The sequence below is a fragment of the Salmonella sp. NW177 genome (genome assembly GCF_051811585.1).
In the GTDB taxonomy this organism is placed as follows: domain Bacteria; phylum Pseudomonadota; class Gammaproteobacteria; order Enterobacterales; family Enterobacteriaceae; genus Salmonella; species Salmonella enterica.
Window position 1 is genome coordinate 115,343 of the sequence record NZ_JAMMZV010000008.1, and the last position, 115,343, is coordinate 230,685.

At 53.9% G+C, this 115,343-nt stretch carries 96 protein-coding genes, 1 pseudogene and 1 riboswitch (2 of these 98 running past the window's edge); of the genes and pseudogenes, 44 read left to right on the forward strand and 53 right to left on the reverse strand.

Annotated elements, in window-relative coordinates:
• Positions 1-92, reverse strand: partial view of a DUF4431 domain-containing protein gene (locus NA986_RS20360; protein WP_240890606.1) — the beginning only. Its footprint begins 931 nt before the window's first position; only the first 92 of its 1,023 coding nucleotides appear in the window; it begins with the start codon at positions 90-92; its stop codon lies beyond the left edge, outside the window.
• Between the two features lie 138 nt (positions 93-230).
• Between NA986_RS20360 and NA986_RS20365 the strand changes: the two genes are divergently transcribed.
• Positions 231-1,202, forward strand: coding sequence for a DUF4424 family protein (locus NA986_RS20365; RefSeq protein ID WP_023216317.1), 972 nt, complete (start codon positions 231-233; stop codon positions 1,200-1,202).
• A gap of 31 nt (positions 1,203-1,233) precedes the next feature.
• Here NA986_RS20365 and acnB read toward each other — a convergent pair whose 3' ends face one another.
• The gene (gene acnB / locus NA986_RS20370; protein WP_000888959.1) at positions 1,234-3,831 is read right to left on the reverse strand and encodes a bifunctional aconitate hydratase 2/2-methylisocitrate dehydratase; all 2,598 of its coding nucleotides are present in this window, start codon (positions 3,829-3,831) and stop codon (positions 1,234-1,236) included.
• Between the two features lie 388 nt (positions 3,832-4,219).
• Here acnB and NA986_RS20375 point away from each other — a divergent pair, with 388 nt between their 5' ends.
• Positions 4,220-5,848: a DUF3300 domain-containing protein gene (locus tag NA986_RS20375; protein ID WP_023216318.1), complete on the forward strand. Its 1,629-nt coding sequence runs from the start codon at positions 4,220-4,222 to the stop codon at positions 5,846-5,848.
• A 12-nt stretch (positions 5,849-5,860) separates the two neighbouring features.
• Positions 5,861-6,652, forward strand: coding sequence for a DUF2950 family protein (locus tag NA986_RS20380; protein ID WP_023216319.1), 792 nt, complete (start codon positions 5,861-5,863; stop codon positions 6,650-6,652).
• A gap of 37 nt (positions 6,653-6,689) precedes the next feature.
• Here NA986_RS20380 and NA986_RS20385 read toward each other — a convergent pair whose 3' ends face one another.
• The 5 genes from NA986_RS20385 to pdhR all read right to left on the reverse strand — a co-directional run bounded on the left by NA986_RS20385 (position 6,690) and on the right by pdhR (position 14,379).
• Positions 6,690-6,974 (reverse strand): hypothetical protein, encoded by a 285-nt coding sequence (locus NA986_RS20385; RefSeq protein ID WP_017465627.1) that lies wholly within the window; start codon positions 6,972-6,974, stop codon positions 6,690-6,692.
• A 288-nt stretch (positions 6,975-7,262) separates the two neighbouring features.
• A complete protein-coding gene (lpdA, locus tag NA986_RS20390) occupies positions 7,263-8,687 on the reverse strand; it encodes a dihydrolipoyl dehydrogenase (RefSeq protein ID WP_001537804.1) in 1,425 nt (474 codons plus the stop codon).
• Positions 8,688-8,887: 200 nt separating this feature from the next.
• The gene (gene aceF / locus NA986_RS20395; RefSeq protein ID WP_023216320.1) at positions 8,888-10,777 is read right to left on the reverse strand and encodes a pyruvate dehydrogenase complex dihydrolipoyllysine-residue acetyltransferase; all 1,890 of its coding nucleotides are present in this window, start codon (positions 10,775-10,777) and stop codon (positions 8,888-8,890) included.
• A gap of 14 nt (positions 10,778-10,791) precedes the next feature.
• A complete protein-coding gene (aceE, locus tag NA986_RS20400; RefSeq protein ID WP_000003852.1) occupies positions 10,792-13,455 on the reverse strand; it encodes a pyruvate dehydrogenase (acetyl-transferring), homodimeric type in 2,664 nt (887 codons plus the stop codon).
• Between the two features lie 159 nt (positions 13,456-13,614).
• Positions 13,615-14,379 carry a pyruvate dehydrogenase complex transcriptional repressor PdhR gene (pdhR, locus tag NA986_RS20405; protein ID WP_000331771.1) on the reverse strand — a complete coding sequence of 255 codons (765 nt, stop codon included), beginning with the start codon at positions 14,377-14,379 and terminating at the stop codon, positions 13,615-13,617.
• A 562-nt stretch (positions 14,380-14,941) separates the two neighbouring features.
• Between pdhR and aroP the strand changes: the two genes are divergently transcribed.
• From aroP to NA986_RS20420, 3 genes are all read left to right on the forward strand, one after another.
• Entirely contained in the window at positions 14,942-16,315 is a 1,374-nt protein-coding gene (gene aroP, locus NA986_RS20410) for an aromatic amino acid transporter AroP (RefSeq protein ID WP_094445120.1), read from the forward strand.
• A 163-nt stretch (positions 16,316-16,478) separates the two neighbouring features.
• Positions 16,479-17,885 carry a glycoside-pentoside-hexuronide (GPH):cation symporter gene (locus NA986_RS20415; protein ID WP_000357540.1) on the forward strand — a complete coding sequence of 469 codons (1,407 nt, stop codon included), beginning with the start codon at positions 16,479-16,481 and terminating at the stop codon, positions 17,883-17,885.
• Complete coding sequence (locus NA986_RS20420; protein WP_000024778.1) at positions 17,885-18,835, forward strand: glycoside hydrolase family 43 protein; 951 nt, start codon at positions 17,885-17,887, stop codon at positions 18,833-18,835. Before NA986_RS20415 ends, NA986_RS20420 begins: the two co-directional genes overlap by 1 nt.
• A 91-nt stretch (positions 18,836-18,926) precedes the next feature.
• Here the strand turns inward: NA986_RS20420 and ampE are convergent, their stop codons facing one another.
• Together ampE and ampD are read right to left on the reverse strand one after the other, a co-directional pair.
• Entirely contained in the window at positions 18,927-19,781 is an 855-nt protein-coding gene (gene ampE / locus NA986_RS20425) for a beta-lactamase regulator AmpE (protein WP_000172039.1), read from the reverse strand.
• Complete coding sequence (gene ampD / locus NA986_RS20430) at positions 19,778-20,341, reverse strand: 1,6-anhydro-N-acetylmuramyl-L-alanine amidase AmpD (protein WP_000936326.1); 564 nt, start codon at positions 20,339-20,341, stop codon at positions 19,778-19,780. Before ampD ends, ampE begins: the two co-directional genes overlap by 4 nt.
• Before the next feature lie 87 nt (positions 20,342-20,428).
• Between ampD and nadC the strand changes: the two genes are divergently transcribed.
• The 4 genes from nadC (at position 20,429) to hofC (ending at position 24,568) form a co-directional block, all read left to right on the forward strand.
• Positions 20,429-21,322: a carboxylating nicotinate-nucleotide diphosphorylase gene (gene nadC / locus NA986_RS20435; RefSeq protein ID WP_023216321.1), complete on the forward strand. Its 894-nt coding sequence runs from the start codon at positions 20,429-20,431 to the stop codon at positions 21,320-21,322.
• A 221-nt stretch (positions 21,323-21,543) separates the two neighbouring features.
• Positions 21,544-21,981 carry a prepilin peptidase-dependent pilin gene (ppdD, locus tag NA986_RS20440; RefSeq protein ID WP_000414982.1) on the forward strand — a complete coding sequence of 146 codons (438 nt, stop codon included), beginning with the start codon at positions 21,544-21,546 and terminating at the stop codon, positions 21,979-21,981.
• A gap of 9 nt (positions 21,982-21,990) precedes the next feature.
• Positions 21,991-23,376: a type II secretion system protein GspE gene (gene gspE, locus NA986_RS20445; protein WP_023216322.1), complete on the forward strand. Its 1,386-nt coding sequence runs from the start codon at positions 21,991-21,993 to the stop codon at positions 23,374-23,376.
• A complete protein-coding gene (gene hofC / locus NA986_RS20450) occupies positions 23,366-24,568 on the forward strand; it encodes a protein transport protein HofC (protein WP_023216323.1) in 1,203 nt (400 codons plus the stop codon). Before gspE ends, hofC begins: the two co-directional genes overlap by 11 nt.
• Before the next feature lie 30 nt (positions 24,569-24,598).
• Here hofC and NA986_RS20455 read toward each other — a convergent pair whose 3' ends face one another.
• On the reverse strand, positions 24,599-25,642 hold the full coding sequence (locus tag NA986_RS20455; RefSeq protein ID WP_001217365.1) for a GMP reductase: 1,044 nt from the start codon (positions 25,640-25,642) through the stop codon (positions 24,599-24,601).
• A gap of 225 nt (positions 25,643-25,867) precedes the next feature.
• On the opposite strand from NA986_RS20455, the gene coaE reads away from it, so the two are divergent.
• Genes coaE through yacG form a run of 3 tightly spaced genes read left to right on the forward strand, consistent with a single transcriptional unit; the run spans position 25,868 to position 27,432 of the window.
• Positions 25,868-26,488, forward strand: coding sequence for a dephospho-CoA kinase (gene coaE / locus NA986_RS20460; protein ID WP_023216324.1), 621 nt, complete (start codon positions 25,868-25,870; stop codon positions 26,486-26,488).
• The gene (gene zapD, locus NA986_RS20465) at positions 26,488-27,231 is read left to right on the forward strand and encodes a cell division protein ZapD (RefSeq protein ID WP_000557441.1); all 744 of its coding nucleotides are present in this window, start codon (positions 26,488-26,490) and stop codon (positions 27,229-27,231) included. Before coaE ends, zapD begins: the two co-directional genes overlap by 1 nt.
• 9 nt (positions 27,232-27,240) lie before the next feature.
• On the forward strand, positions 27,241-27,432 hold the full coding sequence (gene yacG, locus NA986_RS20470; RefSeq protein WP_001286419.1) for a DNA gyrase inhibitor YacG: 192 nt from the start codon (positions 27,241-27,243) through the stop codon (positions 27,430-27,432).
• 14 nt (positions 27,433-27,446) lie between these two features.
• Here yacG and NA986_RS20475 read toward each other — a convergent pair whose 3' ends face one another.
• On the reverse strand, positions 27,447-28,370 hold the full coding sequence (locus NA986_RS20475) for a LysR family transcriptional regulator (RefSeq protein WP_031618939.1): 924 nt from the start codon (positions 28,368-28,370) through the stop codon (positions 27,447-27,449).
• An 85-nt stretch (positions 28,371-28,455) separates the two neighbouring features.
• Here NA986_RS20475 and NA986_RS20480 point away from each other — a divergent pair, with 85 nt between their 5' ends.
• Complete coding sequence (locus NA986_RS20480; RefSeq protein ID WP_001534422.1) at positions 28,456-29,445, forward strand: aldo/keto reductase; 990 nt, start codon at positions 28,456-28,458, stop codon at positions 29,443-29,445.
• Between the two features lie 33 nt (positions 29,446-29,478).
• On the opposite strand, the gene mutT is transcribed toward NA986_RS20480, so the two are convergent.
• The 23 genes from mutT to leuO form a co-directional block, all read right to left on the reverse strand.
• Positions 29,479-29,874: an 8-oxo-dGTP diphosphatase MutT gene (gene mutT / locus NA986_RS20485; protein WP_000736058.1), complete on the reverse strand. Its 396-nt coding sequence runs from the start codon at positions 29,872-29,874 to the stop codon at positions 29,479-29,481.
• Positions 29,875-30,025: 151 nt separating this feature from the next.
• A complete protein-coding gene (gene secA / locus NA986_RS20490; RefSeq protein WP_000905756.1) occupies positions 30,026-32,731 on the reverse strand; it encodes a preprotein translocase subunit SecA in 2,706 nt (901 codons plus the stop codon).
• A 61-nt stretch (positions 32,732-32,792) separates the two neighbouring features.
• Positions 32,793-33,290, reverse strand: a complete 498-nt coding sequence (gene secM, locus NA986_RS20495; protein WP_000014336.1) for a secA translation cis-regulator SecM — start codon at positions 33,288-33,290, stop codon at positions 32,793-32,795.
• A 278-nt stretch (positions 33,291-33,568) separates the two neighbouring features.
• Positions 33,569-34,486: a UDP-3-O-acyl-N-acetylglucosamine deacetylase gene (gene lpxC / locus NA986_RS20500; protein ID WP_000595487.1), complete on the reverse strand. Its 918-nt coding sequence runs from the start codon at positions 34,484-34,486 to the stop codon at positions 33,569-33,571.
• Positions 34,487-34,586: 100 nt separating this feature from the next.
• Entirely contained in the window at positions 34,587-35,738 is a 1,152-nt protein-coding gene (gene ftsZ, locus NA986_RS20505; RefSeq protein ID WP_000462785.1) for a cell division protein FtsZ, read from the reverse strand.
• A 60-nt stretch (positions 35,739-35,798) separates the two neighbouring features.
• On the reverse strand, positions 35,799-37,061 hold the full coding sequence (gene ftsA / locus NA986_RS20510; RefSeq protein WP_000588463.1) for a cell division protein FtsA: 1,263 nt from the start codon (positions 37,059-37,061) through the stop codon (positions 35,799-35,801).
• Complete coding sequence (gene ftsQ, locus NA986_RS20515) at positions 37,058-37,888, reverse strand: cell division protein FtsQ (RefSeq protein WP_000075728.1); 831 nt, start codon at positions 37,886-37,888, stop codon at positions 37,058-37,060. Before ftsQ ends, ftsA begins: the two co-directional genes overlap by 4 nt.
• 1 nt (position 37,889) lies before the next feature.
• A complete protein-coding gene (locus tag NA986_RS20520) occupies positions 37,890-38,810 on the reverse strand; it encodes a D-alanine--D-alanine ligase (RefSeq protein WP_000763906.1) in 921 nt (306 codons plus the stop codon).
• Positions 38,803-40,278: a UDP-N-acetylmuramate--L-alanine ligase gene (murC, locus tag NA986_RS20525; protein WP_439039729.1), complete on the reverse strand. Its 1,476-nt coding sequence runs from the start codon at positions 40,276-40,278 to the stop codon at positions 38,803-38,805. The genes NA986_RS20520 and murC overlap by 8 nt, the downstream gene beginning before the upstream one ends.
• A gap of 118 nt (positions 40,279-40,396) precedes the next feature.
• Positions 40,397-41,464, reverse strand: coding sequence for an undecaprenyldiphospho-muramoylpentapeptide beta-N-acetylglucosaminyltransferase (gene murG, locus NA986_RS20530; protein WP_023216327.1), 1,068 nt, complete (start codon positions 41,462-41,464; stop codon positions 40,397-40,399).
• On the reverse strand, positions 41,461-42,705 hold the full coding sequence (ftsW, locus tag NA986_RS20535) for a cell division protein FtsW (protein ID WP_001239803.1): 1,245 nt from the start codon (positions 42,703-42,705) through the stop codon (positions 41,461-41,463). The genes murG and ftsW overlap by 4 nt, the downstream gene beginning before the upstream one ends.
• Entirely contained in the window at positions 42,705-44,021 is a 1,317-nt protein-coding gene (gene murD, locus NA986_RS20540; protein ID WP_000796443.1) for a UDP-N-acetylmuramoyl-L-alanine--D-glutamate ligase, read from the reverse strand. Before murD ends, ftsW begins: the two co-directional genes overlap by 1 nt.
• Positions 44,022-44,023: 2 nt before the next feature.
• The gene (gene mraY / locus NA986_RS20545; RefSeq protein WP_000964138.1) at positions 44,024-45,106 is read right to left on the reverse strand and encodes a phospho-N-acetylmuramoyl-pentapeptide-transferase; all 1,083 of its coding nucleotides are present in this window, start codon (positions 45,104-45,106) and stop codon (positions 44,024-44,026) included.
• Positions 45,100-46,458: a UDP-N-acetylmuramoyl-tripeptide--D-alanyl-D-alanine ligase gene (murF, locus tag NA986_RS20550; protein ID WP_023216328.1), complete on the reverse strand. Its 1,359-nt coding sequence runs from the start codon at positions 46,456-46,458 to the stop codon at positions 45,100-45,102. Before murF ends, mraY begins: the two co-directional genes overlap by 7 nt.
• A complete protein-coding gene (gene murE / locus NA986_RS20555) occupies positions 46,455-47,942 on the reverse strand; it encodes a UDP-N-acetylmuramoyl-L-alanyl-D-glutamate--2,6-diaminopimelate ligase (RefSeq protein ID WP_000775084.1) in 1,488 nt (495 codons plus the stop codon). The genes murF and murE overlap by 4 nt, the downstream gene beginning before the upstream one ends.
• Positions 47,929-49,695 carry a peptidoglycan glycosyltransferase FtsI gene (gene ftsI / locus NA986_RS20560; protein ID WP_000642235.1) on the reverse strand — a complete coding sequence of 589 codons (1,767 nt, stop codon included), beginning with the start codon at positions 49,693-49,695 and terminating at the stop codon, positions 47,929-47,931. Before ftsI ends, murE begins: the two co-directional genes overlap by 14 nt.
• Positions 49,696-49,710: 15 nt before the next feature.
• Positions 49,711-50,076, reverse strand: coding sequence for a cell division protein FtsL (gene ftsL / locus NA986_RS20565; protein ID WP_000625651.1), 366 nt, complete (start codon positions 50,074-50,076; stop codon positions 49,711-49,713).
• Positions 50,073-51,014: a 16S rRNA (cytosine(1402)-N(4))-methyltransferase RsmH gene (gene rsmH / locus NA986_RS20570; RefSeq protein WP_000970444.1), complete on the reverse strand. Its 942-nt coding sequence runs from the start codon at positions 51,012-51,014 to the stop codon at positions 50,073-50,075. Before rsmH ends, ftsL begins: the two co-directional genes overlap by 4 nt.
• Before the next feature lies 1 nt (position 51,015).
• On the reverse strand, positions 51,016-51,474 hold the full coding sequence (gene mraZ, locus NA986_RS20575; RefSeq protein ID WP_000488294.1) for a division/cell wall cluster transcriptional repressor MraZ: 459 nt from the start codon (positions 51,472-51,474) through the stop codon (positions 51,016-51,018).
• A gap of 605 nt (positions 51,475-52,079) precedes the next feature.
• Positions 52,080-53,084 carry a catabolite repressor/activator gene (gene cra / locus NA986_RS20580; RefSeq protein WP_000762406.1) on the reverse strand — a complete coding sequence of 335 codons (1,005 nt, stop codon included), beginning with the start codon at positions 53,082-53,084 and terminating at the stop codon, positions 52,080-52,082.
• Between the two features lie 283 nt (positions 53,085-53,367).
• On the reverse strand, positions 53,368-53,859 hold the full coding sequence (ilvN, locus tag NA986_RS20585) for an acetolactate synthase small subunit (protein ID WP_001563086.1): 492 nt from the start codon (positions 53,857-53,859) through the stop codon (positions 53,368-53,370).
• A gap of 2 nt (positions 53,860-53,861) precedes the next feature.
• Positions 53,862-55,586 (reverse strand): acetolactate synthase 3 large subunit, encoded by a 1,725-nt coding sequence (gene ilvI, locus NA986_RS20590; RefSeq protein WP_000425612.1) that lies wholly within the window; start codon positions 55,584-55,586, stop codon positions 53,862-53,864.
• A 321-nt stretch (positions 55,587-55,907) separates the two neighbouring features.
• Positions 55,908-56,852, reverse strand: coding sequence for a transcriptional regulator LeuO (gene leuO / locus NA986_RS20595; protein ID WP_001115420.1), 945 nt, complete (start codon positions 56,850-56,852; stop codon positions 55,908-55,910).
• A gap of 657 nt (positions 56,853-57,509) precedes the next feature.
• Between leuO and leuL the strand changes: the two genes are divergently transcribed.
• The 5 genes from leuL (at position 57,510) to leuD (ending at position 62,365) form a co-directional block, all read left to right on the forward strand.
• Positions 57,510-57,596: a leu operon leader peptide gene (gene leuL / locus NA986_RS20600; protein WP_001575587.1), complete on the forward strand. Its 87-nt coding sequence runs from the start codon at positions 57,510-57,512 to the stop codon at positions 57,594-57,596.
• 87 nt (positions 57,597-57,683) lie between these two features.
• Entirely contained in the window at positions 57,684-59,255 is a 1,572-nt protein-coding gene (leuA, locus tag NA986_RS20605) for a 2-isopropylmalate synthase (RefSeq protein WP_000082819.1), read from the forward strand.
• Positions 59,255-60,346, forward strand: coding sequence for a 3-isopropylmalate dehydrogenase (gene leuB, locus NA986_RS20610; RefSeq protein ID WP_000042336.1), 1,092 nt, complete (start codon positions 59,255-59,257; stop codon positions 60,344-60,346). Before leuA ends, leuB begins: the two co-directional genes overlap by 1 nt.
• Positions 60,347-60,348: 2 nt before the next feature.
• Positions 60,349-61,749 (forward strand): 3-isopropylmalate dehydratase large subunit, encoded by a 1,401-nt coding sequence (gene leuC, locus NA986_RS20615; RefSeq protein ID WP_001140632.1) that lies wholly within the window; start codon positions 60,349-60,351, stop codon positions 61,747-61,749.
• A 10-nt stretch (positions 61,750-61,759) separates the two neighbouring features.
• On the forward strand, positions 61,760-62,365 hold the full coding sequence (leuD, locus tag NA986_RS20620; RefSeq protein ID WP_000818267.1) for a 3-isopropylmalate dehydratase small subunit: 606 nt from the start codon (positions 61,760-61,762) through the stop codon (positions 62,363-62,365).
• Positions 62,366-62,699: 334 nt separating this feature from the next.
• Here the strand turns inward: leuD and sgrT are convergent, their stop codons facing one another.
• Positions 62,700-62,822 (reverse strand): glucose uptake inhibitor SgrT, encoded by a 123-nt coding sequence (sgrT, locus tag NA986_RS20625; RefSeq protein WP_001248755.1) that lies wholly within the window; start codon positions 62,820-62,822, stop codon positions 62,700-62,702.
• 92 nt (positions 62,823-62,914) lie between these two features.
• Here sgrT and sgrR point away from each other — a divergent pair, with 92 nt between their 5' ends.
• The 4 genes from sgrR to thiQ all read left to right on the forward strand — a co-directional run bounded on the left by sgrR (position 62,915) and on the right by thiQ (position 68,012).
• Entirely contained in the window at positions 62,915-64,573 is a 1,659-nt protein-coding gene (sgrR, locus tag NA986_RS20630; protein ID WP_001139028.1) for an HTH-type transcriptional regulator SgrR, read from the forward strand.
• 47 nt (positions 64,574-64,620) lie between these two features.
• Positions 64,621-64,720, forward strand: a riboswitch (TPP riboswitch).
• A 31-nt stretch (positions 64,721-64,751) separates the two neighbouring features.
• Positions 64,752-65,735, forward strand: a complete 984-nt coding sequence (thiB, locus tag NA986_RS20635) for a thiamine ABC transporter substrate binding subunit (protein ID WP_023216329.1) — start codon at positions 64,752-64,754, stop codon at positions 65,733-65,735.
• Positions 65,711-67,321 carry a thiamine/thiamine pyrophosphate ABC transporter permease ThiP gene (thiP, locus tag NA986_RS20640; protein WP_000235635.1) on the forward strand — a complete coding sequence of 537 codons (1,611 nt, stop codon included), beginning with the start codon at positions 65,711-65,713 and terminating at the stop codon, positions 67,319-67,321. Before thiB ends, thiP begins: the two co-directional genes overlap by 25 nt.
• On the forward strand, positions 67,305-68,012 hold the full coding sequence (gene thiQ / locus NA986_RS20645) for a thiamine ABC transporter ATP-binding protein ThiQ (RefSeq protein ID WP_000915976.1): 708 nt from the start codon (positions 67,305-67,307) through the stop codon (positions 68,010-68,012). The genes thiP and thiQ overlap by 17 nt, the downstream gene beginning before the upstream one ends.
• Positions 68,013-68,050: 38 nt before the next feature.
• Here thiQ and NA986_RS20650 read toward each other — a convergent pair whose 3' ends face one another.
• Positions 68,051-68,818 (reverse strand): DedA family protein, encoded by a 768-nt coding sequence (locus tag NA986_RS20650; RefSeq protein ID WP_023216330.1) that lies wholly within the window; start codon positions 68,816-68,818, stop codon positions 68,051-68,053.
• A 118-nt stretch (positions 68,819-68,936) separates the two neighbouring features.
• Positions 68,937-69,782, reverse strand: coding sequence for an arabinose operon transcriptional regulator AraC (araC, locus tag NA986_RS20655; protein ID WP_000852387.1), 846 nt, complete (start codon positions 69,780-69,782; stop codon positions 68,937-68,939).
• Between the two features lie 340 nt (positions 69,783-70,122).
• Between araC and araB the strand changes: the two genes are divergently transcribed.
• The 3 genes from araB (at position 70,123) to araD (ending at position 74,181) form a co-directional block, all read left to right on the forward strand.
• Positions 70,123-71,832 (forward strand): ribulokinase, encoded by a 1,710-nt coding sequence (araB, locus tag NA986_RS20660; RefSeq protein ID WP_023216331.1) that lies wholly within the window; start codon positions 70,123-70,125, stop codon positions 71,830-71,832.
• Between the two features lie 10 nt (positions 71,833-71,842).
• Positions 71,843-73,345 carry an L-arabinose isomerase gene (gene araA, locus NA986_RS20665; protein WP_000151693.1) on the forward strand — a complete coding sequence of 501 codons (1,503 nt, stop codon included), beginning with the start codon at positions 71,843-71,845 and terminating at the stop codon, positions 73,343-73,345.
• Positions 73,346-73,485: 140 nt separating this feature from the next.
• Positions 73,486-74,181 carry an L-ribulose-5-phosphate 4-epimerase gene (araD, locus tag NA986_RS20670; protein ID WP_000888682.1) on the forward strand — a complete coding sequence of 232 codons (696 nt, stop codon included), beginning with the start codon at positions 73,486-73,488 and terminating at the stop codon, positions 74,179-74,181.
• 5 nt (positions 74,182-74,186) lie between these two features.
• Here araD and NA986_RS20675 read toward each other — a convergent pair whose 3' ends face one another.
• Complete coding sequence (locus tag NA986_RS20675; RefSeq protein ID WP_001103154.1) at positions 74,187-74,606, reverse strand: DUF4751 family protein; 420 nt, start codon at positions 74,604-74,606, stop codon at positions 74,187-74,189.
• Positions 74,607-75,324: 718 nt separating this feature from the next.
• Between NA986_RS20675 and NA986_RS20680 the strand changes: the two genes are divergently transcribed.
• From NA986_RS20680 to rluA, 4 genes are all read left to right on the forward strand, one after another.
• Positions 75,325-75,945, forward strand: coding sequence for a YdcF family protein (locus NA986_RS20680; protein WP_000877511.1), 621 nt, complete (start codon positions 75,325-75,327; stop codon positions 75,943-75,945).
• A 43-nt stretch (positions 75,946-75,988) separates the two neighbouring features.
• Entirely contained in the window at positions 75,989-78,340 is a 2,352-nt protein-coding gene (gene polB / locus NA986_RS20685) for a DNA polymerase II (RefSeq protein WP_023216332.1), read from the forward strand.
• Between the two features lie 173 nt (positions 78,341-78,513).
• Entirely contained in the window at positions 78,514-81,420 is a 2,907-nt protein-coding gene (gene rapA, locus NA986_RS20690; protein WP_001116966.1) for an RNA polymerase-associated protein RapA, read from the forward strand.
• Between the two features lie 11 nt (positions 81,421-81,431).
• A complete protein-coding gene (gene rluA / locus NA986_RS20695) occupies positions 81,432-82,091 on the forward strand; it encodes a bifunctional tRNA pseudouridine(32) synthase/23S rRNA pseudouridine(746) synthase RluA (RefSeq protein ID WP_000525198.1) in 660 nt (219 codons plus the stop codon).
• Between the two features lie 94 nt (positions 82,092-82,185).
• Here the strand turns inward: rluA and djlA are convergent, their stop codons facing one another.
• Complete coding sequence (gene djlA / locus NA986_RS20700) at positions 82,186-82,998, reverse strand: co-chaperone DjlA (RefSeq protein ID WP_001200591.1); 813 nt, start codon at positions 82,996-82,998, stop codon at positions 82,186-82,188.
• 253 nt (positions 82,999-83,251) lie between these two features.
• Here djlA and lptD point away from each other — a divergent pair, with 253 nt between their 5' ends.
• The 6 genes from lptD to apaH are packed head-to-tail and all read left to right on the forward strand — an operon-like array spanning position 83,252 to position 89,998.
• The gene (gene lptD / locus NA986_RS20705; protein ID WP_000746116.1) at positions 83,252-85,612 is read left to right on the forward strand and encodes an LPS assembly protein LptD; all 2,361 of its coding nucleotides are present in this window, start codon (positions 83,252-83,254) and stop codon (positions 85,610-85,612) included.
• Between the two features lie 53 nt (positions 85,613-85,665).
• Complete coding sequence (surA, locus tag NA986_RS20710; RefSeq protein WP_000800482.1) at positions 85,666-86,952, forward strand: peptidylprolyl isomerase SurA; 1,287 nt, start codon at positions 85,666-85,668, stop codon at positions 86,950-86,952.
• Positions 86,952-87,941 (forward strand): 4-hydroxythreonine-4-phosphate dehydrogenase PdxA, encoded by a 990-nt coding sequence (pdxA, locus tag NA986_RS20715; RefSeq protein ID WP_000093001.1) that lies wholly within the window; start codon positions 86,952-86,954, stop codon positions 87,939-87,941. Before surA ends, pdxA begins: the two co-directional genes overlap by 1 nt.
• The gene (gene rsmA, locus NA986_RS20720; RefSeq protein WP_001065397.1) at positions 87,938-88,759 is read left to right on the forward strand and encodes a 16S rRNA (adenine(1518)-N(6)/adenine(1519)-N(6))-dimethyltransferase RsmA; all 822 of its coding nucleotides are present in this window, start codon (positions 87,938-87,940) and stop codon (positions 88,757-88,759) included. Before pdxA ends, rsmA begins: the two co-directional genes overlap by 4 nt.
• Before the next feature lie 2 nt (positions 88,760-88,761).
• Positions 88,762-89,139, forward strand: coding sequence for a Co2+/Mg2+ efflux protein ApaG (apaG, locus tag NA986_RS20725; protein ID WP_000610894.1), 378 nt, complete (start codon positions 88,762-88,764; stop codon positions 89,137-89,139).
• A 10-nt stretch (positions 89,140-89,149) separates the two neighbouring features.
• On the forward strand, positions 89,150-89,998 hold the full coding sequence (gene apaH / locus NA986_RS20730) for a bis(5'-nucleosyl)-tetraphosphatase (symmetrical) ApaH (RefSeq protein ID WP_000257211.1): 849 nt from the start codon (positions 89,150-89,152) through the stop codon (positions 89,996-89,998).
• 105 nt (positions 89,999-90,103) lie between these two features.
• Here the strand turns inward: apaH and folA are convergent, their stop codons facing one another.
• From folA to kefF, 3 genes are all read right to left on the reverse strand, one after another.
• A complete protein-coding gene (folA, locus tag NA986_RS20735) occupies positions 90,104-90,583 on the reverse strand; it encodes a type 3 dihydrofolate reductase (protein WP_000624379.1) in 480 nt (159 codons plus the stop codon).
• Between the two features lie 198 nt (positions 90,584-90,781).
• A complete protein-coding gene (gene kefC / locus NA986_RS20740) occupies positions 90,782-92,644 on the reverse strand; it encodes a glutathione-regulated potassium-efflux system protein KefC (RefSeq protein WP_000377163.1) in 1,863 nt (620 codons plus the stop codon).
• Complete coding sequence (gene kefF, locus NA986_RS20745) at positions 92,637-93,167, reverse strand: glutathione-regulated potassium-efflux system oxidoreductase KefF (RefSeq protein WP_000600706.1); 531 nt, start codon at positions 93,165-93,167, stop codon at positions 92,637-92,639. The genes kefC and kefF overlap by 8 nt, the downstream gene beginning before the upstream one ends.
• Before the next feature lie 121 nt (positions 93,168-93,288).
• Here kefF and NA986_RS20750 point away from each other — a divergent pair.
• Positions 93,289-93,369, forward strand: a pseudogene (locus tag NA986_RS20750) (hypothetical protein); the annotation flags it as partial.
• 351 nt (positions 93,370-93,720) lie between these two features.
• Here the strand turns inward: NA986_RS20750 and NA986_RS20755 are convergent.
• A complete protein-coding gene (locus NA986_RS20755; protein ID WP_000066316.1) occupies positions 93,721-95,610 on the reverse strand; it encodes a sulfatase-like hydrolase/transferase in 1,890 nt (629 codons plus the stop codon).
• Between the two features lie 897 nt (positions 95,611-96,507).
• On the opposite strand from NA986_RS20755, the gene srfN reads away from it, so the two are divergent.
• Complete coding sequence (gene srfN, locus NA986_RS20760; protein ID WP_000710533.1) at positions 96,508-96,798, forward strand: DUF1471 family virulence protein SrfN; 291 nt, start codon at positions 96,508-96,510, stop codon at positions 96,796-96,798.
• 223 nt (positions 96,799-97,021) lie between these two features.
• Here the strand turns inward: srfN and NA986_RS20765 are convergent, their stop codons facing one another.
• From NA986_RS20765 to NA986_RS20795, 7 genes are all read right to left on the reverse strand, one after another.
• On the reverse strand, positions 97,022-97,438 hold the full coding sequence (locus tag NA986_RS20765) for a hypothetical protein (RefSeq protein ID WP_052932291.1): 417 nt from the start codon (positions 97,436-97,438) through the stop codon (positions 97,022-97,024).
• Positions 97,439-97,737: 299 nt separating this feature from the next.
• Entirely contained in the window at positions 97,738-97,968 is a 231-nt protein-coding gene (locus NA986_RS20770; protein WP_001172089.1) for a YgdI/YgdR family lipoprotein, read from the reverse strand.
• 88 nt (positions 97,969-98,056) lie between these two features.
• Positions 98,057-99,397 (reverse strand): MFS transporter, encoded by a 1,341-nt coding sequence (locus NA986_RS20775; RefSeq protein ID WP_001187057.1) that lies wholly within the window; start codon positions 99,395-99,397, stop codon positions 98,057-98,059.
• Positions 99,398-99,543: 146 nt separating this feature from the next.
• Positions 99,544-99,831 (reverse strand): ferredoxin-like protein FixX, encoded by a 288-nt coding sequence (gene fixX, locus NA986_RS20780; protein WP_023216334.1) that lies wholly within the window; start codon positions 99,829-99,831, stop codon positions 99,544-99,546.
• A complete protein-coding gene (locus tag NA986_RS20785) occupies positions 99,828-101,114 on the reverse strand; it encodes an FAD-dependent oxidoreductase (protein ID WP_001287774.1) in 1,287 nt (428 codons plus the stop codon). The genes fixX and NA986_RS20785 overlap by 4 nt, the downstream gene beginning before the upstream one ends.
• Before the next feature lie 49 nt (positions 101,115-101,163).
• The gene (locus NA986_RS20790) at positions 101,164-102,105 is read right to left on the reverse strand and encodes an electron transfer flavoprotein subunit alpha/FixB family protein (protein WP_001032187.1); all 942 of its coding nucleotides are present in this window, start codon (positions 102,103-102,105) and stop codon (positions 101,164-101,166) included.
• A 15-nt stretch (positions 102,106-102,120) separates the two neighbouring features.
• On the reverse strand, positions 102,121-102,891 hold the full coding sequence (locus NA986_RS20795; RefSeq protein ID WP_000692185.1) for an electron transfer flavoprotein FixA: 771 nt from the start codon (positions 102,889-102,891) through the stop codon (positions 102,121-102,123).
• 480 nt (positions 102,892-103,371) lie between these two features.
• On the opposite strand from NA986_RS20795, the gene caiT reads away from it, so the two are divergent.
• The 6 genes from caiT to caiE all read left to right on the forward strand — a co-directional run bounded on the left by caiT (position 103,372) and on the right by caiE (position 110,556).
• Complete coding sequence (caiT, locus tag NA986_RS20800; RefSeq protein WP_000787073.1) at positions 103,372-104,889, forward strand: L-carnitine/gamma-butyrobetaine antiporter; 1,518 nt, start codon at positions 103,372-103,374, stop codon at positions 104,887-104,889.
• Positions 104,890-104,923: 34 nt separating this feature from the next.
• Positions 104,924-106,066, forward strand: coding sequence for a crotonobetainyl-CoA dehydrogenase (caiA, locus tag NA986_RS20805; protein ID WP_000347134.1), 1,143 nt, complete (start codon positions 104,924-104,926; stop codon positions 106,064-106,066).
• Positions 106,067-106,177: 111 nt separating this feature from the next.
• Positions 106,178-107,395, forward strand: a complete 1,218-nt coding sequence (caiB, locus tag NA986_RS20810; RefSeq protein ID WP_001016212.1) for an L-carnitine CoA-transferase — start codon at positions 106,178-106,180, stop codon at positions 107,393-107,395.
• A 62-nt stretch (positions 107,396-107,457) separates the two neighbouring features.
• Entirely contained in the window at positions 107,458-109,011 is a 1,554-nt protein-coding gene (gene caiC / locus NA986_RS20815; RefSeq protein ID WP_000355808.1) for a crotonobetaine/carnitine-CoA ligase, read from the forward strand.
• Positions 109,012-109,064: 53 nt separating this feature from the next.
• Positions 109,065-109,850 carry a crotonobetainyl-CoA hydratase gene (caiD, locus tag NA986_RS20820; protein ID WP_000004376.1) on the forward strand — a complete coding sequence of 262 codons (786 nt, stop codon included), beginning with the start codon at positions 109,065-109,067 and terminating at the stop codon, positions 109,848-109,850.
• Positions 109,851-109,959: 109 nt separating this feature from the next.
• Positions 109,960-110,556 carry a carnitine operon protein CaiE gene (caiE, locus tag NA986_RS20825; protein WP_000122863.1) on the forward strand — a complete coding sequence of 199 codons (597 nt, stop codon included), beginning with the start codon at positions 109,960-109,962 and terminating at the stop codon, positions 110,554-110,556.
• A 77-nt stretch (positions 110,557-110,633) separates the two neighbouring features.
• Here caiE and caiF read toward each other — a convergent pair whose 3' ends face one another.
• The 3 genes from caiF to carA all read right to left on the reverse strand — a co-directional run.
• Complete coding sequence (gene caiF, locus NA986_RS20830; protein ID WP_000333324.1) at positions 110,634-111,029, reverse strand: carnitine metabolism transcriptional regulator CaiF; 396 nt, start codon at positions 111,027-111,029, stop codon at positions 110,634-110,636.
• A 272-nt stretch (positions 111,030-111,301) separates the two neighbouring features.
• Positions 111,302-114,529: a carbamoyl-phosphate synthase large subunit gene (carB, locus tag NA986_RS20835; RefSeq protein ID WP_001126312.1), complete on the reverse strand. Its 3,228-nt coding sequence runs from the start codon at positions 114,527-114,529 to the stop codon at positions 111,302-111,304.
• Between the two features lie 18 nt (positions 114,530-114,547).
• Positions 114,548-115,343, reverse strand: partial view of a glutamine-hydrolyzing carbamoyl-phosphate synthase small subunit gene (carA, locus tag NA986_RS20840; RefSeq protein ID WP_000597284.1) — the 3' portion only. The gene runs 353 nt beyond the window's last position; only the last 796 of its 1,149 coding nucleotides appear in the window; its start codon lies off the right edge, out of view — the gene reads right to left on this strand; it ends in the stop codon at positions 114,548-114,550.

Below are 115,343 nucleotides of genomic sequence, written 5' to 3' on the forward strand. Positions count from 1 at the left end.
ATCCGCCGCAGGTTAAACAGCCCATCCTCAAGCCCTTCTTCATCGCGCAGCGACAGGGCAATATATTTGCGCCAGGTATCACCTTGTGGCAATGGCTTTATTTCTTCGGCAAATGTATTTTGGCAAATTATTAATAATAAAAATAAATAATACCGCATTTTTCTTCCCTCGAAAAACGGCACTCGCCGGATTATGATAATGATTATGTTTCGGACATGGAATGCACCGGTATGACATATTTTAAATGGCTGAGCGTACTCCTGTGTTTTATTACCAGTTACCATGCTTATGCAAACGACTCGGCGGTCGGGGAAACCAATGGTTCCATTGAATTTCTGCAACAAAATGAGATCAGCATGGCGAAAGAGCGATTGTTGATTGCCAGCGATTGTATCAATGTCGATTATGTATTTATTAATCATTCGGCGCAGGATATTACCGTTCCGGTAGCCTTTCCGATGCCGGCTATTTCCCAACGATATATGGGAGATCGCACAGAAGGTATTGCCAACTTTAAGATCAGCGTGGATGGTAAACCGGTTAAAAGCGAGTCCCGCTGGCGAGTCATCCATGACTTAGGCGGTAAAGGTGAAGAAGACATTACGGCGAAACTACTGCAAACCGGCTGGACGATCCCACAGCTACGCCATGTCCTCAATCGCGAGGGCAAAGCCTCTATTGAAGAAGGATATAAAGAGGGAAAACAGCAATTACCGTCAGAGTGGTTTGATGACGGCTATCTGAATATTGCCGTTCAACAATATTTTATCTGGCAACAACGTTTTCCGGCGGGCAAGGAGATCGTTATTCACCACTCATACACGCCCAGTACGTCCACCGGCGTGCCTGACGACCTTGACAGTCTCCTTGGTGATGAGTTCGGCGATCAATGCCTGACCGCCGCCACTCGCAAGGCGTTAAAACAGCTGGATGCAGGAATAAAATATAAAAACGAAGACGGTAGCGCGAATATCGGCTGGGGCTATCTGGGCTATATTCTGAAAACTGGCGCTAACTGGAAAGAGGGTATCATTGGCGACTTTACCTTGCGCATTCATAAGAAGGATGAGACTGAAGTGGTTGTCCCCTGCTTTAATTACCCGCTAAAACAAATTGATCCGTTAACCCTGGAGTTTAAACAAAAAAACTTCAAGCCCGATGAAAACCTGGATATCCATTTTTATTACGATTCTTCGCGGTAAAAACTGGCCCGGAAATCCGGGCCAGTCACTTTTACACCGCAGTCTGGAAAATCACCCCATCTGCTTTCTCAGTGTACTGAGAGAGCTGGTCGAAGTTCAGATAACGGTAGGTATCCACCGCCGTCTTATCCACCTGCGCCACGTAGGTCTGGTACTCTTCCGGCGTCGGCAGTTTGCCGATAAGCGCCGCAACCGCCGCCAGCTCCGCAGAGGCCAGGAAGACGTTCGCACCGGTACCTAAACGGTTCGGGAAGTTACGGGTAGAAGTGGAAACCACCGTCGCACCGTCAGCCACACGCGCCTGGTTACCCATACACAGGGAACAACCTGGGATCTCAATACGCGCACCGCTCTTACCGAACACGCTGTAGTAACCTTCTTCGGTCAGCTGCGCGGCGTCCATACGGGTTGGCGGCGCTACCCACAGGCGAGTCGGCAGTTGGCCTTTGTGGCTATCCAGCAGCTTACCGGCCGCGCGGAAGTGGCCGATGTTGGTCATGCAGGAACCGATGAACACTTCGTCGATCTTCTCGCCCTGCACGTCAGACAGCAGACGCGCGTCGTCCGGATCGTTCGGCGCGCACAGGATTGGCTCTTTGATATCCGCCAGATCGATGTCGATCACCGCCGCGTATTCCGCGTCGGCATCGGCTTCCAGCAGTTGCGGATCCGCCAGCCATTTTTCCATGCCCTGGATACGGCGTTCCAGCGTACGACGGTCGCCGTAGCCTTCCGCAATCATCCACTTCAGCAGGACGATGTTGGAGGTCAGGTATTCAATGATCGGCTCTTTGTTCAACTTGATGGTACAACCCGCAGCGGAACGCTCGGCAGAAGCATCGGTCAGCTCAAACGCCTGCTCCACTTTCAGATCCGGCAGACCTTCGATTTCCAGGATGCGGCCAGAGAAGATGTTTTTCTTGCCTTTCTTCTCAACGGTCAGCAGGCCCTGTTTGATGGCGTACAGCGGGATGGCATGGACCAAATCGCGCAGGGTGATGCCCGGCTGCATTTTGCCTTTGAAGCGCACCAGCACGGATTCCGGCATATCCAGCGGCATCACGCCAGTCGCGGCGGCAAACGCAACCAGACCAGAGCCCGCCGGGAAAGAGATACCAATCGGGAAACGGGTATGGGAGTCGCCGCCGGTACCGACGGTATCCGGCAACAGCATACGGTTCAGCCAGGAGTGGATCACGCCGTCGCCCGGACGCAGGGAGACACCGCCGCGGTTCATAATGAAGTCTGGCAGCGTGTGGTGCGTGGTGACGTCAACCGGCTTCGGATAGGCTGCGGTGTGACAGAACGACTGCATGACCAGATCGGCGGAGAATCCCAGACAGGCCAGGTCTTTCAGCTCATCGCGGGTCATCGGGCCAGTAGTATCCTGAGAACCGACGGAGGTCATTTTCGGTTCGCAGTACGCGCCCGGACGGATACCTTTCACGCCGCAGGCGCGACCGACCATTTTCTGCGCCAGAGAGAAGCCACGGCTGCTTTCCGCCACGTCTTTTGCCTGACGGAAAACGTCTGAGTGCGGCAGTCCCAGCGCTTCACGCGCTTTGGTGGTCAGGCCACGGCCGATAATCAGCGGAATACGACCACCGGCACGCACTTCGTCGATCAGCACGTCGGTTTTCAGTTCGAAGGTTGCCAGTAGCTCGCCGGTTTCGTGGTTACGCACTTCGCCTTTGTACGGGTAGACGTCAATCACATCGCCCATATTCAGGTTAGAAACGTCAACTTCAATCGGCAGCGCGCCCGCATCTTCCATAGTGTTAAAGAAGATAGGCGCAATTTTGCCGCCGAGGCACAGGCCGCCGCCGCGCTTATTCGGCACGTTCGGGATGTCATCGCCCATGAACCACAGCACGGAGTTGGTCGCGGATTTACGGGAAGAACCGGTGCCCACCACGTCACCCACGTAAGCCAGCGGGTAGCCTTTTTTCTGCAATGCTTCGATTTGTTTGATCGGGCCGACAACGCCTGGCTGATCCGGCTCAATGCCTTCACGGGCGTTTTTCAGCATCGCCTGCGCATGTAACGGGATATCCGGTCTCGACCACGCATCCGGCGCCGGAGAGAGATCGTCGGTATTCGTTTCGCCGGTCACTTTGAAAACGGTGACGGTGATTTTTTCCGCCAGCGGCGGACGGCTCAGGAACCATTCGGCGTCGGCCCAGGATTGCATCACCTGTTTGGCATATTCATTGCCCGCTTTGGCTTTCTCTTCGACGTCGTAGAAGTTATCGAACATCAGCAGGGTGTGAGACAGCGCTTTGGCAGCAATCGGCGCCAGTTTCGCATCGTCCAGCGCATCAATCAGCGGATGAATGTTGTAACCACCCTGCATGGTGCCCAGCAGTTCAATGGCTTTTTCTGGGGAGACCAGCGGGGAGGTGGTGTCGCCTTTCGCGACAGCAGCGAGAAAACCTGCTTTAACATAAGCGGCTTCATCTACGCCAGGAGGAACGCGGTTGATCAACAGGTCTAACAGGAATTCTTCTTCGCCCACAGGCGGGGTCTTCAGCAGCTCGACAAGCGCAGCCATTTGGGTTGCGTCTAAAGGTTTTGGCACAATCCCCTGGGCAGCACGCTCAGCTACGTGCTTACGGTATTCTTCTAGCACGACGATATCTCCTCGCTCTCATTGTCATAATGCGGCGCTTTTGTTGATGGGCGATTCTCTTCACGCTCCTGTGAGACAGTAGTTAGTAGGGTAAATGCCCGGTACCGCATAAGGCACAATAACAGGATTTTCTTTAAGTGTTAATCTGTTTACAAAAAAGCAACATAAAAAAGTGGCTGAATCGTTAAGGATGGTCTAATGCTCTACTGAGACGGGAGCTGCAGCCATAAATGCTTACCTCATTTCGTGCTTTGATCGTCACGTAACGTTATCGATCCCAACATTAGCTAAAAATTAAACTATCGTCCCTTTATACTCACGCGAAACTGCACCCCGTCGGCGGCAGGCATAATGACCATAGCGATTCTCTGGAATCGGGAGAGATAAAATGACGTTGCCCTTTAAACCCCATCTCATTGCCCTTGTGTGCAGTGCCGGGTTATTTGCCGCTTCGGGCGTACTGTATGTTAAAAGCCGCGCTCCCGAAGCGCCCGCGCAGGCGGCAGCTCCCGCCCCTGAGCAAACGCAGACCGCTGTGCCCGCGCCTGTCGCGAAAACGACCTTTACCACTGCGCAAATCGATCAATGGGTCGCGCCTGTCGCGCTTTATCCCGATGCCCTGCTGTCGCAGGTGCTCATGGCCTCCACCTACCCGGCGAACGTGGTTCAGGCCGTCCAGTGGTCGCGAGATAACCCCACGCTGCAGGGCGATGCCGCTATTCAGGCGGTGGCCAGCCAACCGTGGGACCCCAGCGTCAAATCGCTGGTCGCCTTTCCCCAGTTGATGGCGCTTATGGGCGAGAATCCGCAATGGGTGCAAAACCTGGGCGATGCGTTCTTAGCCCAGCCACAGGATGTGATGGATGCGGTGCAAAGGTTGCGTCTGCTCGCTCAACAAACCGGTTCGCTAAAATCAACGCCGCAGCAAACCGTCACCAGCGTGCCGAAGTCCAGCGCTTCTACCGCCGTCACGACGACAACAACCACCACCACATCCGCCAGTACGCCAGCGACACCGTCGACCGTCATCAAAATTGAACCCGCGAATCCGCAGGTGGTGTACGTGCCGAACTATAACCCCGCGACGGTGTATGGCGCCTGGCCCAATACCGCTTATCCGCCGGTGTATTTACCGCCCCCTCCGGGGCAGCAGTTTGCCGATAGTTTTGTTAAAGGTTTTGGTTATAGTCTGGGCGTCGCTACCACCTATGCGTTGTTCAGCAGCATAGACTGGGATGACGACGATCATCACCACCATGACGACGACCATCATGATGATGATTACCATCATGGTGGTAACGGTTATCAACATAATGGCGATAATATCAACATCAATGTCAATAATTTCAACCGGATATCTGGGCAAAACCTGCCGGGCCAAACGATGGGCTGGCAGCATAATCCCGCCTGGCGCAATGGCGTCCCCTATCCGAATAATACCGTTGCGCAACGGTTCCATCCCACCAATGTTAGCGGCGGGTTAAGCGCAACGCAGCAAGCGCCAGTGTCTCGCGACAGTCAGCGCCAGGCGGCCATGACGCAATTCCAACAGCGCAGCCATACATCACCCGCTAACCTGTCAGGCGAGACATCCCGCGATAGACAGCGCAAAGCGGCATCGCAGCAGTTAAATCAAATTGCCCAGCGTAATAATTACCGTGGCTATGACGGAACACAAAACAGCAGTCGTCGCGAGGCGGCGCAGCAGACACTGAATAAATCCACCACGCAGCAGCATCGTTCCGAGCTGAAGGCTAAAGCCCAGCAGCACCCTGTTTCACAACAGCAGAGAGACACCGCCCGCCAGCGTATTGAATCCTCTACGCCGCAGCAGCGTCAGGCATTTCGCCAGAATATGCACGCCAATGTGTTTAGCGGGAACGACAGTCGATCGCCGTCATGGCAATCGCAACAGCTACGCGGCCTGGAAAGCCGTCGCGGCAGTCACTTAAACACCGAGCAACGCGCCGCCGCGCGGGAACATTTTTCTGAACATCATGAATTTCATCGCCGTTAACCGGAGCAGATAATGAAAAAGGTTATGTTAAGCGCTCTGTTACTGTCGTTACCCTTGCTGGGCTACGCGCAGGAACGGTTCCCCTCCCCGGAAGCGGCCGCCAGCGCCTTCGCCGCGGCGGTAGCCGGAAAAAACGAAACGCAGCTTACCGCGCTACTGGGCGATGACTGGCGGCAATTTCTGCCGCCGGAAGGTGCCGATCCCGAGGCCGTGGCCCGCTTCAATCGTGACTGGCGCGAAGGCCATGGCATTGTACAAAAAGACAATACGGCGCACCTGAATGTCGGACGAGAAGACTGGCAGCTCCCGGTGCCCATGGTGAAAGAGACTGGCGGCTGGCGCTTTGATATGGCGGCAGCCGGGAATGAGATCCTCACCCGTACTATTGGGCGAAATGAACTTTCTACCTTACAGGCCATGCATGCTTACGTTGATGCGCAGCAGGATTATTACTTACAAAACCATCGCTGGGCGCACAGGATAATCAGTAGCGAAGGCCAAAAAGATGGCCTGTACTGGCCAACCAAAGCAGGCGACGTCCCCAGTCCGTTAGGCCCAAACTTTAGCCCCGCAGCGCCAGACGAGGGCTATCACGGCTACCATTTCCGTATTATCAGCGATAACGACGGTCACGGCGCGGCGCTTCTGGCCTGGCCGATGCATTACGGCGAAACCGGGGTGATGAGTTTTATGGTCAACCAGGACGATCGTATTTATCAGGCGGATTTAGGCAAGGAGACGGAGAGTAAAGTTCAGGCTATCACGCGTTTTGCGCCAGACGCGCAATGGCAGGTCGCCGAATAACCCGTAAGCGCCTGGCGTTATCGCCAGGCCGTGATCATTAGCCCTGATGCGGCATTAATTCCGGGTGGCCTTGTACCGGCGGCTTGTTGCTGGTCAGCGCGGCTTCATCAGCCTGAATGCTGCCGGAATTGGCCGCCCATACGCCTTCATGCGTGTGGGTGATCTGCTGATGCTGCGCATTCAAATCCTCGCCCATTGCCGCAATATGCGTACTTTCCGTACCACCGCTGTTAGTCGCCCAGGGGATGACGGGATCGCTGGCAAATGCCATGCCGGAAACCAACGTCGCGGTTAGCGCTGCTGTTGTCAGAAAAAGTTTCATATATCAAACCTCATAATTAGCTCGCTATTATTTTATAGCGTTACTAATTTCAGGGTGATGACAAAGTAAGGAGAGGTATTTCTTATGAAACAATTAGTTGGTCGAAAATGACAGACAAAGGCACTACCGACGGCATAAGCTTTGAAAAACGTACTGCTGCGGAAAAGATAAATTTTGCGGTTTCGTTATCCTTCGCCATCATTTGACACATCTGATTTGCCATGCATAAAAAAAGCGGCTGTAAAGCCGCTTTTTTGTATCGGGTGGCGCATTGGCACCTACAGAAGATTATTTCTTCTTCGCTTTCGGGTTCGGCAGGTCGGTAATACTACCTTCGAACACTTCAGCAGCCAGACCGACGGACTCGTGCAACGTCGGGTGCGCATGAATGGTCAGCGCGATGTCTTCCGCATCACAGCCCATTTCGATCGCCAGACCGATTTCACCCAGCAGCTCGCCGCCGTTGGTGCCGACAATCGCCCCGCCGATCACGCGGTGAGATTCTTTGTCGAAAATCAGTTTGGTCATACCGTCTGCGCAGTCAGAAGCGATAGCACGGCCAGAAGCTGCCCACGGGAAGGTGGCGGTTTCATAGCTGATGCCTTTTTCTTTCGCTTCTTTCTCGGTCAGGCCAACCCATGCCACTTCTGGCTCGGTGTACGCGATAGACGGGATAACCTTCGGATCGAAGTAGTGTTTCTTCCCGGCGATAACTTCAGCGGCAACGTGGCCTTCGTGAACGCCTTTATGCGCCAGCATCGGCTGACCGACGATATCGCCGATAGCGAAGATGTGCGGCACGTTGGTGCGCAGCTGTTTGTCGACGCGGATAAAGCCACGGTCGTCAACTTCCACGCCTGCTTTGCCCGCGTCGAGGTTTTTACCGTTCGGCACACGACCGATCGCCACCAGAACCGCATCATAGCGCTGCGCTTCAGCCGGGGCTTTTTTGCCTTCCATCGAAACGTAGATACCGTCTTCTTTCGCTTCAACGGCAGTTACTTTGGTTTCCAGCATCAGGTTGAATTTCTTGCTGATGCGCTTGGTGAAGACTTTAACGATGTCTTTATCAGCCGCCGGGATAACCTGGTCGAACATTTCAACCACGTCAATCTCTGAACCCAGCGCGTGGTATACGGTACCCATTTCCAGACCGATGATACCGCCGCCCATGACCAGCATACGCTTCGGCACTTCTTTCAGTTCCAGAGCGTCGGTAGAATCCCATACGCGCGGGTCTTCATGCGGAATAAACGGTAATTGGATCGGACGAGAACCTGCCGCGATAATCGCGTTGTCGAAGTTGATCACGGTTTTGCCGTTTTCGCCTTCAACTTCCAGGGTGTTCGCCCCGGTGAATTTACCCAGACCGTTGACCACTTTCACTTTACGGCCTTTGGCCATACCAGCCAGACCGCCGGTCAGCTGCGTGATCACTTTCTCTTTCCAGGTACGAATCTTGTCGATATCGGTTTTCGGCTCACCGAAGACGATACCGTGTTCAGCCAGCGCTTTGGCTTCTTCGATAACTTTTGCTACGTGCAGCAGCGCTTTAGAAGGGATACAGCCGACGTTCAGACAAACACCGCCAAGGGTGCTGTAACGTTCTACAATTACGGTTTCCAGACCTAAATCAGCGCAACGGAAAGCGGCAGAATAGCCTGCCGGGCCCGCCCCAAGTACCACGACCTGAGTTTTGATTTCAGTACTCATCATGACCTCTTTATTTGTATCCGGCGGTCCGGGGTACTTGATCGCCCATCATCCACCGGGTCGTTCTATCCGCCCGTATCTTACAAAATTGTTAACAATTTTGAAACAACAAACGGATCACGAATTATCGCTTTCGCTAATAACCTCACAAAATACATGAGATTATCAAAAAAAAGCCGGCCGTCGGGCCGGCTTTTTCATTACATCACCAGACGGCGAATGTCAGACAACATATTGTTGATAATGGTAATGAAACGCGCACCATCAGCACCATCGATCACACGGTGGTCGAAGGAAAGAGAGATAGGCATCATCAGACGGGGCACAAACTCTTTCCCATTCCACACCGGTTCCATCGCCGACTTAGAAACGCCGAGGATAGCCACTTCCGGCGCGTTGACAATCGGCGCGAAGTGGGTAGTTCCCAGGCCGCCGATGCTGGAGATAGTGAAGCAACCACCCTGCATTTCGCCAGCGGTCAGCTTACCATCACGCGCTTTTTTGGAGATGGTGGTCAGTTCGCGAGACAGCTCGGTCACGCTCTTCTTATTCACGTCTTTAAAGACCGGAACCACCAGGCCATTCGGGGTATCAACCGCCACGCCGATGTTGATATATTTTTTCAGGGTCAGACGCTGACCGTCTTCGGACAGAGAGCTGTTGAAGCGCGGCATCTGTTCCAGAGCAGCGGCAACCGCTTTCATGATGAAGACCACTGGCGTGTATTTCACATCCAGTTTGCGCTTCTCAGCTTCGGCGTTCTGCTGTTTACGGAACGCTTCCAGATCGGTGATATCGGTTTTGTCGAAGTGCGTAACGTGCGGGATCATCACCCAGTTACGGCTCAGATTCGCGCCAGAGATTTTCTGGATACGGCCCAGTTCCACTTCTTCAACTTCACCAAACTTGCTGAAGTCCACTTTCGGCCACGGCAGCATACCCGGGATACCACCGCCCGCAGCAGCCGGCGCAGCTTCCGCGCGTTTGATTGCGTCTTTCACGTACGCCTGAACGTCTTCGCGCAGAATACGGCCTTTACGACCGGTGCCTTTCACTTTCGCCAGGTTGACGCCAAACTCGCGCGCCAGACGGCGAATCAGCGGGGTAGCGTGAACGTACGCGTCGTTTTCAGCGAACTCAGACTTGCCTTCGGCTTTGGCTGCAGGGGCAGCAGGCTTCTCAGCTTTCGCCGCCGGAGCCGGTGCCGCCGCTTCCTGTTTAGCCGGAGCGGCCGCAGGCGCTGCGCCTTCTACTTCGAAGACCATAATCAGAGAACCGGTTTTCACTTTATCGCCGGTGCTGATTTTGATTTCTTTCACGGTGCCCGCGAACGGCGCAGGCACTTCCATAGAGGCCTTGTCGCCTTCGACGGTGATCAGCGACTGTTCAGCGGCAACTTTATCGCCGACTTTGACCATCACTTCGGTGACTTCAACTTCGTCGCCGCCGATATCCGGTACGTTAACGTCTTTCACGCCCGTCGCTGCTGCTGGAGCAGCCGCAGCCGGAGCGGCTTCCGCTTTCGCTGGTGCTGCTGCGCCTGCTTCACCCGCCACTTCGAAGACCATAATCAGAGAGCCGGTAGATACTTTGTCGCCGGTGTTCACTTTGATCTCTTTCACGGTGCCCGCGAACGGCGCCGGCACTTCCATTGAGGCCTTGTCGCCTTCTACGGTGATCAGCGACTGTTCAGCTTCTACGGTGTCGCCCACTTTCACCATCACTTCAGTCACTTCAACTTCGTCACTGCCGATATCCGGAACGTGAACGTCTTTCGCCGCTGCCGCAGCAGGTGCTGCTACCGGAGCCGCTTCTTTCTTCTCTTCTGCCTTAGCAGGTGCAGCGTCGGCTGCACCGTCGGCGGAATCGAAAATCATAATAAGTGCACCGGTCTCGGTTTTGTCGCCGACAGAGACTTTGATCTCTTTCACGACGCCAGCCTGCGGAGACGGGACTTCCATAGAGGCTTTGTCGCCTTCTACGGTGATCAGCGACTGTTCAGCTTCCACTTTGTCGCCCACTTTGACCAGAATCTCGGTGATTTCAACTTCATCTGTCCCGATGTCCGGTACTTTGATTTCGATAGCCATTATTCTTTTACCTCTTACGCCAGACGCGGGTTAACTTTATCTGCATCGATGTTGAATTTGGTAATCGCATCCGCTACCACTTTCTTGTCGATTTCGCCACGTTTAGCCAGTTCGCCCAGCGCTGCGACAACCACATAAGAAGCATCAACTTCGAAGTGGTGACGCAGGTTCTCACGGCTGTCGGAACGACCGAAGCCATCCGTACCCAGTACGCGATAGTCGTCAGCCGGTACGTAAGTACGAACCTGCTCGGCGAACAGTTTCATATAGTCAGTAGATGCTACAGCCGGAGCGTCGTTCATCACCTGAGCGATGTACGGTACGCGCGGGGTTTCCAGCGGGTGCAGCATGTTCCAGCGTTCACAATCCTGACCATCACGCGCCAGTTCGGTGAAGGAGGTTACGCTGTACACGTCAGAACCTACGCCGTAGTCTTTCGCCAGGATCTGTGCTGCTTCACGCACATGACGCAGGATAGAACCGGAGCCCAGCAGCTGAACTTTACCTTTGCTACCTTCAAGGGTTTCGAGTTTGTAGATACCTTTACGGATACCTTCCTCGGCACCTGCTGGCATGGCCGGCATGTGGTAGTTTTCGTTCAGGGTGGTGATGTAGTAGTAAACGTTCTCTTGTTTCTCACCGTACATACGCTCCAGACCATCATGCATGATGACAGCCACTTCGTAAGCGTAAGCCGGGTCGTAAGAGATACAGTTCGGGATAGTCAGCGACTGAATGTGGCTGTGACCATCTTCGTGCTGCAGACCTTCGCCGTTCAGCGTAGTACGACCGGAAGTCCCGCCGATCAGGAAGCCGCGAGCCTGCTGGTCGCCAGCCTGCCAGCACAGGTCGCCGATACGCTGGAACCCGAACATAGAGTAGTAGATGTAGAACGGGATCATCGGCAGATCGTTGGTGCTGTAAGAGGTCGCCGCAGCCAGCCAGGATGCGCCTGCGCCCAGCTCGTTGATACCTTCCTGCAGAATCTGGCCTTTCTCGTCTTCTTTGTAGTAAGCAACCTGCTCACGGTCCTGCGGGGTGTACTGCTGGCCGTTCGGGCTGTAGATACCAATCTGACGGAACAGACCTTCCATACCGAAAGTACGCGCTTCGTCGGCGATGATCGGAACCAGACGATCTTTGATCGACTTGTTCTTCAGCATCACGTTCAGGGCACGCACGAAAGCGATCGTAGTGGAAATCTCTTTACTTTGCTCTTCCAGCAGCGCGCCGAAATCTGAAAGTTGAGGCAGCTCTAACTTCTCGGTGAAGTTCGGCTGACGGCTTGGCAGGTAGCCATGCAGCGCCTGACGGCGTTCATGCAGGTATTTGTGTTCTTCAGAACCTTCCGGGAAGGTAATGTACGGCAGTTTTTCGAGATCAGCATCGGCAACCGGCACGTTGAAACGATCGCGGACGTAACGCACGCCGTCCATGTTCATTTTCTTAACCTGGTGAGCGATGTTTTTACCTTCCGCGGTGTCGCCCATGCCGTAACCTTTAATGGTATGGGCCAGGATTACCGTCGCTTTGCCTTTGGTTTCCTGCGCTTTTTTCAGTGCCGCGTAGACTTTCTTCGGATCGTGACCACCACGGTTCAGCGCCCAAATCTGCTCGTCAGTCCAGTCGGCCACCAGCGCGGCGGTTTCCGGATATTTACCGAAGAAGTGCTCACGCACGTAAGCGCCGTCTTTGGATTTGAAGGTCTGGTAGTCGCCGTCAACGGTTTCGTTCATCAGTTGGATCAGTTTACCGCTGGTGTCTTTACGCAGCAGCTCATCCCAACGACCGCCCCACATGACTTTGATAACGTTCCAGCCAGCACCTGCAAAGATGCCTTCCAGTTCGTTAACAATCTTGCCGTTACCGGTGACCGGGCCGTCAAGACGCTGCAGGTTACAGTTGATAACAAAGACCAGGTTGTCCAGTTTTTCACGGGTGGCGATGGTGATCGCGCCTTTGGATTCCGGCTCGTCCATCTCGCCGTCGCCGAGGAAGGCGTAAACGGTCTGTTTAGAGGTATCTTTCAGGCCGCGGTGTTCCAGATATTTCAGGAATTTCGCCTGGTAGATAGCACCGATTGGGCCCAGACCCATAGAGACGGTCGGGAACTGCCAGAATTCCGGCATCAGTTTCGGGTGCGGATAGGAAGAGAGGCCATTGCCATGCACTTCCTGACGGAAGTTATCCATCTGTTCCTGGGTCAGACGACCTTCCAGGAACGCGCGAGCGTAGATGCCCGGAGAGATGTGGCCCTGGAAGTACACCAGATCGCCGCCATCCTGTTCGTTGCGCGCACGGAAGAAATGGTTGAAACAGACATCATAGATCGTGGCGGAAGACTGGAAGGACGCCATGTGGCCGCCCAACTCAAGGTCTTTTTTAGACGCGCGCAGCACGGTCATGATGGCGTTCCAGCGGATAGCAGAACGAATGCGACGTTCCAGCTCCAGATTGCCCGGGTATTCCGGTTCGTCTTCAACGGCAATAGTGTTGATGTAATTACTGGCCCCTGCGCCTGCCGCGACTTTCACGCCGCCTTTACGAGCTTCAGAAAGCAGTTGGTCAATCAGATACTGAGCGCGCTCAACACCTTCTTCACGGATGACCGATTCGATCGCCTGTAGCCAGTCGCGAGTTTCGATCGGATCCACGTCATTTTGGAAACGTTCTGACATGGGGGTATTCCTTATCTATCTAATACGTTGAGTTATCTGGAACCTGTCCCATTAAACTTTCGTCAGAAAGCTTAATAAGACAGGTTCTGCGTTTAGTTGCCGCGCACATTTTTGCGCGTTATTCACAACATCTTCTGGTTAACGTTCTGCCAGAAAAAACTAATTCTTGCGCTGCTCCAGACGGCGTAAAGCGCGTTCACGACGGCTCTCCTCACGGCTTCTGTCCAACATAATCTCTTCGATAAACGCCAGATGGCGGTGTGACGCTTCACGCGCTTCTTCTGGTTTTCCGGCCATAATGGCTTCAAATATACGGGTGCGATGCGTACTCACCAGCGGCAGCATCTCCCGACGCGCATACAGCAATTCGAAGTTCTGCCGCACGTTTTGCGCCAGCATCGGCTCCATACACCTTAGCAGATGAAGCAATACCACGTTGTGCGCCGCTTCGGTGACGGCGATTTGATACTGGAGCACGGCTTCGGACTCGGCATCCAGATCGCCGGACTCTTGCGCCAGCTCAATGGCATGGTGCAGCTCGCGAATACGGTCTTTATCTTCGTCGGTGCTGCGCAGCGCCGCGTAATAAGCCGCAATGCCTTCCAGCGCATGGCGCGTTTCGAGCAGGTCAAACTGGGATTCAGGGTGATCGGAGAGCAGTTCCACCAGCGGGTCGCTAAAGCTCTGCCACAGGCTGCTCTGCACGAAGGTTCCGCCGCCCTGGCGACGAAGCAACAATCCCTTCGCTTCGAGACGTTGAATCGCCTCGCGCAAGGAGGGACGGGAGACGTCGAACTGTTTTGCCAGTTCACGTTCCGGTGGGAGTTTTTCTCCGGGACGCAATGTCCCCTCAAGGATTAAAAACTCCAGCTGCTGCTCGATCACATCGGAGAGTTTTGGTTGGCGGATTTTGCTGTAGGCCATGATTTCCTGTCTTAAGCCATTTGCCCGGAGTCAATTGGTCTTACCAATTTCATGTCTGTGACGCTAAAGTAACAAAGTATTCACCTTCTGTCCATACAGGTTTTGATTGAAATCAGTAAAGGAGGCACATTTTAACAATTTTACAGAAATCATGTTTCAAAACTGTAACTGTGCACAAATGTTAAATTTACCCACCAGGAGGTAGATTTAACGTATTTTAAACGACAAAAAATCTCATCTGAACCGATTCAACAGCAGATTAAATGCATTTTTATGCATAAATAATGAATAGAAATAAATTAACCTCTGCAAGGGAAAATAAAAGGAGGTATTTACAAGTGCTTTCTTTTTACGCAACTCGTCATCACCCCTGCACAAAGCAGGTGCATTCGCGGCCACATACCATTATTCTGATCAAGACGAAAGAGTTGAAGTGACATTTAAAAAAACGAATCTGTAAATAAATTAATACAAAAAGCGGAATTGCAAACTTACACACGCACTACTGCATCGTTCAAAATAAGCGCGTTATGAATAAACCGCGCCCGATACACGAGGTTTTATGATGGACAGTCAGCAGCACGGCGAGCAGCTCAAGCGCGGCCTGAAAAACCGCCATATTCAGCTTATCGCATTGGGCGGCGCGATAGGGACAGGCTTGTTCCTGGGAAGCGCCTCCGTTATTCAGTCGGCGGGGCCAGGAATTATCCTGGGCTATGCGATTGCAGGCTTTATTGCCTTTCTGATTATGCGCCAGCTGGGAGAGATGGTGGTTGAAGAACCGGTCGCCGGCTCTTTTAGCCACTTCGCCTATAAATACTGGGGCGGCTTTGCCGGATTCGCTTCCGGCTGGAACTACTGGGTGCTGTACGTATTAGTTGCCATGGCGGAACTGACCGCAGTGGGTAAATATATCCAGTTCTGGTATCCGGAGATCCCCACCTGGGCTTCTGCGGCAGCCTTCTTTGTGATTATCAACGCCATCAACCTGACCAACGTTAAAGTGTTCGGTGAGATGGAGTTTTGGTTCGCCATTATTAAAGTGATCGCCGTCATCGCTATGATTCTGTTCGGCGCGTGGTTACTCTTTAGCGATACCGCTGGTCCGCAGGCCACCGTGCGCAACCTGTGGGAACAGGGCGGCTTTCTGCCGCATGGCTGGACCGGGCTGGTGATGATGATGGCCATTATTATGTTTTCGTTCGGCGGACTGGAGCTGGTAGGGATCACCGCCGCTGAAGCCGATAACCCGGAACAGAGCATCCCCAAAGCCACTAATCAGGTTATCTATCGCATCCTGATTTTTTATATCGGCTCGCTGGCGGTTCTGCTTTCGCTGCTGCCATGGACTCGCGTCACCGCCGATACCAGCCCATTTGTCCTTATCTTCCATGAGCTGGGCGATACGTTTGTCGCCAATGCACTGAATATCGTGGTTCTCACCGCCGCGCTATCGGTTTATAACAGCTGCGTTTACTGCAACAGCCGTATGCTGTTCGGTCTGGCCCAGCAGGGAAATGCGCCGAAAGCGCTGCTGAACGTCGATAAACGCGGCGTGCCGGTGAGCTCCATTTTGGTTTCCGCCGTCGTGACGGCGCTGTGCGTGCTGATCAACTACCTGGCCCCAGAGTCCGCATTCGGACTGCTGATGGCGCTGGTGGTCTCCGCGCTGGTCATTAACTGGGCGATGATTAGCCTTGCCCATATGATGTTCCGTCGCGCGAAACAGCAGCAGGGCGTGAAAACCCGCTTCCCGGCCCTGTTTTATCCGTTCGGCAACGTTCTCTGCCTGCTGTTTATGGCGGCAGTATTGATCATTATGCTGATGACGCCAGGTATGGCGATCTCCGTGTGGCTGATTCCGGTATGGCTGCTCATCCTGGGCGTCGGCTACCTGTGTAAAGAAAAAACGGCAAAAACGGTGAAAGCCCACTGATTGTGGCGTTACTTTTCCGCCCTCCCCGTCCGGGGAGGGTGTTATCTGCCTCACAGTTTCCCACGTATAACCATTTTATCCATATCAGCGGCGTGATCCTGCTACGCAAATAAAAGCTCGCAGGCGAATAATTACCGCCATCATCTGATGGGGAGAAGTCTCAATGGATAAGGGCAGACTTTCGGTAAGAGAGAAAATCGGGTATGGCATGGGCGACGCCGGATGTAACATTATTTTTGGCGCTATCATGCTGTTTGTTAATTATTTTTATACGGATATTTTTGGTCTTGCCCCGGCGTTAGTCGGTGTTTTACTCCTTTCAGTACGCGTTATCGATGCCGTTACCGATCCGGTGATGGGCGCGCTTGCCGATCGTACCCAAAGTAAATATGGTCGTTTCCGCCCCTGGCTACTGTGGATTGCATTTCCCTACGCGCTGTTCAGCGTTCTGATGTTCACGACGCCGGACTGGGGCTATAACAGCAAAGTTGTCTATGCTTTCGTCACCTATTTTCTGCTTTCCGTGACCTACACCGCCATCAATATTCCCTATTGCTCACTGGGCGGCGTGATCACCAACGATCCAAAAGAGCGCGTGGCCTGTCAGGCTTATCGCTTCGTGTTAGTCGGCATCGCGACGCTGTTGCTATCGTTAACGCTATTGCCGATGGTGGACTGGTTTGGCGGCGGCGACAAAGCCAAAGGCTATCAGTTGGCGATGACCGTGCTGGCGATTATCGGCATGGGTATGTTTCTGTTCTGCTTTGCCAGCGTCCGCGAACGCGTTCGCCCTGCCGTTCCGACGCACGATGATATGAAGAATGATTTCAAAGACGTGTGGAAAAACGATCAATGGGTACGCATTCTGCTATTGACCTTATGTAACGTCTGCCCGGGGTTTATCCGTATGGCGGCGACCATGTATTACGTCACCTGGGTGATGGGACAAAGCACCCATTTCGCTACGCTTTTTATTAGCCTTGGCGTGGTCGGTATGATGATCGGCAGTATGCTGGCAAAAGTCTTAACCGATCGCTGGTGTAAATTGAAGGTATTTTTCTGGACCAATATCGCGCTGGCGATTTTCTCCTGCGCGTTCTATTTCTTTGATCCGAAAGCTACCGTGATGATAGTGGCGCTCTACTTTCTGCTCAATATTCTGCATCAGATCCCTTCCCCGTTGCACTGGTCGCTGATGGCGGACGTCGATGATTACGGCGAATGGAAAACCGGCAAACGCATTACCGGTATTAGCTTCTCCGGTAATCTGTTCTTCCTGAAACTGGGCCTGGCGATTGCCGGGGCGATGGTCGGCTTTTTGCTCTCCTGGTACGGTTATGACGCCAGCGCCAAAGCGCAAAGCGCCTCGGCGATGAACGGTATTATGCTGTTGTTTACCGTTATCCCCGGCGTTGGCTATCTGATTACCGCAGGCGTGGTACGTCTGCTGAAAGTTGACCGTGAACTGATGAAAAAAATCCAGGACGATTTGGAAAAACGTCGCACTAATTACCGCGAATTGAGTGAGTTGCAGGAGCTCAACGCCGCTGAAAGCGTAAGGAAAGCCTGATGGCAAACTGGCCAAACCCGTTTATTGAACAACGTGCCGATCCGTTTATTTTACGCGACGGCAGCGATTACTACTTTATTGCCTCTGTACCGGAATATGACAGGCTGGAAATCCGCCGGGCTAATTCGCTGGAAGGGTTGCGCGCCGCCGACCCCGTTGTCGTCTGGCGCAAACCGGAAAGCGGCCCGATGAGCCAGCTCATCTGGGCACCGGAAATGCACCGCATCAACGGCAAGTGGTACATCTATTTTGCCGCTACCCATACTCAAGCGCTTGATAAGCTGGGAATGTTCCAGCACCGCATGTTTGCCCTGGAGTGCGCCGATGCCGACCCACTCACCGGCAAGTGGACGGAGAAAGGTCAGATTAAAACACCGTTTGATACCTTCGCCCTCGATGCCACCACTTTTTATCATCAGGGAAAGCAGTGGTATCTGTGGGCGCAAAAAGCGCCGGATATTGCCGGTAACTCAAATATTTATCTGGCTGAACTGGAAAATCCGTGGACGATTAAAGGCGAGCCGGTAAGGCTCAGTAAGCCAGAGTACGACTGGGAGTGTCGGGGTTTTTGGGTTAACGAAGGTCCGGCCGTCGTGGTGCATGGCGACAAGCTGTTTATCAGCTATTCGGCCAGCGCCACCGATGAAAACTACTGTATGGGATTACTGTGGATTAACGTAAACGACGATCCGCGCGATCCGGCCAACTGGCATAAATCACCGCGCCCGGTCTTTACCACCAGCTATGAAAATCGCCAGTATGGGCCGGGACACAACAGCTTTACGCAAACGCCGGAAGGTGAAGATGTACTGGTGTACCACGCGAGAAATTACACCGAAATTGAAGGCGATCCGTTGTACGATCCCAACCGCCATACGCGTCTGAAACGGGTGCGCTGGGACGAAAACGGGATGCCTGATTTCGGCGTGCCGCCAGCCGATACGATCTAAGCCGTTGCACTGCCCGGTGGCGCTAACGCTTATGCGGCCTACAATGGAAAAACCTGTAGGCCCGGTAAGCGTTAGCGCCATCGGCACAACGCTACACTAATGCCCCATAAATGGTGAGCAACGCAATAATCACCACCACCACAAACGAGGCCTTCTTCGCCATCGATACCGCCGCTTTGGGGGTTTCTACTTTGTCAGTATGCGGTTCGCGCGCCAGTGAGAACTGCGCCAGACGTGTGAGCACCTGATACTGCGAAGTATGCAGATCCGCCAGCGAGGCAAACCAGGCCGGCAACGCTTTCTCGCCATGCCCCAGTAATGCATACACTACGCCCGCCAGACGTACCGGAATCCAGTCCAGCACATGAAGAATAGCGTCAATGCCGGATTGCAAACGTTGGTGCGGCGTCTGATAGCGCGCCAGCCAGGTCTGCCAGGCCCGTAAAAACGCATAGCCCACCAGCGTTACCGGCCCCCATGGACCGCCAACGATAAACCAAAATAGCGGTGCGAGGTAAAAACGGAAATTTATCCATAACAACGCATTTTGCAGCTCACGCAAAAATTCACGCTCATTACAATCCGGCGGCACGCCGTGGATTAGCGTAAGCTCGCTGGCCATCGCCTCGCAAGGATGCGGATCGTTACGGGACGCCGCTTTCAGCCAGGCGTGATAATGTACTCGCACTTTGCCCGCGCCGATACACAGCACGCCCAGGAGAATCCACACCACCAGCGTCGGCACGTTAAATAGCAGCCCTTTTAGCGCCTGGAGCAGTAGAAAAGTCACCACCATCGCGATCGCCGTCATTCCCATCGTGCGCAACATCGAAAAATGCGTAATCCGACGGAATAGCGCCTCCAGCCGATGATCGAGCTGCCAGTGCTCGCCCAGCTTAAACAGGCGCTCGACAATCAGCACCAGTAATGTCGTAAACAGCGTCATGTCATCTCCTTGTGCGACGAGAGGGCTACCAAAGCGCGAAAGCGCGGCCAGTCAAAGGCAGGGCCAGGGTCCGTTTTGCGGTCAGGCGCAATGTTGCAGTGTCCGGTCATATTGTCGGCGATCGCCGGATAGCAAGCGATAAGCGTGCGCGTCACGGCGGCTAGCTGCTGATACTGCGCATCGGTATAAGCCAGCGTATCCGTCCCCTCCAGCTCAATACCAATGGAGAAATCATTACAACGTTCCCGCCCCTGATAGTTTGATACGCCCGCATGCCACGCACGCTTATCAAAAGGCACATACTGGACGATTTCACCGTCGCGACGAATCAGACAATGGGCCGAAACACGAAGATGAGCGATTTCTGCAAAAAAAGGATGGGCGTCTGGATCTATCGTTCCGGTGAATAATGCATCGATCCACGGACCGCCAAACTCGCCGGGGGGCAGGCTAATGTTATGCACCACCAGCAAGGACGGTTTTTCGTCATCCGGACGGCAATCATAATGCGGAGAAGGGACGCGTCGCGCCTCTACCAACCAACCCTTATCTGGCAACATGCGGAGTCTCCTTTTGAGTGGTGCTTATAGCTGCTTCAGAGTAGCATGTTTCTACCTTATGATTCGTTAGCAATTTGGAGTTTTATCATGCCGCCTCGCCGTTATAACCCAGACGACCGACGTGACGCGCTACTGGAACGCATTAATCTCGATATCCCTGCCGCCGTTGCTCAGTCGCTGCGTGAAGATTTAGGTGGAGAAGTCGATGCTGGCAACGATATCACCGCGCAACTTTTGCCGGCAGATACGCAAGCCCATGCCACGGTGATCACTCGTGAAGACGGCGTTTTCTGCGGCAAGCGCTGGGTTGAAGAGGTCTTCATCCAACTGGCGGGCGATGATGTGCGCCTCACCTGGCATGTCGATGACGGCGACGCCATTCACGCCAACCAAACAGTGTTTGAACTGAACGGCCCGGCTCGCGTATTGCTGACCGGCGAGCGCACGGCGCTAAACTTTGTCCAGACCCTTTCCGGCGTCGCCAGTGAAGTACGCCGCTACGTTGGACTGCTGGCTGGCACCCAAACCCAATTGCTCGACACGCGTAAAACGCTGCCGGGTCTGCGCACCGCGCTCAAATATGCGGTTTTATGCGGCGGCGGCGCCAATCATCGTCTGGGCCTCACTGACGCGTTCCTGATTAAAGAAAACCATATTATCGCCTCCGGTTCGGTTCGTCAGGCGGTGGAAAAAGCGTTCTGGCTACATCCGGACGTGCCGGTAGAAGTCGAGGTCGAAAATCTGGATGAACTGGACGATGCGCTGAAAGCAGGCGCGGATATTATCATGCTGGATAATTTCAACACCGACCAGATGCGCGAGGCGGTGAAACGCGTCAACGGCCAGGCGCGGCTGGAAGTATCCGGCAACGTCACCGCGGAAACCTTACGCGAATTTGCTGAAACCGGGGTGGATTTCATCTCCGTTGGCGCGCTGACCAAGCACGTACGCGCGCTCGATCTCTCCATGCGTTTTTGCTGATCCTCTCCGCCCGATGGCGCTGCGCCGTCGGGTCTATAAATCACCTGTCCGTAGATCCGCGTCGTGATTCGGTAAAATATTCGTAGCGCCTCGCAATAACGTTGCCGTGTCATGTAACGCAGCGAAAATCTTCAGAATCCGCCTTCCCGTTTTACCTTTTGCCGCTCGCCCGCTCTTTCCTCGTTTGCCACAGTAGCGCCAGCTAACTCAAGGAGCGAACAATGGAAAAACAACGCGGTTTCACGCTTATCGAACTGATGGTCGTTATTGGCATCATCGCCATTTTAAGCGCCATTGGCATTCCGGCTTACCAGAACTATCTGCGTAAAGCGGCGCTGACGGATATGTTGCAAACGTTTGTCCCCTACCGTACTGCCGTCGAACTCTGCGCTCTGGAACATGGTGGGACGAACACATGCGATGCGGGCGTCAACGGTATCCCCTCGCCCGTCATCACCCGTTATGTTTCGGGCATGAGCGTGGAAAAAGGCGTCATCACGCTTACCGGCCAGGAGAGTCTGAGCGGGCTTAGCGTCATCATGACGCCCGCCTGGGACAATGCTAACGGCATTACCGGCTGGACGCGTAACTGCAATATTCAAAGCGACAGCGCGTTACAACAGGCTTGTGAAGATGTCTTCCGTTTTGACGCCAACTAAGGAGACAAGATGAAAGACGCTCAGCTCAACACCTTGTGTCAACGTCATCAGGCTGTACTGATCAATAGCGCCAGCAACAGTATCACTGTTGCGGTGGTCGACGCGCCCTCTCATGCGTTACTGGACGCTCTGCATTTCGCCACGCAAAAACAGATTGATATTGTGTGCTGGACTCGCCAGCAAATGGAAAATCATCGGCATAAGCCGGATCAGGCTCCCTCGACAAACGCCGCGAAAGGTGGAGAAACCGCGGCCCAGCTTCTCAATCAGACATTACGCTCGGCGATGGCGAAACGCTCCTCTGATATCCATCTCGAACCAGGCGCCAGCCGCTACCGAATAAGACTCCGCATCGACGGCGTTCTTCATATTCTGCAGGACATCGCCAAAGAGACGGGGCTTGCGCTGACGGCCAGATTGAAAGTCCTGGGAAATTTGGACATCGCTGAACATCGGCTGCCGCAGGACGGGCAATTTACCGTTGACCTGACGGGCGACAGCATCTCTTTTCGTATCGCCACGCTTCCCTGTAAAGAAGGCGAAAAAGTCGTCTTACGGTTGTTGCATCAGGTTGAACAAACGCTGGATCTGGACACGCTGGGCATGTACGGGGCACAACTTACCGCTTTTAGGCAAGCCCTACAGCAACCTCAGGGGCTGGTACTGGTGACTGGCCCCACCGGTAGCGGAAAAACGGTCACGCTATATAGCGCGCTACAAACCCGGAATACGCCGGGTATCAACCTCTGTAGCGTTGAGGATCCGATAGAAATTCCACTGGATGGGATTAACCAGACGCAGATCCATCCCCGCGCCGGGCTCACCTTTCAAAATGTGCTGCGCGCGCTTTTACGCCAGGACCCTGACATCATCATGGTAGGTGAAATTCGTGACGGCGACACCGCAGAAATCGCCATTAAGGCGGCACAAACGGGCCATCTGGTACTTTCAACGCTCCATACGAACTCCACCAGCGAAACCCTGATACGTTTGCAGCAAATGGGCGTAGCACGCTGGATGATCTCATCGGCGCTTACGCTGGTGGTAGCGCAACGCCTGGTAAGGAAGCTTTGCCCGCACTGCAAACAGCGTCTGAGCGATCCCGTGGTGCTATCGCCCAATCTTTGGCCCAACGCGCTACCGCGCTGGCAGGCAAGCGGCTGTCAGCATTGCTACCACGGCTTTTATGGCCGAACCGCGTTATTCGAAGTGTTAACCGTTACCCCGGCATTACGTCAGTTAATTGCGAGCGGCGCATCGGCGCAAGCACTGGAAGCCCACCTCCAACAGACCGGTACAGGGACGCTTTTTGAAAATGGCTGTCGCGCCGTTGAGCAAGGCATGACGTCCTTTGAAGAGATACTGCGCGTTCTGGGAATGCCCCATGAGCGTTAAACAGCTCTGGCGCTGGCAAGGCGTTAACGATAAAGGTCAACTGGAACAAGACGTTGTATGGGCGGACAATCGTCTGGCGCTGATCATCACCCTGCAACATCAGCGCATTATGCCGCTTCGCATCAAGCGTATGGGCGTTAACGCCGCACTGTGGAAAGAAGAGCAAAGCGCTGAAATTATTCATCAGCTGGCCACGCTCATTCATGCCGGGCTGACGCTTTCTGAAGGGCTGGAACTCCTTGCGCAACAGCATCCCCACCCACAATGGCAAGCGCTGTTGCGCACGCTGGCTCACGAGCTTGAACAGGGCGTCCCTTTTTCCAGCGCATTAGTCTCCTGGCCGCAGGTATTTCCGCCGCTCTACCAGACGATGATCCGCACCGGAGAACTGACCGGCAAACTGGCCGAATGCTGCTTTGAACTGGCCCGTCAGCAAAAAGCGCAACGGCAGATTACGGTTAGCGTGAAAAAGGCGCTACGCTATCCCGTCATTATTCTGACAATGGCCGCCCTGGTCGTTTTCGCCATGCTGCACTTTGTTCTGCCGGAATTTGCCGCCATTTACCGTAGCTTCAATACCCCGCTCCCTCTTCTGACGCGCGGTATTATCGCGATAGCGCAATGGGGGTCGACATGGGGTTGGCTCATCTTGTTCCTGACGATGCTCATTGCTATCGCTCACCGCAGGGTAAAACAAAAACCGTCCTGGCAAGCGCAGCGGCAGCGTCTTCTGCTACGGCTTCCCGTTATGGGTCGCCTGATAAGAGGCCAGAAACTAGCGCAAATATTCACCGTACTGGCATTAACCCAAAGCGCAGGCATTCCTTTTCTTCAGGGACTGGAAAGCGCTATCGATAGCCTCGGCTGCCCTTACTGGTCACAGCGTTTAACGCAGGTACATCAGGAGATCGCCGCGGGCAATCCGGTCTGGTTGGCGCTAAAAAATACCCAGGAATTTAGTCCACTATGCCTGCAACTGGTCAGAACGGGCGAAGCGTCCGGCTCACTCGATATCATGCTGCATAACCTTGCCCGTCACCACAGTGAAACTACGCTGGCGCTGGCCGATAATCTGGCGTCGCTGTTGGAACCGGCGTTATTGATCATCACCGGCTTAATTATCGGTACGCTGGTGGTGGCGATGTATTTGCCGATTTTTCATCTGGGAGACGCGATGAGCGGGATGGGATAAGGCTGGCGCACATTTACGCCAGCCAGAATATTAGAGGCTATTGAAAATGCGGTTTTCTTGTTCCTGCACCCGAATAAAGGTGGTGCGTTTGGTCAACTCTTTCAGGCGAGACGCGCCGACATAAGTGCAGGCTGAGCGTAGACCGCCCAGGATATCGCGGGCAGTATTGCCCACCGGCCCACGCAGCGGCAATTTAACCGTTTTACCTTCTGCCGCGCGGTATTTCGCAACGCCGCCGACATGACGGTTCATCGCAGATTCCGAACTCATGCCGTAGAACAGCATAAATTTCTCGCCGTTCTCTTCTACCACGCTGCCGCCGCTCTCTTCGTGACCCGCCAGCATGCCGCCCAACATAACGAAATCCGCGCCGCCGCCGAAGGCTTTTGCTACGTCGCCTGGCATGGTGCAGCCGCCATCGCTGACGATCATGCCGCCCAGGCCATGCGCCGCGTCAGCACATTCGATAACCGCCGACAGTTGCGGATAACCAACGCCAGTTTTTACACGCGTCGTGCATACGGAGCCGGGACCAATTCCCACTTTCACGATATCGGCGCCGGAGAGGATAAGCTCTTCGCACATCTCGCCCGTTACCACATTGCCTGCGCAGATTGTTTTTGTCGGCCATGCTTCACGTGCTTTCGCGACGAACTGCACAAAATGTTCTGAATAGCCATTGGCCACATCAATACAGACAAAGTTCAGCGCAGGATTCAGCGCCAGAATCTGCACGGTTTTTTCGAAATCAGCATCAGAGGTCCCGGTGGAAACCATCACATGCTTGAGAACATCAGCCGAAGCCGTGTTGATAAAAGCTGCCCATTCTTCAACGGTATAATGTTTATGTACAGCAGTCAGAATATCAAACCCGGCCAATGCTTGCGCCATTTCAAACGTCCCGACGGTATCCATATTGGCCGCAATAATCGGTACGCCAGACCAGGTCTGACCTGAGTGTTTAAAGGTGAATTGACGTTCCAGTTCGACATCGGAACGGCTTTTGAGGGTAGAACGTTTAGGACGGATAAGAACGTCTTTGAAACCTAACTTCAGATCTTCTTCAATACGCATGTGCGGATTCCTGGGGTTAATGGCGAAAAATCGAAACTCACAACTCCAGTGACGCTATCATACGCACTAATCATGGCCGTACAAGACTGCGAAATTCTCTTTTTTTACGTTACAATCCCATAAATTTACCTGGCGAATAGTAGGTTAATGCTCAGAGCGTATCGTCTTTGTATGCTTAAAATTTAACCTTTTGATTGTCAAACTAAAATTCCGGAAGCTGGAGATATGAGGTATACCGTAGCCTTAACCGGCGGTATTGGCAGCGGTAAAAGTACCGTCGCTGATGCCTTCGCTGACCTCGGAATAACCGTCATCGACGCGGATATTATCGCGCGCCAGATGGTTGAGCCAGGGCAGCCCGCCCTGAACGCAATAGCGGAACATTTTGGTTCTGAACTTATCGCCGCCGACGGCACGTTACGTCGCCGGGCGCTGCGTGAGCATATTTTTTCGCATCCGGAAGAAAAAGCCTGGCTTAACGCTCTGCTTCATCCCTTAATTCAGCAGGAAACCCTACGACAGTTTCAACAGGCTACGTCGCCCTATGTGTTATGGGTTGTGCCTCTGCTGGTTGAAAACAGGCTGTATCAAAAAGCCAACCGCGTACTGGTGGTTGACGTGACGCCCGAAACGCAGCTCATACGCACAATGCAGCGTGATGATGTTACGCGCGAGCATGTTGAACACATTCTCGCTGCGCAGGCGACGCGTGAAGCGCGCCTTGCCGTGGCGGACGATGTTATTGATAATAACGGCGCACCGGATGCTATCGCATCAGATGTGGCCCGCCTGCACGCCAGTTATCTTAAGCTCGCGTCGCAGTTTGTCTCACAGGAAAAACCGTAATGCACACCCAGGTCCTATTTGAACACCCTCTCAATGAGAAGATGCGTACGTGGCTGCGCATAGAGTTTTTGATCCAACAGCTCTCCATCAACCTGCCAATTGCAGACCATGCTGGCGCACTGCATTTTTTCCGTAACATCAGCGATCTACTGGATGTGTTCGAACGGGGCGAAGTCCGTACCGAACTGCTGAAAGAACTGGAGCGCCAGCAGCGTAAATTACAGGCCTGGGTTGAGGTTCCCGGCGTCGATCAAGACCGTATTGAAGCCCTGCGCCAGCAGTTAAAATCCGCGGGCAGCGTGCTGATCTCCGCCCCGAGGATTGGCCAGCAGCTACGCGAAGATCGCTTGATTGCCCTTGTGCGTCAACGCTTAAGTATTCCTGGCGGCTGTTGCAGTTTCGATTTACCCACTCTGCATATCTGGTTGCACCTACAACAGGCGCAGCGCGACGCCCAGATTGAAAGCTGGCTTGCCAGCCTGAATCCCCTCACCCAGGCGCTGACGCTGGTGCTTGATCTGATCCGTAATTCAGCGCCTTTCCGTAAGCAAACCAGTCTGAACGGTTTTTATCAGGATAACGGGGACGACGCCGATTTGCTGCGTCTTATGCTGACGCTCGATTCACAACTTTATCCGCAAATTTCCGGCCATAAGAGCCGTTTTGCCATTCGCTTTATGCCGCTGGATAGTGAAAATGGTCTGGTGCCGGAGCGTCTTGATTTTGAACTGGCCTGTTGCTAAGGAGTAAAAATGTCTGACGTGACCGTCGTAAACTGTCCGACCTGCGGTAAACCGGTCGTCTGGGGGGAAATTAGCCCCTTCCGTCCATTTTGTTCTAAACGCTGTCAGTTAATTGATTTGGGCGAATGGGCCGCCGAAGAGAAACGAATCGCCAGCAGCGGCGACCAGTCTGATAGCGACGACTGGAGCGAAGAGCGCTAACGGTGATGGCTCTGTTAAGACGGCAATATCGCCTTATGACAAAAATAATCAATAAATACGCGTAGTTTTGGCGCCATATGCGCGCGGCCGGGATAATACAAATAAAACCGGTCCGCCGCAGGCAGCCACTCCTCAAGTACGGAACACAACCGCCCATCCTGTAAGTCTTCGTGGACATCCTGTTCAAAAACGTAGGTTAGCCCTGCCCCATCACGCGCGGCGGAGAGACGCAACGCTTTATCATTCACCATTAACGCGGCTTCCGGCGTAATTTCCAGCCGTTGCGCTCCGTGAACAAACTCCCACCGATATAGCCCGCTCTCACGCGTAAAACGATGGCAAAGGCAGCGGTGATTGATGAGTTCCTGAGGGTGCAGCGGCGTGCCAAAACGCGCAAGGTATGCAGGGGATGCTACGATCGCCGGGCGTAAAACATCACCGAGCGGAACGACATTCATATCAAGTTGTACCGCATCGCCAAAGCGAATACCGGCATCAAAGCGTTCGTTAATTAAATCCACAAAACCGTCATTCACATCGATATCCAGCCGAATATCGGGATAATCGCGCATGAAACCGGCGAGATTAGGTTGTAACAAAAGCATAGCCGCCGTGCGCGGTACGGTCAGGCGTAATGTCCCTCCGGGTATATCGCGGCTCTGGCGGGCATGTTCCATCGCCTCATCAATATGGTTCAATGCGGGCCTGATACTGGCAAGAAAGGCATGTCCTGCTTCTGTCAAACCGACACGCCGGGTGGTTCGGTTCAACAATTTCACGCCAAGTTCATCCTCCAGTTGGCGCATATTCTGACTTAACGCCGATGTAGAAATATGTAACTGCGCCGCTGCCCGCGTGAAGCTATGGTTTTCAGCAATCATGCAAAAAGCATGCAATATGGACATCACATCATGACGCATTATTAAGCCAGCCTTCATAAACCATGCTTATTCCCCCTATTTTTCATCTTATACGCCAGGTATAGACTGCCTGCCATGCACAAAATATCCTCATGGAGGCAGTATGCAATATCGTACATTAGGCGCAAACGGACCGCGAGTGTCAGCCATCGGACTGGGATGTATGGGCATGAGCGCATTTTACGGCGCTCATGACGACAGCACCTCAATTAAGACGCTACATTATGCGTTAGATCAGGGGGTAACACTGCTCGATACCGCAGATATGTATGGCCCTTATACCAATGAAAGGTTAGTCGGAAGAGCCATCGCCGATCGTCGCGATCGGGTATTTTTAGCGACGAAATTTGGTATCGTTCTCGACCCTGCTAACCCTATGGCGCGTGGCGTCAATGGCAGACCGGAGTACGTTCGCCGTAGTTGTGAGCAAAGTCTGCAACGCCTGGGGGTCGATCATATCGATCTGTACTACCAACATCGCGTTGATCCATCAGTCCCCATAGAAGAGACTGTCGGTGCAATGGCGGACCTGGTGCGCGAGGGAAAAGTGCGTTATCTCGGGCTATCCGAAGCATCAACGCAAACGCTGGAACGCGCCCATCACGTTCACCCTATTACCGCGCTGCAAAGTGAGTATTCGCTTTGGTCCCGCGAAGCGGAAATTTCAGCACTTTCCACCTGTGAACGGTTGGGTATAGGATTCGTCGCTTACAGCCCGCTGGGACGCGGATTTCTGACCGGTACGATTAAAACGCCAGAAGATTTTGCTGCGAATGACTTCCGTCGCACAAATCCCAGGTTCATGGGTGAGAACTTCTCGCGCAATTTACGTCTGGCTGAAGCAATAAAACAAATGGCACGCGAAAAAGAGTGTACCCCCGCACAATTAGCGCTGGCCTGGCTGCTGGCCCGCAACAGGCACATCGTTCCCATTCCCGGCACCCGCCACTGCGCCAGGGTGGATGAAAACCTCGGCGCGTTATCACTGACCCTCAGCCCGCAGGAGCTGGCGGCAATTGAGGCGGTTTTTCCTCACGACGCCGCGGCCGGCCCCCGCTACTGGCCGGAAATTATGTCGACATTAAATCGCTAATAAGATCGATGGGGATCGTGTTGCGATCCCCCACTAAGGCGCAAATTGGCGTAATTTACGAATAATCGGTTCATTGGCCGGCGGAAAATCGTCCGTATTCAACGCGTTCTGCGCGATCCACCGTCCCGGCTGCCCTTCTTTCCCCCACGGTTCGCCCTCCCAGCGTTCAACCAGCCAAAACCACAGCGTAATGTGTCTATCCGGGAATTGATATTCCAGAGTGTCGAATAGTGTCACCTGTGTTGGCGTAATCCCCACCTCTTCCTGTAGCTCCCGGATCAACGCCTGCTCTGGTGTTTCGTCGGCTTCAATTTTTCCGCCGGGAAATTCCAGCTTGTTCGCCATATGCGCATCAGCGGCGCGTCGGGTGATAAAAATTTCGTCGTTCGGGTTGCGGATAATCCCAACCGCGATTTGCAGTTTTTTCATCTTGTTGCATCCATAAAAAAGGCGCAGTCGCCTGCGCCTTTTTATCTGTGTTCAATGCCAGGCCGAATAAGCGTAGCGCCCTTCGGCAATAATGCCAGCACCGACCGGATGGCAACACATTATGTCTTATCAGGCCGGTAAGTTTATCGCATTAGCTCAGGCGACCGTGACACTGTTTGTATTTCTTACCGGAACCACAAGGGCAAGGATCGTTACGTCCAATCTTACGTTCGCCGGTTTGGGCGGCCAGATCGGCAGCCACAGCGGCATCGTCATCCTGATGGCTTAGCTGCTGCATCTGCGCCAGGCGCTCCGCCTCTTCGCGACGCTGCATTTCCATCGCTTCGACCTCTTCAGGCATACGTACCTGGACTTTGCTCAGGGTACTGATCACTTCATATTTCAGCGATTCCAGCATCGCGGCGAACATAGCGAAGGATTCGCGCTTGTATTCCTGCTTCGGATCTTTTTGCGCATAGCCGCGCAGATGAATACCCTGACGCAGGTAATCCATCGCCGCCAGATGCTCTTTCCACAGGGAATCGAGCGTTTGCAGCATCACGCCTTTTTCGAAATGACGCATCATTTCAGCGCCAACCACCTCTTCTTTACGCTGATACACCTCGATGGACTGCGCCAGGATGCGCTCACGCAGCGTCTCCTCATGCAGCTCCGGCTCTTTATCCAGCCATTCGGCAATCGGCATCTCCAGGTCGAAGTCGTTTTTCAGGCGTTCCTGCAAACCCGGGATATCCCACATCTCTTCCAGCGACTGCGGCGGAATGTAGGCGTCGATAGTCGCCTTAAAGACATCTTCGCGAATGCTGTTAATGGTGTCGCTCACGTCAGACACATCCAGCAATTCGTTACGCTGGGTATAAATTGCACGGCGCTGATCGTTCGCCACATCATCATATTCCAGCAGTTGCTTACGAATATCGAAGTTACGGCTTTCTACTTTACGCTGCGCGTTAGCGATAGCTTTCGTCACCCACGGGTGCTCAATCGCTTCGCCCGGCTTCATCCCCAATTTACGCATCATACCGGAGACACGATCGGAGGCGAAAATACGCATCAGCGCATCTTCCATCGACAGGTAGAAACGGGAAGAACCCGGGTCGCCCTGGCGACCGGAACGGCCACGCAGCTGGTTGTCGATACGGCGGGATTCATGGCGCTCGGTGCCAATGATATGCAGACCGCCGGCAGCCAGAACCGCGTCATGGCGTACCTGCCAGTCCGCTTTAATCTGCGCAATCTGTTCTTCCGTCGGCGCTTCCAGCGCGGCGACTTCCGCCTGCCAGCTACCGCCCAGCATAATATCGGTACCACGACCCGCCATGTTGGTAGCGATAGTGACCGCCGCTGGATAACCAGCCTGCGCAACGATGCCTGCTTCGTTGGCGTGGAATTTTGCGTTCAGTACGTTATGTTTGATGCCCGCTTTGGTCAGCTCTCTGGAGACCACTTCAGATTTCTCGATAGAAATCGTCCCGACCAGCACTGGCTGACCGTTCGCGGTACGCTCTTTAATATCTTCGATAATGGCCTGGATTTTTTCCGCTTCGGTCATGTAGACCAGATCCGGCAAATCTTTACGGATCATCGGACGGTTGGTCGGAACAACGACGGTGTCCAGCTTATAGATAGAACTAAATTCGAAGGCTTCAGTATCCGCCGTACCGGTCATACCGGCCAGCTTTTCATACAGACGGAAGTAGTTCTGGAAGGTAATAGACGCCAGCGTCTGGTTTTCATTCTGAATTTCAACGCCTTCTTTCGCTTCTACCGCCTGGTGCAGACCGTCAGACCAGCGACGCCCCTGCATGGTACGACCGGTATGTTCATCAACAATGATGACTTCGCCGTCTTTCACAATGTAATCCACGTCACGGGTAAACAGCGCGTGCGCGCGCAGCGCGGCGGTGACGTGATGCATCAGCATAATATTGCCAGGCGAGTAGAGCGACTCGCCTTCATCCATAATGCCTTCTTGCACCAATAGCTCTTCAATCAGCACCAGACCGCGTTCGGTCAGGTTAACCTGGCGCGCTTTCTCATCAACGGAGAAGTGGCCTTCGCCCTGGAAAGTGTCAGAATCTTCTTTCTCCTGACGAATCAGGTGCGGAATGATTTTGTTCACTTTTTTGTACATTTCCGAGCTATCTTCCGCCGGGCCGGAAATAATCAGCGGCGTACGCGCTTCATCGATCAGGATGGAGTCGACTTCATCCACCAGCGCATAATGCAGTTTACGCTGCACGCGCTCTTCCGGGCTGAACGCCATGTTGTCGCGCAGGTAGTCAAAACCGTATTCGTTGTTAGTGCCGTAAGTGATGTCGGCAGCGTAAGCTTCACGTTTGGCGGGCGCAGGCATACCTGGCAGGTTGATACCAACGGACATACCGAGGAATTCGAATAGCGGACGGTTGTTTTCGGCGTCACGCTGCGCCAGATAGTCGTTCACGGTTACCACATGAACGCCTTTGCCGGACAGCGCGTTCAGGTAGGCTGGCAGCGTTGCGGTCAGCGTTTTACCTTCACCAGTACGCATTTCGGCGATACAGCGATCATTGAGCACCATACCACCCAATAGCTGAACGTCGAAGTGACGCATCCCAAAGACGCGTTTACTGGCTTCACGCACCACCGCGAACGCTTCCGGAATCAGGCTCTCTACGCTTTCGCCTTTTTCAATACGGGCGCGAAATTCGTTGGTTTTCGCTTTCAGTTCGTCATCGGAGAGTTTTTCCATCTCCGGTTCCATCGCATTAATAAGGCTGACGGCCTTACGCATACGACGCAGCGTACGATCGTTACGGCTACCGAATACTTTGGTTAATAATTTGATTAGCATAATAAAGTCTCAAATGCCCCGCGCCGCGGAGCTACAAATAAAGTAAAAGGGTCTTTTTTCGTTAGCTGAGACGTTGCGGACCGGCGCGGATACCCTGCGCCTGACTTATCCAGGCCGGGATGCTAAATGCGGTTTGTGGCGCAAAATACGCCAGGGAGAGGCGGCGAACAATCGCCGGCGGCGTGCCCTCCTGCGTGAGCATCGCGCTGAGCGTATTCAGTAAGGCGATATGATGCGCCTGTAATGGCGACGGCGCGTCGGCAACGGGCAGCGTTTGCGGCGCCATTGCAAAAGAAAGGTGGCGAATCACCGTGCGAATAGCGTGCTGATGCCAGTAATCTACGGTGAAATTGGGACGACGGTTAGAGGCTTCTAACAGCGCAAGATGGCTAAAGTTAACTTTAGACGCGGTGCTGGCGGTCGTCCTTGCAGGCGTATTGGTTTCAGCGGCGTTACTGAGCGCGGGCAAACCAAAACTCGCCGCGACCATCCCTAATAAGAGATGCGGCCAGAAGTATCGTCTGCCTAACTGTCGCCAGCGCGTCAGTATTCCACTCACGTCATTGCCACCTGATATGCCCCTCATGGGCTTACGGAATCAAAACAATTTGCGCACAAATCTTATCATTAAAGCGTACGCGCTACAGCAGTAATGACGAGAAGCTATGGTGAAAATCGGCTAAGAAAACAGCGAACGCGCCGTGTTTCCATTTAACTCTGCCAAAATGGCTGTATTAAGGAAAGCGCAGATAAAGGATAGTAAAAAAAACGACTGGCTCGCCTGGCCGGAGAGAGTGCCAGGTTAACCAGTCGAATTTTATACGACAGCGTATGTCGTTATGCCAGTACCGTCGAAGGCGCTTTGAAAGCCAACGGCAGTTCTGCGTCGTCCTGGAAGGTCACAAATTCCCAGGCTTCCTGTTTTGCCAGGACTGCCTGTAACAATTTGTTATTCAATGCGTGACCGGATTTATACGCGGTAAACGCACCAATAATATTGTGACCACACATGAACAAGTCACCGATCGCGTCAAGCATTTTGTGACGAACGAATTCATCTTCAAAACGCAGGCCGTCTTCGTTCAATACGCGATAATCGTCAACAACGATGGCACAATCGAAGCTGCCGCCCAGGCACAGGCCGCGGGACTGCAGATATTCGATATCACGCATAAAACCGAAGGTACGCGCACGGCTGATCTGGCGCATGAACGCATCCGCAGAGAAGTTCATCGCGTAGCGCTGGCTGCTGGAATCGATCGCCGGATGGTTAAAGTCGATGGTGAAATCCAACGTAAAACCATTGTACGGTCTGAATTCAGCCCATTTATCGCCATCTTCAACCCGAACAGTCTCTTTGATGCGTACGAATTTTTTGGCGCAGTTCAGTTCATCAATACCGGCGTCAAGCAGCAGGTAGACAAACGGAGCGGCACTGCCATCCATGATCGGGATTTCCGGGGCATTAACCTCAATAACGATGTTATCGATACCTAAGCCCGCCAGAGCAGCGTTCAGGTGCTCAACGGTTGAAATCCGTACATCATGCTCATTCACCAGACACGTACAGAGCATGGTATCACGCACAGATTTGGCATCGGCCGGGAAATCTACCGGTGGATTCAAGTCGGTGCGACGATAGATGACCCCGGTGTTGGCCGGCGCAGGGCGTAATGTCAGGGTGACTTTTTTGCCGGTGTGTAAACCGACGCCAGTCGCCTGAACGATACGTTTAAGTGTCCTTTGTTTGATCATCGTATAATCTCGCCAAATTACCTATCCAACCGAAGTGTACTATACATTCGGCGGGCCAGTTTAGCACAAAGAGCCCAGAATCCCAAATTCCAGCTAATTCTTAATCAGCTTGCTTACGCAGGAATGCGGGGATATCCAGATAATCCGGCTCTTTCGCCGCCTGTGGTGTATTGTCGTTAACCACTTTCGCGACCGTTTTTTGCTCCTGCGTCAGCGGCGCCATACCGTGCTGCTGATAACGATCCAACACCGGCTGCTGCACCTGTTTATTGGTGACCAGAGTGATTTCCGGACGTTTGTCCATACCAATACCGGTCGCCACTACCGTCACGCGCAGTTCATCATTCATATCCGGATCCAAAGAAGTACCGATAACCACGGTGGCGTTATCCGACGCAAACGCGCGAATGGTGTTACCGACGGTTTCAAACTCGTCCAGACGCAGGTCGAAGCCCGCCGTAATGTTGACCAACACGCCGCGCGCGCCGGACAGGTCGATATCTTCCAGCAGCGGAGAAGAAATAGCCATTTCAGCCGCTTCTTCCGCACGGTCTTCACCGCTCGCCACGCCGGAGCCCATCATTGCGTAGCCCATTTCAGACATCACGGTACGCACGTCAGCAAAGTCGACGTTCATCAGGCCCGGGCGGGTGATCAGCTCTGCGATGCCCTGAACCGCGCCTTTCAGCACGTCGTTAGCCGCGCCGAACGCGTCGAGCAGGGAGATACCACGGCCCAGCACTTTCAGCAGCTTGTCGTTCGGGATGGTGATCAACGAGTCCACATGCTTGGACAGTTCGGTGATACCCTGCTCCGCAAATGCCATGCGCTTTTTGCCTTCAAAATTGAAAGGCTTAGTCACCACGGCAACGGTCAGAATACCTAAATCTTTTGCCACTTCAGCAACCACTGGCGCCGCGCCGGTTCCGGTACCGCCGCCCATGCCTGCCGCGATAAATACCATGTCTGCGCCTTCAAGCGCCGCACGCAGCGCTTCACGGTCTTCGTCCGCCGCGTTACGACCAACTTCCGGGTTAGCGCCGGCGCCCAGACCTTTGGTAATGCCGCTACCAATTTGAATGGTCTGGCCAACCGCCGTTTTACGCAACGCCTGAGCGTCGGTATTCACCGCGAAGAATTCAACACCTTCGATGCGCTCGCGCACCATGTGTTCAACAGCGTTACCGCCGCCACCACCGACGCCGATGACTTTAATCACCGCGTCGTTGGTTAGTTCCATAGGTTCAAACATAATCTCTCTCCGTCATGTGCCTGTCGCCTGAGGCCGTAATATCTGGCGGCCTCATAAAAATTAAAACTCTTTTCGCAGCCAGCTATTAAGTCGCTTGATCCACGAGCCAACTGATGCCGTAACACGTTTTTCCACTTCTGCTTCACCGTTTAAGTGGGACTCTTTCCCGTAGTGAAGCAAGCCCACCGCCGTTGAGTAATACGGCTCCTGGGCATAATCCGTCAGACCGGTGATATTCAGCGGCGCGCCGATACGCACCTGCGTATGAAACACGCGCTGAGCGCAAGCAGCAAGCCCTTCGATTTGCGCCGCGCCGCCGGTTAACACAATCCCCGCCGCCAGGTGATGTTTTACCCCTTGTTGGCGAAGCTGTTCCTGTAATTGCAATATCTCTTCGTTGACCAGATTGAGCAGCTCGGTGTAACGCGGCTCAATCACTTCCGCCAGCGTCTGACGTTGCAGGCTGCGCGGCGGACGCCCGCCTACGCTCGGTACTTCAACGCTTTCGTCTTTACCGACGATGGAACCCAGCGCGCAACCGTGGCGGACTTTAATGGCTTCAGCATCGCTCGGCGGCGTACCAAAGGCATAAGCGATATCGCTGGTCACCACGTTCCCCGCGTAAGGGATCACTTTGGTATGACGCAGCGCGCCGCCAGTATAAACGGCGATATCCATTGTACCACCGCCGATATCCACGACACAGACGCCCAGTTCACGTTCATCTTCCGTTAACACGGAATAACTGGCCGCCAGTCCGGCAAATATCAGTTGGTCAACTTTCAGACCACAACGTTCAACAGCTTTGACAATGTTTTTTGCCATATCGTTGTGGCAGGTAATCAAATGTACTTTCGCCTGCATACGCACGCCGGAAAGACCGACCGGATTTTTAATGCCTTCCTGGTAGTCAATGGCGTACTCCTGAGGAATCACATGCAGCACGCGATGTTCATCGCGCACGCGCACTGACTTCGCAGTATGCACGACGTTTTCCACATCTTCCTGCGTCACTTCCTCTTCGGAAATGGGCACCATACCAATTTCATTCTGACAGCTAATATGTTTGCCGGAAAGCGCCAGATATACCGAGGAGATCTGGCAATCGGCCATCAATTCCGCCTGGTCAATGGCGCGCTGAACGCATTTCACCACTGACTCAAGGTCATTCACCCCGCCTTTATCCATACCCCGCGATGGGCAACTGCCCACGCCAATGATATTGACCATACCGTCGGGCAGAACTTCCCCTACTAAAGCGGCAACCTTCGCGGTGCCAATCTCCAGTCCTACTACCAGTTTTCTGTCCGTCGCCTTGATCATTGTTGTTCTGCCTGTGCCTGATTCTGTTGCTGATTAGATTCCTCAGGGGGGAGCGGCGCCCAGCCAACTGCCGCACCTGAGTCATAACGCAAATCAACGTAGCTAATCCGTTTGCCATCGGTTTGCGCCTGCTGCTGTAAAACCGGATAGAGTTCTACAAAGCGAGCCAACCTTTTCATCGTATCGCCCCTGCCGAGATTGAGCTTAATGCCGTTATTAAGCGTCAATTGCCAGGAGCGACGTGCGGTCATCGCCGCTTCCTTCAGAGTGAATTTATCCTTAGCCAGCACCTGCCCCATCTCGCGGTATCCCTGCAACACTTCACTCGCGCTGCCTTCCGGGCCATACAACATGGGTAAAACCTGTTTGCCGATGCGGTCTGACGGCACGCTGAAGGTGTTCCCTTCAGCATCGACCATATGTTGATCATTCCAACGCGCAATCGGCACATATTCAACCAGATGAATCTTCAATTCATCAGGCCACTGTTTTCTGACGCTGGCCTGTTTAATCCACGGCAAACGCTCAATCTGGCTCTGGATAATGTTCACATCCTGCGTCATGAAGGTTCCCGGCGCGCCCAGAGCCAGTATCGCCTGACGGATATCATCGTTACGCGTGTAGTGACGCTCGCCGGTTAATACCAACTTTGATAACGGTAAACGCTGCGCATCTTCCATCCACCCTAACACGACCCACCCGCTAACAAACACGGTGCACAGTACCGTCAGCAGAAATAAAATACCTGCAAGACGCGTTCCATTATTGCGGCGTGAAGAAGGCGTCTCTTCATCACTGTTTCGCGTGTTCAGCGCAGCCTGCGACATATCAGTCCGCCAACTCCAGAATTCGTACCACTAACTGCGAGAAGCTCATTCCCGCCTGACGCGCCGCCATCGGCACCAGACTATGGCTGGTCATCCCCGGAGAAGTATTGGCTTCCAGCAGATAAAACTGACCATCGCTGTCCAGCATGACGTCAATACGCCCCCATCCCGTGCAGCCTAAAGCTTTCCATGCCTGCAGGACGAGAGACTGTAGCGCGGCTTCCTGGGACGCTTCTAAACCGGCAGGACAGAAATACTGAGTCTCATCAGAGAGATACTTCGCCTCATAATCATAGAAGGTTCCTGCCGGTTGGATACGAATTGACGGTAAAATTTCTTCGCCAACTATCGCCACCGTAAATTCCGGACCGCACAGCCATTTCTCAATCAGTATTTCGTCATCATGCTGAAAAGCCAATGATAACGCACCCTGTAAAGCATTTTCTTCTACTACTTTCGTCATACCGACGCTGGAGCCTTCACGGCTGGGTTTGACGATCAGCGGTAAACCCAGCGCCGAAATTCGCGCTTTTTGTTCTTCGCTAAGGCCTTTTTCAAACTCAGCGCGCGTCAATGCGACCCACGGCGCAACCGGTAAGCCCGCGCCCTGCCACAGCAATTTACTGCGCAGTTTATCCATGGAAAGCGCCGAGGCCATCACGCCGCTACCGGTATAAGGCAGGCCGAGCAGCTCAAGCATTCCCTGTAAGGTGCCATCTTCACCGCCGCGGCCATGCAACGCAATAAAGACCTTCTGAAAGCCCATTGCTTTAAGCTGCGCGACATCGACCTCTTGCGGATCGACGGGATGCGCATTAATGCCGCCTTCACGTAGCCCGGCCAACACTGCCGCGCCGGAATTTAACGAAACGTCCCGCTCCGCAGAGGTTCCGCCCAACAGGACCGCGATTTTATCAGCCATGTTGCTCTTCCTCCTGGATTTGCGGCTTCAGCTTGATTTCAGATAAGTAACGCGCAATTTTGCCAACATTTCCTGCGCCTTGCACTAATATCAAGTCGTTACCCGTCAGCACCGGCGCTAACATTGTCGCAACCTGAGCCGGATCGGAAACCAGAATCGGGTCAATTTTTCCCCGATTACGAATCGTACGACATAAAGAACGGCTATCCGCGCCCGGAATCGGCGCTTCGCCCGCCGGGTAAACGTCCAGCATCAGCAGCGCATCGACCTGGGTCAGCACATTGGCGAAATCGTCATACAGATCGCGCGTGCGCGTGTAACGGTGCGGCTGAAAGAGCATCACCAGGTTTTTATCCGGCCACCCTGCTCGCGCAGCTTTAATGGTGGCGTCTACTTCAGTCGGATGATGGCCATAGTCATCCACCAGCATCGCCGTCCCGGCTTTACCATTCACCGGCTCAAGCGGGAACTCGCCGAGGAAGTCAAAACGACGCCCGGTCCCCTGGAAGCTTTCCAGCGCGCGCAGGATAGCGTCATCGTTGATGCCTTCTTCGGTCGCTACCGCCACTGCCGCAGCGGCATTCAGGGCATTGTGGCGACCCGGCGCATTCAACGTGACATGCAGATCCGGCATTCCCTGGCGCAACAGCGTAAAGTGCCCCTGCGGCCCTATCTGCTGATAATCTTCTACGCGGACGTCAGCATCCTCGCTAAAGCCATACGTCGTGGTCTGACGCCCCACCCGCGGCAGCAACTCGCGGATGACCGGATCGTCGACGCACATTACCGCGCGACCGTAGAACGGCAGGTTATGCAGGAAGTTAATAAACGTCTGCTTTAAATTTTCAAAGTCGCCATGATAGGTATCCATATGGTCGGCTTCGATGTTGGTGACGATCGCGACCATCGGCTGCAAATGCAGGAAGGACGCGTCGCTCTCATCGGCCTCGGCAATCAGATAACGACTATGGCCCAGACGCGCATGAACGCCTGCGGCTTTCACCAGTCCGCCATTCACGAAAGTCGGGTCCAGCCCCGCTTCGGCATAAATACTGAACACCATCGCGGTCGTTGTGGTTTTTCCGTGCGTCCCGGCAATGGCGATGCCGTGGCGAAAACGCATCAGTTCCGCCAGCATTTCCGCACGGCGAATAACCGGAATACGCGCTTCATGCGCCGCGACAATTTCCGGGTTATCCGCGGAAATTGCGCTGGAAACGACGACCACGCTGGCATCACGCACATTTTCCGGACGATGGTTAAAGAAAATCGTCGCCCCCAGGCTCGTCAACTGCTGGGTCACCGGATTCGGCGCTAAATCGGAACCACTGATCTGATACCCTTCATTGGCCAGAACTTCGGCAATACCGCCCATACCAGCACCACCGATGCCGACAAAGTGAATGTGCCGAACGCGACGCATTTCGGGCACGATGGAACGCAGTTTTGCCAGTTGTTGTGTATTCATTCTTTACGCCATTAACTCCAATACCCGCCATACTTCAAATTGCAGATGCGTTGGCTTGCCTGCAACCCAAATTATTGAGGGTAGAAAAACCCTGCGATGCAAAAGGCACCGCCACAAATTATGTCCGGGCAACCCGGCTGACTTCACTGGCGACGCGCTCGGTAGCATCCGGAATGGATACCGCGCGGGCACGCTCCGCCATGGTTAACAACGCCTCGCGCGACCACCCCGCCAGGGTGTCGGCGACAGCCTCTACAGTAAACTGCGGCTGCTCAAAAATCTTAGCTGCGCCGGCGTTTTCTAACGGCAGCGCATTCCAGTACTGCTGCCTGTCTTTATGCTGAAACGGCACGAATATCGCCGGTAATCCGGCGGCGGCGATCTCGCTCACCGTTAAAGCGCCGGAACGACATACCACCACATCCGCCCACGCATAGGCGGCGGCCATGTCATCAATAAATTCCGTTACCTTATGTTGCGGTTGTCCCGCCCCGGCATATGCCTGCTCTACCGTGAGCTGCGCGCCTTTTCCGCTTTGATGCCAGATTGTAACCGTATCGCCCAGTCTGGCGGCAACCTGCGGCATCGTCTGGTTCAGGACTCGCGCCCCCTGAGAACCGCCGACCACCAACACGCGAATCGGGCCGTCACGACCGGCCAGACGCACCTGCGGCAACGGCAACGCCAGTACGTCGGTACGCACCGGGTTACCCACCACTTCCGCGTTCGGAAACGCACCGGGAAACGCCTGCATCACCGTGGTCGCGATTTTGGCCAGCCACTGATTGGTTAGCCCGGCGATACCGTTTTGCTCATGCAAGACGACCGGAATACCCAATGACCAGGCGGCAAGACCGCCGGGGCCGGAAACATAACCGCCCATTCCCAGCACGACATCCGGATTAAACCGCTTCATGATCGCCCGCGCCTGCCGCCAGGCGTTAAAAATCCGCAGCGGCGCCGCCAGAAGCGCTTTTACGCCTTTACCGCGCAGACCGGAGATCCGAATAAAGTCAATGTCGATGCCATGCTTCGGCACTAAATCCGCTTCCATACGATCGGCGGTACCCAGCCAGCGAACTTGCCAGCCCTGGGCCATTAAATGATGCGCAACGGCCAGTCCCGGGAACACGTGCCCGCCGGTACCGCCCGCCATCACCATTAACCGCTTCGGTTGACCACTCATCGAGAACCTCGTGTAAACGCCTGCGCTTTTTCCAGACGCGTTTCATAATCAATACGTAATAAAAACATAATGGCCGTCGACATAATCAACAGACTCGACCCGCCATAACTGATCAGCGGCAGCGTAAGGCCTTTGGTCGGCAGCATCCCCGCGGCCGCGCCAACGTTTACCAGCGCCTGGAAACTAAACCAGATACCGATAGAACACGCTAAAAATCCGGAAAAACGGTGGTCAATCTCCAATGCCTTACGGCCAATCGACATCGCGCGAAAAGCGACGAAGAATACCATTAAAAGCGCCAATACCACACCGATATAACCCAGTTCTTCCCCAATAATGGCGAAGATGAAATCGGTGTGCGCCTCCGGCAAATACTCCAGTTTCTGCACCGAATTCCCCAGCCCTTGCCCCCATATCTCACCGCGACCAAAAGCCATCAGCGACTGCGTCAGCTGATAACCGCTGCCGAACGGATCTTCCCAGGGGTTCCAGAACGAGGTAACGCGGCGAATACGATACGGTTCGGCGAGGATTAACAGAATCACCGCCGAGATGCCCATCCCGATAATGGCGATGAACTGCCATAATTTCGCCCCGGCGAGAAACAGCATCGCCAGCGTGGTGACAAACAGTACGACCACCGTCCCGAGGTCAGGCTGCGCCAGCAGTAACACCGCCAGCACCAGAATCACGCCCATTGGTTTTAAAAAGCCGCGCAGGTTATTTCGCACTTCATCAACCTTACGCACCAGATAGTTCGCGAGGTAGCAGAACAGCGACAGCTTGGTAAACTCCGCAGGCTGAATACGCAGCGGCCCCAGCGCAATCCAGCGCGACGCCCCGTTGACCGAGCTCCCGACGACCAGCACGATAAGCAGCATAATGATCGACGCAATCAGCATCGTCGTGCTGTATTTTTGCCAGAAGGTCATGGGCAAACGCAGCGTGACCATCGCCAGACAAAATGCCAGGAAGATATAGAGCGCATCACGTTTGGCAAACAAAAACGGATCGTTCGCCAGGCGCTGCCCGACTGGCATGGAGGCCGACGTCACCATGACAAAACCAATCGCCGCCAGCCCGAAGGTCAGCCATAGCAGCGTGCGGTCATACATGATCAGACTGTCGGCGTCTTTATCGCGCGAAGCCATCACCCAGCCTTTAAGCGCCGCAAACAGCCAGGCCAGGAGGCCAAAGCCTGGTACGCGCGGCATTCTCAGACGGGGGAGAGATAAACGCATCAACCTAACTCCTTCGCCAGACGGGTAAAGACATCGCCCCGTTGCTCAAAATTTTTAAACTGATCGAGGCTGGCGCAGGCGGGCGACAACAGCACCATATCACCCGGCTGAACGCGCGGCGCCAGCAAACGCATCGCCTCTTCCATCGTCTCAGTCTGTTGGGCGATTTCCGGACGCAGTGCGGCAAGCTGCGCGCCATCGCGCCCAAAGCAATACAGGCGGATACGGTCGCCAGTCAGATAGCGCGCCAGCGGAGAAAAGTCTGCCGACTTACCGTCGCCGCCCAGCAGCAGATGCAGCGTACCGTCCACATGCAAACCGTTTAGCGCCGCTTCGGTACTGCCGACGTTGGTCGCTTTCGAGTCGTTGATCCAACGTACGCCGTTATGCTCCAACGCCAGCTGGAAGCGATGCGCCAGACCGGTAAATGTCGTCAACGCCTTCAAACTGCTGGCGCGCGGCAGACCTACGGCATCCGCCAGCGCCAGCGCCGCTAACGCATTGGTATAGTTATGCTGCCCGGAAAGCTTCATCTCTTTCACGTTCAGCACCTTCTCGCCTTTGACTCGCAGCCAGGTTTCGCCCTGCTGACGATTAAGGTGATAATCACCCATATTGACGCCAAAGCTGACGCAGCGCTCATCGGCCCCACGAACCGGCATCGTCAACGCATCATCGGCATTCACTACGCACACTTTCGCCTTCTCGTAGACGCGCAGTTTCGCCGCCCGGTACTGTTGCAAACCAAACGGATACCGGTCCATATGATCTTCAGTGACGTTGAGCACCGTTGCCGCCGCCGCTTGCAAACTTGAGGTAGTTTCCAGTTGGAAACTGGATAATTCCAGCACGTACAATTCGCGATCGGCATCCAGCAGCATCAGCGCCGGAAGACCGATATTGCCGCCAACGCCGACATTGACGCCCGCCGCTTTCGCCATCTCGCCCACTAAGGTGGTCACGGTGCTTTTGCCGTTCGAGCCGGTGATGGCCACAATCGGCGCCTGCGCTTCGCGGCAAAACAGTTCGATATCGCCGACAATTTCCACTCCAGCGCTGGCGGCAGCGCTAAGAGAGGGATGCGCCAGAGCAATACCAGGGCTGGCGACGATTAAATCCGCCGCTAAGAGCCACTCGTCGTTCAGGCCGCCAACGTGACGCTCAACCTCTTGCGGCAGCTTATCCAGACCCGGCGGCGTCACGCGAGTATCCATCACCCGCGGCGTCACGCCGCGGGCGAGAAAAAAGTCCACGCAAGAGAGTCCGGTTAAGCCCAGACCGATAATGACGACGTTTTTGTCCTGGTAATCAGCCATGATTAACGTACCTTCAGCGTTGCCAGGCCAATCAGCACCAGCATCAGCGAAATAATCCAGAAGCGCACAATCACGCGCGGTTCCGGCCAGCCTTTCAGTTCATAGTGGTGATGGATAGGCGCCATACGGAAAATACGCTGTCCGCGTAGTTTAAAGGAACCCACCTGCAGGATGACCGACAGAGTTTCCACCACAAAGACGCCGCCCATGATCACCAGCAGGAACTCCTGACGCAGCAGCACGGCGATAATGCCCAACGCGCCGCCCAACGCCAGCGATCCGACGTCGCCCATAAAAACCTGCGCCGGATAGGTGTTAAACCACAAGAATCCTAATCCCGCGCCGACAATCGCCGTACAGACAATCACCAGCTCGCCCGCATGGCGTAAATACGGAATATGCAGGTAATTGGCGAAGTTCATGTTCCCGGTCGCCCAGGCCACCAGCGCAAAGCCGGCGGCAACGAAAACAGTCGGCATGATCGCCAGACCATCCAGCCCGTCGGTCAGGTTTACGGCGTTACCCGTACCGACGATGACAAAGTAGGACAGCAGAATGTAAAACAGCCCCAATTGCGGCATAACATCTTTAAAGAACGGCACCACCAGTTGGGTCGCGGGCGTGTCTTTCCCGACGAGATAAAGCGCAAAGGCCACGCCGAGCGCGATAACCGACATCCAGAAATATTTCCAGCGCGCAATCAGCCCTTTGGTATCTTTCCGCACCACTTTGCGATAGTCATCGACAAAACCGATAATGCCGTAGCCAATCAATACCACCAGCACGCACCAGACGTACGGGTTAGACGGGTAAGCCCATAACAGAACGGAAATCACAATCGCCGTCAGGATCATGATGCCGCCCATCGTCGGCGTACCGCGTTTACTGAAGTGCGATTCCGGGCCATCGTTACGTACCACCTGGCCAAAAGAGAGTTTTTGCAGACGAGCGATCATACGCGGGCCCATCCATAAAGAGATGAACAGCGCGGTCAACAGGCTGACGATGGCGCGAAACGTCAGATAAGAAAAGACGTTAAAGCCGGAATAATATTTGACCAAATGCTCGGCCAGCCAAACTAACATGAACCTTTCTCCTGTAACGCATGAACCACATCTTCCATCGCGGCGCTGCGTGATCCTTTCACTAAAATAGTCATCATTGGTTGCTCCTGAAGCAGAGCATGTAAACGCGCAATGAGCGCGGCTTTATCGGCAAAATGTTCGCCGACGCCGCTGGCGTGGCTGATAGCCTGACTGAGTTTTCCGGTGCTTAACACGCGATCAATACCCGCCGCTTTTGCGGCCTCACCAACCTGGAGGTGGCACGCTTCGCTTTCTGCGCCCAGCTCGGCCATATCGCCTACCACCAGCACGCGGTAGCCGGGCATTTCAGAAAGGACCTGCACTGCGGCGGTCATCGAACCAACGTTGGCGTTATAAGCGTCATCCAGTACCAGTTGGTTTTCACTTAGCTGAATCGGGAACAGACGCCCGGGTACGGCTTTTAACGCCGCCAGCCCTGCTTTAATCGCCGTCAGCGTCGCCCCCACCGCCATTGATAAAGCAGTGGCCGCCAGCGCGTTGGCAATATTGTGCCGCCCCGGCAACGGCAGCAGCACATCAATGCTGCCCATCGGCGTTTGCAGGGTAAATTCGGTACCGTGTGACGTCACGTGGATATTCGCAGCGGTAAAGTCGCTGTTTGCCGCATTCGGCGAAAAGCGCCACACCTGACGATCGCCAATAATGCTTTGCCAGTTCAGCCAGTCATTATTATCGGCATTCATAATCGCGATACCGTTCTCAGGCAAACCGGTATAGATTTCGCCTTTCGCTTTCGCCACGCCGGCCAGCGAGCCGAAACCTTCCAGATGCGCCGCCGCCAGGTTATTGACCAGCGCCGCTTCCGGGCGCGTCAGGCTAACGGTCCAGGCGATTTCTCCCTGGTGATTAGCGCCTAACTCGATTACCGCATAGTCATAATCATGGTTTAAGCGCAGCAGCGTTATCGGCACGCCGATGTCGTTGTTAAAATTGCCTGCAGTATACAGAGTATTTCCGCACTGGCTAAGAATCGCGGCGGTCATCTCTTTGACCGAGGTTTTGCCGGACGAACCGGTTAACGCCACCACCCGCGCCGGTACCTGCATACGTACCCAGGCGGCCAGTTGGCCAAATGCCTGACGCGTGTCTTTTACAATCACCTGCGGAAGATCGATATCCAGAGGACGACTGACCAGCAGGGCGCCAGCGCCGTTCGCTTTTGCTTTATCAGCAAAATCATGCGCATCAAAGCGTTCCCCTTTCAGCGCCACGAACAGGCATCCCGGCGTCACTTTCCGTGTGTCGGTAATGACCGTATCGAGCGTGAGATCCGCCCCGCGGTGTTCGGCGCCAAGGACATCGGCAATTTTGCTGAGCGTTACGCTAATCATGCGATCACCCCCAGCAAACGCGCTGCGGTCACGCGGTCTGAATAATCAAGACGCTGCGTGCCGACAATCTGGTAATCCTCGTGCCCTTTACCTGCAATCAGCACGACGTCATTGTCTTTTGCCTGCATAATGGCATTGGTTACCGCCTCAGCGCGGCCTTCCATTACCCTGACCTGCCCGGCGTCCAGCATTCCGGCCAGAATATCGTTGATAATGGCGCGCGGCTCCTCGGTACGCGGGTTATCGTCAGTCACCACGACGATATCCGCGAATTCTTCGGCAATGGCCCCCATGAGTGGGCGCTTACCTTTGTCACGATCCCCGCCACAGCCAAAGACGCACCACAATTTTCCGGCGCAGTGCAGGCGCGCCGCCTGCAACGCTTTTTCCAGCGCATCCGGCGTGTGCGCGTAATCCACCACCACCGTCGGTTTGCCTGGCGCAGTGAACACTTCCATACGCCCGCAAACCGGCTGCAAACGCGCGGCGGTTTTCAGCAAATCCGTTAACGGATAGCCCAGCGCCAGCAGCGTCGCCAATGCCAGCAGTAAGTTGCTGACGTTAAACGCGCCCATCAGGCGGCTTTCGATTTCGCCTTCACCCCAGCTTGAAGCAAAACGAATCGTCGCTCCGCGGTCGTGGTACTCCACCGCCTCCGCTTTCAGCCAACGACCGTGACAGTTAGGGTTGATATGCCCTTCCATTGAAACCGCGACCGCATCGGGTAGCGACGCCAGCCAGCGGCGTCCAACTTCATCATCGGCGTTGACGATTGCCTGACCGTGATGGTGGGTGGAATAAAGCATCCATTTTGCCGCCTCGTAATGCGCCATATCGCCATGATAGTCGAGATGGTCGCGGCTCAAATTAGTAAACACGGAGGCGGCAAATTTCAGCGCCGCCACGCGATGCTGCACCAGGCCGTGAGAAGAGACTTCCATCGCGCCGAAGGTCGCGCCCTGCGCAACCAGACTGGCCAGCACATGCTGAACATCCACTGCGGAACCGGTTGTGTTCTCCGTCGGGATCACTTTACCCAACAGTCCGTTACCTACCGTCCCCATCACTGCGCTGGTTTCGCCGAGCAACTGGCTCCACTGCGCCAGTAGTTGGGTGGTGGTGGTCTTGCCATTGGTGCCGGTCACCGCCACCAGACGCATGTTTTCAGATGGCTCATGGTAAAAGCGGCCCGCCAGCGCAGATAAACGCTCATTGAGCTGGCTGAGATAGACGACCGGTACGCCGTGCATTTCGCGAATCTCACCGTCGGTCGCCTCGTCTTTCGCCTCTGCAATAATGGCAGCTACGCCTTGCGCTATCGCCTGCGGGATATATCGACGCCCGTCCGCCTGATGACCCACCACTGCCACAAAGAGATCGCCCGCCGCAGCCACACGGCTGTCGAGCGTCATCTCTCGCAGTTCTCGCGCGGGTAGTCCAGCCACCCACGGAGCAAGAAGGTCGCGCAAATTACGATCTGCCACCTGTTCCCTCGCCTTGATTAATTACGAATTCATTTTTTTCGCCCGTTGCCAGCGCGTCCGGTTCGATGTTCATGGTGCGCAGAACGCCGCCCATGATGGCACCAAATACCGGCGCGGAAACGGCGCCGCCGTAGTATTTACCCGCCTGCGGATCGTTGATGACAACCACCAGCGCGAAGCGCGGCTGACTCGCAGGCGCGACGCCTGCGGTGTAAGCAATGTATTTGTTGATGTAGCGACCGTCCGGCCCCACTTTTTTCGCCGTACCGGTTTTAATCGCGATACGGTAGCCTTTAATTGCCGCCTTCACGCCGCCGCCGCCCGGCAGCGCCACGCTTTCCATCATATGCACCACGGTGCGTACGGTGGATTCAGGGAAGATGCGTTCGCCGGGTACAGGCGGATCAACTTTGGTAATCGACAGCGGGCGATAAATGCCATAGCTGCCGATCGTTGCATAGACTCGCGCTAACTGTAACGGCGTTACCATTAGCCCGTAGCCGAAAGAGAAGGTGGCCCTCTCTATGTCGGACCACCGTTGTTTTTGAGGATATAAGCCACTGCGTTCTCCGACCAACCCCAAATTGGTCGCCTTTCCTAGCCCAAAACGTGAGTAAGTATCTACTAACGCTGAGGACGGCATCGCTAACGCCAGTTTGGATACACCGACGTTACTCGACTTCTGTAGAACCCCGGTCAGGGTTAATTCGCTGTAGCGCGCCACGTCTTTAATTTCGTGGCCGTTAATTCGGTATGGAACGGTATTCAACACCGTATTTTCGTTGACGATACCGCGCTGAAGCGCAGTCATCACCACCATCGGCTTAACCGTAGAACCCGGTTCAAACACGTCGGTGATGGTACGGTTACGCATCGCGTCTTTCGGCGTACCGGCAAGGTTGTTGGGGTTATAGGAAGGGCTATTCGCCATCGCCAGTACTTCACCGGTATTGACATCGACCAGCACCGCGCTACCGGATTCCGCCTTGTTAAACGCCACCGCGTTGTTCAGTTCGCGGTAAACCAGCGCCTGTAAGCGTTCATCAATGCTTAACGCCAGGTTGTGCGCTGCCTGACTGTCAGTGGAGGAGATATCCTCAATCACGCGACCATAGCGGTCTTTACGCACGATTCGCTCGCCAGGCTGACCGGTAAGCCACTTATCAAAGCTCTTTTCAACGCCTTCAATCCCCTGACTGTCGACGTTGGTAAAACCGATGAGGTGAGCGGTTACTTCTCCTGACGGGTAATAGCGGCGGGATTCTTCACGCAAATGAATGCCCGGCAGTTTGAGTTTTTTGATGTAGTCCGCCATGTCAGGATTTACCTGGCGCGCCAGATAAATAAAACGCCCTTTCGGGTTGGCGTTGATACGGGCGGAGAGCTGATCGAGCGGAATATTGAGCGCAGTAGAAAGCGCTTTCCAGCGATCGCCAACGCTGATGCCGCCGGCGTCATGAACTTCTTTCGGGTCGGCCCAGATCGCCTTAACCGGTACGCTGACCGCCAGTGGACGCCCGGAACGGTCGGTAATCATACCGCGTGAGGTGGAGACTTCCTGAACACGCAGCGAACGCATATCGCCCTGACGCACCAGCATATCCGGGGCGATAATCTGTAGCCACGCCGCGCGTCCAAGTAAAAAAACCAGCGCCAGTAAAATACAGCCGCACAGCAACGCAAAACGCCAACTGATGAAGTTGGTCTGTTCTTCCTGGCGCTTCGATTTTTGCGTTTTTGCCGCTGCTTTCATGCGTCGCGTTTATCCTTATTTTTGCACTACGATATTTTCTTGGGACGGATCAACATGCTGCATTTGCAGCTTTTCCGTTGCGATCCGCTCCACCCGGCTGTGATCGCCGAGCGCATTTTCTTCAAGGATCAGGTTGCGCCATTCAATGTCCAATGCATCGCGCTCCAGAACCAGTTGTTCACGCTGCGCGGTGAGTAAACGAGTATGGTGCGCCGTCGTGACCACCGTCACCGCCGTTAAAATGATGCAAATGAACAAGCAGAGTGGCAGCTTCCCGAACCGCAAAAGATCGTCACCGATCACGCCAGGCAAGGCATGGCGCTCGTTGCTTCCTATCGATCCCTTCACTTTGCTTAGGGCTTCTGTCACTCTGCTGATCATGCGTTCGTCCTCTCTGCGATACGCAGAACTGAACTACGGGCCCGAGGATTTTCAGCTACCTCTTTTTCACCCGGCATCAACTTGCCTAACGCTCGTAACTCACGACCGCCCAGTTTTTTGAGCTGCGCTTCCGTCATCGGTAATCCCGCCGGTACCTGCGGACCGCGGCTTTGCTCACGCATAAAGCGTTTCACAATACGGTCTTCCAGCGAGTGGAAACTGATGATTGAAAGCCGCCCGCCTGGGGCCAGTACGCTGAGCGAGCTTTTTAGCGCCTGCTCTATCTCCTCCAGTTCACTGTTTACCCAGATGCGCACCGCCTGGAAGGTACGGGTCGCGGGATGTTTGAATTTGTCTTTTACCGGGGTCGCCGCCGCAACCACTTCCGCCAGCTCTTTGGTGCGGGTCATCGGCTGTTCGCGATTGCGCTCAACAATAGCGCGAGCAATACGTTTGGCAAAACGCTCCTCGCCGAATGTTTTCAGCACCCAGGCGATATCCGCCTCCTCCGCCGTTTGTAACCACTCGGCGGCAGACTGGCCGCGCGTCGGGTCCATTCGCATATCCAGCGGACCGTCGCGCATAAATGAAAATCCGCGCTCCGCATCGTCAAGCTGCGGAGAAGAGACGCCAAGATCGAGAAGGATCCCGTCAATCTTGCCGGTAAGCTCGCGCTCGGCTACATAATCAGCCAGCGCGGAAAAAGGTCCATGAATGATGGAGAAGCGAGGATCATTAATGGTCTGCGCAACGGCGATCGCCTGCGGATCGCGATCGATCGCCAGCAAGCGCCCCTCTTCGCCCAGTTGCGAGAGGATCAGGCGCGAGTGGCCGCCGCGACCAAATGTGCCATCAATATAGATACCATCCGGACGAATATTCAGCCCATTAACGGCTTCATCCAACAGTACCGTAGTGTGTTTAAAATTTTCCATCATCTTATAGAGACAAGTCCTGCAGCCGCTCCGATAACGTTTCGGTAGCTGACTGTTCAGCGTCGATATCTTCCTTGACCTGTTGATACCAGGTCGTTTCATCCCACAGCTCAAATTTGTTGAACTGTCCAACCAGCATCACTTCTTTCGTCAGTCCGGCATGTTGCCGCAGAACTGGCGCGATCAGTAATCGACCTGCACCATCCATCTGACATTCGCTGGCATGGCCCAACAGTAAACGCTGTACGCGACGTTCTACCGGGTTCATGCTCGACAGACGAGATAACTTTTGCTCAATAATTTCCCATTCAGGCAGGGGGTAAAGCAGCAGGCATGGGTGATGGATGTCAATGGTACATACCATTTGACCGGTAGCGCTCTCGATCAGTTGCTCCCGATAACGGGTCGGCACGGTCAGGCGCCCTTTACTGTCGAGATTGACTAACGTTGCCCCCCGGAACATGCCAGTCTCACCCCTTCTTACCACTTTATCCCACAAATTCCCACTCGAAGGAGTTTACGGAGCGGAGGAAAAGCTTGTCAAGCAAGTCACAACGCTTACCTAAGTAAAAAAGCCAATGTTTACGGCGAATATCTGCGTTGATTAATTTCCACCCAGCGTGCAAGCCAAATTAACGTTATGAATATTTGTAAGAAAAAAACCAAAGACCCACCGCCGTTTAAAACGGACTCAATATAATCCGAGAAAAATATAAAGTGTCAGTTTGCGACGCGAGCGGCATTTTAGGACATATTGCACCGTGTTAACAGTGCCTGTTTAACGTGTGCAGCGCCTGCTATACCAGCGCCTACGAGCGACTGTCGCGCCAAAGACAAAAAGTGGCTGTTAATTCGACGATTTCTTGCCTGCTTGTAACAAAACAAGACAAAGGAAAAGACTCGTTACGTCTTAATTAGTGGAATATGGACGATTTCGGACAAAAGAAAGGTAATAAAAAAGAATTTTCGGATAATTTTAAGGAATAATCTTAATTATTTAAGGGATATTTTTACTGATACGCATTTGTTTGACGGCGGCAGAAGAGAGAGTCTTTTACCGCCGGTCCTTTAGCTACGGCTCAGAATGCCGCGACGATACAGGTTTCGCCGAATACGCGTTAAGCCGGGTTTCGGTTTACGCGGTTCATCAAGACTTGCCAGCACAATCTCCAGCACGCGTTCCGCGACATCACGATGACGCTGCGCCACCGCCAGTACCGGGCATTGCAGAAAATCCAGCAGCTCATGATCGCCGAAGGTCGCAATCGCCAAATCCGAAGGCAGTTTTCCATCGCGCCGCAGCGTAACGTCCATCACGCCCTGTAATAGCGCGAATGATGTCGTAAAGAGCGCCTGCGGCATAGGATGCGTTTCCAGCCATTTCTCAAACAGCTGCGCGGCGGCTTCGCGCTCATAGCTGTTGGCATATAAGAAATTCACCTCCCGCGGATCGTCTTTCCATGCGGTGCGGAACCCCTGCTCGCGCAGGAAACTGACGGACAACTCCGGCAGCGCGCCCAAATAAAGCACCGTTTCCGCCGGGAATTTACGCAGCTCTTCCGCCAACATCTCGGCATCATCCTGATCGGCGCCGACCACGCTGGTGAAATGTTCGCGATCCAGCGCGCGGTCGAGCGCGACGATGGGGAACGGATCGTTGGCCCAGCGTTGATAGAAGGGATGCTCCGGCGGTAACGAAGTTGAAACAATGATTGCATCCACCTGGCGTTGCAAAAGGTGCTCAATGCAGCGCATTTCGTTATCCGGCTGATCTTCAGAACAGGCGATCAGCAGTTGGTAGCCACGCTGGCGTGCCTGGCGCTCAAGATAGTTTGCGATACGGGTGTAGCTCGTGTTTTCAAGGTCCGGGATCACCAGACCAATGGAACGTGTGCGTCCAGCACGCAGCCCGGCAGCCACAGCGTTAGGATGGTAATTGTGCTCACGCACTACCGCCATGACTTTTTCTACGGTTTTGTCGCTCACGCGGTATTGCTTTGCTTTACCGTTTATAACGTAGCTTGCAGTTGTGCGCGAGACACCGGCCAGCCGAGCGATTTCATCCAGTTTCACAATTGCCCCTTGTGTAAATTGTACAAACCATAACCTTTATGTCGGCATGGGTTAAAATCGTTAACATCTAAGCGCAGTTTGATCACTCCGGCAACCGCTTTTATTCCGGGTTACCACGGATTTCGCAAAAAAAAGCCCAACCGGTGATATTGGGTTGGGCGATAATTCCTGTTGGCTGATATCCGGCAAACCTGCCTGATGGCGTTACGCTTATCAGACCTGGGCCAGATATCAGCCTGTAGACCGGATAAAACGCAAGTGCGTCGTCATCCGGCGAATCTGCTCAGCGCATAATCTTATCGCCGCGCGAAAGCCCGACGACGCCTGAACGCGCCACTTCAACAATTTTCGCCACGTCGCGCAGCGAGGCCAGAAAAGCATCCAGTTTATCGCTGGTGCCCGCCAGTTGAACGGTATACAGCGTTGGCGTAACGTCAATAATCTGACCACGGAAAATTTCCGTATTACGCTTCACCTCTTCCCGTCCGTAGCCGCTGGCCTGGATTTTCACCAGCATGATTTCCCGCTCAACGTGCGCTCCCTGTCCCAGCTCGCTGACGCGCAGCACATCAACCAGCTTGTGCAGCTGCTTTTCAATTTGCTCAAGCACTTTTTCATCGCCTACCGTCTGGATAGTCATGCGCGACAACGTCGGATCGTCTGTCGGCGCGACGGTCAGGCTTTCAATATTATATCCGCGTTGCGAAAAGAGGCCGATAACCCGCGATAACGCCCCAGATTCGTTTTCCAGTAATACCGATAAAATCCGGCGCATCATCAGGTCCTCTCCGTTTTGCTTAACCACATTTCGTCCATCCCGCCCCCGCGAATCTGCATCGGATAGACATGCTCGCTGCCATCAACGGTGACATCGACGAACACCAGTCGGTTATTACGCACATGCTCAAGGGCTTCGCTGAGTTTACTTTCCAGCTCATCCGGACGGTTAATCTGCAGCCCGACATGGCCATATGCTTCCGCCAGGCGCACAAAATCCGGTAACGACTGCATATAAGACTGAGAATGGCGACCAGAATAGATCATATCCTGCCACTGTTTCACCATCCCCAGATAACGGTTGTTCAGGTTCAGAACCAGTACCGGCAGTTCATACTGTAAGGCTGTCGACAGCTCCTGAATGTTCATCTGTATACTGCCATCGCCGGTCACGCAGACCACCATTTCTTTCGGCAGGGCCATTTTAACGCCCAGCGCAGCCGGTAGGCCAAAACCCATCGTGCCGAGTCCGCCGGAATTAATCCAGCGACGTGGTTTATCGAACGGGTAATAGAGGGCGGCAAACATCTGGTGTTGTCCTACATCGGACGTCACGTACGCGTCGCCCTTCGTCAGACGCCAGAGGGTTTCAATCACCGCCTGGGGTTTAATACTTTCGCTTTCCGCGTCATATTTCAGGCACTGACGGGCGCGCCAGATCTCTATCTGCTGCCACCAGTCGCGAATATCATCCTGCGGCTGAGACGGCGCATCCTGCGCCAGTAGCTCCAGCATTTGTTCCAGTACCAGGCGGGCATCGCCCACCACCGGGATATCAGCGTTAACCGTTTTGGATATGGACGTCGGGTCAATGTCGATGTGTAATACCGTCGCGTTCGGACAATATTTAGCGAGATTATTCGTCGTGCGGTCGTCAAATCGTACGCCAACAGCGAAAATCACGTCGGCGTTATGCATGGTCATATTGGCTTCATAAGTGCCATGCATTCCCAGCATTCCTAACGACTGGCGATGAGTAGCAGGAAACGCGCCCAGTCCCATTAATGAAGAGACCACCGGCAGGTTAAAGGTTTCAATGATGTGGCGCAGCGGCGCATAGCAGGCCGCGCTTATCGCCCCTCCCCCAACGTAGACCACCGGCTTTTTTGCCGACGCCAGCGTTTGCAAGGCACGCTTAATTTGTCCTTTATGTCCTGATGTTGTGGGATTGTAAGAGCGCATACTGACCGTCTCCGGCCAGGCATACGGCATTTTTTTCGCCGGATTCAAAATATCTTTCGGCAAATCCACGACCACCGGCCCAGGGCGTCCGCTTGCCGCCAGCCAGAAGGCCTTTTTAAGCACCTGGGGAATATCTTCCGTCTGTTTGACCAGGAAGCTATGTTTGACCACCGGTCGGGAAATCCCCACCATGTCGCACTCCTGAAAGGCATCATAGCCAATCAATGAGGTGGCGACCTGGCCGGAAAGAATCACCAGCGGAATGGAATCCATATAGGCCGTAGCAATCCCGGTAATCGCATTGGTCGCTCCCGGTCCGGAAGTCACCAGCACCACGCCAACGTCGCCAGTGGCTCGCGCCAGGCCATCCGCCATATGCACCGCGGCCTGCTCATGACGCACCAGCACATGATCGATCCCTCCAACGGTATGTAGCGCATCATAAATATCAAGCACTGCGCCTCCAGGATAGCCGAACACCTGCTTTACGCCTTGATCGATAAGCGATCGGACGACCATCTCGGCTCCAGACAACATCTCCACGGCTTGCCTCCACTTTATACCTGTCATCACGGTTTGACGGACACCTTAACCGCTCGCTATCACGCCTGGCAATTGGGTGGAATGACGTAAAGATGGGAAAGGTTAGAATAATCAGGAGGCAAGAAGAGAAGAAATGGAGAAATACTCCGTCTGAATCACACCAGGTAATAAATAATCGCTTATAAATGCAGACTTACAGCAATTCATCTATTTTTCACAACGACGAAAAGAATCGCTCACCGTTAATTCAGCATAAAATTTTTGATATACGCTAAAAAGCAGAATAAACCAGAATTTGTTTCTGATTTATTCTGCCCGGTTTTATCGCTTACAAACAGAAACTAATAAATCTTCCATCCATTGATGCCCTTTATCACGCCCAGCCGCTTCATGCCAGGAAAGGTAGCATGTCCGGCTATTCAGTTTTAAAGGCAACGGCAATATTTGCAGATCCAGCGACTCCGCAAACTCTTCCGCCAGCCAGCGCGGGGCAATAGCGACCAAATGCGTCTGCGAAACCACGTTCAGAACGCTGATAAGCGCCATGCCCTGATAAGCCACGCTCGACTGTTTATCCGGCGTGTCATACCACGGCTGACTAAATGACGCATAACGATCGAGAGAAACAACCGCATGTTGTTCATTATAAACATCGCCTTCCAGTAGCGGGCCGCTAATACGCGGGTGTTTTCGGCTGGCGACTAAAACCATTTCATCTTTAAATAGCGGTACGCTGGTAAACTCAGGACGACGGAATTCTTCATAACTAATAACGAACTCGGTTTCCTGATAGCGTAACTGATGCTCAGTATTCTGATTCAACGACGCTTTAAAAACGACATGAATATTTGGCGCAATTTTTTCTACACGATTATAAATCTGTGACGTCAGGATATTATCCAGCGGACTGCACACGCAAAGATTGAATACACGTTCGCTGCTGGTCGGCTCAAACCCCGATCCCGGCAATTCATTTTGCACCAATTGTAACGCCTGACGGACTGAACCAAATAACTGAAATGCACGGGCAGTCGGCTGAATTCCTCGTCCATATCGAACAAAAAGTTCGTCATTAAACATAACCTTCAGACGCGCTACGGCGTTACTGACCGCAGGCTGCGACATTCCCAGCGTGTGGGCGGCGCGCGTAATATTCTGCTCTTGCATTACCGCATCGAACACGGTCAATAGGTTCAAATCAACCATGCGAAGCTGTGGTTTGCCCATATCTAAAAGATGCGGCTTTTCGGTTTTGACCTCTGGCATATTTAACTCCACTGTCACGCTTAACTCCCTTTTTCTGGCTGAAGGCAGAAATAATTCCTGAAAATATGATTTACCATGCATATAAAATAAGAAAAAGGGAAAGCGTTAAAATTCGGAAAACATAAAGACGCTGACAGAGACAAATAGAATGCCAGCGCAAGCGTAATGTGTCCTGAGTCACACCATTGCGATTCATAATGTTTAAATTACGCAAGCAATATAACCATAACTATGGCGAATACACAATCATACACCAAGTGAATGATCATTTAAGTTTCAATTAAATGTTTATATTATTAATAGCTAAAAAGTTAACATTAATTTATCAATAACTTTATCCTTATCCATTAAGTAAACAAGGTTATTTGTTAAAATATAAAACAAATCAAAAAGATAAACCAAACCTTTAGCATACCTTTAACAGGCCATTCCCCTAACCAATTTGCAAACAAAAATGCCTAAATATTTCAAACAATGAAAAGTATGAATGTCCACTCGTTCTTTTATCCTTTATTGGACGCGCAGCCCAGCACAATTAGCTAAAGTACGTATCCGGATATCGTCAACAAAATGCAATGGCGACAGAAAAATAGAGTTGACATTAAACGGCATATCCAGTACCACTAAAAGCATAACGCATTCGCTGGAGCTGAATTAATGTCACATATCGTTCGTTTCACTGGGCTACTACTACTCAACGCATTTATTGTGCGCGGTAGACCGGTGGGCGGCATTCAACATTAAGTCAGCTCGAAGTCAAACAAAACCCGCGCCGTTGCGCGGGTTTTTTTATGCCTGACGCAAGGCGCCCCTGGAGACAAGGACCACATCATGAGCCAGCAAGTCATTATTTTTGATACGACCTTACGCGACGGCGAACAAGCGTTACAGGCCAGCCTGAGCGCGAAAGAGAAGCTGCAGATTGCCCTGGCCCTTGAGCGCATGGGTGTTGATGTCATGGAAGTGGGCTTCCCGGTCTCTTCTCCGGGTGATTTTGAATCCGTCCAAACCATCGCCCGCACCATTAAAAACAGCCGCGTTTGCGCCCTGGCGCGTTGTGTAGAAAAAGACATCGACGTCGCGGCACAGGCGCTGAAGGTCGCCGACGCGTTTCGCATCCATACTTTTATCGCCACCTCGCCAATGCACATCGCCACCAAGCTGCGCAGCACGCTGGATGAGGTCATCGAACGCGCGGTATACATGGTTAAGCGGGCGCGTAATTACACTGATGACGTAGAGTTCTCCTGCGAAGATGCTGGCCGGACGCCTGTTGACGATCTGGCGCGCGTGGTGGAAGCCGCTATAAACGCCGGCGCGAGAACCATTAATATTCCCGATACCGTGGGCTATACCATGCCGTTTGAGTTTGCGGGAATCATTTCCGGCCTGTATGAACGTGTCCCCAATATCGACAAAGCTATCATCTCCGTTCATACCCACGACGATTTAGGGATAGCAGTAGGCAACTCGCTGGCGGCAGTCCATGCGGGCGCGCGTCAGGTTGAAGGCGCGATGAACGGTATCGGAGAACGTGCCGGTAACTGCGCACTGGAAGAAGTGATCATGGCGATTAAAGTGCGCAAAGACATCATGAACGTACACACCAACATCAATCACCACGAAATCTGGCGCACCAGCCAGACCGTCAGCCAGATCTGTAACATGCCGATCCCGGCCAACAAAGCGATTGTCGGCAGCGGCGCTTTCGCCCACTCTTCCGGCATCCACCAGGATGGCGTCCTCAAGAACCGCGAAAACTATGAAATCATGACGCCAGAGTCCATCGGTCTGAATCAGATACAGCTGAACCTGACCTCCCGCTCTGGCCGTGCCGCCGTGAAGCATCGCATGGAAGAGATGGGTTACAAGGACACAGACTACAACATGGACCACCTGTACGACGCGTTCCTGAAGCTGGCGGACAAAAAAGGCCAGGTGTTCGACTATGACCTGGAAGCGCTGGCCTTTATTAATAAACAGCAAGAAGAACCAGAGCATTTCCGTCTGGATTACTTCAGCGTGCAGTCCGGCTCCAGCGATATCGCCACTGCTTCCGTGAAGCTGGCCTGTGGTGAAGAGATCAAGGCCGAGGCGGCGAACGGCAACGGCCCGGTCGACGCCATCTATCAGGCGATTAACCGCATCACTGGCTACGACGTTGAGTTGGTTAAATACGACCTGAACGCCAAAGGCCAGGGCAAAGACGCGCTGGGTCAGGTCGATATCGTCGTGAACCATCATGGTCGCCGCTTCCACGGCGTCGGGCTGGCGACGGATATCGTCGAATCCTCCGCCAAAGCGATGGTGCACGTACTGAACAATATCTGGCGCGCCGCCGAAGTTGAAAAAGAATTGCAACGCAAAGCTCAAAATAAAGAGAACAACAAGGAAACCGTGTAATGTCGAAGAACTATCATATTGCCGTACTGCCGGGCGACGGTATCGGCCCGGAAGTCATGGCGCAAGCCCTGAAAGTTATGGATGCGGTACGCAGCCGTTTTGATATGCGTATCACCACCAGCCGCTATGACGTCGGCGGTATTGCTATCGACAATCATGGTCATCCACTGCCGAAAGCCACCGTTGAAGGGTGCGAGCAGGCGGATGCCATTCTGTTTGGCTCCGTCGGCGGCCCGAAATGGGAAAATTTGCCCCCGGAAAGCCAGCCAGAGCGCGGCGCCCTGCTGCCGCTGCGCAAACATTTCAAATTATTCAGTAACCTGCGTCCGGCGAAACTGTATCAGGGGCTGGAAGCATTTTGCCCGTTGCGCGCCGATATCGCCGCTAACGGTTTCGATATCCTGTGCGTGCGCGAGCTGACCGGCGGGATCTATTTCGGACAGCCAAAAGGCCGTGAAGGCAGCGGTCAGTACGAAAAAGCCTTTGATACCGAAGTTTATCACCGCTTTGAGATCGAGCGCATTGCCCGTATCGCCTTTGAATCGGCGCGTAAACGCCGCCGTAAAGTCACCTCTATTGATAAAGCCAACGTACTGCAAAGCTCTATCCTGTGGCGTGAGATCGTCAATGATGTCGCGAAAACGTATCCCGATGTGGAACTCGCGCACATGTATATCGATAACGCCACAATGCAGTTGATTAAAGACCCGTCGCAGTTTGACGTACTGCTGTGCTCTAACCTGTTCGGCGACATTCTGTCCGACGAATGCGCCATGATCACCGGCTCAATGGGGATGTTGCCCTCCGCCAGCCTGAACGAGCAAGGGTTTGGCCTGTATGAACCGGCTGGCGGCTCCGCGCCGGATATCGCCGGGAAAAATATCGCCAATCCAATTGCGCAGATCCTGTCGCTGGCGCTGCTGCTGCGCTACAGCCTGGATGCCAACGATGCGGCAACGGCCATTGAACAGGCGATCAATCGCGCATTAGAAGAGGGCGTTCGCACCGGCGATTTAGCCAGGGGCGCTGCCGCAGTCAGTACCGATGAGATGGGCGATATTATCGCCCGCTATGTCGCAGAAGGGGTGTAATCATGGCCAAAACGTTATACGAAAAATTATTTGATGCCCACGTGGTCTTTGAGGCGCCAAACGAAACGCCGCTGCTGTACATCGACCGCCACCTGGTGCATGAAGTCACCTCTCCGCAGGCGTTTGACGGTCTGCGCGCGCACCATCGTCCGGTACGTCAGCCAGGGAAAACCTTCGCCACGATGGATCACAACGTCTCGACGCAGACTAAAGACATTAATGCCTCCGGTGAAATGGCGCGTATCCAGATGCAGGAGCTGATTAAGAACTGTAACGAGTTCGGCGTCGAGCTGTATGACCTGAATCACCCGTATCAGGGCATCGTCCATGTGATGGGGCCGGAACAGGGCGTCACCCTGCCGGGCATGACCATCGTCTGCGGCGACTCCCACACCGCCACCCACGGCGCGTTTGGCGCGTTGGCCTTCGGCATCGGCACTTCTGAGGTAGAACATGTACTGGCGACGCAAACCCTGAAACAGGGGCGCGCTAAAACCATGAAGATTGAAGTCACGGGCAACGCCGCGCCGGGCATTACCGCCAAAGACATCGTGCTGGCGATCATCGGTAAAACCGGCAGCGCCGGCGGCACCGGGCACGTGGTTGAATTTTGCGGCGACGCTATCCGCGCGCTGAGTATGGAAGGCCGCATGACGCTGTGCAATATGGCGATTGAGATGGGCGCCAAAGCCGGTCTGGTCGCCCCGGATGAAACCACTTTCAACTACGTAAAAGGGCGTTTGCACGCGCCGAAGGGCCGCGATTTTGACGAAGCCGTCGAGTACTGGAAAACGCTGAAAACCGATGACGGCGCGACTTTTGATACTGTCGTCACCCTGCGAGCAGAAGAGATCGCGCCGCAGGTGACCTGGGGCACGAATCCGGGCCAGGTGATTTCCGTCACCGACATCATCCCCGATCCCGCCTCCTTTAGCGATCCGGTTGAACGCGCCAGCGCCGAAAAAGCGCTGGCTTATATGGGCTTACAGCCGGGCGTACCGTTAACGGACGTTGCTATCGATAAAGTCTTTATCGGCTCTTGTACCAATTCGCGCATTGAAGATTTGCGCGCGGCGGCGGAAGTCGCCAAAGGGCGCAAAGTCGCGCCTGGCGTACAGGCGCTGGTGGTGCCGGGTTCAGGTCCGGTGAAAGCGCAGGCGGAAGCGGAAGGTCTGGACAAGATCTTTATCGAAGCAGGATTTGAATGGCGCTTACCGGGCTGTTCCATGTGCCTGGCCATGAATAATGACCGCCTGAACCCGGGCGAGCGCTGCGCATCCACCAGCAACCGTAACTTTGAAGGCCGTCAGGGCCGCGGGGGTCGCACGCATTTAGTCAGCCCGGCGATGGCCGCCGCTGCCGCCGTTACCGGCCACTTCGCCGACATTCGCAGCATCAAATAAGGAAACTACCATGGCAGAGAAATTTACCCAGCATACCGGCCTGGTTGTCCCACTGGATGCCGCCAACGTCGATACCGATGCAATTATCCCTAAACAGTTTTTGCAGAAGGTTACGCGCACCGGTTTTGGCGCCCATCTGTTTAACGACTGGCGCTTCCTGGACGAAAAGGGCCAACAGCCAAATCCGGAATTCGTGTTGAACTTTCCGGAATATCAAGGCGCGTCGATTCTGTTGGCGCGAGAAAACTTTGGCTGCGGCTCTTCACGCGAACACGCGCCGTGGGCGTTGACCGATTACGGCTTTAAAGTGGTGATCGCGCCAAGCTTCGCCGACATCTTCTACGGCAACAGCTTTAACAACCAACTGCTGCCGGTAACCCTGAGCGACGCACAGGTCGATGAGCTGTTTGCTCTGGTGAAAGCCAATCCGGGCATTAAATTTGAAGTGGATCTGGAAGCACAGGTGGTAAAAGCAGGCGATAAGACCTACAGCTTTAAAATCGACGACTTCCGCCGCCACTGCATGTTGAACGGTCTGGACAGCATTGGGCTGACGCTGCAGCACGAAGACGCGATTGCCGCCTACGAAAATAAACAACCGGCATTTATGCGGTAACCCTTGACGCCTTACCGGGCCTACAGGTTATGCAATATCACCAGGTTGCCACTATATCCTGTAGGCCTGATAAGCGTAGCGCCATCAAGCGCCGGGTTACTCATCAGTCGCTCATGCCGGGGATATTCCGGCATTTTTTATACGTCTTTTACTCGCCCGCTCACCCCCGCGTGACCACAGAAACCGCCGTATAAATCCCGTTGAGACGCCGTCCCATCATCGTCATCCAGAAACAGCCGAAATAAAAAAAGCCAGCAGATATTATCTGCTGGCGGGTGATTTTAGGCTATCGCCTACACCAATACTCAGTCACACATGATGTCTGCAATTGGCTTCAATCGGTCGCCTCCCACTGCATCAGTTCCGCGAGCATTTTTAAGCGCTGCGGCGCGCTCAGGCAAGCCAGCCAGGACGTTTTTTCCGTCGCGGCAAAATATCTCAACCAGAACTGGCGCATAGTGACCTCTTCCTCTTGCTTCATCGAAAGATATTATTGGCCTAATATAGGGATAATAAAATTGCTGAGTTTTTCATCGGAGTTCCCCTTTTATGCCCTCAGGTCGCCTGCAACAACAATTTATCCGTCTCTGGCAATGTTGTGACGGTAAAACGCAAGACACCACGCTTAATGAGCTGGCGGATCTGCTGAACTGTTCGCGTCGCCATATGCGTACGCTGCTAAATACGATGCAGGCGCGCGGTTGGCTAACATGGGAAGCCGAGGTTGGACGCGGAAAGCGTTCGCGTCTGACGTTCCTGTATACCGGACTGGCGCTGCAACAGCAGCGGGCGGAAGACCTGCTGGAACAAGATCGAATCGATCAACTGGTACAACTGGTCGGCGATAAAAGCGCTGTCAGGCAAATGCTGATTTCCCATCTGGGACGCAGCTTCCGCCAGGGGCGGCATATTCTGCGGGTTCTTTACTATCGTCCGATGCACAATCTCCTGCCGGGAACCGCATTACGCCGCTCGGAAACCCATATTGCCCGGCAAATTTTCAGTTCGCTCACGCGGGTAAATGAGGAAAACGGGGAACTGGAAGCGGACATTGCGCACCATTGGCAGCAAATTTCCCCTTTACTGTGGCGCTTCTACCTGCGCCCCGGCATTCATTTTCATCATGGCCGCGAGCTGGAGATGGAAGATGTCATCGCCTCGCTGACGCGTATCAATACGCTTCCGCTTTACTCGCACATCACAAAGATAGACTCCCCTACCGCGTGGACGCTGGATATTCATCTTTCCCAGCCGGATCGCTGGTTGCCGTGGCTGCTGGGCCAGGTCCCGGCGATGATTTTGCCGCGGGAGTGGGAAACGCTGGCTAATTTCGCCAGCCACCCTATCGGCACCGGGCCTTATGCCGTGCGGCGTAATACGCCAAACCAGCTCAAGATACTCGCCTTTGATGATTACTTCGGCTATCGGGCGTTGATAGACGAAGTGAACGTCTGGGTACTGCCGGATATCAGTGAAGAACCGGCCTGCGGCTTGATGCTGGAAGGGCCGATACAAGGCGGTGAAAAAGCGATAGAAAGCCGACTGGAAGAGGGGTGCTATTACCTGCTATTCGACGCCAGAACGCCGCGCGGCGCGCATCCGCAGGTCAGAGAATGGGTAAGCCACGTCCTCTCCCCCACCAATTTACTCTATCATGCCGATGAACCGCTACAGCAGCTCTGGTTCCCGGCCTATGGGCTTTTACCGCGCTGGCATCACGCCCGTCCAGGCCCGGGCGAAAAACCCGCCGGGCTGGAAACCCTCACGCTGACCTTCTATCGCGAACACATTGAGCACCGGGTTATCGCCCGTATCATGAGCGCGCTTCTGGCTGAGCATCAGGTACATCTGCATATTCAGGAGATCGACTACGATCAATGGCACGCCGGCGAGATCGAAAGCGATATCTGGCTCAATAGCGCTAACTTTACGCTGCCGCTGGATTTCTCGCTGTTCGCGCACCTGTGCGAAGTACCGCTCTTGCAGAACTGCATTCCGCGCGACTGGCAGGACGACGCCGCGCAGTGGCGCGCTGGCGAGATGAACCTGGCGAACTGGTGCCAGCAACTGCTGGCCAACAAAGCGATTGTGCCGTTGATCCACCACTGGCTGATTATCCAGGGACAGCGCAGTATGCGCGGGCTGCGCATGAATACCCTCGGCTGGTTTGATTTTAAATCGGCGTGGTTTGCGCCGCCGGACCCTTAAAAGCCAGCTCTTAATTGCTGCCCGGCAACAAAATCACTACACTAACGCCGAACTCAACGGGGTGCCGCGCTCATGCGCGCGCTGAGAAAATACCCGTCGAACCTGATCCGGATAATGCCGGCGAAGGGATTTGAGGCTACCTCTCAAGTCCTTTGCCACTCTTTCACTGAGGTGCAAAGTGTTAAAAAAATATCTTCCGCTTTTACTCCTGTGCGCGGCGCCTGCTTTCGCCAAACCCGTTCTCACCGTCTATACCTACGACTCGTTCGCCGCCGACTGGGGGCCAGGCCCGGCGGTGAAAAAAGCGTTTGAAGCCGATTGCAACTGCGAGCTGAAACTGGTGGCGCTGGAGGATGGCGTTTCGCTGCTCAACCGCCTGCGGATGGAGGGGAAGAACAGCAAAGCCGATGTGGTGTTGGGGCTGGACAACAATCTGCTGGAAGCGGCCACGCAAACTAAACTCTTTGCCAAAAGCGGCGTGGCGAATGAGGCGGTCAAGGTGCCCGGCGGCTGGAAAAACGACACATTTGTGCCGTTCGATTACGGCTATTTCGCCTTTGTCTACGATAAAAGCAAGCTGAAAAATCCGCCGAGAAGCCTGAAAGAACTGGTCGAGAGCGATCAAAAATGGCGGGTGATTTATCAGGACCCGCGTACCAGTACGCCAGGGCTGGGGCTGTTACTGTGGATGCGCAAAGTCTATGGCGATAACGCGCCGCAGGCCTGGCAAAAACTGGCGGCCAAAACGGTGACGGTGACGAAAGGCTGGAGCGAGGCCTACGGCTTATTTCTGAAAGGTGAAAGCGATTTGGTGCTCAGTTACACCACCTCTCCGGCGTATCACATTATTGAAGAGAAGAAGGACAATTACGCCGCCGCGAACTTCAGCGAAGGCCATTACTTACAGGTAGAAGTCGCGGCGCGTACCGTCGCCAGTAAGCAGCCGGAACTGGCGGAGAAATTCCTCAAATTTATGGTTTCTCCGGCGTTTCAGAACGCCATACCCACCGGCAACTGGATGTACCCGGTAGCGGACGTCGCCTTACCCGCAGGGTTTGAATCATTGGCCAAACCCGCCACAACGCTGGAATTCACGCCGCAACAGGTGGCAGCACAACGCCAGGCATGGATTAGCGAATGGCAACGCGCCGTCAGCCGTTAATTCCCGGCTGGCTGATTCCGGGGCTGTGCGCCGCCGCGCTGATGATAACCGTCTCGCTGGCGGCCTTTCTGGCGCTTTGGCTGAACGCGCCGTCGGGCGCGTGGTCGACAATCTGGCGGGATAGCTACCTGTGGCATGTGGTGCGCTTCTCATTCTGGCAGGCGTTTCTGTCCGCAGTGCTGTCTGTGGTCCCGGCGGTTTTTCTCGCCCGCGCGCTTTATCGACGCCGTTTTCCTGGACGTCTGGCGCTGCTGCGTCTGTGCGCCATGACGCTGATTCTGCCGGTACTGGTTGCCGTGTTCGGCATTCTTAGCGTGTATGGCCGTCAGGGCTGGCTGGCCTCACTGTGGCAGATGCTGGGGCTTCAGTGGACATTCTCCCCCTACGGCTTGCAGGGCATTTTACTGGCGCACGTCTTTTTTAACCTGCCAATGGCGAGCCGTTTGTTGCTGCAATCTTTGGAAAGCATTCCCGGCGAGCAGCGCCAGCTCGCCGCCCAGCTCGGTATGCGCGGCTGGCATTTTTTCCGTTTTGTCGAATGGCCGTGGCTGCGCCGCCAAATTCCGCCCGTCGCGGCGCTGATTTTTATGCTCTGCTTCGCCAGTTTCGCAACGGTTCTGTCACTCGGCGGCGGCCCGCAGGCCACCACTATCGAACTGGCTATCTTTCAGGCGCTCAGTTATGACTACGATCCCGCCCGCGCGGCGATGCTGGCATTAATCCAGATGGTCTGCTGCCTGGCGCTGGTACTGCTAAGCCAACGGCTGAGCAAAGCGATTGCGCCGGGGATGACGCTGACGCAGGGCTGGCGCGATCCTGACGATCGTCTCCACAGCCGTCTGACGGACGCCTTATTAATCGTGCTGGCGCTGCTGCTGCTGCTTCCGCCGCTGGTCGCCGTGGTGGTCGATGGCGTCAACCGCAGCCTGCCGGAGGTGCTGGCGCAACCCATTCTGTGGCAGGCTGTCTGGACATCGCTACGCATTGCGCTGGCGGCGGGCGTTCTGTGTGTGGTGCTGACCATGATGCTGCTGTGGAGTAGCCGCGAGCTACGCCAACGCCAGCAACTATTCGCCGGACAAACGCTGGAACTCAGCGGAATGTTGATCCTCGCGATGCCGGGGATCGTGCTGGCGACAGGCTTCTTTTTACTGCTCAATAACAGCGTTGGCTTACCGGAATCCGCCGACGGCATCGTGATTTTCACCAATGCGCTGATGGCAATCCCCTACGCGCTAAAAGTCCTGGAAAACCCAATGCGCGATATTACCGCCCGTTATGGAATGCTGTGCCAGTCATTAGGAATTGAAGGCTGGTCGCGGTTAAAGGTCGTGGAACTGCGGGCGCTGAAACGTCCGCTGGCGCAGGCGCTGGCGTTTGCCTGCGTACTTTCTATCGGTGATTTTGGCGTCGTCGCGCTTTTCGGCAATGACAATTTCCGCACGCTGCCGTTTTATCTGTATCAGCAGATCGGCTCCTACCGCAGCCAGGACGGCGCGGTGACCGCGCTGATACTGCTGCTGCTCTGCTTTACGTTATTTACCCTCATAGAGAAACTACCGGGCCGACATGCTAAAACTGATTGATATCACCTGGCTTTACCATCATTTGCCGATGCGTTTTACGCTGGCGGTAGAACGCGGCGAGCAGGTGGCGATTCTTGGCCCCAGCGGCGCGGGGAAAAGCACGCTGTTGAATTTAATTGCCGGTTTTCTTGCGCCTGCCAGCGGTACGCTACTGATTGCCGGCGAAGATCATACGCTTACGCCGCCCTCACGCCGTCCGGTCTCAATGCTGTTTCAGGAGAATAATTTATTCAGCCACCTGAATGTGCAGCAAAATATCGGTCTGGGGCTAAACCCTGGGTTAACGCTCAACGCCAGCCAGCGGGAAAAACGGGACGCTATCGCACGTCAGATGGGCATTGAGAGCCTGATGACGCGTTTACCGGGCGAACTGTCCGGCGGCCAGCGTCAGCGGGTAGCGCTGGCGCGCTGCCTGGTACGTGAACAGCCGGTACTGCTGCTGGATGAACCGTTCTCCGCGCTCGATCCCGCGCTGCGCCAGGAGATGCTGACGTTGGTCAGCGATATCTGCCGCGAGCGACAGCTCACGCTGTTGATGGTCTCGCACAGCGTGGAAGATGCGGCGCGAATTGCGCCCCGGTCAATCGTCGTGGCCGACGGACGCATTGCGTGGCAAGGCAAAACAGACGAGCTACTAAGCGGTCAGGCCAGCGCCTCAGCGCTATTGGGCATCAAATCCCATATTTTGTAGGCCGGATAAGGCGAAGCCGCCATCCGGCAAAGGAATCGTTAGTAACCCACAACTTTGCGCAGAATATCGATATATACCGGCATCAGCGGGTGGCGAACCAGCACCACCAGCGCGACCACGCCGATCCCGAGCGTCAACGGCGCCAGATACAGCAAACGGCTGCGGGGGAAATACGCGGTTAAACGATCGACTGCCGATTTGCCGCTGCGCCACAGCCGCCAGCATAGCCAGCCTCCGACCCACAGCAGCAACGCCGTCGCCAGCAGCAGCCATTTGAAATCTCCGCTCTGCATATCGGAAGGAATATCGATTGCCGCTCCCGCCAGAATGCCCGGCAGGAAATAAAACGGCGGCCACAGCAAACAGCCAATCAAGTTCGGCCCAATAAATTTCGCCACGGGAAGATCCAGCATCCCTGCCACCATCGGCACCAGCGGCCTCGTCGGACCGACAAAACGTCCGACCAGGATCGTGAACATACTGTGCTGATGCAGCGCGTGTTCGGTTTTATCCAGCAGCGACTTGTTCTTTTTCATAAAAGACCAGCGGTGTAGCGGCTTTTTAAAGCGCCACCCCAGCCAGAACGAAATCCAGTCGCCCATCAGACAGCCGATAATACCCACCAGCCAGGCATGCCAAAAATTGAGCTCGCCGCTGCCGATAAGCGCGCCCAGCCCCGCCATCAGTACCGTACCGGGTAAAATCAACCCCACCAGCGCCAGCGATTCCAGGAAGGCGACCAGCAACACGGCGATAAGCGAATACAGAGTGGATTGGGTGATAAAGTGTTCCAGCAGTGCTTGCATAGTGTGTCCGTCAGCGTGATGAAGCAGGGATTCTGCTTACCCCGTCCCCCTTCGTCAAGCCGTCAATTATCCGAATAGTTACGGCTTATGACATCTTTGTGGACACATCATTCACTTTTTATTCACATCCGGCCCTGAACTCGCTAGGACTTGCCCCGGTGCATTTTTTAAATACCCGCGAAAAATAGAGCTGATCGTCAAATCCAACATTGCGCCCAACGGTCGCTATCGGCATTCGCGTGGTGCTAAGCAGGAGTTTCGCCTGGCTGATACGCTGATCTTCGCGCCAACTCAATACGCTAATGCCTAACTGCTGGCGGAACAGATGCGATAACCGGGAGGGCGACAGGCAGACATGCTGGGCGACGCTGGCGATATCAAAATGGCTGTCCGCCAGATGGTCGCTGATATACTGGCAGGCATCGCGCACACGGCTATCCATCGGCGGGTGCAACGACTCATTAATTACCGCCATACGTCTGAGCAACAACTGCTCCAGCAGATTGATCGCCAGTAGCTCAGAATAGCGACCTTCCCCTTGCCCGGCGCTGATGATCTGCCCGAACAGTTCGCTGAAATGCGGCTGGCGCGCCTCGTCCGGGCGGAAAAATCCTGTCTGGGCAAAGATTGTCGGCCAGGTCAGCCACTCCTGCCAGTAGGCGCGAGGCCGGAAATAAACCCACTGGTGATACCACTCGCTGGCGTCCGGATGCCGTCCATAGTGATGAATCTCGCCCGGCGGAAACAATAATATATCGCCAGGCCGACAGACAAACTGCTCGCCATTATTATTAATGACGCCCTCTCCGCGGATGGTCAGGTTAAGAATATATCCTTTCATGCCCAACGGACGATCGATAAAAAAATCCAGATATCCATTCGCTTCAATTGGCGTCAGTCCGGCGACCAGATGGGCATTAAATGAATATCCCGGCAATAGCGGATCATTTTGCGTTTCAGCCATGATTTCTCTACCCCCCGATGTTCAGAGAAGAAACAAATTGTCCATATTGACCAGGACGACAGAGCTTACGTCTCCGCAAGACCTTGCGCGTGATGAAAGCACGTATCAACCCCGCTTGTGAAAAGCGCTTTGTAACAAAAGCGTACAGTTCAGGCGATAAAATTAAGTAACAGAAGTGTCTATAACTATGGCTGGAATGTCCACATTGAATATTTGCACAGCGTCACACTTTGCAAAGCATTAGCATTTTTGTCCATAAGATTAGCGGATCCTGCCTGACGGTTTTTGCCGCGACTCTCTACTGTTTCTCCATACCTGTTTTTCTGGATGGAGTAAGACGATGGCAATTGCAATTGGCCTCGATTTTGGCAGTGATTCAGTGCGCGCTCTGGCAGTGGACTGCGCCACCGGCGGCGAGATCGCCACCAGCGTAGAGTGGTATCCGCGCTGGCAAGAAGGCCGTTATTGCGACGGCCCGAACAACCAGTTCCGTCATCATCCGCGCGACTACATGGAGTCAATGGAGGCCGCGCTGAAAGCCGTTCTGGCACAATTAAGCGCCGCGCAACGCGCAAATGTCGTTGGCATTGGCGTTGACAGCACCGGCTCTACGCCAGCGCCGATTGACGCCGACGGTAACGTCCTGGCACTGCGTCCGGAGTTCGCCGAGAACCCGAATGCGATGTTTGTGCTGTGGAAAGATCACACCGCCGTGGAAGAGGCCGACGAAATCACTCGTCTGTGCCATAAGCCAGGTAAGGTCGACTACTCCCGCTATATTGGCGGCATTTACTCCAGCGAATGGTTCTGGGCGAAGATTCTGCACGTCACCCGGCAGGATAGCGCCGTCGCGCAGGCCGCCGTCTCGTGGATTGAACTGTGCGACTGGGTGCCGGCGCTGCTTTCCGGCACCACTCGCCCGCAGGATATCCGCCGTGGCCGCTGCAGCGCCGGGCACAAAACACTGTGGCATGAAAGCTGGGGCGGTCTGCCGCCCGCGAGCTTCTTTGATGAACTCGATCCGTGCATTAACCGTCATCTGCGCTACCCGTTATTTAGCGAAACCTTCACCGCCGATCTGCCCGTGGGCACCCTGTGCGCCGAATGGGCGCAGCGCCTCGGCTTGCCGGAAAGCGTGGTGATTTCCGGCGGCGCGTTCGACTGTCACATGGGCGCGGTCGGCGCGGGCGCACAGCCCAATACGCTGGTGAAAGTCATCGGCACGTCTACCTGCGACATTCTGATTGCGGATAAACAGAGCGTCGGGGATCGCGCCGTGAAAGGCATTTGCGGTCAGGTTGACGGCAGCGTGGTGCCGAACTTTATCGGTCTGGAAGCGGGGCAATCCGCTTTCGGCGATATCTACGCCTGGTTTAGCCGCGTGTTGAGCTGGCCGCTGGAACAACTTGCCGCGCAGCACCCGGAACTGAAAACCCAGATTAAAGCCAGCCAAAAACAGCTACTGCCAGCGCTCACCGACGCCTGGGCGAAAAATCCGTCCCTGGATCACCTGCCGGTGGTGCTCGACTGGTTTAACGGTCGCCGCACGCCAAACGCTAATCAGCGTCTGAAAGGCGTCATTACCGATCTCAATCTCGCCACCGACGCGCCAGCGCTGTTTGGCGGTCTGGTCGCCTCGACCGCCTTCGGCGCGCGCGCCATTCAGGAGTGTTTTACCGATCAGGGTATCGCGGTCAATAACGTGATGGCGCTTGGCGGCATCGCCCGTAAAAATCAGGTCATTATGCAGGTCTGCTGCGACGTACTGAATCGTCCGTTGCAGATCGTCGCTTCCGACCAGTGTTGCGCATTAGGCGCCGCTATCTTTGCCGCCGTCGCTGCGAAAGTCCATGCCGATATTCCTGCCGCCCAGCAAAGCATGGCAAGCGCGGTAGAACGCACTCTGCGTCCCCGCCCTGAACAGGCGCAACGCCTCGAACAGCTTTACCGCCGCTACCAGCAGTGGGCGCTAAGCGCAGAACAACATTATCTTCCGACTGCCGCGCCGGCGCCAACGACCCCGGCCAATCAGGCAATACTGACTCATTAAGGACACGACAATGACGATTTTTGATAATTATGAAGTATGGTTTGTGATTGGCAGCCAGCATTTGTATGGCGCAGAAACCCTGCGTCAGGTCACCCAACATGCCGAGCATGTGGTCAACGCGCTGAATACCGAAGCCAAACTGCCATGTAAACTGGTATTAAAACCGCTGGGCACCTCGCCGGATGAGATTACCGCCATTTGTCGTGACGCCAATTATGACGATCGCTGCGCGGGGCTGGTGGTCTGGCTGCACACCTTCTCCCCAGCCAAAATGTGGATCAACGGGCTGAGTATTCTTAACAAACCACTACTGCAATTCCATACCCAATTTAACGCCGCCCTGCCGTGGGACAGCATCGATATGGACTTTATGAACCTGAACCAGACTGCGCACGGCGGCCGCGAGTTCGGTTTTATCGGCGCGCGGATGCGCCAGCAGCACGCGGTCGTCACTGGTCACTGGCAGGATAAAGAGGCCCATACGCGTATCGGCGCCTGGATGCGCCAGGCGGTCTCTAAACAGGATACCCGCCAGCTAAAAGTCTGCCGCTTCGGCGACAATATGCGTGAAGTCGCAGTGACTGACGGTGATAAAGTGGCCGCGCAAATCAAATTTGGCTTTTCGGTCAATACCTGGGCGGTCGGCGATCTGGTGCAGGTGGTGAATTCTATCGGCGACGGCGATATCAACGCTCTGATTGACGAGTATGAAAGCAGCTATACCCTGACGCCCGCCACCCAAATCCACGGCGATAAACGCCAGAACGTGCGAGAAGCGGCGCGTATTGAACTCGGTATGAAGCGTTTCCTGGAACAGGGCGGCTTTCACGCCTTTACGACGACATTTGAAGATTTGCACGGCCTGAAACAACTCCCGGGTCTGGCCGTACAGCGTCTGATGCAACAGGGCTACGGCTTTGCGGGCGAAGGCGACTGGAAAACCGCCGCTCTGCTTCGCATTATGAAAGTGATGTCAACCGGTCTGCAGGGCGGCACCTCATTTATGGAGGATTACACCTACCACTTCGAGAAAGGCAACGATCTGGTGCTCGGCTCGCACATGCTGGAAGTGTGTCCGTCCATCGCGGTGGAAGAGAAACCGATCCTCGACGTCCAGCACCTCGGCATTGGCGGTAAGGAAGATCCGGCGCGTTTGATTTTCAATACCCAAACCGGCCCGGCGATCGTCGCCAGCCTGATCGACCTCGGCGATCGTTATCGCCTGCTGGTCAACTGCATTGACACCGTAAAAACGCCGCACTCCCTGCCGAAACTGCCGGTGGCTAACGCGCTGTGGAAGGCGCAGCCGGATCTGCCGACCGCCTCCGAAGCGTGGATTCTGGCTGGCGGCGCGCACCATACCGTCTTCAGCCACGCGCTGGATCTGAACGATATGCGCCAGTTCGCAGAAATACACGATATCGAAATCGCGGTAATTGATAATGATACCCGTCTGCCGGCCTTTAAGGACGCGCTGCGCTGGAACGAGGTGTATTACGGTTTAAAACGCTAAAAGTGGAGTCTGAATGCCCGGTGGCACTGCGTTTACCGGGCCTACGGTCCTGTAGGCCGAATAAGGCATTTATGTCGCCATCCGGCACACCGTCGCTCGTAGGCCGGATAAGCGAAGCGCCATCCGGCAGGGAGAAAACAATGTTAGAAGATCTCAAACGCCAGGTACTGGAAGCCAATCTGGCGCTGCCAAAACACAACCTGGTCACCCTTACCTGGGGTAACGTCAGCGCCGTCGATCGCGAACGCGGCGTACTGGTGATTAAGCCGTCCGGCGTCGATTATAGCGTCATGACCGCTGACGATATGGTGGTGGTCAGCCTGGAGAGCGGTGAAGTCGTTGAAGGTCATAAGAAACCGTCGTCCGATACGCCAACCCACCGTCTGTTGTACCAGGCATTTCCGACTATCGGCGGCATCGTACACACCCATTCGCGCCACGCGACTATCTGGGCGCAGGCGGGTCAGCCGATTCCGGCGACGGGAACCACCCATGCCGACTATTTCTACGGTACGATTCCCTGCACTCGCAAAATGACCGAGGCGGAAATTAATGGCGAGTATGAATGGGAAACGGGCAATGTCATTGTTGAAGCCTTTGAAAAACAAGGTATTGACGCCGCTCAAATGCCCGGCGTGCTTGTCCATTCGCACGGCCCGTTTGCCTGGGGTAAAAATGCCGAGGATGCCGTGCATAACGCCATCGTGCTGGAAGAAGTGGCCTATATGGGGATCTTCTGCCGCCAGCTTGCGCCGCAGTTGCCCGACATGCAGCAATCCCTGCTGGATAAACACTATCTACGCAAACACGGCGCAAAAGCCTATTACGGGCAGTAATGCCTCTAAAAACGCGTCCCATGGGGGGCGCGTTGATGAATCTGGTCGGTGATATATTCAGCAAATGCGCTTTGATAGACGTAATGATCAGAACTCACATATTCAATAATATTATCATAATGTCCCTGCCACGCTTTTCCTTCCAGCGCATGGAAGAAAATATAATCTTCGATTGTTGACTGCCAGCGTTGCCCATTTAACAGATAATTAATAATGGTATCCCGATGTCCGTTTTTTCTGTCGTGTCCTTGCCAGTGAAAAAAAGCATTGCCGTTTTCAATAATCTCGGTACGCCAAATTTGTTCTGTCCATGTTTTATACTCAAAAAATCGACTCACGGTTTTTATGGAAGGGTTAGCGCGTTGAGTATTGACGAAAAGATAACGGTCGCTCCCTACCAGACGCGCCTGCATACTCACATTCATAAAAGATCATTCCCGAATACCACAAATTTTGATAAAAACACCCGCACCCGAAAGTCAAAATAAAATTATATTCTAAAATAAAAATTAAATTATGCAGAGAGTTCCCGACGAATTCGCACTGTAATCCATTTTTATTTAACCATAGCGGCCAATTGGAATATTATATTTCTACCTGACGGTGCGGATGTTCCAAATGAAATTGTTACACTTTTCATTAATTAAAACAAACAAAAAATATCGCTTTTTTGTTAATCCGAGAAATAAGTAACAGATTCGAACAAGCGCCTTTCTGAAAAATACTGAATGTATGAAAACAGACTTGACACAAAACGGCTAATACATGGGTAAAAACTGTAAATAAACATGATTCAAAATTAGCAGTTATAGGATAATTATATCTGCTGTCTACACCAGCATCATTATACCCTTCATACTTCGAGTTGCTTATGTGTTGGCTACGGATTACTCGGCCCATCCATGGGCTTTGCCCTGACGGGCCGTCGCACGCGACGTTCAAATCTGCTCCCGGCAGATTTGTCGCTCACCCCAGTCACATAGTTATCTATGCTCCTGGGGACTCACTCCCTTGCCGCCTTTAAGCAACTCGAATTATTTTGGGTATATATTGATAAATATACGTCAGCAAAAATATCTGACGCTAAAAGCCATTTTATCGTTAAAATATCCATTACACCCGTCACGGGGAACGAACTCATTCATGAAATATCGCTACATCATCAGAATCGCGGCAGGCATAATTCTCATTATGGCTACGGTGTTTATCCATAATGCCATCGCTATTTATCAGTTCAGTCAGCAAAACCAGACGCGCGTAGCTGACTGCGCGATTGTCGCAGGAGCAGGCGTTAGCGGAAAAACGCCTTCTCCCGTTTTTCAGGCCAGACTGGATCATGCCATCTGGCTTTACCAACAACACATAGTCCGCGCGTTGGTATTAACCGGCGGCTACGGCGCTGGCGCAACGGTTTCCGACGCGGCGATAGCCCGTCAATACGTTCTGGAAAAAGGGATTCCGGCTAAGGCGATTTTTATTGAAGAGCGCTCTACCGTGACGCGCGAAAATATTCGTTACGCAAAACAGATACTGCGACAACAACAATGGCGCACAGCGTTACTGGTCAGCGATCCGCTGCATATGCTGCGTCTGAAAACTATCGCTCAGGATAATGGTATCGATAGCCGCTCATCACCCACGCGATCCACCCGCTATAAATCCTGGTGGGCGAAAACCCGCTTCTTACTGCGAGAAACTTTTTATTACAGCGGATATCGGCTTTTACGTTATATGCCTGTACAAAATAACAGTATTACCCCCTAAAACAGGTTATAATTAGCGTGAATTTTTTAGACAGGTAATCATCGTGGCGCAGGCAGGTTTCATTTTAACCCGGCACTGGCGGGATACGCCGCAAGGGACGGAGGTCTCTTTCTGGCTGGCGACAGACAACGGCCCTGTGCAGGCAACGCTGGCGCCGCAAGAGTCCGTGGCGTTTATTCCGACCAGCCAGACCTTCCGCGCCGCCTCGCTGCTACAGGCGGAAAAAGACTATCGCCTGACGCCGCTCCAGCTGCGAGACTTTCATCGTCAGCCGGTATCCGGTCTGTATTGCCGCACTCACCGCCAGCTTATGCGGATGGAGAAACTGCTGCGCGAAAGCGGCGTCACCGTTTATGAAGCGGATGTACGCCCGCCGGAACGTTACCTGATGGAACGTTTTATTACGTCGCCCGTTTGGGTAGACGGCGAGATGCGCAACGGCGTTATCCTCAATGCGCGTCTTAAACCCCACCCCGACTATCGACCGCCGCTAAAATGGGTCTCGCTGGATATCGAAACCACGCGACACGGCGAACTGTATTGCATTGGTCTGGAAGGCTGCGGCCAGCGTACCGTTTATATGCTGGGTCCGGCGAATGGCGATGACCGCCAACTGGACTTCGAGCTTGTGTATGTCGCCAGCCGCCCGCAGTTGCTGGAAAAACTCAACGCCTGGTTTGCCGAACATGATCCTGACGTCATCATCGGCTGGAACGTGGTGCAGTTCGACCTGCGTATGCTGCAAAAACATGCCGAACGCTACCGTATCCCTTTACGGCTGGGGCGAGACAATAGCGAACTGGAGTGGCGCGAACATGGCTTCAAAAACGGCGTTTTTTTCGCCCAGGCCAGAGGGCGAGTCATTATCGATGGTATCGACGCGCTTAAATCCGCGTTCTGGAATTTTTCGTCTTTTTCGCTGGAAGCCGTCTCGCAGGAACTGCTCGGCGAAGGAAAATCCATTGATAATCCCTGGGATCGTATGGATGAGATCGATCGTCGCTTTGCCCAGGATAAACCCGCCCTCGCCACCTACAACCTGAAAGACTGCGAGCTGGTCACGCGCATTTTCCATAAAACCGAGATCATGCCGTTTTTGCTGGAACGCGCGACGATCAACGGCCTACCGGTCGATCGCCACGGCGGTTCGGTCGCCGCATTCGGGCATCTTTACTTTCCGCGAATGCACCGCGCCGGCTATGTCGCGCCCAATCTCGGCGAAGTGCCGCCGCTGGCAAGTCCCGGCGGCTACGTAATGGATTCACAACCCGGATTATACGATTCGGTACTGGTGCTGGATTATAAAAGCCTGTACCCGTCGATTATCCGCACGTTTTTGATTGATCCCGTCGGGCTGGTCGAAGGCATGGCGCAGCCGGATCCGGAACACAGTACCGAAGGTTTCCTTGACGCCTGGTTTTCACGAGAAAAGCACTGCCTGCCGGAAATTGTTAGCCAAATCTGGCACGGGCGCGATGAAGCCAAACGTCAGGGCAATAAACCGCTCTCGCAGGCGCTTAAAATCATTATGAACGCCTTTTATGGCGTACTCGGCACCACGGCCTGTCGCTTTTTCGATCCCCGTCTGGCGTCGTCAATCACCATGCGCGGTCATGCGATTATGCGCCAGACCAAAGCGCTGATTGAGGCGCAGGGTTATGACGTGATTTATGGCGATACCGATTCCACCTTCGTCTGGCTCCGGCGCGCGCATTCAGAAGCCGACGCGGCGGAAATCGGGCACAGGCTGGTGCGTCACGTGAACGAATGGTGGGCGCAGACGTTACAACAGCAAAATTTGACCAGCGCGCTGGAGCTGGAGTTTGAAACCCACTTTTGTCGCTTTCTGATGCCGACCATCCGCGGCGCGGATACTGGCAGTAAAAAACGCTACGCGGGCCTGATTCAGGAAGGCGACAGCCAGCGTATGGTATTTAAAGGTCTGGAAACGGTGCGGACCGACTGGACGCCGCTGGCGCAGCGCTTTCAACAGGAGCTGTATCTGCGCGTTTTTCGCAATGAACCTTATCAAGACTACGTGCGCGAGACTATCGATAAACTGATGGCGGGCGAACTGGACGCGCAGTTGGTTTATCGTAAGCGTCTGCGTCGCCCTTTACATGAGTACCAACGTAACGTTCCGCCGCACGTTCGCGCCGCCCGGCTGGCGGATGAACAAAACCTGAAGCAGGGTCGTCCGGCGCAGTATCAGAATCGCGGCGCCATAAAATATGTCTGGACTGTTAACGGCCCCGAGCCCGTGGATTACCAGCAGTCGCCGCTGGATTACGAACACTATCTTACCCGCCAGCTACAACCCGTGGCGGAAGGAATTCTTCCCTTCGTTGAAGATAATTTTGCTACACTACTGACCGGGCAACTGGGGCTATTTTGACGCGTGACGAAAGCGCCGCCTTCCAGTACCATAGCGCCCTTTCCATTCCTGGACCTAATTAACGCCACTACCACATTAGCCTGGTAGCGGGGTCGTATACTCGCAATTATCCAGTGCTGTCGCCTGGGAATGGCGAGTAATGCCTGCAATTAAAGATATAGAGCCGAACACATATGCCTTTTACACTTGGTCAACGCTGGATCAGCGATACAGAAAGCGAGCTGGGACTTGGAACCGTTGTTGCGATGGATGCGCGAACCGTCACCTTACTTTTCCCGTCCACGGGGGAAAACCGCCTGTATGCGCGCAGTGATTCTCCCGTGACCCGCGTCATGTTCAACCCTGGCGATACGATTACAAGCCATGAAGGCTGGCAGCTACATATCGATGAAGTAAAAGAAGAAAATGGCCTGCTTGTTTATGTCGGCACCCGCCTGGATACCGAAGAGACCAATGTGACGCTGCGCGAAGTTCTGCTCGACAGCAAGTTGGTTTTCAGTAAGCCCCAGGATCGTCTGTTCGCCGGTCAAATCGATCGAATGGATCGGTTCGCGCTGCGCTATCGCGCCCGTAAATTTCAGAGCGAGCAGTACCGGATGCCATACAGCGGCCTGCGCGGTCAGCGGACCAATCTGATCCCGCATCAGCTTAATATCGCTCATGATGTGGGTCGTCGCCATGCGCCGCGCGTACTGCTGGCGGATGAAGTGGGCTTAGGTAAAACCATTGAAGCCGGGATGATACTGCATCAACAGTTATTATCCGGCGCGGCGGAACGCGTATTGATCATTGTTCCGGAAACCCTGCAACACCAGTGGCTGGTAGAAATGCTGCGCCGTTTCAACCTGCGCTTCGCGCTGTTCGATGACGAACGCTATACCGAAGCGCAGCACGACGCGTATAACCCGTTTGAAACCGAACAACTGGTGATCTGCTCGCTGGATTTCGCCCGCCGTAATAAGCAGCGTCTGGAACATTTGTGCGACGCCGAGTGGGATTTGCTGGTGGTCGACGAAGCGCATCATCTGGTGTGGAGCACCGATGCGCCGAGTCGTGAATATATGGCCATCGAACAGTTAGCTGAACGCGTGCCGGGCGTGCTGCTGCTGACCGCCACGCCAGAACAGCTGGGGATGGAAAGCCATTTCGCCCGTCTGCGCCTGCTCGATCCGAACCGTTTCCACGATTTCGAACAGTTTGTCGAAGAACAGAAAAACTACCGCCCTGTCGCCGATGCGGTGGCCATGCTACTGGCGGGCAATAAACTCAGCAACGACGAACTGAACAGGCTGGGCGATCTGATCGGCGAACAGGATATTGAACCGCTGTTGCAGGCCGCTAATAGCGATCGCGACGACGCGCAGGCCGCCCGTGATGAGCTGGTGTCGATGCTGATGGATCGCCACGGCACCAGCCGCGTTCTGTTCCGCAACACCCGTAACGGCGTCAAGGGGTTCCCGAAACGTGAACTACATACGGTAAAACTGCCGCTGCCGACCCAGTATCAGACCGCCATTAAGGTCTCCGGCATTATGGGCGCGCGTAAAAGCGCGGAAGATCGCGCCCGCGATATGCTCTATCCGGAACAAATTTATCAGGAGTTCGAAGGCGATACCGGCACCTGGTGGAACTTCGACCCACGCGTTGAGTGGCTGATGGGCTATCTGACCAGCCATCGTTCGCAAAAAGTGCTGGTGATCTGCGCTAAGGCGACCACCGCGTTACAGCTGGAGCAGGTGCTGCGCGAACGCGAAGGCATCCGCGCCGCCGTGTTCCATGAGGGCATGTCGATTATCGAACGCGATCGCGCCGCCGCCTGGTTCGCCGAAGAAGATACCGGCGCGCAGGTGCTGTTATGTTCCGAAATCGGCTCCGAAGGACGTAACTTCCAGTTTGCCAGCAATCTGGTGATGTTCGACTTGCCGTTTAACCCGGATCTGCTGGAACAGCGTATTGGTCGTCTGGATCGCATCGGCCAGGCGCATGATATCCAGATCCACGTCCCGTACCTGGAAAAAACCGCCCAGTCGGTGCTGGTTCGCTGGTATCACGAAGGGCTGGACGCCTTTGAGCACACCTGTCCAACCGGTCGCGCGATTTATGATTCAGCCTACGCCAGTCTGATTAACTATCTGGCCGCGCCTGAAGAAACCGACGGGTTTGACGATCTGATAAAATCCTGCCGCGAGCAACATGAAGCGCTAAAAGCCCAGTTAGAACAGGGCCGCGACCGCCTGCTGGAGATCCACTCCAACGGTGGTGAAAAAGCCCAACAGCTTGCACAAAGCATTGAAGAACAGGACGACGACACCAACCTGATCGCGTTCGCCATGAACCTGTTCGATATCGTCGGCATTAACCAGGACGATCGCGGCGACAACCTGATCGTGCTGACGCCGTCCGACCACATGTTGGTGCCGGATTTCCCCGGCCTGCCGGAAGACGGCTGTACTATCACGTTTGAACGTGACGTAGCCCTGTCTCGCGAAGATGCGCAGTTTATTACCTGGGAACATCCGCTCATCCGTAACGGACTGGATCTGATCCTCTCCGGCGACACCGGCAGCAGCACCATTTCGCTGTTGAAAAATAAAGCGCTGCCCGTCGGCACGCTGCTGGTCGAACTGGTTTACGTCGTGGAAGCGCAGGCGCCGAAACAGCTACAACTGAACCGCTTCCTGCCGCCGACGCCGGTACGTATGCTGTTAGATAAAAACGGCAACAATCTGGCCGCCCAGGTCGAGTTTGAAACCTTCAACCGCCAGCTCAGCGCCGTGAATCGCCACACCGGCAGCAAACTGGTGAACGCCGTGCAACAGGACGTCCACGCCATTTTGCAACTGGGCGAGACGCAGATTGAAAAGTCCGCCAGAGCGCTGATTGATAACGCGCGTCGCGAGGCGGATGAAAAACTGTCCGGGGAACTGTCGCGTCTGGAAGCGCTGCGCGCCGTCAACCCGAACATTCGCGACGACGAACTTGCCGCTATCGACAGCAACCGTCAGCAGGTGCTGGAAAGCCTGAATCAGGCAGGCTGGCGTCTGGACGCGCTGCGTCTTATCGTCGTCACGCACCAATAACGGAGCCGTACATGGGGATGGAAAACTACAATCCGCCGCAGGAACCCTGGCTGGTTATCCTGTATCAGGATGAGCACATTATGGTGGTCAATAAGCCCAGCGGCCTGTTGTCCGTGCCGGGGCGTCTGGAAGCGCACAAAGACAGCATTATGACGCGTATCCAGCGCGACTACCCGCAGGCAGAATCGGTGCATCGTCTGGATATGGCCACCAGCGGCGTGATTGTAGTGGCGCTGACCAAAGCCGCGGAGCGGGAGCTAAAACGCCAGTTCCGCGAACGTGAGCCGAAAAAGCAGTATGTGGCGCGCGTATGGGGGCATCCCTCCCCGGCGGAAGGACTGGTCGACTTACCGCTCATCTGCGACTGGCCGAACCGGCCAAAGCAGAAAGTGTGTTATGAAACCGGCAAACCGGCGCAAACGGAATATAACGTGGTGGAGTTTGCGGCGGATAATACCGCCCGCGTGGTGCTAAAACCGATCACCGGACGTTCGCATCAGCTTCGTGTGCATATGCTGGCGTTAGGCCACCCGATTTTAGGCGATCGGTTTTACGCCTCGCCGGAAGCGTTGTCGCTGGCGCCGCGTTTGCAGTTACACGCCGAAATGCTGACCATTACCCATCCCGCTTACGGCACCAGCATGACGTTTAAAGTCCCGGCAGATTTTTAAATTCAGAGCCAATTTATGCCGGAGCGCTTCGCTTGCCCGGCCTACATTCATTAACGTAGGCCGGATAAGGCGCTAGTCGCATCCGGCAATTCAATCACTTGAAGCCTTTCTGTTCTTTGATTAGCTCATACGCTTTCTGAATTTCCTGCGCTTTTTGCTTCGCCATCTCCATCATTTCCGGCGGTAAACCTTTCGCGACCAGTTTGTCCGGATGATGCTCGCTCATCAGTTTGCGATAAGCGCGTTTAATGGTGGTTGCATCGTCGGTGGTTTTAACCCCCAGCACATTACAGGCATCTTCCAGCGTCGGGCCGCGCTGCGCCTGCTGCCAGCCGCCGCCGGACTGTTGATGATAACCGCCGCCAAACTGCGCGCCGCCCTGCATCATGCGCAGAAACTGATCGAACTGTATGCGGGAAATACCTAACTCTTCCGCAATCACATACAGCACTTCCCGCTCATTAGGGTGTAGCGAGCCATCGGCAAACGCCGCCTGGATCTGAATTTCCAGAAACATCCGGATCAGATCAAAACGCCCGAAGCAGACGCTACGAAACTGCCGCATCTTTTCACGTAATGGGTAATTATCCGCTTTTCCGACCCGAAAGGCGTTCTGCGCGGCAGTACGTGAATCGCCGTGTAAATTCATACGATCCATCAACTGACTGGCGATATGAATATCCGCTTCCGTCACCCGTCCTTTTGATTTGGTTAAGTGGCCCATTACCTCAAAGGTGGTGGCAAAAAACAGCGCCTGCCGTTCCCGCTGGTTGGCAAACCACGCCATTTTTCGACTGCGGGCTTTGTCGAACATATGGCCCACCAGCAGACCCAGGACCACGCCCCAAAAGCCGCCGCCCATCATCAGGGCTACGGCGACGCCAATTATCTTTCCCCAGTACTGCATAGACTCCCCAAAACGTTACGCTATCGGTGAGGCTATCTCCCACAAAATAAGGTGCTTTTCTGCGAATGAAGGCTACGGTCAATTGTGGGACATCGCCTATAATTTGCATTATCATACCTGTCATTCAATGCCGTGCCTAACACCACAGACGCTAAACGGCAGGATTAACACTGGCGCAGCGAAGATGAGTAAGTTAGGCTGTGACCGTTTGTCACGCGCAACGCTACCGATGATGGAACAATAAATACAACGTATGAAAAAACGTATTCCCACTCTTCTGGCCACCATGATCGCCAGCGCCCTTTATAGTCATCAGGGGCTGGCAGCCGATCTCGCCTCACAGTGTATGTTGGGCGTGCCGAGCTACGATCGTCCTCTGGTAAAAGGCGATACCAACGATCTGCCGGTTACTATCAATGCCGATAACGCTAAAGGTAACTACCCGGACGATGCCGTTTTTACCGGCAACGTGGACATTATGCAGGGGAATAGCCGCCTGCAAGCGGATGAAGTGCAGCTTCATCAGAAGCAGGCGGAAGGTCAGCCGGAACCTGTACGCACCGTCGATGCGCTGGGTAATGTGCATTATGATGACAATCAGGTCATCCTTAAAGGGCCGAAGGGCTGGGCGAACCTGAACACCAAAGACACGAACGTCTGGGAAGGCGATTACCAGATGGTGGGCCGTCAGGGGCGCGGTAAAGCCGATCTCATGAAGCAGCGCGGCGAAAACCGTTATACCATTCTGGAAAACGGCAGCTTTACCTCCTGTCTGCCTGGCTCCGATACCTGGAGCGTGGTGGGGAGTGAAGTCATCCATGACCGTGAAGAACAGGTTGCGGAGATCTGGAACGCCCGGTTTAAAGTAGGTCCGGTTCCGATCTTTTATAGCCCCTATTTACAGCTACCCGTCGGTGACAAACGTCGCTCAGGTTTCCTGATCCCGAACGCGAAATACACGACCAAGAACTATTTCGAGTTCTACTTACCGTATTACTGGAACATCGCGCCCAATATGGACGCCACCATCACCCCGCACTATATGCACCGCCGCGGCAATATTATGTGGGAGAACGAATTCCGTTATCTCACGCAGGCAGGCGCCGGGTTGATGGAATTAGATTATCTGCCTTCTGATAAAGTCTACGAGGACGATCATCCCAAAGAGGGCGATAAGCACCGCTGGTTATTCTACTGGCAGCACTCAGGCGTGATGGATCAGGTGTGGCGTTTTAACGTCGATTACACCAAAGTCAGCGACTCCAGCTACTTTAATGATTTCGACAGTAAGTACGGTTCCAGTACCGACGGCTACGCAACGCAGAAATTCAGCGTCGGCTACGCCGTACAAAACTTTGACGCTACGGTGTCGACCAAACAATTCCAGGTCTTTAACGATCAAAACACCAGCAGCTACTCTGCGGAGCCGCAGTTAGACGTTAACTACTACCATAACGATCTCGGGCCGTTTGATACCCGGATTTACGGCCAGGCGGTGCACTTTGTTAACACCAAAGACAATATGCCGGAAGCGACCCGCGTCCACCTGGAGCCAACCATCAATTTGCCGCTCTCCAACCGCTGGGGCAGCCTGAACACCGAAGCGAAGCTGATGGCGACGCACTATCAGCAAACGAATCTGGACAGCTATAACAGCGATCCAAACAATAAAAATAAGCTGGAAGATTCGGTTAACCGCGTCATGCCGCAGTTTAAAGTCGACGGTAAGCTCATCTTCGAACGCGATATGGCGATGCTGGCGCCGGGGTATACCCAGACGCTGGAACCACGCGTGCAGTACCTGTATGTGCCGTACCGCGACCAGAGCGGCATCTATAACTACGATTCTTCTTTGCTGCAATCCGACTATAACGGCCTGTTCCGCGACCGCACTTATGGCGGTCTCGACCGTATTGCTTCCGCCAACCAGGTCACGACCGGCGTCACAACACGCATTTATGATGATGCCGCCGTTGAACGTTTTAACGTTTCTGTTGGTCAAATCTACTATTTCACGGAGTCTCGCACCGGCGATGACAACATTAAATGGGAGAATGACGACAAAACCGGTTCGCTGGTTTGGGCAGGCGACACTTACTGGCGTATTTCAGAACGCTGGGGGCTGCGTAGCGGAGTGCAGTACGATACCCGTCTGGATAGCGTCGCTACCAGCAGCAGCAGCCTCGAATACCGTCGGGATCAGGATCGTCTGGTACAGTTGAACTACCGCTATGCCAGCCCGGAATATATTCAGGCTACGTTGCCTTCGTATTATTCCACGGCAGAGCAGTATAAAAACGGCATCAATCAGGTGGGCGCGGTGGCAAGTTGGCCGATTGCCGATCGCTGGTCGATTGTCGGCGCGTACTACTTCGATACCAATTCGAGCAAACCTGCAGACCAGATGCTCGGCTTGCAGTACAACTCTTGCTGCTATGCGATCCGCGTCGGATACGAACGTAAGCTGAACGGTTGGGATAACGATAAACAACACGCGATTTATGATAACGCGATTGGCTTCAACATTGAGCTGCGCGGTTTGAGCTCTAACTACGGCCTCGGCACGCAAGAAATGTTGCGTTCGAACATTCTGCCGTACCAAAGCTCTATGTAATCTGATTGATTTACAACGTAATCCGCATTGCGGTTAATTGAAATGGAAAAAGTATGAAGAACTGGAAAACGCTGCTTCTCGGTATCGCCATGATCGCGAATACCAGTTTCGCTGCCCCCCAGGTAGTCGATAAAGTCGCAGCCGTCGTCAATAATGGCGTCGTGCTGGAAAGCGACGTTGATGGCTTAATGCAATCAGTCAAACTCAACGCGGGTCAGGCAGGTCAGCAGCTTCCGGACGACGCCACGCTGCGTCACCAGATCCTGGAACGTTTGATTATGGATCAAATTATCCTGCAGATGGGTCAGAAGATGGGGGTGAAGATCACGGATGAGCAGTTGGATCAGGCCATCGCCAACATCGCCAAACAAAACAATATGACGATGGATCAGATGCGCAGCCGTCTGGCTTACGATGGGCTGAACTATTCAACCTACCGTAACCAGATTCGTAAAGAGATGATTATCTCTGAAGTGCGCAACAATGAGGTTCGTCGCCGTATCACCGTTTTGCCGCAAGAAGTTGACGCGCTGGCAAAACAGATTGGCACCCAAAACGACGCCAGCACCGAGCTGAACCTGAGCCATATCCTGATTGCTCTGCCGGAAAACCCAACCTCCGAGCAGGTTAACGACGCGCAGCGCCAGGCGGAAAGCATTGTTGAAGAAGCGCGTAACGGCGCAGATTTCGGCAAACTGGCGATTACCTACTCTGCCGACCAGCAGGCGCTAAAAGGCGGTCAGATGGGCTGGGGCCGTATCCAGGAGCTGCCGGGGATTTTCGCCCAGGCGCTGAGCACCGCGAAGAAAGGCGACATTGTCGGCCCGATTCGCTCCGGCGTCGGCTTCCACATTCTGAAAGTAAATGACCTGCGCGGTCAGAGCCAGAGTATCTCCGTGACCGAAGTTCACGCTCGTCACATTCTGCTTAAGCCGTCGCCTATCATGAACGATCAGCAGGCGCGCCTGAAGCTGGAAGAAATCGCGGCTGACATTAAGAGTGGTAAAACCACATTTGCCGCTGCGGCGAAAGAGTACTCTCAGGACCCGGGCTCCGCTAACCAGGGCGGTGATTTGGGTTGGGCTACGCCAGATATTTTCGATCCGGCGTTCCGCGACGCGCTGACGAAGCTGCATAAAGGCCAAATAAGCGCGCCGGTACACTCCTCTTTTGGCTGGCATCTGATCGAATTGCTGGATACGCGTAAGGTAGACAAAACCGATGCGGCGCAGAAAGATCGCGCTTATCGTATGCTGATGAACCGTAAATTCTCAGAAGAAGCGGCGACCTGGATGCAAGAACAGCGCGCCAGCGCTTACGTTAAGATTTTGAGTAACTAATGAGCAGTGCGCAACGCGTTGTTATCACTCCCGGCGAACCCGCCGGGATTGGCCCCGATCTTGTCGTCCAACTGGCGCAACGCGCGTGGCCGATTGAACTGGTCGTCTGTGCGGACGGCGCGCTCCTGACGGAGCGGGCCGCCATGCTCGGCCTGCCCCTCTCGCTTCTCCCTTACTCGCCTGATGTCCCCGCTGCGCCGCAGCCCGCGGGAACGCTGACCCTATTGCCGGTCTCACTGCGCGCGCCTGCCATCCCCGGTCAGTTGACGGTAGAAAATGGCCCCTACGTGGTAGAGACGCTGGCGCGAGCGTGTGATGGCTGTCTGAACGGTGAATTTGCCGCGCTGATCACAGGCCCCGTGCACAAAGGCGTTATTAACGACGCAGGCATTCCGTTTACCGGTCATACCGAGTTTTTCGAAGAGCGTTCGCAGGCGAAAAAAGTCGTGATGATGCTGGCAACCGAAGAACTTCGCGTGGCGCTGGCGACCACGCATCTGCCGCTACGGGCGATTGCAGACGCCATCACCCCTGCGCTTTTGCACGAAGTGATTGCTATTTTGCATCACGATTTGCGGACCAAATTTGGTATTGCCGAACCGCGCATTCTTGTCTGTGGCCTGAATCCGCACGCGGGCGAAGGCGGTCATATGGGCACGGAAGAGATAGACACCATCATTCCGGTGCTCGACGAGCTGCGGGCGCAGGGAATGAAACTCAACGGGCCGCTACCTGCTGATACCCTGTTTCAACCCAAATATCTCGATAATGCCGACGCGGTGCTGGCGATGTACCACGATCAGGGCCTGCCCGTGCTAAAATACCAGGGATTCGGTCGGGGAGTGAATATTACGCTCGGCCTACCTTTTATTCGAACCTCCGTTGACCACGGTACCGCGCTTGAACTGGCAGGTCGTGGAAAAGCGGATGTCGGCAGTTTTATTACGGCGCTTAATCTCGCCATCAAAATGATTGTTAATACCCAATGAATAATCGAGTCCATCAGGGCCATTTAGCCCGTAAACGCTTCGGGCAAAACTTTCTCAACGATCGGTTTGTGATCGACAGTATTGTTTCTGCTATTAATCCGCAAAAAGGCCAGGCGATGGTTGAAATCGGCCCCGGTCTGGCGGCGCTGACGGAGCCGGTCGGCGAACGACTGGATAAGCTCACGGTCATTGAACTTGACCGCGATCTGGCGGCGCGTTTGCAAACCCATCCGTTTTTAGGGCCGAAGCTGACTATTTATCAGCAGGACGCCATGACCATGAACTTTGGCGAACTGTCTGCGCAGTTGGGCCAACCGCTGCGTGTGTTCGGCAATCTGCCCTATAATATCTCCACCCCGCTGATGTTCCATCTCTTTAGCTATACTGATGCCATTGCCGACATGCACTTTATGTTGCAAAAAGAAGTGGTAAATCGTCTGGTTGCAGGGCCGAACAGCAAAGCGTATGGTCGTTTAAGCGTGATGGCGCAATATTACTGTCAGGTGATCCCGGTGCTTGAAGTGCCGCCATCCGCCTTCACGCCGCCGCCCAAAGTGGACTCCGCCGTGGTGCGTCTGGTTCCACACGCAACAATGCCTTACCCGGTTAAAGATATTCGCGTGTTGAGCCGTATTACCACCGAGGCCTTTAACCAGCGCCGTAAAACGATCCGTAACAGTCTCGGCAATCTTTTTAGCGTTGAGACATTGACGGAAATGGGTATTGACCCGGCAATGCGCGCGGAAAATATCTCTGTCGCGCAGTACTGCCAGATGGCCAACTATCTGTCGGAAAACGCGCCTTTGAAGGAGAGTTAAACATGATCAATTCGCCCAGAGTGTGTATTCAGGTGCAAAGCGTCTACATTGAGGCGCAATCCTCACCTGACGATGAACGTTACGTTTTTGCCTATACCGTAACCATCCGCAATCTGGGCCGGGCGCCAGTGCAGCTATTGGGCCGCTACTGGCTGATTACCAATGGTCATGGCCGTGAAACCGAAGTCCAGGGCGAAGGTGTGGTTGGCGTCCAGCCGCGCATTGCGCCTGGCGAAGAGTATCAGTACACCAGCGGCGCGGTAATTGAAACGCCGCTGGGCACCATGCAGGGTCATTACGAAATGATCGATGAAAATGGCGACGCCTTTACCATCGACATTCCCGTGTTTCGACTCGCCGTCCCTACACTCATTCACTAAAATTATAACAATGGCAACTTATCTCATCGGCGACGTTCACGGTTGCTACGACGAACTGATCGCCTTATTACAGCAAGTGGAATTTACGCCAGATACAGACACTCTGTGGCTGACTGGCGATTTGGTCGCCCGCGGTCCCGGTTCGCTGGACGTGTTACGCTACGTCAAATCGCTTGGCAATAGCGTGCGTTTGGTGCTGGGGAATCACGATTTACACCTGTTGGCCGTATTCGCCGGGATTAGCCGCAACAAACCTAAAGACCGGCTGACCCCGCTTCTTGAAGCGCCGGACGCCGATGAGCTGTTGAATTGGTTACGCCGTCAGCCGCTGTTACAGGTAGATGAAGAGAAAAAGCTGGTCATGGCGCATGCGGGTATTACCCCACAGTGGGATTTGCAGACGGCAAAAGAGTGCGCCCGCGATGTTGAAGCGGTGCTGTCGAGCGACTCGTACCCGTTTTTCCTCGACGCGATGTATGGCGATATGCCGAATAACTGGTCGCCGGAGTTAAGCGGTCTGGCGCGGCTACGCTTTATTACTAATGCCTTTACCCGTATGCGTTACTGCTTTCCTAACGGTCAACTGGATATGTACAGTAAAGCGTCGCCGGAAAATGCCCCTGCGCCGCTGAAGCCGTGGTTCGCCATTCCGGGGCCGGTGAGCGAGGCTTACAGTATTGCGTTCGGGCACTGGGCGTCGCTGGAAGGGAAAGGGACGCCGGAAGGTATTTACGCGCTGGATACCGGCTGCTGCTGGGGCGGGGAGTTGACCTGTTTACGCTGGGAAGATAAACAGTATTTTGTGCAGCCGTCAAACCGCCAGATGGATATGGGCGAAGGCGAAGCGGTCAACGCCTGATAGGTTTATGCCTGATGGCGCTACGCTTATCAGGCCTACATCCGGCTACATCTGGCTCAAGAGTAGGCCGGATAAGGCGTTTCGCCGCCATCCGGCACTACAGCGTTAACGACGTTCCAGAATCTCGAAACAATAGCTGTGAGAATTCTGCGCGTCGGCATCGTGAAACTCACTGAATACCGATTCCCAGTCATCCGGTTCATAATCCGGAAAATGGGTATCGCCTTCGACTTCCGCATCAATATGCGTCAGATAAAGCTTCTGCGCTTTTGGCAGGAACTGCTCGTACACGCGCCCGCCGCCAATGACCATAATTTCCGGCGCATCGCCGCAAGCGGCAATCGCCTCATCGACAGACTTCACCCACTGCACGCGATCGTCGGTGCCCGGCTGGCTGCTGATAACAATATTTTTACGTCCCGGTAAGGGGCGTCCGATGGACTCCCAGGTGTGACGTCCCATGACGACAGGTTTATTTAACGTGTTACGTTTAAACCAGGCGAGATCGGCAGGCAGGTTCCACGGCATGGCGTTTTCCATACCGATGACGCGATCCACCGCTAACGCCGCAATCAGACTGATCATTAATTATTTCCTGATACAAAAAAAATTGCCGCCACTATACGTAAAGCGCAATCTTTCGTCGACTGACGAAAAGAGGATGAGCACGAAAATTTTTCGTTCTGCTGGCGACGCCACTCATTTGATGTGGAGCGCCAGCATTACAGTAGTTCAAAAACAGCCAATTAGCAGTAAAGTTTGCAGAACATCACATTTTTTACTTTAGATTGACGGTTTGACCTCGGGTTCATCAGCGGCCTCCCCGGAATGTTTGCCCTCAGCCGTTCCCTGCCAGCCGTGGCGCTGAATCAACGACAGATGCTCCCGGTCCTCGGTAATAATTTCGCTCAACATCGCGCTGGTACGTTTATAGGCGGCGGCACGAGATAACGGATCGTTTTCCCCTTTCGCCATCTCTTCCACCATCCGGGTATTAAAATGACGGAACAGATCCGCGCGCTCGCGGGCTTCATAACGCCCCAGCCCCAGCGCTTCCAGCGCCTGTCTCCCGCTTTTGAGCGCGCCTTCGAAGGTTTCACGTTCGGGCATCGCCACACCAGCCTGGCGCAGGCGGATGTAATGATCGACATCACGGGCGCGGGCGATAATCTGCAGATGCGGGAAATGCGACTTCACCAGTTCACTCAGTTGCAAATTGGTTTGCGGATCGTCAATGGCGTTAATCAATACCTCCGCCTTCGCCGCTCCGGCAGATTCCAGTAAATCCATACGCGTCGCGTCGCCATAAAAAACCTTCATGCCGAATTTACGCAGCGTTTCGATATGATCGGGGTCGTGATCGAGCACCACCATCTTCACCCCGCTCGACAGCAGCAAACGCCCGGCTATCTGACCAAATCGTCCAAACCCGGCCACAATAACCCGCGGTTGCTCTTCGTCGATTTCATCCGCCTCGCGCGCTTCCCCCGTCGCGGTCTTCTCCATGCGCGTCAGCAGCACCAGAAAAATCGGCGTTGCCGCCATCGACAGCGCGACCGCCAGCGTCAGCGCTTTTGCCCATTCCGGCTCAAGTACATCCGCCATTTGCGCCGCGCCAAAAACCACAAACGCAAACTCACTTCCCTGGCCTAATAAGACGGCAAACCAGCGACGCTGTTTTGCCGGTACGCCCAGGGGCCTCGCGACCAGCCACAGCATGACGATTTTGATTGCCAGAAAACCGGCCAACAACAGCAGAATGCGCAGCGGATTCTCCACCAGCGTGCCGAAATCAATCGACATGCCGACGCCAATAAAGAACAGCCCCAGCAGCAACCCCTTAAAGGGTTCAATATCGCTTTCCAGCGCATGACGATATTCTGAACTCGCCAGCAGAACGCCCGCCAGGAACGCGCCCATCGCCATTGACAGCCCAACCTCTTCCAGCAACAGGCCGAAACCAAACACCAGAAATAGCGCCACGGCGCTGAACACCTCCCGCAAACCAGAACGCGCGACAAAGCGCAGCGCCGGGCGCGTAACGTAGCGTCCCAGCAACACCACCAGCGCCAACGCGCCTGCGACTTTCAACGCCGATAGCGCAAACGCGCCAAGCGTGGTGGATGCGCCGCTGGCGGCCAGCAGCGGAATCATCGCCACCAGCGGGATCGCCGCGATATCCTGGAACAAGAGCACTGCAAATGCGCTACGCCCTACTTGCGAAACGGTCAGGTTACGCTCATTCATTGCCTGCATGGCGATAGCCGTGGACGAAAGCGCCAGCGTCATGCCAATCAGTTCCGCCACCTGCCAACGCAGGCCAAGAAACATGCAGAACAGACCAATCAGTCCGCCGCAGACCACCATTTGTAACGCGCCGCCGCCAAATACCGAGGCGCGCAGCTTCCATAACCGTTGCGGGTCCAGCTCAAGCCCAATAACAAACAACATCAGCACGACGCCGATTTCCGCAAAATGCAGAATAGATTCGGCGTCCGTTACCAGCCGTAGCCCCCAGGGGCCGATAATGCAACCCGCAATCAGATACCCCAGCACCGATCCTAAGCCCAAACGTACCGCAATCGGCACAATCAGCGCCGCCGAACCAAGATAGATCAGCGCCTGCAGTAGAGTATGGCTATCCATGATTCACCTCCTGCCATGCCAGTAAACGCTGTTTATACTGACGCGCCTGCGCCTGTAAGGTGTCGTCATCGCAAATGAACGTGCAGTGCATGGCAAACGGCGGCAGCCATTTGAGGCCGCAATAGAGCGCCGTCGCCTGTAGCGGCTGAGAAAGGACGTCAAATCCGGGATGGGAGCCGATAGCAAAGTGGTTTTCACCACCGCCGGTCGTTACCGCCCACAGCAGATGTTTACCGTGCAATGCCGTACCGCCATGACCGTAAGCCCAGCCGTGGGTGAGGACTTTATCCATCCATAATTTGAGTAAAGGAGGGACGCTATACCACTGCATCGGATGCTGCCAGACGATAAGACTCGCGCGCGACAGCGCCTCCTGTTCGGCGGCAACGTCAATATTGAAATCGGGATAGAGGTGATAAAGCGAACGTATTTCGACGTTTTCCAGCGTCCCTGCCTGTTCAAGCATCCGCTTATTCGCATGAGAATGATGCGGATACGGATGCGCATAAATAATGAGGATCATGATTAGCCTGTGATGATCTGTTTTTTATTACAAAGTGTAGTGACAAATTCGCCAGGCTAATAGTGAATATTATTGAGCGGCTAATCAGAAAAAATTGAATTAACGCCAGCCAGGAGTTGACGCCATCCTGCCCCCGGAAGACGCTCTCGAAGGGCCGCAGGCGTTTGCGGAAAAGCGCGATCCGGTGTGGAAAGGTTGGTGATGATGGCAGCCTTAAATCGCTGACCAACCGGTTTAAGGCCTTCTTGTCGGGCGGCGCTGCGCTAAATTTGCCTGTAATGACTGTAATATCAATCCATTACATGATGACACAGGCCCAATAAGCGCAGCGCCAACAGCATCTGAACCTCCAGACACGCTGGATGCCAGATCGCCGACGCATAAATTAACCTAATGGGTCAGGTACTTAGAGCCTGGCCCACCAGGCGTAATTGTTGAATCCAGTTTGGGGCCGACCAGCGCGCAGAAACCGGAGCGTACACGTAGTACGTGAGGATTTTGAGCACTGCCCGGACCCAAAATGGCGAATAAAATAGCCTAATGGGCCAGGCTCTTAATCTTTCGCCATGCGGTTAAACTGCTCAATGGTAAGATCCCACGGCTCACGGGCCGCATCCGGCATAAAACTGCCGTCATCCACGCCAATTTCGTCCTTGATAATTTTATTCAGTTTTTCATTCATCGTAAGAATGAGATCCTGATATTTCTGTTTATCAGCAGCAAGGTTATGGTTCTCATCGGGATCATTTTTAAGATCGTAAAGTTCAAGATCGTTGTACTTAATAAGATCCTCCCAGGTTTCCGGCGTATTATGCTCCCTTAGCGAGAAATAACGCGCAAACTTATAACGGCCATCGTTAATCATCCGCGTCCCTGAACGATGGCTAAAATCAGGATGCAAATGGGATATTTCCTGCTTGATTTGCGCCACCGTTTTTTGTTTATCTCTTTGTAGCGCGATAACGCGGTGGAGATAATGGGCATCGGTATACAAGATCATGCCATAGCAATATAAGCTGGCATTTCTCACCGCATTAACCGCAACGCCCTCCGGGTTTTTTAGCAATCCGCTAAAATTAACGCCTTTGCGGTTGCCTAACGCCTGGTGCTGTTTTTCTTCCGGCAAACCGGTCAGTCCAACTAATGTCGGCGCGATATCAAGATGACAGGTCAACGCCTGACATTTCTTATTACCGGGGTACGCCGGGTGGGAAATAATCATCGGTACATGGATCTGTTCTTTATAAACGGAAGCGCCTTTACCGTGCATCTGATGGCTTCCGCCTAATTCGCCATGATCGGCAGTAAATACAACAATCGTTTTATCAGTTAACTTGAGGGCATCAAGTTCATTTAATATCCGGTCAAGGTGAGTATCACAATCGCGGATACAGTTGAAATAGTAGTCAAGCAGTTTACGCCAACGACGATCTTCATCAGGAAACTGCCCTTCCAGCGCAGCGCGCGCCGTCTGGTATTCAAGATGCGCCGGCGGTCTTCCCTGCTCATTGAATGATTGATGCCTGTTTGCCGGCAGCGGATAGTTCGGCCAGCTTGCCTGATAAAGCTCGTTTTCCGGCGGCTGCGTGGGCGCCAGGGTATTATCATCCTGATCCAACTCGCCACGCCACTGTACCTTTTCTCCCTCTTTATCGGTATCAATAAACATGACGTCATGAGGATTAACGAGGTTAACGGCCAGGAACCAGGGCTTGTGTTGGTCATTCAAGGGCTGCCCCTTGCATCTTAACCAATTTATAGTCTGAGCCGTGGTGGTTGAATCATAAAAATAGCCGCCTTTACTATGGCCTATAATATCGCCGATGCCGTGATAGTCAGCAAAACCATATTTTTCCATAATTTTATGTAATTCTGGTTCGGGAATATCCCCGACATCAATATCCTCATCTTTTTCGTCAGGCAAAGGCTTCTCCAGTTTTTCTGTAAGATGCCACTTACCTTTATAGGCCGTATAGTATCCCAGTTCCCGCATCATATGGCCTGTGGTTCCAAGAGCGGGGTCAAGGTCATAAGGCATCCAGGGCAATCCCAGATTATCAAACATCTTTGTCTGGGGCATATGTAAGCCGGTATACAATACGGAGCGGGAAGGCGTACAGACATTACTGGTATTCTGATGATTACAGAATGTCACCCCCGTTTTCATGAGCCGCTCTCTGCCGGGTACCGGGAAAGGAAACGTAGGAAAAAAACGCTCCTGGTCGGTCACGACTAACAGAATATTATATCCTTCTGGCAATTTTTCCGGGATTTCGCCGGTAAACGGTTTATCCCACGCCGGTTTCGCCTTGACGGCACATTTTTCATCAGCTTTTACCGCGCCGGATAGCATACCGCCGGCGGCAAGAATACCGGCGCTGGTTAACAGTTTCCTACGCGTAAGATCCGTCTCTTCTGCGGACAGATTTTTTTTATTACTCATATTATTATACCTGTAGTCAGTAACTTTATCACATATTCATTTATTACTGTACGAGGAAGCGTGGATATGTATCAATGCCTTCCGGGTAAGAATATGTGTTATAAATTGATTTGTATTTCAAATTAGAAATATATTAATAAATGAGCATAATTCATTGAAAAATTATTTAGATGAAAAGTTCATTGTTTTTATTTTAGAGATACAACTGCAGACATTACTTCATAAAAAAATACATTATTAAACATACTCTATAGCTCTGTGTTCGTGCCTTTTCCCTTCAACTACGGTGATTACCCTATGCCGCTACAATAAAATCGCCCCGAAAGAAACACTATCAGTAACAGGCCGCGCAACCATAGACATACAACCGGTAATATCACTCTGGGAAATTAAAACATAACTCAATTCTGTTATGTTGCTTATGAATAAAACTAGCGTATTGCCGCGTGATTCAATAAAAATTACGCCATTAAAAAAAATAATATAAAAACTATTATTTACAGGGGGTTAAGTTTCTTTTTAGCTGGCAGTGCATTATTTTACATTGACAACAACATAAAGAGGTGACTATAACAAGATATAAGACGGTCACACCAAATAAGGCTATTTTCAGATAATCAACCGAGGTTATTACCCAAAATAATTCGAGTTGCTTAAAGGCGGCAAGGGAGTGAGTCCCCAGGAGCATAGATAATTATGTGATTGAGGTGAGCGACAAATTTGCCGGGAGCAGATTTGAACGTCGCGTGCGACGGCCCGTCAGGGCGAGGCCCATGGGTGGGCCGAGTAATCCGTAGCCAACCCGTAAGCCACTTGAAGTATGAAGGGGATAAATAATTTCGTTACGGATTACTGATATTGCGCAAACCTTATCATCAATGCAACAGGAACAGAACCATGAAAAAATGCATTATTGCCGCCGCATTACTGGCAACGGTTGCTTCATTCAGCACGCTTGCGGCAGAGCAGGTCTCTAAGCAAGAAATCAGCCACTTCAAACTGGTTAAGGTCGGCACCATAAATGTGTCCCAGAGTGGCGGGCAGATTTCCTCACCCTCTGATCTACGCGAAAAACTGTCAGAATTAGCCGATGCGAAAGGCGGAAAATATTATCATATTATCGCTGCACGTGAGCATGGTCCGAATTTTGAAGCCGTTGCCGAGGTTTATAACGATGCGACGAAATAAAGCTCTGATTGCGCCATAACGAGGGCACAGGCATGAAATAATAAGAGAGCGCCAGCAAGGTGCCATGTTACGTCACAATCCACTCAGGGCCGTCTGGAAACAGATGCTGGCCCTCTTTTTTATCAACAGTTCATCCGGGGCAGGCAAGCCGTTGGAATGTGCGCGCGCAGGCAGTAAGCCCTTCGTAAATAAGACGGTTTTGCGGGCTGTTTTAAGGTAATATTTAGTGCGCTTTTACCTGCCTGAACCAGTAATTTTCCATTTTCGTTATCCATTTCCCCTTTTTATTTTTCGGTATTACGCCAGCCCAAAGTAATTGCAGCTGTCGGTTATAGGTTCCAATAGCGTGTCCACCATACGCCCCTTCAAATGCTATCACCATGGGTCCCTGCCCTTTTACCCCCTCTTGTCCTTCATGGCAATAAAGCGCGTTGCGGTGAGTCACGTCAAGTTCATACCGTACGTTCAGTTTCACACACTTTTCCCCGCAGCCTTCTACTGGCGGCAATATTGTCATGGTATAAGGCGGGTTATCTGCCGTGGTTTTCCATGTTCCGATCAGGTCTTTGCAGGCGTTTATCTCCGTAGCCCCGGAGGCGGCAGAAAATAGCGCGAGCAAATAAAAAGGTATTAGTTTCAGTTTCATTACAGACTCCTGTTCCTTATACCTCATCATTTATACCTAATCATAAGGATAAATGCCCTGCGATATGTTTTTTTCCGGGAAATGTTGAGCCGCTGTTCAGAGAAATGTCGATGAGTGTAACCTCATGTAAGCGGACAGCGCGGTGGGGAAAGCGGGAACACGGGCGAATGGTCTAACGTATTTCGACGTTTTCCGGCGTCCCTGCCTGTTCAGGCATCCGTTTATTCGCATGGGAATAAATGGATGCGCATAAAGAGAGAATATTATTGCGCGGCTAACCAGAAAAAATTGAATTAATTATCCAGCTCGCTCATATTTTTCAGCTGATCGCGGTTAATCTGTTCGGTTTTCCCGGTGGCGGCGTTTTTGTAAGACACCATACCGGTATCGTTATCGACCTCGGGTTTCCCGTCGGTGACAATAGTTTTGCCATCCGTGGTTTCAACCGCCTGGTTAGAAGAGCATCCTGCGACGGTGAATAGTGTTGCTGCGGTAAACAGTGCGGTCATAAGACGTTTTTGCATGGTGTTCTCCCTGCTTTTCAGTTGTTTTAGCATGTGACTGTTAACTGTAGCGTTATTGGCGAAAAGCAGGGAGAAATGCAGAACACTCTTAACGAGGGTTATCCGATGGCGTTCCGCGCAAAGTCATGTTTCCGGTCTGTGTTAGCGTCAAGCCGCGAGTTTCCGGGGCAAACATCACCGATACGCCAAGCCCGACTAACGAAATCAACGCGCCAATCAGCATGACGTTATTAATACCGTAACGAGTAATGAAAATCGGTAATGCCCAGGTGGAGACAATGGTTCCGATGCGGCTTAATGACATGATGACCCCCACGGCCGAAGCGCGAATATCCGTCGGGAAGAGTTCATTAGGATAAAGCCATTGCAGTATGCCCGGTCCGCCGGAAAAGAAGGCGTATACCGCAAACGCCACCACGACCAGTATGATGCCCAGATTTGACACCAGCCCCAGTAGCGCCAGCGCGATAGTCATCATGGCGAAGCTGCCAATAAGCAGAGGGCGACGGCCAATACTGTTTAGCCAAAACATCGCCGGTATACAGCCCAGCATAAAAAAGAGGCTAATCACCACATTGCCGAGCGCCGCGTTGCGCCCCTGTTCCCAGCCGAGTAACCCGACGATCTGCGGCCCAAAGGTATAGATAGCGAACATCGGGATTACCTGACAGGTCCAGATAGCCGCAACGAACAGTACAAACGGAAAATGACGGCGGTTAAACAACTGCAGGAAGCGGGTCTCCTGCGGCGGCTCATCGTCAAAGCAGACCGGTTCGCCGAACAGTTTGATCATCATTTGTTCACACTCTTTTACCCGTCCTTTTCGCAATAGCCAGCGTGGCGATTCCGGCAGGTCAAAGCGGCCAATCAAAATGATTAAGCACGGGATAAAGGCGCTGCCAAGCATCCAACGCCAGCCGCCTTCCATGTCATACAGCCAGTAGCCCACCAGGTTGGCGCAGGTCGCGCCGACGTACCACATCGCGGCGATAAAACCGATGGAGAACGCGCGCTGGCGGGTGTTGGAAAACTCCGTAATCATGGAAGTGGCGATAGGGTAATCCGCGCCGATAACAATGCCAATTAAAACGCGCATCACCAGTAATTCAAGCGGCGTGGAAACAAACATGGTCGCCACGGAGATAACGCCGATAGCGATAATATCAAGCAGGAACATTTTACGCCGCCCGACTTTATCGCAAATATAGCCAAACAACGAGGTGCCGATAAACAGTCCGGCAAGCGTAGCCGCGCCGAGCGCGCCAATCCATTCAGCATCAAGGTGCAATAGCGGCGTCAGTTGTTCCAGCGCCACGCCAATGATCACCAGCACGTAGCCATCAAGGAACGGGCCGCCGCTTCCCCACAGCATAATTCTGCGATGAATGGAGGAGAATTTAAGGTCATCAAAGTTCCTGGGCTGCTGCATGGTGATGTCCTGTTTCAACACGGGCAAAGCGCATCTGTAGGCCGGATAAGGCGTTTCCGCCGCCATCCGGCATTGGCGCCACATGATTGCCGGATGGTGACGCTACCGCATCTTATCCGGCCTACGGGGGCACAACTTCGTACTTATTAGCCGTAGCGGAACTCCACGCCAAACGTCCCGCGCGGGTATTCCCATTTTTCCAGCGCCATATCAAGGCCGAGGATCCGGCACGTTCCGCACTCCAGGCACCCGGCGTAATCAAAACGAACGCTGCCGTCGTCCTGCTTTTTATACAGTCCCGCCGGACAGGCCTTAATCAGTACCTCCAGCGCCTGTTTATCAGGATCGGTTTTGAGAATGATGTGCGGACTGTCTTCATCCACATTGAACTTATTGACGCCCAGTTTGACGTCCACATTAACGGGAGATGTCATAATACGGTCACTCCTTTCAGGCCATCTTTCATCAGGTTGATGAAGCCCACTTTCTTCGCATGGCGCAGGATTTTTTTACGCATCGGCACCGGAGCGGAGCCATCCACGGTGAACAGGTCGCGCGCGATACTGACCGCCATTTCGGGATAAGCGGTAAACATGCGGGGATTATCAAGAAAAGCCGGTAGTTTCTGATACATACGCATATCGCGCATCGGACCTTCGTCCAGATGCTGACGGTATTCCCCCAGCGACTGCTTGCTAAAATCGTCACGCTTCATCGCCGAAAGCACCGTCTTCGCCGCCGCTTCGCCTGCGGATATGGCGAGATCCATACCCCGGATGGTAAAGCCGAGGTTCATACACATGCCGGCAGCATCCCCGGCAATCAGTACGCCATCGCCCACCAGTTCAGGCTGCATATTCATTCCCGCCTCGGGTACAACGTGTGCGGCATATTCCACCAGCTTGCCACCGGCGATCAGCGGCGCAACTGCCGGATGCTGTTTGAAATCTTCCAGCATTTGCGGGACCGATTTTTTCGCGTCTTTCAGATGATGAAGTCCGCAGACCAGCCCCAGGGAAAGGGTTGTTTCATTCGTATACAGGAAGCCACCGCCCATCAGACCATCGGTTGGCGCCCCGGCAAACAGACAGGCGGCACCTTCGTTGCCCTGTAGCTGGAAACGATCTTCAATGACCGACTTCGGCAATTCGATCAGTTCCTTCACACCGACGGCAACATGCGATGCCTCAACACGCTTGGCCATGCCCAGCTTTTCAGCCAGCAGAGAATTCACCCCGTCAGCGAGGATCACGACTTTGGCTTCCAGAATATCGCCATCGGCTTCCACGCCCACGACTTTGCCATCACGCTGAACAACGTTATCCACGCGAATACCGGTGATCAGTTGCGCCCCCGCCTCTTCGGCCTGCTCCATCAGCCAGGCGTCAAATTTACTGCGTAAGACGGAATAGGAAACCTGCGACGCTGAAGCATCTTCACCATTGCAGTAGTCGATAGTCATCGCCCCGTTGTCGGTCATAAAGGCGAGTTTTTCGTGGGTGATCATGCGTTCAATGGGGGCCTGATCCGCAAAGCCGGGAATGATGCGTTCCAGGCTATGTGCATACAAACGCCCACCGGTGACATTCTTCGCGCCAGCAGAATTGCCGCGCTCGATAACCAGCACCTGTGCACCTTCGCGAGCAAGCACCAGCGCCGCAACCGAACCGGCCAGACCTGCACCCACGATAATGGCATCAAAGATATCTTCGGACATACGTACTCCTGTCAGCGGCAGGATACCTTCGCATCCTGCCCGAAATGGTTTATCGCGCTAAGGCAGCCGTCAGCGCAGGCAGGATCTTCAGCGCATCGCCAACGATGCCAAAATCCGCATACTGGAAGATTGGCGCGTTTTTATCTTTGTTGATGGCGAAAATCGTCTGCGCGCCGTTGGCGCCGACCATGTGTTGGATCTGCCCGGAGATCCCCACCGCCAGATACAGTTCAGGTTTGAGCATCAGGTTGGAGATACCGACGTAGCGCTCGTGCTCCATCCACTTCTCGTTTTCCGCCACCGGGCGGGAACAGGCCAGCTCGGCGCCGATGGTCTGGCACAGCGCTTCGGCCAGCGAGATATTCTCTTTGCTGCCGATGCCGCGTCCCACGCTGACCACCAGACGCGCTTTGTCGAGGTCAACGCTGTTGCTCTGACGCGCCTGGGTTGCGGTGCGGGTCACGGTAATGGCCGGAGCCTGCCACTGCACGGTGTGCATCTCGCCGCTGCGAGAAGCATCCGGTTGTTGTGCGTCAAACGTTCCGCTGCTGAGTGTGATCACGGCAAACGGCGAAGCGATGGTTTCTGCCCCTATCGCCAGACCGCCGTAGACCATATGTTTAACCGCCGCTTTTCCATCCTGCAGGGCGACGTCGCTGGCGTCATTGGAAACCGCAGCCGACAAGCGATAGCCCAGCTTTGCCGCCAACAGCTTGCCCCGACGCGTATTCGGCAGCAGCACCGCGCCGCCCTCGCTATGCTGACGAATAGTCTCAGCCATCGCAGCAGCGTAGTCTTCGATCATGCGGTCTTCTGGTTTGCCGCTGAGCAGCCAGACATGATCCGCGCCCAAATGGCATGCTGTCGCGCTGTCCGCTTCGTTCAGTACGAACGCGTTAACTTTTTCACCTACAGCCTGCGCGCCACTCATCAGTTCGGGCAGACGAGAAGGGGTATCGCTGAATACCCAGACACTGGAAAATTTGTTCATAACATCCCCTGATAATTAAATGATTTTGCGCAGATTCTCGACAAACGCGGCGATTTGTTCTTCACCGTCACCTTCAATCACCACACGCTGACGCTCGCGCTGCTTCGGTGCGGCAACCTGTTGTGCGGAATACGCGGGTACGCTGTTCAGCCCGATATCCGCAGGCGACCAGACCTGAACCGGTTTTTTCGCCGCGCCAAGAATGGCTTTCATCGAAGGGATTTGTGGGGTGTTAATGTCGGTGGAAACCGCGATCACCGCCGGGAGCGGGATGCTCAGCGTTTCAACTTCATCTTCCAGTTCGCGTTCTACTGTCAATGTGCTGTCGGTAAGAGAGAGGATTTTACTCACGCCGTTAATCGCCGGAATGTTCAGCGCTTCGCCCACCAGCAAACCAACCTGCTGAGCATAAAGATCGGAAGAACCGTCGCCGCAGATAAGTAGATCGAAACCTGATTTTTGCGCCGCGGCGGCCAGCGCGGTAGCGGTGTGTTGCGGCAGCGCCTGCTCAAATTGATCGTCAATGACCACAATCAGTTCATCAGGGCCACGAGAGAGGACATCTTTGCGCCCTTTTGCATTAGTCAGCGCTTTGCCGCCAACGCTCATGGCGACAACCTGAGCGTCTCCCAACTGCTGTTTTAACTGGCAAGCAGCTTCAATTGCATTCAGATCATATTGGCTGATTTTGCTATCCGCTTTGCTGAAATCGAGTGTTCCGTCAGCATTATTAATCGCAATATCCTGCTCATCAGGTACGCATTTGTAGCAAGTAATTATCTTCATTGCATCTCCAGAAATCATGAAGGAAACGTATTTATATCGGCGGTGTTAAATACAGATATCACGCTCTTTAATTCGGAAATAAAACCTTAATCACCAATATTGAAAATGTCACACATTGATATTCGTAACTTTCAATAGTGTTACGCACCTCACCAATATTGAAAGAAATATGCCAAATATGAAAATTTTCAATATTGTTTGCTGGCTCAACAATATTGAACGTCAGACACTTAAAAAACTTAAAAAATCACAATCAACTAATTGATAAATAAAGCAAAAATAAAAATTTAGACACAAAATAATCAACGCAAAAAAGTGTGACGAAGATAACAGAATCCCCCGAAGTGAATACCCATCATGAGTTACTCATTGAGGCGTCCCAGAGGTTAAAAACTTATCAACAAATCATTAATAATAAATAAACAAACGTTCATGGACTGGCACGCTAAATAAATTTCGTTTTCACACTGGAATTCACTTATGAAAAATGAAAAGAAAAAATCGGGAATTGAACCGAAGGTTTTTTTTCCGCCATTAATAATTGTCGGGATACTTTGCTGGCTAACAGTCAGAGATCTTGATGCCGCTAACGTCGTTATTAATGCGGTATTCAGTTATGTCACCAACGTCTGGGGTTGGGCATTTGAATGGTATATGGTCGTCATGCTCTTCGGCTGGTTCTGGCTGGTTTTTGGCCCCTATGCCAAAAAGAGATTAGGTGACGAAAAACCGGAGTTTAGCACCGCCAGCTGGATTTTCATGATGTTCGCCTCCTGTACATCCGCTGCGGTTCTGTTCTGGGGCTCTATTGAGATCTACTACTATATCTCCACCCCGCCGTTCGGCCTGGAACCAAATTCCACGGGCGCGAAAGAGATAGGCCTGGCGTACAGCCTGTTCCACTGGGGGCCGCTACCGTGGGCAACCTATAGCTTCCTTTCCGTGGCCTTCGCCTACTTCTTCTTTGTACGCAAGATGGATGTCATCCGCCCCAGCTCCACGCTGGTACCGCTCGTCGGTGAAAAGCATGCGAAAGGGTTGTTCGGTACCATCGTCGATAACTTCTACCTGGTGGCGCTGATCTTCGCGATGGGCACCAGCCTCGGTCTGGCTACCCCGCTGGTCACCGAGTGTATGCAATGGCTGTTCGGTATTCCGCATACGCTGCAATTGGATGCCATCATCATTACCTGCTGGATCATTCTGAACGCGATTTGCGTGGCCTGCGGCCTGCAAAAAGGGGTCAGAATCGCCAGCGATGTGCGTAGCTACCTGAGCTTCCTGATGCTCGGCTGGGTGTTTATCGTCAGCGGCGCCAGCTTCATCATGAACTACTTCACCGACTCCGTCGGGATGCTGTTAATGCATCTGCCACGGATGCTGTTCTATACCGACGCCATCGGTAAAGGCGGCTTCCCACAGGGCTGGACCGTTTTCTACTGGGCGTGGTGGGTTATTTACGCCATCCAGATGAGTATCTTCCTGGCCCGTATTTCCCGTGGTCGTACCGTACGTGAACTGTGCTTCGGGATGGTGATGGGTCTGACCGCGTCTACCTGGATCCTGTGGACAGTGCTGGGCAGCAACACGCTGCTGCTGATGGATAAAAACATCCTCAACATTCCGCAACTGATTGAGCAACACGGCGTGGCGCGCGCCATTATCGAAACCTGGGCCGCCTTGCCGCTCAGCACCGCCACCATGTGGGGCTTCTTCATCCTCTGCTTTATTGCCACCGTCACGCTGATTAACGCCTGCTCTTACACCCTGGCGATGTCGACCTGTCGCGAAGTTCGCGATGGTGAAGAGCCGCCTCTGTTAGTGCGTATCGGCTGGTCGGTGCTGGTCGGCATCATCGGTATCGTTCTGCTGGCGCTGGGTGGTTTGAAGCCGATTCAGACCGCGATTATCGCCGGAGGATGTCCGCTGTTCTTCGTCAACATTATGGTGACGCTGTCCTTTATTAAAGACGCCAAAGTGCACTGGAAAGACAAGTAATTCTTATTAACCCAATTGATCAAGAGGCTGAAAGATGGATTTCAACTTAAATGACGAACAGGAGCTGTTTGTCGCCGGTATTCGCGAACTGATGGCCAGTGAGAACTGGGAAGCTTATTTTGCCGAGTGCGATCGTGACAGCGTCTACCCTGAGCGTTTTGTAAAAGCGCTGGCGGATATGGGTATTGATAGCCTGCTGATCCCGGAGGAACACGGCGGTCTGGAAGCGGGTTTTGTTACCGTCGCCGCCGTCTGGATGGAGCTGGGACGTCTTGGCGCGCCAACTTACGTGTTGTACCAATTGCCGGGAGGTTTTAACACTTTCCTGCGTGAAGGGACTCAGGAGCAAATTGATAAAATCATGGCCTTCCGGGGCACCGGTAAGCAGATGTGGAACTCTGCTATCACCGAACCAGGAGCGGGATCGGATGTTGGTAGTCTGAAAACCACTTATACGCGCAAAAATGGTAAGGTTTATCTCAATGGCAGTAAGTGCTTTATCACCAGTAGCGCCTATACCCCGTACATCGTGGTCATGGCGAGAGACGGTGCATCGCCGGATAAACCGGTTTACACCGAGTGGTTTGTGGACATGAGCAAAGCAGGTATCAAGGTCAACAAACTGGAGAAACTCGGTCTGCGCATGGACAGCTGCTGTGAAATCACCTTTGACGACGTTGAACTGGACGAGAAAGACATGTTCGGTCGGGAAGGTAACGGCTTCAACCGCGTGAAAGAAGAGTTTGACCATGAGCGCTTCCTCGTCGCGCTGACCAACTACGGTACCGCAATGTGCGCTTTTGAAGACGCTGCGCGTTACGCGAATCAGCGCGTGCAGTTTGGTGAAGCTATTGGCCGTTTCCAGCTGATTCAGGAGAAGTTTGCGCATATGGCGATCAAACTGAACTCCATGAAAAATATGCTGCTGGAAGCCGCGTGGAAAGCAGATAACGGCACTATTACCTCCGGCGACGCGGCAATGTGCAAATACTTCTGCGCCAACGCCGCGTTTGAAGTGGTAGACACCGCCATGCAGGTACTGGGAGGTGTTGGTATCGCGGGCAACCACCGCATCACGCGTTTCTGGCGTGACCTGCGCGTTGACCGTGTTTCTGGTGGTTCTGACGAAATGCAGATCCTGACGTTGGGTCGTGCGGTACTCAAGCAATACCGCTAATCGATCCCTTGTAGGCCTGATAAGACGCGGGGCGTCGCCATCAGGCAATCATGCCGGATGGCGCTGTGCTTATCCGGCCTACATACCGCAAAAAATGCCAGGAGAAAAATGATGAATCATTTACCAATGCCAACCTTTGGCCCGCTTGCTGGGGTACGCGTTGTTTTTTCGGGAATCGAAATCGCCGGTCCATTCGCCGGACAGATGTTCGCCGAATGGGGCGCCGAGGTTATCTGGATTGAAAACGTCGCATGGGCCGATACCATCCGCGTACAGCCTAACTACCCGCAGCTCTCACGCCGCAACCTGCACGCCCTGTCGCTGAATATTTTCAAAGATGAAGGTCGGGAAGCGTTTCTGAAACTGATGGAAACCACCGATATTTTCATTGAAGCCAGTAAAGGACCGGCCTTTGCCCGCCGTGGTATTACTGATGAAGTGCTGTGGGAACATAACCCGAAACTGGTCATTGCCCACCTTTCCGGCTTCGGCCAGTATGGTACCGAGGAGTACACCAATCTTCCGGCGTATAACACCATCGCGCAGGCATTCAGTGGTTATCTGATCCAAAACGGCGACGTTGATCAGCCGATGCCAGCCTTCCCGTATACCGCCGATTACTTCTCCGGGATGACCGCGACGACAGCCGCGCTGGCAGCCCTGCACAAAGTACGCGAAACGGGTAAAGGTGAAAGCATCGATATCGCCATGTACGAAGTGATGCTGCGCATGGGTCAGTACTTCATGATGGACTACTTCAACGGCGGCGAAATCTGTCCACGTATGACGAAAGGGAAAGACCCCTACTACGCCGGTTGCGGCCTGTATAAATGCGCCGATGGTTACATCGTCATGGAGTTGGTCGGCATCACGCAAATCAACGAGTGTTTTAAAGATATTGGCCTGGCCCATATTCTCGGTACGCCGGAAGTTCCGGAAGGCACGCAGCTCATCCATCGCGTGGAATGCCCTTACGGCCCGCTCGTCGAAGAGAAACTGGACGCCTGGCTGGCAACACACACTATCGCCGACGTTCAGGCGCGCTTTGCTGAGCTGAATATCGCCTGTGCGAAGGTGCTCACCATTCCGGAACTGGAAGGTAATCCGCAGTACGTTGCCCGCGAATCGATTACTCAGTGGCAAACAATGGACGGTCGCACCTGTAAAGGGCCGAACATCATGCCGAAATTTAAAAACAACCCGGGGAAAATCTGGCGTGGCATGCCGTCACACGGCATGGATACCGCCGCCATTCTGAAAAACATTGGTTATAGCGAAGCAGATATTAAGGAACTGGTCGGCAAAGGCCTGGCCAAAGTTGAGGATTAAACGCGATGCGCTAATCGGTTTTCCGGTTAGCGCTCACGCCTGATTTCAGTGGATAAAGCAATATGGATATCGTTGGCGGACAAAACTTACGTCAGATGTGGGACGACCTGGCCGGGGTGTACGGAGATAAAACGGCGTTAATTTTCGAATCCTGTGAGGGAATCGTTCGGCAGTTTAGCTATGCTTCGCTCAATGAAGAGATTAACCGCACGGCGAACCTTTTTTACTCCTTAGGGATCCGCAAGGGTGATAGGGTCGCGCTGCATCTGGATAACTGTCCGGAATTCATCTTTTGCTGGTTTGGACTGGCAAAAATCGGCGCCATTATGGTGCCGATTAATGCCCGCTTACTGGGCGAAGAAAGCGCCTGGATCCTGCAAAACAGCCAGGTGAGTCTGCTGGTTACCAGCGCCCAGTTTTATCCTATGTACCGTGAAATACGCCAGGACAATAGCACTCCGCTTAATCATATCTGTCTGATTGGCGAGCAGCTTCCGGCTGACGACGGCGTGAGTCACTTTACCCAACTGCAATCCCGCCAGTCCACCACGCTGTGCTATACGCCCGCGTTATCCACTGACGATACGGCGGAAATTCTGTTTACCTCAGGCACCACCTCACGGCCTAAAGGGGTGGTAATTACCCACTACAACCTGCGTTTTGCAGGCTACTACTCTGCCTGGCAAATCGCCCTGCGCGATGATGACGTGTACATGACGGTGATGCCCGCGTTTCATATCGATTGTCAGTGTACCGCCGCAATGCCTGCATTCTCCGCTGGCAGCACCTTTGTCCTGCTAGAGAAGTACAGTGCCAGGGCCTTCTGGGATCAGGTACGTAAATATCAGGCGACGGTGACCGAGTGCATCCCGATGATGATCCGCACGCTGATGGTCCAGCCCGCCGCGCCAACGGACAGGCAGCATCATCTGCGCGAAGTGATGTTCTATCTCAATTTATCCGAGCAGGAAAAAGACGATTTTACCGAACGCTTTGGCGTCAGGCTGCTGACCTCTTATGGTATGACTGAAACCATTGTCGGAATTATTGGCGACCGTCCCGGAGACAAACGGCGCTGGCCTTCCATTGGTCGCGTGGGTTTTAGCTATGAAGCTGAAATTCGCGACGATCAAAATCGCCCGCTGCCCGCCGGAGAAATTGGCGAAATCTGTATTAAAGGCATTCCCGGCAAGACTATCTTCAAAGAGTATTACATGCAGCCGGAGGCAACCGCCAGGGCGCTGGAACCAGAGGGCTGGTTACATACCGGTGATTCGGGTTACCAGGATGAGGATGGCTATTTTTATTTCGTCGACAGGCGCTGCAACATGATTAAACGCGGCGGGGAAAATGTCTCCTGCGTCGAGCTGGAAAATATTATTTCTGCGCATCCGAAAATTCAGGACATTGTGGTGGTTGGTATTAAAGACGCGATCCGTGATGAGGCCATTAAAGCGTTTATCGTCCTTAATGAAGGTGAAACATTAAGCGAAGCCGAGTTTTTCAGCTTTTGCGAAAACAATATGGCGAAGTTCAAGGTTCCCTCTTTTATGGAGATCAGAACCGACCTGCCGCGCAACTGTTCAGGAAAAATAATCAAAAAAAATCTGAAATAAACCTTCCGGCAGGAATCCCTCCCGCCGGAAAACTATTTATCTGGAGATGAACTATGAGTGAGTCATTACATCTGACCCGTAACGGCCCGATCCTGGAAATTACCCTCGACCGACCTAAAGCGAATGCCATTGACGCCAAAACCAGCTTTGCAATGGGTGAAGCTTTTCTTAATTTCCGTGACGATCCGGAATTACGCGTAGCAATCATTACCGGTGGCGGGGAGAAATTCTTTTCTGCTGGCTGGGACTTAAAAGCGGCAGCGGAAGGTGAAGCGCCGGATGCCGATTTTGGTCCCGGCGGCTTTGCCGGTTTAACCGAAATATTTGACCTCGATAAGCCGGTTATCGCCGCGGTGAACGGCTACGCGTTTGGCGGCGGTTTTGAGCTGGCGCTGGCGGCGGACTTTATTGTCTGCGCCGAAAACGCCAGCTTCGCGCTGCCGGAAGCCAAGCTCGGCATCGTGCCTGACAGCGGCGGCGTATTGCGTCTGCCTAAGCTGCTGCCACCGGCTATCGTCAACGAAATGGTGATGACCGGCAGACGAATGAGCGCCGAAGAAGCGCTGCGTTGGGGGATCGTGAACCGCGTTGTCAGCCAGAGCGAACTGATGGATAGCGCGCGCGAACTGGCGCAACAACTGGTCAATAGCGCCCCGCTGGCTATCGCGGCGCTGAAAGAGATTTATCGCGCGACCAGCGAAATGCCGGTAGAAGAAGGCTACCGCTACATCCGCAGCGGCGTACTGAAGCATTATCCGTCGGTACTGCATTCAGAAGATGCGCTCGAAGGACCGCAGGCATTTGCCGAAAAACGCGATCCGGTGTGGAAAGGTCGTTAATGTGACTATGCTGGATGGCGCTTCGCTTATCCGGCCTACAGCACATGCGCAACCGTAGGCCGGATAAGGTGTTTACGCCGCCATCCGGCAAAAAAACCGAGGTACAACTATGAGCTATTACGCCTTTGAAGGATTGATCCCGGTGGTGCATCCGGACGCGTTTGTCCATCCCAGCGCCGTGCTGATTGGCGATGTCATCGTGGGCGCCGGTGTTTATATTGGCCCACTCGCGTCATTGCGTGGGGATTATGGTCGCCTGATCCTGGAGGCAGGCTCTAATCTGCAGGATGGCTGCATTATGCATGGCTACTGCGATACCGATACCATCGTGCATGAAAACGGCCATATCGGCCACGGCGCTATTCTACATGGCTGCGTGGTGGGACGGGACGCCCTGGTCGGCATGAATAGCGTCATTATGGACGGCGCAGTGATTGGCGAAGAGAGCATTGTCGCCGCCATGAGTTTTGTCAAAGCCGGATTTCAGGGTGAGGCAAGGCAACTGCTGGTGGGATCACCGGCGCGCGTACTACGCCAGGTTACGGACCAGGAGCTGCACTGGAAACGCCTCAATACCAAAGAATATCAGGATCTTGCGATCCGTTGTCGAACGGGGTTATCTGAAACGAAGCCGTTAACACAGGTCGAAGAAAACCGACCGCGCCTGAAAGGCACGACTGACGTGAAGCCAAAATCAGCACAGTAATTGATGCCGGATGCGCTCACGCTTATCCGGCCTACGCGTCAATTACCGTTTACCCCGCCAACAGGTTAAACAGACAATTAGCGACGCATACTCTTGGAGAGCATCATCTGCCATTTCTGCTCACGGTTTAGCTCTGTGGGGGGAACGGCAGACAGCCGCGGCGCTTTCGCCACGCTCACTTTTCTTTCCTGCAAATTATGATTCAATCGGCGATAGAGTTGAGAGTCGATACTCACGACTTTCACCAGACGCTGGCACTGGCAGCCTCGTCCTGCAATTTGGTTAGGGATCATCTTCACTTCACAAACAATTTCCCCCACTTCTGACAGAATATAGGAGAGCGTATTAATTGCTTTGCAATGTTCAATATCAAATTGACGGGAAATCTCCCTGGCAGTGATCCATCGGTTCTCTGCCATCATCCAGTCAGCAATTAACAAATAAAGCGGTCTTTCAACATATTTTTCACACATAAGCACACCATTTCACAAATTAAAAATCTGGCTACGGCCTGTCCAAACTAATAAAAACTAAGCCATATTAAAATTGTGGATATGCAAGATAGTATGCGACTTAAATATTGATTAGTGTGAGCAATATCGTGCTTATTACATTGAAAATGTGGTTACGGAAACGGACTTCTCCAGGAATGACCTTACACAAGATAAAAAAGGGTTTCTTTACAGAAACCCTTTCAACATTATATTACAGGTCCGGTTAGAGCAATATCCACCGGACCCTTTGTTTACGACTTTTTGATCTGCGCGTGCATTTCCTGCACCGAGGTTACCTTCTCGGTGGCATCGGCATTGAGCGCCATCGTCGTGGCAAAACCGCCGTTCAGCGTGGTGTCATAATGCACTTTATACTGCAGCGCGCTGCGGCGAATCACCCTGGAGTCTTCAATCGCGCGGCGGCCTGCGGTGGTGTTGATGATATAGGTATATTCGCCATTCTTGATACGGTCCTGAATGTGCGGACGACCTTCGTGCACCTTGTTCACCAGACGCGGGTTGATACCGGCTTCGCCCAGCACAATCGCCGTACCGTGGGTGGCATCCAGCTCGAAGCCTTGTTTCAGCAGCTTAGCGGCGAGGTCCACCACGCGCTCTTTGTCGCCTTCGCGAACGGAGAGCAGCGCACGGCCCTGTTTCTTCATGGTGGAGTTACTGCCCAACTGTGCCTTGGCGAACGCTTCCGCAAAGGTACGGCCCACGCCCATCACTTCCCCGGTGGAGCGCATTTCTGGCCCTAACAGCGGGTCAACGCCCGGGAATTTGTTGAACGGCAGCACCACTTCTTTCACCGAGTAGTACGGCGGGATAATTTCTTGGGTCACGCCCTGCTCGGTCAGCGTTTTGCCGGCCATCACGCGCGCCGCCACTTTCGCCAGCGGCACGCCGGTGGCTTTGGAGACGAACGGTACGGTACGCGCCGCACGCGGGTTGACTTCAATCAGGTAGACTTCGTTGTCCTTGACCGCAAACTGCACGTTCATCAGGCCGCGCACCTGCAACTCGAAGGCCAGCTTCTGCACCTGCTGGCGCATCACATCCTGAATTTCCTGGCTCAGGGTGTAGGCTGGCAGGGAACAGGCGGAGTCGCCGGAGTGTACGCCCGCCTGCTCGATGTGTTCCATGATGCCGCCAATCAGCACCATTTCGCCGTCGCAGATAGCGTCCACGTCCACTTCAACCGCGTCATCAAGGAAGCGGTCCAGCAGCACCGGCGCATCGTTAGACACGCTGACCGCCGTCTGGAAGTAGCGACGCAGGTCGGCTTCGTCATAGACAATTTCCATCGCCCGACCGCCCAGCACGTAAGAAGGACGTACCACCAGCGGGTAGCCGATCTCTTTCGCTTTTTCGACAGCCTGTTCAATGGCGGTGACGGTGGCGTTGGCCGGTTGCTTCAGCTTCAGACGGTCAACCGCGTGCTGGAAGCGCTCGCGGTCTTCCGCGCGGTCGATGGCGTCCGGGCTGGTGCCGATAACCGGCACGCCTGCCGCTTCCAGCGCGCGCGCCAGCTTCAGCGGGGTCTGGCCGCCGTACTGCACGATAACGCCTTTCGGCTTCTCGATACGCACGATTTCCAGCACGTCTTCCAGCGTCACCGGCTCGAAGTACAGACGGTCGGAAGTGTCGTAGTCGGTGGAGACGGTTTCCGGGTTACAGTTGACCATAATGGTCTCGTAACCGTCTTCGCGCAGCGCCAGCGAGGCATGGACGCAGCAGTAGTCAAACTCAATGCCCTGGCCGATACGGTTCGGGCCGCCGCCGAGGACCATGATTTTGTCGCGGTCAACGGACGGGTTCGCTTCGCACTCATCTTCATAAGTGGAGTACATGTAGGCGGTATCGGTGGCGAATTCCGCCGCGCAGGTATCCACACGCTTGTAGACCGGATGCAAGTCATACTGGTCACGCAGCTTACGGATTTCCGCTTCGCGTACGCCCGCCAGTTTCGCCAGACGCGCATCGGCAAACCCTTTACGCTTGAGCTGACGCAGGAAGTCGGCGTTGAGGCCGGTAATACCGACTTCAGCCACTTTCTCTTCCAGACGCACCAGCTCTTCAATTTGTACCAGGAACCAGCGGTCGATGTTGGTCAGGTTAAAGACGCCATCCACAGACAAGCCCGCACGGAAGGCATCGGCGATATACCAGATACGATCTGCGCCCGCATCTTTCAGCTCGCGGCGGATTTTGGTCAGCGCTTCCGGGTCGTCGAGGCTGACTTTCGGGTCGAAACCGGTGGCGCCCACTTCCAGGCCACGCAGCGCTTTCTGCAGGGATTCCTGCTGCGTGCGACCAATCGCCATCACTTCCCCGACCGATTTCATCTGGGTGGTCAGACGGTCGTTAGCACCGGCGAATTTCTCAAAGTTAAAGCGCGGAATTTTGGTGACAACGTAGTCAATAGACGGCTCAAACGACGCCGGCGTACGGCCACCGGTGATGTCGTTCATCAGTTCGTCAAGGGTGTAACCCACCGCCAGTTTGGCGGCTACTTTGGCAATCGGGAAGCCGGTGGCTTTCGACGCCAGCGCCGAGGAGCGGGAGACGCGCGGGTTCATTTCGATAACGATCAGACGACCGTTTTTCGGGTTCACTGCGAACTGGACGTTAGAACCGCCGGTTTCGACGCCGATTTCACGCAGTACCGCCATCGAGGCGTTACGCATGATTTGGTATTCTTTGTCGGTCAGCGTCTGTGCCGGGGCCACGGTGATGGAGTCACCGGTGTGGATACCCATCGCATCGAAGTTTTCGATAGAGCAGACGATGATGCAGTTGTCGTTTTTATCACGCACCACTTCCATCTCGTACTCTTTCCAGCCGATCAGCGATTCATCAATCAGCAGCTCGTTGGTTGGCGAGAGGTCCAGACCGCGTTCGCAGATTTCTTCGAACTCTTCACGGTTGTAAGCGATACCGCCGCCGGTGCCGCCCATGGTAAAGGACGGACGGATGATGCACGGGAAGCCGACGTCAGCGGCAACCGCCAGCGCTTCTTCCATGGTGTGCGCGATACCGGAACGCGCGGTGTCGAGACCAATTTTCTTCATCGCGATATCGAAGCGACGACGGTCTTCGGCTTTATCAATGGCGTCGGCGGTGGCGCCAATCATGGTGACGCCGAACTCTTCGAGCACGCCCTGCCGCTCCAGCTCCAGCGCGCAGTTCAGCGCGGTCTGGCCGCCCATGGTCGGCAGCACTGCATCCGGACGCTCTTTTTCGATGATTTTGCGTACCACTTCCCAGTGAATCGGCTCGATGTAAGTCGCATCGGCCATTTCCGGGTCGGTCATGATGGTGGCCGGGTTGGAGTTCACCAGAATAACGCGGTAGCCCTCTTCGCGCAGCGCTTTACACGCCTGAGCGCCGGAGTAATCAAACTCACACGCCTGACCGATAACAATCGGGCCCGCGCCCAGAATCAGGATGCTTTTTATATCTGTACGTTTTGGCATGGCTCTTATTACTCCTGATTATTTCGCGGACTGACGGTATTGCTCAATAAGCTCGATAAAGTGGTCGAACAGCGGCGCCGCATCGTGCGGGCCCGGGCTCGCCTCCGGGTGTCCCTGGAAGCTGAACGCCGGTTTGTCGGTACGGTGAATGCCCTGCAGGGTGCCGTCGAACAGCGACTTGTGGGTCACGCGCAGGTTGGCGGGCAGCGAGTCTTCATCCACCGCAAAGCCGTGGTTCTGCGCGGTGATCATCACCACGTTTCGGTCCATATCTTTTACCGGATGGTTGCCGCCGTGATGGCCGAACTTCATCTTAACGGTCTTCGCACCGCTCGCCAGCGCCAGCAGCTGATGGCCGAGGCAGATGCCGAACACAGGAATGTCGGTCTGGAGGAATTTCTTAATCGCCTCGATGGCGTAGTCGCACGGAGCCGGGTCGCCAGGGCCGTTCGACAGGAAGATGCCGTCCGGATTCATTTTCAGCACCTCTTCAGCAGAGGTTTGCGCTGGCACCACCGTCAGGCGGCAGCCGCGATCCACCAGCATGCGCAGGATGTTGCGTTTGGCGCCGAAATCATAGGCCACCACATGGAACGGCAGGTCATCCTCAGATTTCGCTTCCGGTAAACCGTCTTTCAGCGTCCAGCTACCCTGCGTCCAGCGGTAAGTTTCCGTCGTGGTCACTTCTTTCGCCAGATCCATACCGTTAAGTCCAGGAAATGCTTTCGCTTTTTCCAGCGCCAGCTTCGCATCCGGGCTATCGCCTGCAATGATGCAGCCGTTCTGTGCGCCTTTCTCACGCAGCAGTCGGGTC

Bases quoted from the DNA above. Each gene is read 5' to 3' on its own strand.
- carB (WP_001126312.1), bottom strand. From the start codon at position 114,529: ATGCCAAAACGTACAGATATAAAAAGCATCCTGATTCTGGGCGCGGGC.
- ampD (WP_000936326.1), bottom strand. From the start codon at position 20,341: ATGTTGCCAGATAAGGGTTGGTTGGTAGAGGCGCGACGCGTCCCTTCT.
- coaE (WP_023216324.1), top strand. From the start codon at position 25,868: ATGAGGTATACCGTAGCCTTAACCGGCGGTATTGGCAGCGGTAAAAGT.
- lptD (WP_000746116.1), top strand. From the start codon at position 83,252: ATGAAAAAACGTATTCCCACTCTTCTGGCCACCATGATCGCCAGCGCC.
- hofC (WP_023216323.1), top strand. From the start codon at position 23,366: ATGAGCGTTAAACAGCTCTGGCGCTGGCAAGGCGTTAACGATAAAGGT.
- leuL (WP_001575587.1), top strand. From the start codon at position 57,510: ATGTCACATATCGTTCGTTTCACTGGGCTACTACTACTCAACGCATTT.
- ftsZ (WP_000462785.1), bottom strand. From the start codon at position 35,738: ATGTTTGAACCTATGGAACTAACCAACGACGCGGTGATTAAAGTCATC.
- apaH (WP_000257211.1), top strand. From the start codon at position 89,150: ATGGCAACTTATCTCATCGGCGACGTTCACGGTTGCTACGACGAACTG.
- ampE (WP_000172039.1), bottom strand. From the start codon at position 19,781: ATGACGCTGTTTACGACATTACTGGTGCTGATTGTCGAGCGCCTGTTT.
- secA (WP_000905756.1), bottom strand. From the start codon at position 32,731: ATGCTAATCAAATTATTAACCAAAGTATTCGGTAGCCGTAACGATCGT.
- mutT (WP_000736058.1), bottom strand. From the start codon at position 29,874: ATGAAAAAACTGCAAATCGCGGTTGGGATTATCCGCAACCCGAACGAC.
- pdhR (WP_000331771.1), bottom strand. From the start codon at position 14,379: ATGGCCTACAGCAAAATCCGCCAACCAAAACTCTCCGATGTGATCGAG.
- fixX (WP_023216334.1), bottom strand. From the start codon at position 99,831: ATGACATCTCCCGTTAATGTGGACGTCAAACTGGGCGTCAATAAGTTC.
- NA986_RS20365 (WP_023216317.1), top strand. From the start codon at position 231: ATGACATATTTTAAATGGCTGAGCGTACTCCTGTGTTTTATTACCAGT.
- ftsL (WP_000625651.1), bottom strand. From the start codon at position 50,076: ATGATCAGCAGAGTGACAGAAGCCCTAAGCAAAGTGAAGGGATCGATA.
- leuO (WP_001115420.1), bottom strand. From the start codon at position 56,852: ATGCCAGAGGTCAAAACCGAAAAGCCGCATCTTTTAGATATGGGCAAA.
- murF (WP_023216328.1), bottom strand. From the start codon at position 46,458: ATGATTAGCGTAACGCTCAGCAAAATTGCCGATGTCCTTGGCGCCGAA.
- mraZ (WP_000488294.1), bottom strand. From the start codon at position 51,474: ATGTTCCGGGGGGCAACGTTAGTCAATCTCGACAGTAAAGGGCGCCTG.
- thiP (WP_000235635.1), top strand. From the start codon at position 65,711: ATGGCAACGCGCCGTCAGCCGTTAATTCCCGGCTGGCTGATTCCGGGG.
- caiF (WP_000333324.1), bottom strand. From the start codon at position 111,029: ATGTGTGAAAAATATGTTGAAAGACCGCTTTATTTGTTAATTGCTGAC.
- NA986_RS20775 (WP_001187057.1), bottom strand. From the start codon at position 99,397: ATGCAGCAGCCCAGGAACTTTGATGACCTTAAATTCTCCTCCATTCAT.
- murC (WP_439039729.1), bottom strand. From the start codon at position 40,278: ATGAATACACAACAACTGGCAAAACTGCGTTCCATCGTGCCCGAAATG.
- lpxC (WP_000595487.1), bottom strand. From the start codon at position 34,486: ATGATCAAACAAAGGACACTTAAACGTATCGTTCAGGCGACTGGCGTC.
- leuD (WP_000818267.1), top strand. From the start codon at position 61,760: ATGGCAGAGAAATTTACCCAGCATACCGGCCTGGTTGTCCCACTGGAT.
- kefC (WP_000377163.1), bottom strand. From the start codon at position 92,644: ATGGATAGCCATACTCTACTGCAGGCGCTGATCTATCTTGGTTCGGCG.
- araC (WP_000852387.1), bottom strand. From the start codon at position 69,782: ATGGCTGAAACGCAAAATGATCCGCTATTGCCGGGATATTCATTTAAT.
- yacG (WP_001286419.1), top strand. From the start codon at position 27,241: ATGTCTGACGTGACCGTCGTAAACTGTCCGACCTGCGGTAAACCGGTC.
- thiQ (WP_000915976.1), top strand. From the start codon at position 67,305: ATGCTAAAACTGATTGATATCACCTGGCTTTACCATCATTTGCCGATG.
- NA986_RS20770 (WP_001172089.1), bottom strand. From the start codon at position 97,968: ATGCAAAAACGTCTTATGACCGCACTGTTTACCGCAGCAACACTATTC.
- folA (WP_000624379.1), bottom strand. From the start codon at position 90,583: ATGATCAGTCTGATTGCGGCGTTAGCGGTGGATCGCGTCATCGGTATG.
- caiD (WP_000004376.1), top strand. From the start codon at position 109,065: ATGAGTGAGTCATTACATCTGACCCGTAACGGCCCGATCCTGGAAATT.
- aroP (WP_094445120.1), top strand. From the start codon at position 14,942: ATGATGGACAGTCAGCAGCACGGCGAGCAGCTCAAGCGCGGCCTGAAA.
- NA986_RS20650 (WP_023216330.1), bottom strand. From the start codon at position 68,818: ATGCAAGCACTGCTGGAACACTTTATCACCCAATCCACTCTGTATTCG.
- ftsA (WP_000588463.1), bottom strand. From the start codon at position 37,061: ATGATCAAGGCGACGGACAGAAAACTGGTAGTAGGACTGGAGATTGGC.
- NA986_RS20785 (WP_001287774.1), bottom strand. From the start codon at position 101,114: ATGTCCGAAGATATCTTTGATGCCATTATCGTGGGTGCAGGTCTGGCC.
- NA986_RS20475 (WP_031618939.1), bottom strand. From the start codon at position 28,370: ATGAAGGCTGGCTTAATAATGCGTCATGATGTGATGTCCATATTGCAT.
- NA986_RS20415 (WP_000357540.1), top strand. From the start codon at position 16,479: ATGGATAAGGGCAGACTTTCGGTAAGAGAGAAAATCGGGTATGGCATG.
- surA (WP_000800482.1), top strand. From the start codon at position 85,666: ATGAAGAACTGGAAAACGCTGCTTCTCGGTATCGCCATGATCGCGAAT.
- NA986_RS20480 (WP_001534422.1), top strand. From the start codon at position 28,456: ATGCAATATCGTACATTAGGCGCAAACGGACCGCGAGTGTCAGCCATC.
- araA (WP_000151693.1), top strand. From the start codon at position 71,843: ATGACGATTTTTGATAATTATGAAGTATGGTTTGTGATTGGCAGCCAG.
- ppdD (WP_000414982.1), top strand. From the start codon at position 21,544: ATGGAAAAACAACGCGGTTTCACGCTTATCGAACTGATGGTCGTTATT.
- leuA (WP_000082819.1), top strand. From the start codon at position 57,684: ATGAGCCAGCAAGTCATTATTTTTGATACGACCTTACGCGACGGCGAA.
- NA986_RS20795 (WP_000692185.1), bottom strand. From the start codon at position 102,891: ATGAAGATAATTACTTGCTACAAATGCGTACCTGATGAGCAGGATATT.
- araB (WP_023216331.1), top strand. From the start codon at position 70,123: ATGGCAATTGCAATTGGCCTCGATTTTGGCAGTGATTCAGTGCGCGCT.
- caiC (WP_000355808.1), top strand. From the start codon at position 107,458: ATGGATATCGTTGGCGGACAAAACTTACGTCAGATGTGGGACGACCTG.
- NA986_RS20680 (WP_000877511.1), top strand. From the start codon at position 75,325: ATGAAATATCGCTACATCATCAGAATCGCGGCAGGCATAATTCTCATT.
- ftsQ (WP_000075728.1), bottom strand. From the start codon at position 37,888: ATGTCGCAGGCTGCGCTGAACACGCGAAACAGTGATGAAGAGACGCCT.
- zapD (WP_000557441.1), top strand. From the start codon at position 26,488: ATGCACACCCAGGTCCTATTTGAACACCCTCTCAATGAGAAGATGCGT.
- gspE (WP_023216322.1), top strand. From the start codon at position 21,991: ATGAAAGACGCTCAGCTCAACACCTTGTGTCAACGTCATCAGGCTGTA.
- NA986_RS20520 (WP_000763906.1), bottom strand. From the start codon at position 38,810: ATGGCTGATAAAATCGCGGTCCTGTTGGGCGGAACCTCTGCGGAGCGG.
- rluA (WP_000525198.1), top strand. From the start codon at position 81,432: ATGGGGATGGAAAACTACAATCCGCCGCAGGAACCCTGGCTGGTTATC.
- apaG (WP_000610894.1), top strand. From the start codon at position 88,762: ATGATCAATTCGCCCAGAGTGTGTATTCAGGTGCAAAGCGTCTACATT.
- sgrT (WP_001248755.1), bottom strand. From the start codon at position 62,822: ATGCGCCAGTTCTGGTTGAGATATTTTGCCGCGACGGAAAAAACGTCC.
- pdxA (WP_000093001.1), top strand. From the start codon at position 86,952: ATGAGCAGTGCGCAACGCGTTGTTATCACTCCCGGCGAACCCGCCGGG.
- NA986_RS20790 (WP_001032187.1), bottom strand. From the start codon at position 102,105: ATGAACAAATTTTCCAGTGTCTGGGTATTCAGCGATACCCCTTCTCGT.
- sgrR (WP_001139028.1), top strand. From the start codon at position 62,915: ATGCCCTCAGGTCGCCTGCAACAACAATTTATCCGTCTCTGGCAATGT.
- rsmA (WP_001065397.1), top strand. From the start codon at position 87,938: ATGAATAATCGAGTCCATCAGGGCCATTTAGCCCGTAAACGCTTCGGG.
- murD (WP_000796443.1), bottom strand. From the start codon at position 44,021: ATGGCTGATTACCAGGACAAAAACGTCGTCATTATCGGTCTGGGCTTA.
- srfN (WP_000710533.1), top strand. From the start codon at position 96,508: ATGAAAAAATGCATTATTGCCGCCGCATTACTGGCAACGGTTGCTTCA.
- ftsI (WP_000642235.1), bottom strand. From the start codon at position 49,695: ATGAAAGCAGCGGCAAAAACGCAAAAATCGAAGCGCCAGGAAGAACAG.
- aceF (WP_023216320.1), bottom strand. From the start codon at position 10,777: ATGGCTATCGAAATCAAAGTACCGGACATCGGGACAGATGAAGTTGAA.
- caiA (WP_000347134.1), top strand. From the start codon at position 104,924: ATGGATTTCAACTTAAATGACGAACAGGAGCTGTTTGTCGCCGGTATT.
- aceE (WP_000003852.1), bottom strand. From the start codon at position 13,455: ATGTCAGAACGTTTCCAAAATGACGTGGATCCGATCGAAACTCGCGAC.
- NA986_RS20455 (WP_001217365.1), bottom strand. From the start codon at position 25,642: ATGCGTATTGAAGAAGATCTGAAGTTAGGTTTCAAAGACGTTCTTATC.
- rapA (WP_001116966.1), top strand. From the start codon at position 78,514: ATGCCTTTTACACTTGGTCAACGCTGGATCAGCGATACAGAAAGCGAG.
- NA986_RS20380 (WP_023216319.1), top strand. From the start codon at position 5,861: ATGAAAAAGGTTATGTTAAGCGCTCTGTTACTGTCGTTACCCTTGCTG.
- murG (WP_023216327.1), bottom strand. From the start codon at position 41,464: ATGAGTGGTCAACCGAAGCGGTTAATGGTGATGGCGGGCGGTACCGGC.
- djlA (WP_001200591.1), bottom strand. From the start codon at position 82,998: ATGCAGTACTGGGGAAAGATAATTGGCGTCGCCGTAGCCCTGATGATG.
- ilvN (WP_001563086.1), bottom strand. From the start codon at position 53,859: ATGCGCCGGATTTTATCGGTATTACTGGAAAACGAATCTGGGGCGTTA.
- araD (WP_000888682.1), top strand. From the start codon at position 73,486: ATGTTAGAAGATCTCAAACGCCAGGTACTGGAAGCCAATCTGGCGCTG.
- NA986_RS20675 (WP_001103154.1), bottom strand. From the start codon at position 74,606: ATGAATGTGAGTATGCAGGCGCGTCTGGTAGGGAGCGACCGTTATCTT.
- caiE (WP_000122863.1), top strand. From the start codon at position 109,960: ATGAGCTATTACGCCTTTGAAGGATTGATCCCGGTGGTGCATCCGGAC.
- NA986_RS20375 (WP_023216318.1), top strand. From the start codon at position 4,220: ATGACGTTGCCCTTTAAACCCCATCTCATTGCCCTTGTGTGCAGTGCC.
- NA986_RS20420 (WP_000024778.1), top strand. From the start codon at position 17,885: ATGGCAAACTGGCCAAACCCGTTTATTGAACAACGTGCCGATCCGTTT.
- caiT (WP_000787073.1), top strand. From the start codon at position 103,372: ATGAAAAATGAAAAGAAAAAATCGGGAATTGAACCGAAGGTTTTTTTT.
- caiB (WP_001016212.1), top strand. From the start codon at position 106,178: ATGAATCATTTACCAATGCCAACCTTTGGCCCGCTTGCTGGGGTACGC.
- leuB (WP_000042336.1), top strand. From the start codon at position 59,255: ATGTCGAAGAACTATCATATTGCCGTACTGCCGGGCGACGGTATCGGC.
- ftsW (WP_001239803.1), bottom strand. From the start codon at position 42,705: ATGCGTTTATCTCTCCCCCGTCTGAGAATGCCGCGCGTACCAGGCTTT.
- lpdA (WP_001537804.1), bottom strand. From the start codon at position 8,687: ATGAGTACTGAAATCAAAACTCAGGTCGTGGTACTTGGGGCGGGCCCG.
- NA986_RS20385 (WP_017465627.1), bottom strand. From the start codon at position 6,974: ATGAAACTTTTTCTGACAACAGCAGCGCTAACCGCGACGTTGGTTTCC.
- leuC (WP_001140632.1), top strand. From the start codon at position 60,349: ATGGCCAAAACGTTATACGAAAAATTATTTGATGCCCACGTGGTCTTT.
- mraY (WP_000964138.1), bottom strand. From the start codon at position 45,106: ATGTTAGTTTGGCTGGCCGAGCATTTGGTCAAATATTATTCCGGCTTT.
- rsmH (WP_000970444.1), bottom strand. From the start codon at position 51,014: ATGATGGAAAATTTTAAACACACTACGGTACTGTTGGATGAAGCCGTT.
- kefF (WP_000600706.1), bottom strand. From the start codon at position 93,167: ATGATCCTCATTATTTATGCGCATCCGTATCCGCATCATTCTCATGCG.
- NA986_RS20755 (WP_000066316.1), bottom strand. From the start codon at position 95,610: ATGAGTAATAAAAAAAATCTGTCCGCAGAAGAGACGGATCTTACGCGT.
- nadC (WP_023216321.1), top strand. From the start codon at position 20,429: ATGCCGCCTCGCCGTTATAACCCAGACGACCGACGTGACGCGCTACTG.